The sequence below is a fragment of the Sinorhizobium fredii genome (assembly GCF_002944405.1).
Taxonomy (GTDB): domain Bacteria; phylum Pseudomonadota; class Alphaproteobacteria; order Rhizobiales; family Rhizobiaceae; genus Sinorhizobium; species Sinorhizobium fredii_C.
This window is the reverse complement of record NZ_CP024307.1, coordinates 931,861-1,042,693: the sequence shown is the minus strand read 5'-3', so window position 1 is coordinate 1,042,693 and position 110,833 is coordinate 931,861. Positions and strand designations below refer to the sequence as shown.

The 110,833-nt window shown below is 63.4% G+C and carries 108 protein-coding genes, 2 tRNA genes, 2 pseudogenes and 1 riboswitch (2 of these 113 running past the window's edge); of the genes and pseudogenes, 53 read left to right on the top strand and 59 right to left on the bottom strand.

Going from position 1 to position 110,833, the window contains the following annotated elements; all coding sequences use genetic code 11:
- On the top strand, positions 1 to 325 hold the 3' portion of the coding sequence (locus NXT3_RS05005; RefSeq protein ID WP_104838883.1) for a MarR family winged helix-turn-helix transcriptional regulator. Its footprint begins 167 nt before the window's first position; the window shows 325 of its 492 coding nt (coding positions 168-492); its start codon lies off the left edge, out of view; it ends in the stop codon at positions 323 to 325.
- 27 nt (positions 326 to 352) lie between these two features.
- Here the strand turns inward: NXT3_RS05005 and NXT3_RS05000 are convergent, their stop codons facing one another.
- A complete protein-coding gene (locus NXT3_RS05000; protein WP_037413496.1) occupies positions 353 to 1,114 on the bottom strand; it encodes a L,D-transpeptidase family protein in 762 nt (253 codons plus the stop codon).
- Between the two features lie 393 nt (positions 1,115 to 1,507).
- Between NXT3_RS05000 and NXT3_RS04995 the strand changes: the two genes are divergently transcribed.
- On the top strand, positions 1,508 to 2,167 hold the full coding sequence (locus NXT3_RS04995; RefSeq protein ID WP_104838882.1) for a glutathione S-transferase family protein: 660 nt from the start codon (positions 1,508 to 1,510) through the stop codon (positions 2,165 to 2,167).
- Here NXT3_RS04995 and NXT3_RS04990 read toward each other — a convergent pair.
- On the bottom strand, positions 2,127 to 3,062 hold the full coding sequence (locus tag NXT3_RS04990) for a LysR substrate-binding domain-containing protein (RefSeq protein WP_104838881.1): 936 nt from the start codon (positions 3,060 to 3,062) through the stop codon (positions 2,127 to 2,129). The genes NXT3_RS04995 and NXT3_RS04990 overlap by 41 nt on opposite strands.
- Positions 3,063 to 3,226: 164 nt before the next feature.
- Here NXT3_RS04990 and NXT3_RS04985 point away from each other — a divergent pair, with 164 nt between their 5' ends.
- Entirely contained in the window at positions 3,227 to 3,484 is a 258-nt protein-coding gene (locus NXT3_RS04985; protein WP_141471730.1) for a hypothetical protein, read from the top strand.
- Positions 3,481 to 3,846 carry an MmcQ/YjbR family DNA-binding protein gene (locus NXT3_RS04980; protein ID WP_104838880.1) on the top strand — a complete coding sequence of 122 codons (366 nt, stop codon included), beginning with the start codon at positions 3,481 to 3,483 and terminating at the stop codon, positions 3,844 to 3,846. Before NXT3_RS04985 ends, NXT3_RS04980 begins: the two co-directional genes overlap by 4 nt.
- 9 nt (positions 3,847 to 3,855) lie before the next feature.
- Here NXT3_RS04980 and NXT3_RS04975 read toward each other — a convergent pair whose 3' ends face one another.
- Together NXT3_RS04975 and NXT3_RS04970 are read right to left on the bottom strand one after the other, a co-directional pair.
- Complete coding sequence (locus tag NXT3_RS04975) at positions 3,856 to 4,476, bottom strand: glutathione S-transferase family protein (RefSeq protein ID WP_037413488.1); 621 nt, start codon at positions 4,474 to 4,476, stop codon at positions 3,856 to 3,858.
- A 114-nt stretch (positions 4,477 to 4,590) separates the two neighbouring features.
- Positions 4,591 to 4,962 (bottom strand): DUF4406 domain-containing protein, encoded by a 372-nt coding sequence (locus NXT3_RS04970; RefSeq protein WP_104838879.1) that lies wholly within the window; start codon positions 4,960 to 4,962, stop codon positions 4,591 to 4,593.
- A 94-nt stretch (positions 4,963 to 5,056) separates the two neighbouring features.
- On the opposite strand from NXT3_RS04970, the gene NXT3_RS04965 reads away from it, so the two are divergent.
- A complete protein-coding gene (locus NXT3_RS04965; protein WP_097539309.1) occupies positions 5,057 to 5,809 on the top strand; it encodes a DeoR/GlpR family DNA-binding transcription regulator in 753 nt (250 codons plus the stop codon).
- A gap of 52 nt (positions 5,810 to 5,861) precedes the next feature.
- Here the strand turns inward: NXT3_RS04965 and NXT3_RS04960 are convergent, their stop codons facing one another.
- Positions 5,862 to 6,869, bottom strand: a complete 1,008-nt coding sequence (locus NXT3_RS04960) for an asparaginase (protein WP_104838878.1) — start codon at positions 6,867 to 6,869, stop codon at positions 5,862 to 5,864.
- 71 nt (positions 6,870 to 6,940) lie between these two features.
- Here NXT3_RS04960 and NXT3_RS04955 point away from each other — a divergent pair, with 71 nt between their 5' ends.
- Positions 6,941 to 7,678 (top strand): DUF3750 domain-containing protein, encoded by a 738-nt coding sequence (locus NXT3_RS04955; protein ID WP_097539308.1) that lies wholly within the window; start codon positions 6,941 to 6,943, stop codon positions 7,676 to 7,678.
- 240 nt (positions 7,679 to 7,918) lie between these two features.
- On the opposite strand, the gene NXT3_RS04950 is transcribed toward NXT3_RS04955, so the two are convergent.
- From NXT3_RS04950 to NXT3_RS04940, 3 genes are all read right to left on the bottom strand, one after another.
- Positions 7,919 to 8,926, bottom strand: coding sequence for an NAD(P)H-quinone oxidoreductase (locus NXT3_RS04950; RefSeq protein WP_037413476.1), 1,008 nt, complete (start codon positions 8,924 to 8,926; stop codon positions 7,919 to 7,921).
- Positions 8,927 to 9,007: 81 nt separating this feature from the next.
- A complete protein-coding gene (locus NXT3_RS04945; RefSeq protein WP_097526381.1) occupies positions 9,008 to 10,798 on the bottom strand; it encodes a GGDEF domain-containing protein in 1,791 nt (596 codons plus the stop codon).
- 130 nt (positions 10,799 to 10,928) lie between these two features.
- Positions 10,929 to 11,477: an HdeD family acid-resistance protein gene (locus NXT3_RS04940; RefSeq protein WP_104838877.1), complete on the bottom strand. Its 549-nt coding sequence runs from the start codon at positions 11,475 to 11,477 to the stop codon at positions 10,929 to 10,931.
- Positions 11,478 to 11,623: 146 nt separating this feature from the next.
- Here NXT3_RS04940 and betI point away from each other — a divergent pair, with 146 nt between their 5' ends.
- The 4 genes from betI to betA all read left to right on the top strand — a co-directional run bounded on the left by betI (position 11,624) and on the right by betA (position 17,289).
- Positions 11,624 to 12,211: a transcriptional regulator BetI gene (betI, locus tag NXT3_RS04935; RefSeq protein ID WP_037413471.1), complete on the top strand. Its 588-nt coding sequence runs from the start codon at positions 11,624 to 11,626 to the stop codon at positions 12,209 to 12,211.
- A 211-nt stretch (positions 12,212 to 12,422) separates the two neighbouring features.
- Entirely contained in the window at positions 12,423 to 13,961 is a 1,539-nt protein-coding gene (gene betC, locus NXT3_RS04930) for a choline-sulfatase (protein ID WP_104839936.1), read from the top strand.
- 1 nt (position 13,962) lies between these two features.
- Positions 13,963 to 15,426 (top strand): betaine-aldehyde dehydrogenase, encoded by a 1,464-nt coding sequence (gene betB / locus NXT3_RS04925; protein WP_037413469.1) that lies wholly within the window; start codon positions 13,963 to 13,965, stop codon positions 15,424 to 15,426.
- Positions 15,427 to 15,639: 213 nt separating this feature from the next.
- Positions 15,640 to 17,289, top strand: a complete 1,650-nt coding sequence (gene betA, locus NXT3_RS04920) for a choline dehydrogenase (RefSeq protein ID WP_037413468.1) — start codon at positions 15,640 to 15,642, stop codon at positions 17,287 to 17,289.
- A 59-nt stretch (positions 17,290 to 17,348) separates the two neighbouring features.
- On the opposite strand, the gene NXT3_RS04915 is transcribed toward betA, so the two are convergent.
- Both NXT3_RS04915 and NXT3_RS04910 read right to left on the bottom strand, forming a co-directional pair.
- Positions 17,349 to 17,834 carry a DUF6644 family protein gene (locus tag NXT3_RS04915; RefSeq protein ID WP_104838876.1) on the bottom strand — a complete coding sequence of 162 codons (486 nt, stop codon included), beginning with the start codon at positions 17,832 to 17,834 and terminating at the stop codon, positions 17,349 to 17,351.
- The gene (locus NXT3_RS04910) at positions 17,834 to 18,232 is read right to left on the bottom strand and encodes a DUF6152 family protein (RefSeq protein WP_097526382.1); all 399 of its coding nucleotides are present in this window, start codon (positions 18,230 to 18,232) and stop codon (positions 17,834 to 17,836) included. Before NXT3_RS04910 ends, NXT3_RS04915 begins: the two co-directional genes overlap by 1 nt.
- A 290-nt stretch (positions 18,233 to 18,522) precedes the next feature.
- Between NXT3_RS04910 and NXT3_RS04905 the strand changes: the two genes are divergently transcribed.
- Genes NXT3_RS04905 through cysN form a run of 3 tightly spaced genes read left to right on the top strand, consistent with a single transcriptional unit; the run spans position 18,523 to position 21,773 of the window.
- Positions 18,523 to 19,278 (top strand): phosphoadenylyl-sulfate reductase, encoded by a 756-nt coding sequence (locus NXT3_RS04905; RefSeq protein WP_097526269.1) that lies wholly within the window; start codon positions 18,523 to 18,525, stop codon positions 19,276 to 19,278.
- Positions 19,279 to 19,323: 45 nt separating this feature from the next.
- On the top strand, positions 19,324 to 20,277 hold the full coding sequence (gene cysD, locus NXT3_RS04900) for a sulfate adenylyltransferase subunit CysD (RefSeq protein ID WP_037413458.1): 954 nt from the start codon (positions 19,324 to 19,326) through the stop codon (positions 20,275 to 20,277).
- Positions 20,277 to 21,773, top strand: coding sequence for a sulfate adenylyltransferase subunit CysN (gene cysN / locus NXT3_RS04895; RefSeq protein ID WP_037413455.1), 1,497 nt, complete (start codon positions 20,277 to 20,279; stop codon positions 21,771 to 21,773). The genes cysD and cysN overlap by 1 nt, the downstream gene beginning before the upstream one ends.
- Before the next feature lie 251 nt (positions 21,774 to 22,024).
- Here the strand turns inward: cysN and NXT3_RS04890 are convergent.
- Positions 22,025 to 22,101: transfer RNA gene (locus NXT3_RS04890), tRNA-Pro, on the bottom strand.
- A gap of 289 nt (positions 22,102 to 22,390) precedes the next feature.
- Here NXT3_RS04890 and NXT3_RS04885 point away from each other — a divergent pair.
- On the top strand, positions 22,391 to 22,804 hold the full coding sequence (locus tag NXT3_RS04885) for a hypothetical protein (RefSeq protein ID WP_037413453.1): 414 nt from the start codon (positions 22,391 to 22,393) through the stop codon (positions 22,802 to 22,804).
- An 82-nt stretch (positions 22,805 to 22,886) separates the two neighbouring features.
- On the opposite strand, the gene NXT3_RS04880 is transcribed toward NXT3_RS04885, so the two are convergent.
- Positions 22,887 to 22,961, bottom strand: a tRNA-Gln gene (locus NXT3_RS04880).
- Positions 22,962 to 23,361: 400 nt separating this feature from the next.
- On the opposite strand from NXT3_RS04880, the gene NXT3_RS04875 reads away from it, so the two are divergent.
- On the top strand, positions 23,362 to 24,273 hold the full coding sequence (locus NXT3_RS04875) for an MBL fold metallo-hydrolase (protein WP_097526270.1): 912 nt from the start codon (positions 23,362 to 23,364) through the stop codon (positions 24,271 to 24,273).
- A 6-nt stretch (positions 24,274 to 24,279) separates the two neighbouring features.
- Here the strand turns inward: NXT3_RS04875 and NXT3_RS04870 are convergent, their stop codons facing one another.
- On the bottom strand, positions 24,280 to 25,188 hold the full coding sequence (locus NXT3_RS04870) for a DUF1499 domain-containing protein (RefSeq protein ID WP_104838875.1): 909 nt from the start codon (positions 25,186 to 25,188) through the stop codon (positions 24,280 to 24,282).
- Between the two features lie 404 nt (positions 25,189 to 25,592).
- Here NXT3_RS04870 and NXT3_RS04860 point away from each other — a divergent pair, with 404 nt between their 5' ends.
- A complete protein-coding gene (locus NXT3_RS04860) occupies positions 25,593 to 25,982 on the top strand; it encodes a hypothetical protein (RefSeq protein ID WP_037413446.1) in 390 nt (129 codons plus the stop codon).
- Positions 25,983 to 26,263: 281 nt separating this feature from the next.
- A complete protein-coding gene (locus tag NXT3_RS04855) occupies positions 26,264 to 26,509 on the top strand; it encodes a hypothetical protein (RefSeq protein WP_104839935.1) in 246 nt (81 codons plus the stop codon).
- Between the two features lie 19 nt (positions 26,510 to 26,528).
- On the opposite strand, the gene ppdK is transcribed toward NXT3_RS04855, so the two are convergent.
- The 5 genes and pseudogenes from ppdK to NXT3_RS04825 all read right to left on the bottom strand — a co-directional run bounded on the left by ppdK (position 26,529) and on the right by NXT3_RS04825 (position 34,977).
- Entirely contained in the window at positions 26,529 to 29,219 is a 2,691-nt protein-coding gene (gene ppdK, locus NXT3_RS04850) for a pyruvate, phosphate dikinase (RefSeq protein ID WP_037413442.1), read from the bottom strand.
- 146 nt (positions 29,220 to 29,365) lie between these two features.
- Entirely contained in the window at positions 29,366 to 32,827 is a 3,462-nt protein-coding gene (gene smc / locus NXT3_RS04845; protein WP_104838874.1) for a chromosome segregation protein SMC, read from the bottom strand.
- 256 nt (positions 32,828 to 33,083) lie between these two features.
- A pseudogene (locus tag NXT3_RS04835) lies at positions 33,084 to 33,456 on the bottom strand (endonuclease domain-containing protein).
- Positions 33,457 to 33,536: 80 nt separating this feature from the next.
- Positions 33,537 to 34,349: a DsbA family protein gene (locus NXT3_RS04830; RefSeq protein ID WP_097539301.1), complete on the bottom strand. Its 813-nt coding sequence runs from the start codon at positions 34,347 to 34,349 to the stop codon at positions 33,537 to 33,539.
- A gap of 121 nt (positions 34,350 to 34,470) precedes the next feature.
- Entirely contained in the window at positions 34,471 to 34,977 is a 507-nt protein-coding gene (locus NXT3_RS04825) for a DUF721 domain-containing protein (protein WP_037413437.1), read from the bottom strand.
- Between the two features lie 90 nt (positions 34,978 to 35,067).
- On the opposite strand from NXT3_RS04825, the gene mutY reads away from it, so the two are divergent.
- The 3 genes from mutY to NXT3_RS04810 all read left to right on the top strand — a co-directional run bounded on the left by mutY (position 35,068) and on the right by NXT3_RS04810 (position 38,028).
- Positions 35,068 to 36,156, top strand: coding sequence for an A/G-specific adenine glycosylase (gene mutY, locus NXT3_RS04820; protein ID WP_037413435.1), 1,089 nt, complete (start codon positions 35,068 to 35,070; stop codon positions 36,154 to 36,156).
- A gap of 41 nt (positions 36,157 to 36,197) precedes the next feature.
- Positions 36,198 to 36,860 (top strand): HAD family hydrolase, encoded by a 663-nt coding sequence (locus NXT3_RS04815; RefSeq protein WP_037413432.1) that lies wholly within the window; start codon positions 36,198 to 36,200, stop codon positions 36,858 to 36,860.
- 130 nt (positions 36,861 to 36,990) lie between these two features.
- On the top strand, positions 36,991 to 38,028 hold the full coding sequence (locus NXT3_RS04810) for a calcium-binding protein (protein ID WP_037413430.1): 1,038 nt from the start codon (positions 36,991 to 36,993) through the stop codon (positions 38,026 to 38,028).
- Between the two features lie 182 nt (positions 38,029 to 38,210).
- Here the strand turns inward: NXT3_RS04810 and NXT3_RS04805 are convergent, their stop codons facing one another.
- The 3 genes from NXT3_RS04805 to NXT3_RS04795 form a co-directional block, all read right to left on the bottom strand.
- Positions 38,211 to 39,341, bottom strand: a complete 1,131-nt coding sequence (locus NXT3_RS04805) for a site-specific DNA-methyltransferase (protein WP_037413429.1) — start codon at positions 39,339 to 39,341, stop codon at positions 38,211 to 38,213.
- Positions 39,342 to 39,458: 117 nt separating this feature from the next.
- Positions 39,459 to 39,815 (bottom strand): antibiotic biosynthesis monooxygenase family protein, encoded by a 357-nt coding sequence (locus NXT3_RS04800; protein WP_097526276.1) that lies wholly within the window; start codon positions 39,813 to 39,815, stop codon positions 39,459 to 39,461.
- A gap of 4 nt (positions 39,816 to 39,819) precedes the next feature.
- A complete protein-coding gene (locus tag NXT3_RS04795) occupies positions 39,820 to 40,140 on the bottom strand; it encodes an NIPSNAP family protein (RefSeq protein WP_037413749.1) in 321 nt (106 codons plus the stop codon).
- An 89-nt stretch (positions 40,141 to 40,229) separates the two neighbouring features.
- On the opposite strand from NXT3_RS04795, the gene NXT3_RS04790 reads away from it, so the two are divergent.
- Complete coding sequence (locus tag NXT3_RS04790; RefSeq protein ID WP_104838873.1) at positions 40,230 to 40,892, top strand: winged helix-turn-helix domain-containing protein; 663 nt, start codon at positions 40,230 to 40,232, stop codon at positions 40,890 to 40,892.
- Here NXT3_RS04790 and NXT3_RS04785 read toward each other — a convergent pair.
- Positions 40,887 to 41,315 carry a DUF1284 domain-containing protein gene (locus NXT3_RS04785; protein WP_037413424.1) on the bottom strand — a complete coding sequence of 143 codons (429 nt, stop codon included), beginning with the start codon at positions 41,313 to 41,315 and terminating at the stop codon, positions 40,887 to 40,889. The two genes, NXT3_RS04790 and NXT3_RS04785, sit on opposite strands and share 6 nt — an antisense overlap.
- A 52-nt stretch (positions 41,316 to 41,367) precedes the next feature.
- On the bottom strand, positions 41,368 to 42,036 hold the full coding sequence (locus NXT3_RS04780) for a GntR family transcriptional regulator (RefSeq protein ID WP_097526278.1): 669 nt from the start codon (positions 42,034 to 42,036) through the stop codon (positions 41,368 to 41,370).
- Between the two features lie 170 nt (positions 42,037 to 42,206).
- Here NXT3_RS04780 and NXT3_RS04775 point away from each other — a divergent pair, with 170 nt between their 5' ends.
- Positions 42,207 to 42,902, top strand: coding sequence for an HAD family hydrolase (locus NXT3_RS04775; protein ID WP_037413420.1), 696 nt, complete (start codon positions 42,207 to 42,209; stop codon positions 42,900 to 42,902).
- Positions 42,903 to 43,145: 243 nt separating this feature from the next.
- Positions 43,146 to 44,252: an ABC transporter substrate-binding protein gene (locus NXT3_RS04770; RefSeq protein ID WP_037413418.1), complete on the top strand. Its 1,107-nt coding sequence runs from the start codon at positions 43,146 to 43,148 to the stop codon at positions 44,250 to 44,252.
- 194 nt (positions 44,253 to 44,446) lie between these two features.
- Here NXT3_RS04770 and NXT3_RS04760 read toward each other — a convergent pair whose 3' ends face one another.
- Entirely contained in the window at positions 44,447 to 44,995 is a 549-nt protein-coding gene (locus tag NXT3_RS04760; RefSeq protein WP_104838871.1) for a hypothetical protein, read from the bottom strand.
- 410 nt (positions 44,996 to 45,405) lie between these two features.
- Here NXT3_RS04760 and thrC point away from each other — a divergent pair, with 410 nt between their 5' ends.
- The 4 genes from thrC to NXT3_RS04740 all read left to right on the top strand — a co-directional run bounded on the left by thrC (position 45,406) and on the right by NXT3_RS04740 (position 51,913).
- Positions 45,406 to 46,812, top strand: coding sequence for a threonine synthase (gene thrC / locus NXT3_RS04755; RefSeq protein ID WP_172900163.1), 1,407 nt, complete (start codon positions 45,406 to 45,408; stop codon positions 46,810 to 46,812).
- Between the two features lie 14 nt (positions 46,813 to 46,826).
- Positions 46,827 to 48,128: a M16 family metallopeptidase gene (locus NXT3_RS04750; RefSeq protein ID WP_104838870.1), complete on the top strand. Its 1,302-nt coding sequence runs from the start codon at positions 46,827 to 46,829 to the stop codon at positions 48,126 to 48,128.
- 261 nt (positions 48,129 to 48,389) lie between these two features.
- On the top strand, positions 48,390 to 49,001 hold the full coding sequence (locus tag NXT3_RS04745) for a GNAT family N-acetyltransferase (RefSeq protein ID WP_104839934.1): 612 nt from the start codon (positions 48,390 to 48,392) through the stop codon (positions 48,999 to 49,001).
- A complete protein-coding gene (locus NXT3_RS04740; protein WP_097526279.1) occupies positions 49,001 to 51,913 on the top strand; it encodes a sensor domain-containing phosphodiesterase in 2,913 nt (970 codons plus the stop codon). The genes NXT3_RS04745 and NXT3_RS04740 overlap by 1 nt, the downstream gene beginning before the upstream one ends.
- A 32-nt stretch (positions 51,914 to 51,945) precedes the next feature.
- On the opposite strand, the gene NXT3_RS04735 is transcribed toward NXT3_RS04740, so the two are convergent.
- The gene (locus NXT3_RS04735; protein WP_104838869.1) at positions 51,946 to 52,551 is read right to left on the bottom strand and encodes a YqgE/AlgH family protein; all 606 of its coding nucleotides are present in this window, start codon (positions 52,549 to 52,551) and stop codon (positions 51,946 to 51,948) included.
- Positions 52,552 to 52,796: 245 nt separating this feature from the next.
- Here NXT3_RS04735 and NXT3_RS04725 point away from each other — a divergent pair, with 245 nt between their 5' ends.
- Together NXT3_RS04725 and NXT3_RS04720 are read left to right on the top strand one after the other, a co-directional pair.
- Positions 52,797 to 53,639, top strand: coding sequence for a protein-disulfide reductase DsbD domain-containing protein (locus NXT3_RS04725; protein WP_176536606.1), 843 nt, complete (start codon positions 52,797 to 52,799; stop codon positions 53,637 to 53,639).
- Between the two features lie 72 nt (positions 53,640 to 53,711).
- Entirely contained in the window at positions 53,712 to 54,197 is a 486-nt protein-coding gene (locus tag NXT3_RS04720; RefSeq protein ID WP_037413410.1) for a peroxiredoxin, read from the top strand.
- A 184-nt stretch (positions 54,198 to 54,381) separates the two neighbouring features.
- Here the strand turns inward: NXT3_RS04720 and rnhA are convergent, their stop codons facing one another.
- The 14 genes from rnhA to coxB form a co-directional block, all read right to left on the bottom strand.
- Positions 54,382 to 54,843: a ribonuclease HI gene (gene rnhA, locus NXT3_RS04710; RefSeq protein ID WP_037413409.1), complete on the bottom strand. Its 462-nt coding sequence runs from the start codon at positions 54,841 to 54,843 to the stop codon at positions 54,382 to 54,384.
- Complete coding sequence (locus NXT3_RS04705) at positions 54,840 to 55,820, bottom strand: homoserine kinase (RefSeq protein ID WP_104838868.1); 981 nt, start codon at positions 55,818 to 55,820, stop codon at positions 54,840 to 54,842. The genes rnhA and NXT3_RS04705 overlap by 4 nt, the downstream gene beginning before the upstream one ends.
- Before the next feature lie 61 nt (positions 55,821 to 55,881).
- Complete coding sequence (gene ispH / locus NXT3_RS04700; protein WP_104838867.1) at positions 55,882 to 56,892, bottom strand: 4-hydroxy-3-methylbut-2-enyl diphosphate reductase; 1,011 nt, start codon at positions 56,890 to 56,892, stop codon at positions 55,882 to 55,884.
- 3 nt (positions 56,893 to 56,895) lie between these two features.
- Positions 56,896 to 57,261, bottom strand: coding sequence for a DUF1304 domain-containing protein (locus tag NXT3_RS04695; protein ID WP_104838866.1), 366 nt, complete (start codon positions 57,259 to 57,261; stop codon positions 56,896 to 56,898).
- A gap of 13 nt (positions 57,262 to 57,274) precedes the next feature.
- Positions 57,275 to 58,060 (bottom strand): SURF1 family protein, encoded by a 786-nt coding sequence (locus tag NXT3_RS04690; protein ID WP_104838865.1) that lies wholly within the window; start codon positions 58,058 to 58,060, stop codon positions 57,275 to 57,277.
- Positions 58,020 to 58,412 (bottom strand): DUF983 domain-containing protein, encoded by a 393-nt coding sequence (locus tag NXT3_RS04685; RefSeq protein WP_104839933.1) that lies wholly within the window; start codon positions 58,410 to 58,412, stop codon positions 58,020 to 58,022. The genes NXT3_RS04690 and NXT3_RS04685 overlap by 41 nt, the downstream gene beginning before the upstream one ends.
- Complete coding sequence (locus NXT3_RS32270) at positions 58,409 to 58,519, bottom strand: L,D-transpeptidase family protein (protein WP_423827991.1); 111 nt, start codon at positions 58,517 to 58,519, stop codon at positions 58,409 to 58,411. Before NXT3_RS32270 ends, NXT3_RS04685 begins: the two co-directional genes overlap by 4 nt.
- Positions 58,516 to 58,794, bottom strand: a complete 279-nt coding sequence (locus tag NXT3_RS32265) for a L,D-transpeptidase family protein (protein ID WP_234828080.1) — start codon at positions 58,792 to 58,794, stop codon at positions 58,516 to 58,518. The genes NXT3_RS32270 and NXT3_RS32265 overlap by 4 nt, the downstream gene beginning before the upstream one ends.
- Positions 58,795 to 58,976: 182 nt before the next feature.
- Positions 58,977 to 59,855 (bottom strand): cytochrome c oxidase subunit 3, encoded by an 879-nt coding sequence (locus NXT3_RS04675; RefSeq protein WP_037413402.1) that lies wholly within the window; start codon positions 59,853 to 59,855, stop codon positions 58,977 to 58,979.
- Between the two features lie 62 nt (positions 59,856 to 59,917).
- Positions 59,918 to 60,517: a cytochrome c oxidase assembly protein gene (locus NXT3_RS04670; RefSeq protein WP_097526286.1), complete on the bottom strand. Its 600-nt coding sequence runs from the start codon at positions 60,515 to 60,517 to the stop codon at positions 59,918 to 59,920.
- Positions 60,518 to 60,527: 10 nt separating this feature from the next.
- Positions 60,528 to 60,668, bottom strand: a complete 141-nt coding sequence (locus tag NXT3_RS04665) for a cytochrome c oxidase system small membrane protein (protein ID WP_037413400.1) — start codon at positions 60,666 to 60,668, stop codon at positions 60,528 to 60,530.
- A complete protein-coding gene (locus NXT3_RS04660; RefSeq protein ID WP_037413399.1) occupies positions 60,668 to 61,624 on the bottom strand; it encodes a heme o synthase in 957 nt (318 codons plus the stop codon). Before NXT3_RS04660 ends, NXT3_RS04665 begins: the two co-directional genes overlap by 1 nt.
- A 98-nt stretch (positions 61,625 to 61,722) precedes the next feature.
- Entirely contained in the window at positions 61,723 to 63,414 is a 1,692-nt protein-coding gene (gene ctaD / locus NXT3_RS04655) for a cytochrome c oxidase subunit I (protein WP_037379304.1), read from the bottom strand.
- A 20-nt stretch (positions 63,415 to 63,434) separates the two neighbouring features.
- Positions 63,435 to 64,319: a cytochrome c oxidase subunit II gene (gene coxB, locus NXT3_RS04650; RefSeq protein ID WP_104838864.1), complete on the bottom strand. Its 885-nt coding sequence runs from the start codon at positions 64,317 to 64,319 to the stop codon at positions 63,435 to 63,437.
- A 368-nt stretch (positions 64,320 to 64,687) separates the two neighbouring features.
- On the opposite strand from coxB, the gene NXT3_RS04645 reads away from it, so the two are divergent.
- A complete protein-coding gene (locus NXT3_RS04645; protein ID WP_037413395.1) occupies positions 64,688 to 65,218 on the top strand; it encodes an invasion associated locus B family protein in 531 nt (176 codons plus the stop codon).
- An 84-nt stretch (positions 65,219 to 65,302) separates the two neighbouring features.
- Here the strand turns inward: NXT3_RS04645 and ribB are convergent, their stop codons facing one another.
- Together ribB and aroC are read right to left on the bottom strand one after the other, a co-directional pair.
- Positions 65,303 to 66,403, bottom strand: a complete 1,101-nt coding sequence (ribB, locus tag NXT3_RS04640) for a 3,4-dihydroxy-2-butanone-4-phosphate synthase (protein WP_104838863.1) — start codon at positions 66,401 to 66,403, stop codon at positions 65,303 to 65,305.
- A gap of 19 nt (positions 66,404 to 66,422) precedes the next feature.
- The gene (gene aroC / locus NXT3_RS04635) at positions 66,423 to 67,520 is read right to left on the bottom strand and encodes a chorismate synthase (RefSeq protein ID WP_037413392.1); all 1,098 of its coding nucleotides are present in this window, start codon (positions 67,518 to 67,520) and stop codon (positions 66,423 to 66,425) included.
- 515 nt (positions 67,521 to 68,035) lie between these two features.
- Between aroC and NXT3_RS04630 the strand changes: the two genes are divergently transcribed.
- Positions 68,036 to 68,296, top strand: coding sequence for a DUF1344 domain-containing protein (locus NXT3_RS04630; RefSeq protein WP_012707100.1), 261 nt, complete (start codon positions 68,036 to 68,038; stop codon positions 68,294 to 68,296).
- Positions 68,297 to 68,341: 45 nt separating this feature from the next.
- Here NXT3_RS04630 and NXT3_RS04625 read toward each other — a convergent pair whose 3' ends face one another.
- From NXT3_RS04625 to NXT3_RS04610, 4 genes are all read right to left on the bottom strand, one after another.
- Positions 68,342 to 68,926, bottom strand: a complete 585-nt coding sequence (locus NXT3_RS04625) for a histidine phosphatase family protein (RefSeq protein WP_037413391.1) — start codon at positions 68,924 to 68,926, stop codon at positions 68,342 to 68,344.
- Between the two features lie 142 nt (positions 68,927 to 69,068).
- Complete coding sequence (gene fabI / locus NXT3_RS04620) at positions 69,069 to 69,887, bottom strand: enoyl-ACP reductase FabI (RefSeq protein ID WP_037379294.1); 819 nt, start codon at positions 69,885 to 69,887, stop codon at positions 69,069 to 69,071.
- 204 nt (positions 69,888 to 70,091) lie between these two features.
- Entirely contained in the window at positions 70,092 to 71,141 is a 1,050-nt protein-coding gene (locus NXT3_RS04615; protein ID WP_104838862.1) for a DnaJ C-terminal domain-containing protein, read from the bottom strand.
- A gap of 210 nt (positions 71,142 to 71,351) precedes the next feature.
- Positions 71,352 to 71,804 carry an RT0821/Lpp0805 family surface protein gene (locus NXT3_RS04610; protein WP_037413388.1) on the bottom strand — a complete coding sequence of 151 codons (453 nt, stop codon included), beginning with the start codon at positions 71,802 to 71,804 and terminating at the stop codon, positions 71,352 to 71,354.
- A gap of 138 nt (positions 71,805 to 71,942) precedes the next feature.
- Between NXT3_RS04610 and pdxH the strand changes: the two genes are divergently transcribed.
- On the top strand, positions 71,943 to 72,563 hold the full coding sequence (gene pdxH / locus NXT3_RS04605) for a pyridoxamine 5'-phosphate oxidase (RefSeq protein WP_104838861.1): 621 nt from the start codon (positions 71,943 to 71,945) through the stop codon (positions 72,561 to 72,563).
- A gap of 110 nt (positions 72,564 to 72,673) precedes the next feature.
- Here the strand turns inward: pdxH and NXT3_RS04600 are convergent, their stop codons facing one another.
- Positions 72,674 to 73,726: a polysaccharide deacetylase family protein gene (locus NXT3_RS04600; protein ID WP_104838860.1), complete on the bottom strand. Its 1,053-nt coding sequence runs from the start codon at positions 73,724 to 73,726 to the stop codon at positions 72,674 to 72,676.
- A gap of 244 nt (positions 73,727 to 73,970) precedes the next feature.
- Here NXT3_RS04600 and NXT3_RS04595 point away from each other — a divergent pair, with 244 nt between their 5' ends.
- A complete protein-coding gene (locus NXT3_RS04595) occupies positions 73,971 to 75,224 on the top strand; it encodes a D-alanyl-D-alanine carboxypeptidase family protein (protein ID WP_097526293.1) in 1,254 nt (417 codons plus the stop codon).
- On the opposite strand, the gene NXT3_RS04590 is transcribed toward NXT3_RS04595, so the two are convergent.
- Positions 75,221 to 75,862, bottom strand: a complete 642-nt coding sequence (locus tag NXT3_RS04590; protein WP_037413381.1) for a TetR/AcrR family transcriptional regulator — start codon at positions 75,860 to 75,862, stop codon at positions 75,221 to 75,223. The genes NXT3_RS04595 and NXT3_RS04590 overlap by 4 nt on opposite strands.
- Positions 75,863 to 76,018: 156 nt before the next feature.
- Between NXT3_RS04590 and NXT3_RS04585 the strand changes: the two genes are divergently transcribed.
- On the top strand, positions 76,019 to 76,417 hold the full coding sequence (locus NXT3_RS04585) for a RidA family protein (protein WP_037413380.1): 399 nt from the start codon (positions 76,019 to 76,021) through the stop codon (positions 76,415 to 76,417).
- A gap of 29 nt (positions 76,418 to 76,446) precedes the next feature.
- On the opposite strand, the gene NXT3_RS04580 is transcribed toward NXT3_RS04585, so the two are convergent.
- The 3 genes from NXT3_RS04580 to NXT3_RS04570 form a co-directional block, all read right to left on the bottom strand.
- Entirely contained in the window at positions 76,447 to 76,950 is a 504-nt protein-coding gene (locus NXT3_RS04580) for a GNAT family N-acetyltransferase (RefSeq protein ID WP_104838859.1), read from the bottom strand.
- Between the two features lie 10 nt (positions 76,951 to 76,960).
- A complete protein-coding gene (gene tldD, locus NXT3_RS04575) occupies positions 76,961 to 78,376 on the bottom strand; it encodes a metalloprotease TldD (protein ID WP_037413378.1) in 1,416 nt (471 codons plus the stop codon).
- A gap of 70 nt (positions 78,377 to 78,446) precedes the next feature.
- Positions 78,447 to 79,646 carry a winged helix-turn-helix domain-containing protein gene (locus NXT3_RS04570; protein WP_097526295.1) on the bottom strand — a complete coding sequence of 400 codons (1,200 nt, stop codon included), beginning with the start codon at positions 79,644 to 79,646 and terminating at the stop codon, positions 78,447 to 78,449.
- 236 nt (positions 79,647 to 79,882) lie between these two features.
- On the opposite strand from NXT3_RS04570, the gene NXT3_RS04565 reads away from it, so the two are divergent.
- From NXT3_RS04565 to NXT3_RS04545, 5 genes are read left to right on the top strand one after another with little or no spacing between them, the layout of a single operon-like run.
- The gene (locus NXT3_RS04565) at positions 79,883 to 80,563 is read left to right on the top strand and encodes an energy-coupling factor ABC transporter ATP-binding protein (RefSeq protein ID WP_037413363.1); all 681 of its coding nucleotides are present in this window, start codon (positions 79,883 to 79,885) and stop codon (positions 80,561 to 80,563) included.
- Entirely contained in the window at positions 80,557 to 81,162 is a 606-nt protein-coding gene (locus tag NXT3_RS04560; RefSeq protein ID WP_104838858.1) for a CbiQ family ECF transporter T component, read from the top strand. Before NXT3_RS04565 ends, NXT3_RS04560 begins: the two co-directional genes overlap by 7 nt.
- Before the next feature lie 31 nt (positions 81,163 to 81,193).
- Entirely contained in the window at positions 81,194 to 81,757 is a 564-nt protein-coding gene (locus NXT3_RS04555) for a biotin transporter BioY (protein WP_037413361.1), read from the top strand.
- A 4-nt stretch (positions 81,758 to 81,761) separates the two neighbouring features.
- A complete protein-coding gene (locus NXT3_RS04550) occupies positions 81,762 to 83,258 on the top strand; it encodes a class I adenylate-forming enzyme family protein (protein WP_037413360.1) in 1,497 nt (498 codons plus the stop codon).
- Entirely contained in the window at positions 83,242 to 84,435 is a 1,194-nt protein-coding gene (locus NXT3_RS04545; protein ID WP_097526299.1) for a thiolase family protein, read from the top strand. The genes NXT3_RS04550 and NXT3_RS04545 overlap by 17 nt, the downstream gene beginning before the upstream one ends.
- On the opposite strand, the gene NXT3_RS04540 is transcribed toward NXT3_RS04545, so the two are convergent.
- Entirely contained in the window at positions 84,423 to 84,824 is a 402-nt protein-coding gene (locus tag NXT3_RS04540; protein WP_104838857.1) for an acyl-CoA thioesterase, read from the bottom strand. The genes NXT3_RS04545 and NXT3_RS04540 overlap by 13 nt on opposite strands.
- A 14-nt stretch (positions 84,825 to 84,838) precedes the next feature.
- Between NXT3_RS04540 and NXT3_RS04535 the strand changes: the two genes are divergently transcribed.
- The 7 genes from NXT3_RS04535 (at position 84,839) to NXT3_RS04505 (ending at position 92,373) form a co-directional block, all read left to right on the top strand.
- On the top strand, positions 84,839 to 85,807 hold the full coding sequence (locus NXT3_RS04535) for a zinc-dependent alcohol dehydrogenase family protein (RefSeq protein ID WP_104838856.1): 969 nt from the start codon (positions 84,839 to 84,841) through the stop codon (positions 85,805 to 85,807).
- A gap of 63 nt (positions 85,808 to 85,870) precedes the next feature.
- Positions 85,871 to 86,800: a histone deacetylase family protein gene (locus tag NXT3_RS04530; protein WP_037413356.1), complete on the top strand. Its 930-nt coding sequence runs from the start codon at positions 85,871 to 85,873 to the stop codon at positions 86,798 to 86,800.
- A gap of 3 nt (positions 86,801 to 86,803) precedes the next feature.
- Positions 86,804 to 87,058, top strand: a complete 255-nt coding sequence (locus tag NXT3_RS04525) for an exodeoxyribonuclease VII small subunit (RefSeq protein ID WP_037413353.1) — start codon at positions 86,804 to 86,806, stop codon at positions 87,056 to 87,058.
- Positions 87,059 to 87,306: 248 nt separating this feature from the next.
- Entirely contained in the window at positions 87,307 to 88,230 is a 924-nt protein-coding gene (locus tag NXT3_RS04520) for a pirin family protein (RefSeq protein WP_104838855.1), read from the top strand.
- A gap of 137 nt (positions 88,231 to 88,367) precedes the next feature.
- A complete protein-coding gene (dxs, locus tag NXT3_RS04515; protein WP_104838854.1) occupies positions 88,368 to 90,305 on the top strand; it encodes a 1-deoxy-D-xylulose-5-phosphate synthase in 1,938 nt (645 codons plus the stop codon).
- Between the two features lie 68 nt (positions 90,306 to 90,373).
- On the top strand, positions 90,374 to 91,129 hold the full coding sequence (locus tag NXT3_RS04510) for a TlyA family RNA methyltransferase (RefSeq protein WP_104838853.1): 756 nt from the start codon (positions 90,374 to 90,376) through the stop codon (positions 91,127 to 91,129).
- Positions 91,126 to 92,373, top strand: a complete 1,248-nt coding sequence (locus tag NXT3_RS04505) for a class I SAM-dependent RNA methyltransferase (RefSeq protein ID WP_097526303.1) — start codon at positions 91,126 to 91,128, stop codon at positions 92,371 to 92,373. The genes NXT3_RS04510 and NXT3_RS04505 overlap by 4 nt, the downstream gene beginning before the upstream one ends.
- A 54-nt stretch (positions 92,374 to 92,427) precedes the next feature.
- Here NXT3_RS04505 and NXT3_RS04500 read toward each other — a convergent pair whose 3' ends face one another.
- From NXT3_RS04500 to NXT3_RS04490, 3 genes are all read right to left on the bottom strand, one after another.
- Positions 92,428 to 93,519, bottom strand: coding sequence for a mechanosensitive ion channel family protein (locus tag NXT3_RS04500; protein ID WP_104838852.1), 1,092 nt, complete (start codon positions 93,517 to 93,519; stop codon positions 92,428 to 92,430).
- 342 nt (positions 93,520 to 93,861) lie between these two features.
- Complete coding sequence (locus NXT3_RS04495; RefSeq protein WP_104838851.1) at positions 93,862 to 94,614, bottom strand: crotonase/enoyl-CoA hydratase family protein; 753 nt, start codon at positions 94,612 to 94,614, stop codon at positions 93,862 to 93,864.
- 21 nt (positions 94,615 to 94,635) lie between these two features.
- Complete coding sequence (locus NXT3_RS04490; protein ID WP_104838850.1) at positions 94,636 to 96,417, bottom strand: acyl-CoA dehydrogenase family protein; 1,782 nt, start codon at positions 96,415 to 96,417, stop codon at positions 94,636 to 94,638.
- Positions 96,418 to 96,596: 179 nt separating this feature from the next.
- On the opposite strand from NXT3_RS04490, the pseudogene NXT3_RS04485 reads away from it, so the two are divergent.
- Both NXT3_RS04485 and NXT3_RS04480 read left to right on the top strand, forming a co-directional pair.
- Positions 96,597 to 97,551: pseudogene (locus NXT3_RS04485) on the top strand (transporter).
- A gap of 160 nt (positions 97,552 to 97,711) precedes the next feature.
- Positions 97,712 to 98,773, top strand: a complete 1,062-nt coding sequence (locus NXT3_RS04480) for a glycoside hydrolase family 25 protein (RefSeq protein ID WP_199773325.1) — start codon at positions 97,712 to 97,714, stop codon at positions 98,771 to 98,773.
- Positions 98,774 to 98,799: 26 nt separating this feature from the next.
- On the opposite strand, the gene NXT3_RS04475 is transcribed toward NXT3_RS04480, so the two are convergent.
- Positions 98,800 to 99,900: an FAD-binding oxidoreductase gene (locus NXT3_RS04475; RefSeq protein WP_179864773.1), complete on the bottom strand. Its 1,101-nt coding sequence runs from the start codon at positions 99,898 to 99,900 to the stop codon at positions 98,800 to 98,802.
- Entirely contained in the window at positions 99,897 to 101,141 is a 1,245-nt protein-coding gene (locus NXT3_RS04470; protein WP_037413339.1) for an aromatic ring-hydroxylating oxygenase subunit alpha, read from the bottom strand. Before NXT3_RS04470 ends, NXT3_RS04475 begins: the two co-directional genes overlap by 4 nt.
- Positions 101,142 to 101,244: 103 nt before the next feature.
- Positions 101,245 to 101,445: riboswitch (cobalamin riboswitch) on the bottom strand.
- 295 nt (positions 101,446 to 101,740) lie between these two features.
- On the opposite strand from NXT3_RS04470, the gene NXT3_RS04465 reads away from it, so the two are divergent.
- The 3 genes from NXT3_RS04465 (at position 101,741) to NXT3_RS04455 (ending at position 104,890) form a co-directional block, all read left to right on the top strand.
- A complete protein-coding gene (locus tag NXT3_RS04465; protein ID WP_104838849.1) occupies positions 101,741 to 102,343 on the top strand; it encodes a DUF6656 family protein in 603 nt (200 codons plus the stop codon).
- 79 nt (positions 102,344 to 102,422) lie between these two features.
- Positions 102,423 to 103,397 carry an L-threonylcarbamoyladenylate synthase gene (locus NXT3_RS04460; protein WP_104838848.1) on the top strand — a complete coding sequence of 325 codons (975 nt, stop codon included), beginning with the start codon at positions 102,423 to 102,425 and terminating at the stop codon, positions 103,395 to 103,397.
- Positions 103,398 to 103,456: 59 nt separating this feature from the next.
- Positions 103,457 to 104,890 carry an FAD-binding oxidoreductase gene (locus tag NXT3_RS04455; protein WP_037413374.1) on the top strand — a complete coding sequence of 478 codons (1,434 nt, stop codon included), beginning with the start codon at positions 103,457 to 103,459 and terminating at the stop codon, positions 104,888 to 104,890.
- An 11-nt stretch (positions 104,891 to 104,901) separates the two neighbouring features.
- Here NXT3_RS04455 and NXT3_RS04450 read toward each other — a convergent pair whose 3' ends face one another.
- Positions 104,902 to 107,211, bottom strand: coding sequence for a DUF1217 domain-containing protein (locus tag NXT3_RS04450; protein ID WP_104838847.1), 2,310 nt, complete (start codon positions 107,209 to 107,211; stop codon positions 104,902 to 104,904).
- 314 nt (positions 107,212 to 107,525) lie between these two features.
- On the opposite strand from NXT3_RS04450, the gene NXT3_RS04445 reads away from it, so the two are divergent.
- Positions 107,526 to 108,092, top strand: a complete 567-nt coding sequence (locus NXT3_RS04445; protein WP_037413373.1) for a DUF6101 family protein — start codon at positions 107,526 to 107,528, stop codon at positions 108,090 to 108,092.
- Between the two features lie 325 nt (positions 108,093 to 108,417).
- On the opposite strand, the gene ubiA is transcribed toward NXT3_RS04445, so the two are convergent.
- Both ubiA and NXT3_RS04435 read right to left on the bottom strand, forming a co-directional pair.
- Positions 108,418 to 109,377 carry a 4-hydroxybenzoate octaprenyltransferase gene (ubiA, locus tag NXT3_RS04440; RefSeq protein WP_097526311.1) on the bottom strand — a complete coding sequence of 320 codons (960 nt, stop codon included), beginning with the start codon at positions 109,375 to 109,377 and terminating at the stop codon, positions 108,418 to 108,420.
- 57 nt (positions 109,378 to 109,434) lie between these two features.
- The gene (locus NXT3_RS04435; protein WP_097526312.1) at positions 109,435 to 110,247 is read right to left on the bottom strand and encodes an AraC family transcriptional regulator; all 813 of its coding nucleotides are present in this window, start codon (positions 110,245 to 110,247) and stop codon (positions 109,435 to 109,437) included.
- Between the two features lie 109 nt (positions 110,248 to 110,356).
- Between NXT3_RS04435 and NXT3_RS04430 the strand changes: the two genes are divergently transcribed.
- Positions 110,357 to 110,833, top strand: the start of a protein-coding gene (locus tag NXT3_RS04430) for an MFS transporter (RefSeq protein ID WP_037413332.1). Its footprint extends 717 nt past the window's final position; the window shows 477 of its 1,194 coding nt (coding positions 1-477); its start codon is at positions 110,357 to 110,359; its stop codon lies off the right edge, out of view.

The following is a 110,833-nucleotide window of genomic DNA, read 5'->3' as shown; positions in this document are numbered from 1 at the left end:
GGCGTTGTGGCAACGGGACGGCATGACGGTGAAACGGATCGGCGAGGAACTGGGTCTCGATTCCGGCACTCTCTCGCCCCTGCTCAAGCGGCTGGAGGCAGCCGGCTATGTCGGGCGAATGCGCGACCCGGCCGACGAAAGGCAGGTCATCGTCAGCCTCACGGAAAGCGGCCGGCGCCTGAAGACCGAGGCCTTCAAGATTCTTGCGGAGATCGGCAATGCGACGGGTTGCAGCCTTGAGGAGGTCGGCGAACTGCGCGAGGCGCTGCATCGGCTGACGCAACGCCTGGCCGACAGTCAGGACGAGGGAACGCAGACCGCTTGATCCGTGCAGACGCGCGGCTCGCCGTCGTCAGACGACGAGAATCGGCGCCTTTCCGCGCACGCGATCATAGAGGTCGATCACGTCCTGGTTGATCATGCGGACGCAACCAGAAGAAACGGCCTTGCCGATCGACTGCCATTCCGGCGTTCCGTGGACGCGATAGAGCGTGTCCTGGCCGTTCTGGAAAATATAGAGGGCGCGCGAGCCGAGCGGATTGTCGAGGCCCGGCGGCATGCCGCCATTGTCCGCCGAATATTTGGCGAGCACCGGCTGGCGGACGATCATCGAATCCGGCGGCGTCCATTTCGGCCATTTCTGCTTCCACTGAATGACGCCGCGGCCCGACCAGGCGAAGCCTTCGCGGCCGAGGCCAACGCCATAGCGCGTGGCGCTGCCGCCGGATCCGATCAGGTAGAGATAGCGGTCCGCCGTATCGACAACGATCGTCCCCGGCGCCTCGCCGAACGGGTCACTGACCTCCTGACGATAGAAGCGCGGGTCGATCTGGTGGTAGGGCACCGCCGGAATGAGAAAGCCGCCATCCTCCCGCTGCGCGTAAATATCGGCGTAGTAGGCGTCCTGCGGCGGCAGGCCGGTCAGCGGCTCTTCGAGCATAGCCGGATCGACCCAACGGTTTTCGAGCGCCGGATTGCGATAGACCGGCATCGTTTCCTGGCGAAAGCGGTCGGTGTTCATCGACGATGTACAGCCCGCAAGACCGGCAGAGGCGATCGCAACCGCGGACGTGCGAAGAAACTGGCGGCGGGAAAAGACAGGCAGTGATGACATCGAACTCTGACGGGTTTGAGTGCGGCGAGAAAGGAGAGCGGCGCGACGCGCAACGTGCATCGTCCCGCTCCTGCAGCGAAATCGCGATGGCCTTGTCGACGAAAGCCATCCGGGTGATCGATATCGACAAGTCGGAGGAGGACGCAAGCCAAAAACATTCTTGCCCCCTCACTCCAAGCTTGCATTTACGGCTGAAGCCGAACTTGCGCCAGTAAATACCCGATCACGATTGTGGTACCGCACTTTGCAACCGTTAACAGGCGCTGCCTCGGTGCGACCGGGCCGCAGAGCGGTTCGCATCAAAAGATTTCATGCGCACATCAACATGGACGGCTTCGCCAGGCATCGGCAATTGCGTATGCAATCGCGGCATTGCCAACCAAGGAGGCCGAGATGCTGACGATTTATGGTGTTTACCGCTCGCGCGCATCGCGCAACTACTGGATGGCCCGCGAACTCGGCGTTCCGTTCCAATCGGTGCCGGTTATCCAGGCGCGTCGCCTTGCCGATCCGCTGGCAGCGGACGCGCCGATCAACACGCGCTCGCCGAGCTTTCTCGCCGTCAACCCGACGGGGCTTATTCCGGCGATCGACGACGACGGGCTGGTGCTGACGGAATCGCTTGCCAACAATCTCTATCTCGCCCGCAAGCATGGCGGGCCGCTGGCGCCGGCCGACCTTGCCGAGGAAGGACAGATCGGCAATTGGACCATGTGGGCGGCGACCGAAGTCGAGCCGCACGCGGTCAAGATCGTCCTCGCCTATGACGCAGGCATCGAGAACACACCGGACGGGCAGGCCGTGATCGCCGCCTGCGCGCGGTCGCTCGAGAAATCCTTCGCCAGGCTCGAGGCGCATCTCGACGGCGGCGATTACCTGGTCGGGGGCCGCTTTACGGTCGCCGATCTCAACCTCGCCGAGGTGTTCCGTTATACGATGAGCCAAGCGGCGCTTTTCGAGCAGCACCCGGGCGTCAAGGCATGGCTGGCGCGCTGCCAGTCGCGCCCGGCCTTCAAGGCGATGATGGAAGAACGGCTGAAGGAGAAGGAATAGCGGAGAGCTGCCGCATCCCCTCCTCCACTTCCTCGCGCACCCAGCGCTTGAATGCAGTGACGGCCTTGCTTTCACGCCTCGAGGCCGAGGTGACGAAATAGTGCCCGAAGCCGGTCTTGGCGCGGATGCCGAACGGCGCCACCAGACTGCCCTTCATCACCGCATAGCCGGCGAGCGTCTGCCAGGCAATCATCACGCCCTGGCCGGCAATGGCCGCGTCGAGCGCCAGCGACGCATCGTTGAAGGTGTGGCGCACGGTCATCTGGGCGCCGGAAAGACAGGCCGCCTTCAGCCACACCTCCCAGGAGAACATGGCGTGCTCATCGATGACGGCCGGCAGATTCAGGATATCCACGGGTTCGCCCAGTCCCGCGGCCAGGGCCGGCGAGCAGACGGGAAAGACCTCCTGCTCCAACAGCAGCTCGGCCCGCACACCCGGCCAGCCGCCCGCACCGACGCGGATGGCGAGATCGACGTCGGACGTTTCTAGATTGGCGAGTCTCGTGGTCGCGTCGATTCTCAGCCGGATCTCCGGATGGCGCTCGGCGAAGCGGTTCAGCCGATATACCAGCCAGCGGGCCGCAAAGACCGGCGCCACAGACACCGTCAATACCGACTCGTCGCGACGACGCACCTGCGCCACGGCTTCGGCGAGTTCCGCAAAAGCATTCGAGAGCCGCATCATGAGCGGGCGGGCGCTATCCGTTACCACAAGTCCGCGCGGCGAGCGCTCGAAGAGCGTACGCCCAAGCTGCGCCTCAATCTTGGCAATCTGCTGACTGACGGCGCCGGGGGTCACGCCGAGTTCGTTGGCCGCGGCGGCGAGCGAACCCAGGCGACCCACTGCCTCCGCCGCACGTAGCCCATTCAAATGGATCGTGTTCAGTTCCTTCATATAGTTTTTCTAAACATACGATCTGGCAATCTCAATTGTAAATTTCGCCGAACAAGCCGATTCTGCTGCAAGGCTCCCCGGAAGGAGAGCGAATGGCTGCAAAGGTTTTAACCGCATTCGACCGCAGATGCGGGACTACGGCGGCCTCGAAGAAGGATAGCGCCATGCTGAAGGTTTTCTCTATACTGAAACGTATCGGGATCGCCTCTGACGATCTTACCGAAGCGGCTCCCGCCTGGTCGCGAGATCCTCTCCAGCATCCCGATCTCGCCCGCATGGATGAACGCGCGCTGGCGGACCTGCCGTTTCCCGGATGGCCATGGCCGCGCGCTGCGGCGAGCGGGGCTTGCGACCACAGTGATCGGCGACGGCGGCTGAGCTATGATCCGCAACGTCCTTCCGTTTGCCGAGGAAATCCATGACGGACGAGATGAAGCGTTCCTTCGAGCGCGTGTGGCGGCTGGCAGAAGCCGCGGCGTTGCCGGAAATGACCGTCGGCACGTCCTATGGGACGCCGGCGCTACTCGTCAAAGGCAAGAGCTTCCTACGGATGAAGGACGCCGAAACGCTGGTGGTGATGTGTGCGCTCGAAGAAAAGGAGATGCTGATGGAACTCGATCCGTCGCTTTTTTTCGAGACCGACCATTACAAGGGATGGCCGGCGATGTTGGTAAGGCTCTCGGTCATCGACGACGATGTGCTGACGCAACGGCTGATCGCCGCCTGGCGCGAAAAAGCGCCGAAACGGCTGGCAGATCGCTTCGCCACCTGCAACCCGACGTGACCCGCGGTATCATGACTGCACGACTGCCTGCACCTTGGCGACGGCGGGCCGTGCGGCCATTCGGTTGCGATGATCGAGAACCTTCGGGAAGCGCGCCGGATCGACGCCGTCCGCTTCAAGCCAACTGGCAATTGTGAAGAGATAGGGATCGGCGATCGTGTAGTTCCGGCCCATCACGAAGGGGCCGGCGAACATGGAGCTTTCTATCAAGGCGAAGCAATTGGCCATATTCTGCGGCACCTTCGCCATCATCGCCTCGTGCGCAGCCGGGTCGTCGGCCCAGCGTGCCGCTCGCCGCGCATGAGCGTGAGCGACATGCACCGTCGAGCAGAGATAGCTCAGGAACGACTGCAGCCGCGCAAACTCGAATGCGTCCTCGATCGGTGCAAGCCGCGCCGCAGGAAAGCTCTGGGCTATATAGGCGAGGATGGCTGGCGTCTCGGTCAAGATGCCACGATCGGTCACGAGCGCAGGTACCCTTCCCTTCGGATTGATGACGAGATATTCGGGCTTCGTCTGCTCGGCCTTGGAAAAATTGATACGATGCGCTTCATAGGCAGCTCCGGTCTCCTCGAGCGCGATATGCGAGGCAAGCGAACAGGTCCCGGGCGTATAAAACAGTTTCAGCATCTTTCTGCCTCTCAAGGTGGCGGCGCGGAAGCGCGAATTGCCTTTGCAGAAGAGATGAAAACGCGGCGATTGACAAGGGCGGAAGGTCCGGCGGCGATCCGCCGGACCCGGTGCTCAGGCGACCAGCGTACCGGCGCAGCCCGGCACGTCTTCAAGACGATAGTAGACCGGAATGCCGCGCTCGCGCGCTATGCGCACGTCATTGTCCGCTCCCTTCGAGTCGCCGGGCAACCGCAGTACGGCGTCGCAAAGGGCTAGCAAGCGGCCGGCCACCGGGTGAAAGATCTCCTCATAGAGATCATCGCCCACGTAGCGACCGTCCGCTGCATGCCATACCGGCAAGGCCACCCATTCGCCGATCATCGGTACGTGCCCAGCCTTGAAGAGCGCGTAGGACGGCTCCTCCAGACGCTTCAAGTTGGCCGCCATTTTGGCCGCATCGTCGCCCGTACCCGAGCGATAGGGTCCAGCAATCAGAATAAGCATCAACTTTCTCCACGGTTTTTGCACGAAAATTCCAGATATTTCTGGAAATTTCAGGAGATTTCATGCAATTTCGTGGATAGTCAAGGAGGAATCGATGCTGACGACACAGAGACGAGCGATGATCTCGGCAAGACTTGCGCGCGACGGGCAGATTGTTGCAAAGGCGATTGCCGACGAGCTCGGGCTTTCGGAAGACACGATCCGCCGCGACCTCAGGGAAATGGCGGCCGAGGGCCTGTTGAAGCGGGTTCATGGAGGAGCCCTGCCGCTGACGCCGCCGCTTCCGGATTTTGCCGCCCGCGGGGCTATCGCCAGCAACGTCAAGCGCCGACTCGGCCGCCGCGCGACAGGCCTCGTTAAGGCCGGCCAGGTCGTCTTTCTCGACGGCGGCACAACCAATGCAGAGATCGCCCGAGCTCTGCCGTACGACCTCCGCGTGACCATCGTCACGCATAGCCCGACGATCGCCGCAGAGCTCGAGCGTCACGACGCGGAAGTGGTCCTGGTCGGCGGCAGGCTCTACAAGCACTCGATGGTGACAACCGGCTCCGCCACGCTCGCGGCGATCGAGCAAATCCGGGCCGACATTTTCTTTCTCGGGGTCACCGCCATTCATCCGGCCCATGGGCTCTCGACCGGAGACTACGAGGAGGCGGCGATAAAGCGGGCGATCGCCCGGCGCGCGGCTGAAACCTACGTGCTCGCCACGCCGGAGAAATTCGGCTCCGCCTCTCCGCACAGCATCATGAGCGTCAGCGACCTTGCCGGCCTCGTCGTGCCCGCGGACATGGAAGCCGACCTTCTATCGCCCTATCAGCACGGCACCACCGCGCTGATCACGGCATAGAGAGACTTCCGAACGCTGCCGCAGGCTTCCTTAAGACGCGCGGCGTAGTAGGTCACGCGATAAAGGCCTCGGTCACGCGCACGTTGCCGACATGGATACGATTCCAATTGTGCATCGAGTGGTTGGCCTGAGCCATCAGCGCTGCGTGAACCTGCGGCTCGTCCGCGAAGAAGCGTGCGAGCGTCGCCGCGACCATAGACTCGGCGGCGCGCGTCGTGCCGTCCTCGCACTTGACTGCGATGCCGATGCCTTTTTCCGGGATCGCGGCGCAGAACACCCCTTCGGCACCGGTCTTGGCGAAGATGCGCCCGGGTGCCGCCTTCATCAGCCGCGTGCAGGTGCGATCGGTGCCGGCAACATAGAAGGGCTCGGCCATGCAGGCCTCGATCAGGCGCTTGGAGGCGCGTGCCCGCACCGCGTCCAAGCCCGCGCCCGTCGCCATGCGGGCGAAGCCCTGGGCGAGGCCCTTCATCGGCACCGCATAGGTCGGAATCGAGCAGCCATCGACGCCGCAGTTATCCTGGGTGAGAAGCGCGCCTGTCAGGCTTTCCATGGTCCCGCGGATTTCCTGCTGGATCGGATGGCCGTAGCCGGCATAGCCCTCGACCTCGGTGCCGGAATGGCAGCAGGCGCAGATAAAACCGGCGTGCTTGCCGGAGCAATTGTTGTGCAGCGCGCTCGGCCTTTCGAGGGTGCGCGCCTGCGCAATCAGGTTCTTCTGGTAGAAGGACCAATGGGCGCCGCATTCAAGCGCGCCGACATCGCGGCCGGCGGCGGAAAGCATCCTGGCGGCCAACGCCACATGTTCCGGCTCGCCGGAATGCGATGAGCAGGCAAGCGCCAGTGCCTTGTCGTCGAAGCCATAGGCATCCGCGGCGCCGCTTTCTATAAGCGGCAGGGCCTGCATCGCCTTGCAGGCCGAACGGGGGAACACGGCCGCTTCCGTGTCGCCGAGCGCGAACAGCGTCTTGCCGTCGCCGTCGACGGCGATGACCGCCCCGCGGTGGCGGCTTTCGACTAGATTTCCGCGCGTCACTTCGACCAGGACCGGATTCGACATGTCTTGCCCTCAATTTTCCAAGTTTGGGCTATGCATCTATCAGGAATCCATCCGCAGAAAAGACATCGTCGATGAAAATCCTCCGCCGGCTGCTGATCGTCTTCGCCATCATCTACCTGCTGCCGGCGCTGGCGTCGGCAGGGCTGTGGTACTTCAAGGAAAGGCCGCAGAGCTGGCGTGACGCGGACTGGTCATCGGCAGGCATCCTCCCCGAGGCATCCATCAGTCCGCAGGCAGCGATCTATGTCTTCTCGGCAACGACCGGAGGCATGAAGGGCGCCGTGGCCAGCCACGCCTGGATCGTCACGAAGGACGAAGGCGCTTCCACATACAACCGCTATGAAAAGGTCGGCTGGGGGCGGCCGATCCGCAAGAACGCCTATCGGGCCGACGGCCGCTGGTATTCGAACGAGCCGCGCATCGTTGCCGCCGTGACCGGCGAGGAAGCGAAGCGGCTGATCCCGAAGGTCGAACAGGCGATTGCCGCCTATCCCTACTCCTCGCCCGGCACCTACCGCCTCTGGCCGGGGCCGAACTCCAACACCTTCGTCGCCCATGTGCTGCGCTCGGTGCCCGAACTCGACACCGTGCTGCCGCCCGATGCGGTCGGCCGCGACTATCTGCCGGAAGGCAAACTGTTCCACATCGACGCGGACGGCCGCGACCTGCATGCGACGCTCTATGGCATCGCCGGGATTTCGGCCGGCTGGCGCAGCGGCCTGGAACTGCATTTCATGGGGCTGGTGGCCGGCATCGATCTTGCCCGGCCAGGCATCAAGATACCGGCGATCGGCCGGGTCGGGATTTGACCTGAAAATGGAAAAGGGCCGCGCTAGCGACCCTTCCATGAGTTTTGGCCTTGTGAATGGCTGGGCCTGGCGGGCCCGAGGAAGGCGGGGATCAAGTCGAGGGCTGCCTCGACTCCTTCACCTCTCCGATGCCTGTCACGAGGTCCGAAATCTCATTAGACATTGGATCACCTTCCTTTCTGTTGTTGCCGATATAGCCAAGGTAGTTCATGTCCGCGGCAATACAAGGGCAACCATCGTCTAATCCCTGGTAATCGTCATCATGATCTTGCCGATATGGTCGCCCTCTTCCATCAGGCGGTGGGCGTCCGCAATCTCTTCAAAGGGCAAGACCGCGTGTATGACCGGCGCGACGTCGCCTGCTTCCAAGAGCGGCCAGACCCGGCCCGCAAGTCCGTCGCGGATCGCTCGTTTCTCCTCCGCCGTACGCGGTCTCAATGCGGACCCCATCACATGCAGCCGTTTGGTCAGGATCGCGGCGATATTGGCGTCCTCGACGCGCGCCCCGCCGAGAAAGCCGATGATCGACAGGCGTCCGTCCTTGGCCAGCGAGGCGAGGTTGCGGCCGAAATAGCGGCCGCCGACCATATCGAGGATGACATCGACGCCGCGGCCGCCCGTCGCCTCGAGCACGGCGGCCTTGAAATCCTCCTCGCGGTAGTTGATCGCCCGCTTCGCGCCGAGCGTCTCGCAGGCGGTACACTTCGCCGCACTGCCGGCCGTCGCGAAGACCTGGGCGCCCAAGGCGTTGGCAAGCTGGATCGCCGTCGTGCCGATGCCGCTCGAACCGCCGTGCACGAGGATGGTCTCGCCAGGCTTCAGGCCCGCCATGTCGAAGACATTGGCCCAGACCGTGAAGAAGGTCTCCGGCAGGGCCGCGGCCTTGACCGCATCAAAGTCCTTCGGCCAGGCAAGCGCCTGCGTCGCCGGCACCGCGCAAAATTCGGCATAGCCGCCGCCATTGGCGAGCGCGCAGACCTTGTCGCCGACCGAAAAACCCGCCGCCCCCTCGCCAAGCTCGACGACCTCGCCGGCGATCTCGAGGCCGAGAACGGGGCTCGCGCCGGGCGGCGGCGGATAGTCGCCCTTGCGCTGCAGCACGTCCGGCCGGTTGACGCCGAAGGCCTCGACGCGGATCAAAATCTCGCCGGACCTAAGCTCCGGCAGCGGTCCGCGCGTAAGAACCATGTTTTCCGCGCCACCCGGGCTCGGCAAATCGACATAGGTCATTTCGGTCGGGATAGTCATGGCAGTATCCTCGCGAAGCGCTCGAAGCGCCTATACCTATAGCCGGCCCGCGGCTCAGGAAAGGCCATGCCTCGCCAAGGTTCATTCGCGGGTGATCAGTTCCAGCACCAGGCCTGTCTCACTTGCCTTGGCCCGCGCCTTGATCTCGGCGATCCTCGTGCTCACCGTCTGGCTGTCGGAGAGTATGAAACCGGCCGGCAGGACGAGCACCGCGATCGAACAGCGCATCAGCGGGAAGTCCTTCGCTCCGCCGTCACGGCCATATCCACTGATGCAACCCGCCGCCTGATGCTCCGGCGAATAGAGCTGGCGGACATCCGAACGAAAATCGTCGATGAGGCGCATCAGCTGGGCGCGAAGCTCCGCTTCGGCGAGCCCGCTCACACCGACGAAGAAGTCGTCGCCGCCGACATGGCCGAGGAACTTTTCCTCGCCGATGAAATGGCGCCGCAAAAGCGCGGCAAACAGGGTAATCGCCAGGTCACCCTTCTGGAAGCCGTAGCTGTCGTTGAAGGGCTTGAAGTCGTCGAAATCGCAATAGCAGAAATAGCGCGTCTCATCGCCGTCGAGAATGGCCTGCTGGACGTGGTCGCGGATTGCACGGTTGCCGGGCAGGCCGGTCAGCGGGTTCTGCTCCTGCGCCAGTTTCAACTGTTTCTCGTTGATGATCTTCAGGAGTGACGAGGCTGAGAGAATGCCGGCATACCGCATGTTCTCCGTCAGGATGACGCAGTCGCTGCCGTCCATGCCGGCAAAGATCTTCAGCATCTCGTCGGCCGGCGTATCGAGATCGGCGATTGGCGCCGGCGTGACGAAGTGCGAAATGCGCCGCTGGTAGATGCGGTTTTTCAGAAGATCGCGGCCGAAGGGATGATAAATCATCTCCTTCACGTGGTACTCGTGCAGGATGCCGCGCGGCTCGCCGTTGGCGTTCAGCACCGGGAAGAACGCCTGGCGCGGGTTGCGCCGGAAAAGATCGAAGACGGAATCGAGGTCATCGCTTTCCCTGACGGTCGGCAGTTGCTCGATCTCCTTGCGGATCAGGATGCTGTCCAGCGTCGACGAAAGCCGGCGGACGCCCGGCTCGAGATGCGGATAGACCGGCTGAAGCTCATTCAAGTGTGTCGTCGGGCGCGCGACGAAATAGCCCTGTATCAGGTCGCAGCCGAGATCGCGGCAGACCAAAAACTCGTCTTCCGTCTCGACCCCTTCGGCAATCACCCGGGTACCGAGCACATGCGCCATGTTGACGGTGTGGCGCAGGAGGTGCCGCTTGCGCGGGTCCCTCTCTATGCCGGAGACGAAGTGCCGGTCGATCTTCACATAGTCGACGGGCTGGTCGCAGAGCAGTTTCAGCCCGTTGAAGCCGGCACCGAAATCGTCGATCGCCAGCTTGAAGCCGCCAAGCCGCAATTGCCGGACGAGGGCCGAGAAGTCCGGGATCTTGCCGCTGTCGAAGCGCTCCGAGATCTCGAAGCAGAGCGACGACGGGGCGATATTGGCGCGCTTCAGGTGATTAACGAGGCGCTCGACGATGTCGCCCTCGCCGCCGACCAGCCGCGAGTCGAAATTCAGGAAGAGCGTACGCGACGCAAAATCCGGCAGCGTCGCGAAGGCGGCGACGGCGCGGCTGTTGATCAGATGTTCGAGGGCCAGCAATTGCCCGGCGCCCTCCGCCCTGTCGAGCAGTTCGAGCGGCGAGGCGAAGCCCAGCCGATCGAAACCGCGTAGGAGCGACTCATAGCCGAATACGGCGCCGGTGGTCGCTTCGACGATCGGCTGGAAGGCGTTTTCAATGACGAGCTTGGCAAGCGTTACGATCTGATCGTCGCCGAAGCGGCGAAACGACAGAAGTTCTGCGGCGGCGGGCATGCCGGACTCCAGGATATGACGGACGGACCGGCCGCCAGCATCGGCGGCAAGCGTCAATGAAAGCTTTCGCCAATGTGAAAGTTTTGTGAAGGCCGCTTGCGGACGGGTCTTCCTTCACGCGCGCAGCCGACTAACTCTTCACGAGAACACCGAAGGCGATCAGCGCCAAACCCTGCATGACGAGGTCTACCGCCAGAAACAGGCCGAGGATCCAGAGGCTGTCGACCGGCCAGCCGGCAGCGATGACGAGACCGGCAATCAGCGTCACAAGGCCGCCAATGACGATCCAGCCCCAGCCGCTTAGCGGACTGAGCCTGAAGCCGACCCAGATCCGGAAGGCGCCGGCGACGATCAGGGCCATCGCCATGAGGATGGTCAGGATCGACGAAGCGAGCAGCGGATTGACGAAAGCGAAAAGGCCCGCTGCCGCATAGAGACCACCGCTCAGCACCCAGAAGAGAAAGCCTCCCCAATCCTTGACCTGATAGGCCTGAGCGAGGTTGAGCAGACCGCCGATCAGCATGATGAGACCGACGTAATAGACGGAGGCGACGGTCGCCATCAGCAGATTGCCGAAGGCAATGCCGCCGGCCATGATCAGCAGCACGCCGAGCGCGACGAACCATCCCCACTTTCCCGCCACGGTCTGTCTTCCGCTGGGATCGAACGTGTTGGTCATATTCAACCTCAGTCCAGGCGACGAGCACGAGCGCTACCTCGTGATTGAGCCGGATTTCCAAGCAAAAAGAAAGGGAAAAAGCATGTGGATTTTTATTGATTGATGCATCAATCAAAAATAGACTGCCTCACGAAGGAGCTCGGGAGATGCCGAAAATCGGAATGGAGCCGGTGCGCCGCAAGGCGCTGGTGGACGCGGCGCTGCGCGTGATCGGCGATCAGGGAACGCTTGCCGTCACCATGTCCGACATCGCCCGCACGGCCGGCGTCTCGCCGGCGCTGGCGCATCACTATTTCGGCAGCAAGGATCAGTTGCTGATCGCCACCATTCGCAGCCTGCTCGGGCAGTTGCGCCGCGACGCCGTAGCCGCGATCCGGGCAGCACGGACACCGCGGGAAAAGCTGAGCGCGCTGATCCGTGTCAGCTTCCGGGCCGACCAGTTCGCCCCCGAGACGGTCGCCGCCTGGCTCGCCTTCTATTCCGAGGCGCAGCGCTCCGAGGACGTGCGGCGCCTTCTCGTCATCTATGCGCGGCGGCTGCGCTCCAATCTGCTCGCCAGCCTCAAGGCGCTCTGCCCGGCTGATGACGCGGAGCGTATTGCCGAGGGCGCGGCTGCGATGATCGACGGACTTTACATTCGGCAAAGTCTGAAATCGGCGCCGATCAGCATCGAGGCTTCGATCGCGCTGACGGAAGATTATGTGAATGCGCATTTGCGGGCGCGTGGTGGGTGAGCTTGTGGCCCCTCAACTCCGTTCTCGCGAATTGGTCGCCCCTCATCCGGCTGCCGCCACCTTCTCCCCGCTCGCAGGGAGAAGGGATATGCCGCACCGCCCTGTCCCCTCTCCCCGCCTGCGGGGAGAGGGCTAGTCCTCGGGTTTAACCCGAGCAGAGGGGCAAAACTCAGAGCAAGATGTGGAACTGAACCATCAAGGAACCGACAACGTGACCGCCAGGAAGCCGAATATCCTGATCATCATGGTGGACCAGCTGAATGGGACGTTCTTCCCGGACGGTCCCGCCGACTTCCTGCATGCGCCCAATCTGAAGGCGCTCGCCGACCGCTCGGCGCGCTTCCGCAACAACTACACGTCCTCGCCGCTCTGTGCCCCGGCGCGTGCGTCTTTCATGGCCGGGCAGTTGCCGAGCCGCACGCGCGTCTACGATAATGCCGCGGAGTACCAGTCGTCGATCCCGACCTATGCGCACCATCTGCGGCGGGCGGGATACTACACCGCGCTTTCCGGCAAAATGCACTTCGTCGGTCCGGACCAGCTGCACGGCTTCGAGGAACGGCTGACGACCGATATCTATCCGGCCGATTTCGGCTGGACGCCGGACTATCGCAAGCCCGGCGAGCGCATCGACTGGTGGTATCACAATCTCGGCTCGGTCACCGGCGCCGGCGTCGCCGAGATCACCAACCAGATGGAGTACGACGACGAGGTGGCGTTTCTGGCGAACCAGAAGCTCTACCAGCTTTCGCGGGAGAACGACGACAAGGACCGCCGACCCTGGTGCCTCACCGTCTCCTTCACCCACCCGCACGACCCCTATGTCGCGCGCCGAAAATTCTGGGACCTCTACGAAGATTGCGAGCACCTTCGGCCGAAAGTGGACGCCATCCCCTTCGAGGAGCAGGATCCTCATTCGCAGCGCATCATGCTGTCCTGCGACTACGAGAACTTTGAGCTGACCGAGGAAAACATCCGCCAGTCGCGCCGCGCCTATTTCGCCAATATCTCCTATCTCGACGAGAAAGTCAGGGAGCTCGTCGATACGCTGGCGCGGACGAGGATGCTCGACAACACGCTGATCCTCTTCTGCTCCGATCACGGCGACATGCTCGGCGAGCGCGGCCTGTGGTTCAAGATGAACTTCTTCGAAGGCTCGGCGCGCGTGCCGCTGATGGTGACCGGACCGGGCGTCACGCCGGGTCTGCATCTGACGCCGACATCGAATCTCGACGTGACGCCGACGCTGGCCGATCTGGCCGGTATTTCGATGGATGAAATACAGCCCTGGACCGATGGGGTCAGCCTCGTGCCGATGATCAACGGCGCGGAGCGCACCGAGCCGGTGCTTATGGAATATGCGGCAGAGGCTTCCTACGCGCCGCTCGTCGCGATTCGCGAGGGCAAGTGGAAATACGTCCACTGCACGCTCGATCCGGACCAGCTCTACGACGTCGATGCCGACCCGCTGGAACTCACCAATCTTGCGGAAAAGCCGCGCGGCCCCGTCGATCAGGCGACGCTCGCCGCATTTCGCGACATGCGCGCCGCCCATTGGGACATGGAGGCTTTCGACGCCGCCGTGCGCGAAAGCCAGGCGCGTCGCTGGGTGGTCTACGAGGCGCTCCGCAACGGCGCCTATTACCCCTGGGATCACCAGCCGCTGCAGAAGGCATCCGAGCGCTACATGCGCAACCACATGAACCTCGACAATCTCGAGGAATCCAAACGCTATCCGCGGGGAGAATGAGATGAAAGCCCAACCGAAAGCCTCGCACTTCATCGATGGCGAATATGTCGAGGATGCGGCCGGCACGACGATCGAGAGCATCTATCCGGCGACCGGCGAGGTGATCGCCCGGCTGCATGCGGCAACGCCGGCAATCGTCGAGAAGGCAATAGCGGCGGCGAAGCGGGCACAGCCGGAATGGGCGGCGATGAGCCCGACGGCGCGCGGCCGCATCCTCAAGCGCGCCGCCGAGATCATGCGCGAGCGCAATCGCGAGCTCTCCGAGCTTGAGACGCTCGACACCGGCAAGCCGATCCAGGAGACGATTGTCGCCGACCCGACCTCGGGCGCCGACAGCTTCGAGTTCTTCGGCGGCGTCGCGGCCGCCGCGCTCAACGGCGACTATATCCCGCTTGGGCAGGACTTCGCCTATACCAAGCGGGTGCCGCTCGGCGTCTGCGTCGGCATCGGCGCCTGGAATTACCCACAGCAGATCGCCTGCTGGAAGGGTGCGCCGGCGCTCGCTGCCGGCAATGCGATGGTGTTCAAGCCGTCGGAGAACACGCCGCTCGGAGCGCTGAAGATCGCCGAGATCCTCACAGAGGCGGGGCTGCCGAAAGGGCTCTACAATGTCATCCAGGGCGACCGCTCGACCGGCCCGCTGCTCGTCAACCATCCCGACGTCGCCAAGGTGTCGCTGACCGGCTCGGTGCCGACCGGAAAGAAGGTGGCAGCGGCCGCAGCGGCCGAACTGAAGCACGTCACCATGGAGCTCGGCGGCAAGTCGCCGCTGATCGTCTTCGACGACGCCGACCTCGAAAGCGCCATCGGCGGCGCCATGCTCGGCAATTTCTATTCGACCGGCCAGGTCTGCTCCAACGGCACCCGCGTCTTCGTGCAGCGGAAGATCAAGGAAGCGTTCCTGACGCGACTCAAGGAGCGCACCGAGGCGATCGTCATCGGCGACCCCATGGACGAGGGGACGCAACTCGGGCCGATGGTGTCGAGGGCGCAGCGCGACAAGGTGCTCTCCTATATCGACAAAGGCAAGGAGGAAGGTGCGCGGCTCCTCACCGGCGGCGGCATCCCGAACGATGTGAACAGCGAAGGCACCTATATCCAGCCGACCGTCTTTGCCGACGTCACCGATGAGATGACGATCGCCCGCGAAGAAATCTTCGGGCCGGTGATGTGCGTGCTCGACTTCGACGACGAGGCCGAGGTCGTCGCCCGGGCGAACGCGACCGAGTTTGGTCTCTCCGCCGGCATCTTCACCGCCGACCTCACCCGCGCCCACCGGGTGATCGACCAGCTCGAAGCCGGCACGCTGTGGATCAACGCCTACAACCTCGCACCGGTGGAAATACCCTTCGGCGGCTCGAAGCAGTCCGGCTTTGGGCGGGAGAACTCGATCGCGGCGCTCGATCACTATACCGAGCTCAAGACCGTCTATGTCGGCATGGGGAAGGTAGAGGCGCCGTACTGAGAGTTTGCAATAGCCCCTCACCCTAGCCCTCTCCCCGCTCGCGGGGAGAGGGAATACCGCGCCGCATACGCTCGCCTCGTGGAGGAGACAGGGTTTTGGGCGGGGTCAGAGGGGAGCGAAGTCGGCAACCGCAAGTCCCTTCTCCCCGCAAGCGGGGAGAAGGTGGCGGCAGCCGGATGAGGGGCGTCCTCGACACACAAGAAAGACACTAGAATGCAGGCAGATTTCGTCATCATCGGTTCCGGTTCGGCAGGCTCGGCGCTCGCCTATCGCCTGTCGGAGGACGGCAAGAATTCGGTCATCGTGCTGGAATTCGGCGGATCGGACTTCGGTCCGTTCATCCAGATGCCGGCCGCGCTCGCCTGGCCGATGAGCATGAACCGCTACAATTGGGGCTATCTCTCCGAACCGGAGCCGCACCTCAACAACCGGCGCATCACCGCGCCGCGAGGCAAGGTGATCGGCGGCTCCTCCTCGATCAACGGCATGGTCTATGTGCGCGGCCACGCGGAGGACTTCAACCGCTGGGAAGAACTCGGCGCGCAGGGCTGGGCCTATGCCGACGTGCTTCCCTATTTCAAGCGGATGGAGCATTCGCACGGCGGCGAGGACGGCTGGCGCGGCACCGATGGACCCCTGCACGTACAGCGCGGCCCGGTCAGGAACCCGCTGTTCCACGCTTTCGTCGAAGCCGGGAAACAGGCCGGTTTCGAGATGACCGACGACTACAACGGCTCCAAGCAGGAAGGCTTCGGGCTGATGGAGCAGACGACCTGGCGCGGCCGGCGCTGGTCGGCCGCGTCCGCCTATCTGAAGCCGGCGCTGAAGCGCCCAAATGTCGAGCTGATCCGCTGCTTCGCCCGCAAGGTCGTCATCGAGAACGGCCGTGCCACCGGCGTCGAGATCGAACGCGGCGGCCGCATCGAGATGGTCAAGGCCAACCGCGAAGTGATCGTCTCGGCCTCCTCGTTCAACTCGCCGAAACTCCTGATGCTCTCCGGCATCGGACCGGCCGCGCATCTGAAGGACATGGGCGTCGAGGTCAAGGTCGACCGCCCCGGCGTCGGCCAGAACCTGCAGGACCACATGGAGTTCTATTTCCAGCAGGTCAGCACCAAGCCCGTCTCGCTCTATTCCTGGCTGCCCTGGTTCTGGCAGGGCGTCGCCGGGGCCCAATGGCTGTTCTTCAAGTCCGGCCTCGGCATTTCCAACCAGTTCGAGGCCTGCGCCTTCCTGCGTTCGGCGGCCGGCGTCAAGCAGCCCGACATCCAGTACCACTTCCTGCCGGTCGCGATCCGCTATGACGGCAAGGCGGCGGCGAACACGCACGGCTTCCAGGTGCATGTCGGCTACAACCTGTCGAAGTCGCGCGGCAGCGTCACGCTGCGCGCCTCCGACCCAAAAGCCGATCCGGTGATCCGCTTCAACTATATGAGCCATCCCGAGGATTGGGAGAAGTTCCGCCACTGCGTGCGCCTGACGCGCGAGATCTTCGGCCAGAAGGCCTTCGACCAATATCGCGGGCCGGAAATACAACCCGGCGAAAAGGTCCAGACGGACGAGGAGATCGACGCCTTCCTGCGCGAGCACCTGGAAAGCGCCTACCACCCCTGCGGCACCTGCAAAATGGGTTCGAAGGACGATCCGATGGCGGTGGTCGATCCGGAAACACGGGTGATCGGCGTCGACGGCCTGCGGGTCGCCGACTCCTCGATCTTCCCGCATGTCACCTATGGCAATCTCAACGGCCCGTCGATCATGACCGGCGAGAAGGCCGCCGACCATATCCTCGGCAAACAGCCGCTCGCCCGCTCGAACCAGGAGCCCTGGATCAACCCGCGCTGGGCGATCAGCGATCGCTAGAGCAGTTGCCGGAAAAGTGCATAGCGGTTTTCCGCCCGAAATTGCGGAATTTCAAAGCACTACTCCAGCAGGAAGCCGATCCAGCGGCCGGCGATGACGGCGCCCGTCCAGACGCTGATGGACAGCAGCGCCGAGAGGCAGATCCTGAGCGAAATCGGTCCCCCCTTGACCGCAGCGCGCCACTGCGGCGCCAAGTGCAACAAGGCCGCATTGGCGACGCCTAGGGCGAGCAGCGTCATCTTGATTAGAAAGGCGGCATTGCCGGCATATTCGAGCGGATTGACACTGAAGAGGCAGAAGCCGGTGACAATCGCCAGCGTCACGCCAACGGCCGCGGCGTGCGAGAGGAAGGGTCCGACCACCTCGATCGGCACCTTCCTGAAGAGGCCGAGAAGCCTGAGGTCCAGCGGCAGAATTGCGCCGACAATGATCCCGATCGACAGGATATGGGCGGCATTGACGAAGATGTAGATGATCGCAGAGCGCCGTATCGCCAAGGCGAAGGGCAGCGCCCCGATCCCCTCAAGCAATTCGACGCCGGTCATCAATTCGTCTGAATTCGGTCCGGATAGATGTCATAGACCTTTCCGGCCACCGTGATCCGAACCGCCTTCATTCTCTTCTCGTTGCGGTCAAGCGAGCGGTTGCCAAGCGCGACGATCTGATCGCCGACCTTCGCAACGCCCTCGACGAAGCCGGAGCGCTCGGTCAGCCGGGGATTGCCGAGTTCGACCAGCCAGATGCCGTCATTCTTCGTCTCGACCCGAAGCGTCGGATGCGGCGGCGCCATCGATATCTCGCGGATCGTTCCGGAGAGCTCGACCTGGTCGGCCTCCGCCCAGGACCAGCCGTGGTGAGCATAGGCGCCGGTCACCAGAAGCAATCCTAGGACGCTTCCCAAGGCGGCTCCAAGGGCGGCGCGCCTGGACAAGGACTGGACCATCTCCGTCTCCTTCATTCTCCCGATCGCTCAAGCACAAAGCTGGAGCAGCCGGTGCGAAAGGACAGAGCCTTCAACAATTCTTGAACGGTCCGCCCTGTCGGCTCCGGCAGAGGAAGGTATCCTCGCCTCCTCTCGCCGCATGAAGATAATCTATTAAATTACTAGGTTTTCTTAGAACTTTCTGGATCAGAGAGATATTTGCTCTGATCCTTGAGCAATAGAAATCCGTTTTTCTGTCCTTTGTCACAAACGGCTGCGATATTCCGTTCAAATTGCAACAGGATGCAGCCATGACGACGCAACCTCTCGAAACCGAAGCCAAGGCCCTGAACGACAAGCTCGAAAGCCTCGATCTTGCCGGGCGCCTGGCGCTCGTCGCCGGTCTTGAAGGCCGGGCGGTCTTCACGACGTCGCTCGGCATCGAGGATCAGGTCATCACCGCTGCGATCGGCACCAACCGGCTCGACATCGAGGTCACCACGCTGAAGACCGGCAGGCTCTTCAACGAAACGGTCGCCCTGATCGAGGAGACCGAGGAAACCTACGACATTCTGATCAAACGCTACCATCCCGAAAAGGCCGATATCGACGCCTATGTGGCGCAATACGGCATGAATGGCTTCTACGAGAGCGTCGAAGCCAGGCATGCCTGTTGTGGCGTTCGCAAGCTGAAGCCGCTTGCGCGTGCGCTCGAAGGGGCAAGCTACTGGATCACCGGGCTGCGCCGCGGCCAGTCCGGCAACCGTGCCACCACGCCCTTTGCCGAGGCCGACCTCGAGCGCGGCCTCATCAAGATCAATCCGCTGGCGGATTGGGATATCGAGACGATCCGCGCACATGTCGCCGCAGAGGCCATTCCCGTCAACCCGCTGCACGGCCGCGGCTATCCGTCGATCGGCTGCGAGCCCTGCACGCGCGCCATCAAGCCGGGCGAGCCCGAGCGGGCCGGCCGCTGGTGGTGGGAGAACGACGAGAAGCGCGAATGCGGCCTGCACGTAGCGGAAGCGGCTTCCTCCATCATCCCCAATGCCAGCAGCGCCGCCTGAGACAGCGCCGCCGCCAAGAGACAAGTATCCTCCCCGGAGTTCGAAATGCCCCACACCCATCCGGAAACGGAATTGCATAACCCGCAGAGCACGAAACCGCCGCTTGATCCGCATCTGAAGGCCCTCGAAAACGAAGCGATCCACATCTTCCGTGAGGTCGCTGCCGAATTCGAGCGCCCGGTGATGCTCTATTCGATCGGCAAGGATTCGTCTGTCCTGCTGCACCTGGCGCGCAAGGCCTTTTATCCCGGCCGCGTCCCCTTCCCGCTCCTGCATGTCGATACCGGCTGGAAGTTCCGCGAGATGATCGCCTTCCGCGACGAGATGGTCGAAAAATACGACCTCGATCTCGTCGCCCACACCAATCCGCGCGGTGCGGCCGAGAACGTCACGCCCTTCACGCACGGCTCGGCGCTCTATACCGACATCATGAAGACGGAAGCGCTGCGTCAGGCGCTCGACGCCGGCCAATACGATGCCGCCTTCGGCGGCGCGCGTCGCGACGAGGAAGCGAGCCGCGCCAAGGAGCGCATCTATTCCTTCCGCACGCCGGACCATCGCTGGGACCCGCGCAACCAGCGCCCCGAGCTCTGGAACGTCTATAACGGCATGATCCGCAAGGGCGAGAGCGTGCGCGCCTTCCCGCTCTCCAACTGGACCGAGGTCGACATCTGGCGCTACATCCAGGCGGAAGAGATCCCGATCGTGCCGCTTTACTTTGCCAAGAAGCGCCCGATCGTCGAGCGCGACGGCATGATGATCCTCGCCGAGGACCCGCGCCTCGAGCTGCTTCCGGGCGAGACGAAGCGCGAGGAGGTCATCCGCTTCCGCACGCTCGGCTGCTTCCCGCTGACGGGCGCGATCCGCTCCAACGCGACGACGCTCGACGACATCATTTCCGAACTTGAAACCGCGACCGTCTCCGAACGCCAGGGCCGCGCCATCGACCGCGACCAGGCGGGCTCGATGGAAAAGAAAAAACGCGAAGGATATTTTTGATGACCGCACCGGCACTAGCGAATGCAGCCCTGGACGAAACGGCCGTTGCCCTCCCGTCGCAGGAACCGGCTCGGGTCGCGCGCGATTCCCGCCCGCTTCGCCTCATCACCTGCGGCAGCGTCGATGACGGCAAGTCGACGCTGATCGGCCGGCTGCTCTGGGACACCAAGGCGGTCAAGGAAGACCAGGCCGCGAGCCTTCAGCGCGATTCCAAGGGCAAACAGAACGATCTCGGCCTGCCCGATTTCGCGCTGCTGCTCGACGGCCTGCAGGCCGAGCGCGAACAGGGCATCACCATCGATGTCGCCTATCGCTATTTCTCGACCGACAAGCGCTCCTTCATCGTCGCCGACACGCCCGGCCACGAGCAATATACCCGCAACATGGCGACCGGCGCCTCGACCGCCGATCTCGCCGTGCTGCTCGTCGATGCACGCGTCGGCCTTCTGGAGCAGACCCGCCGCCACGCGACGATCGCGACGCTGATGGGCATCAAGCAGTTCGTGCTGGCCGTCAACAAGATCGACCTGACCAACTACGACCGCAGCCGCTTCGAGCAGATCTCGCACGAGTTCAAGGAACTCGCCCTGTCGCTCGGCGTCCGTCAGGTCACCGCGATCCCGGTCTCGGCGCTGAAGGGCGAAAACGTCGTCTATGACGGCCGCGCGTCGATGCCGTGGTACGAGGGGCCGACGCTGATCGAGGTACTGGAACTCGCCACCACCCGCTCGGCGCAGACCGTCGGCTTCCGCCTACCGGTGCAGCGCGTCTCGCGCCCGGGCGAAAGCTTCCGCGGCTATCAGGGCACCGTTGCCGGCGGTTCGGTGAAGCCCGGCGATTCCGTCGTGATCCTGCCGTCCGGCATGGTCGCCAACGTCACCAAGATCGTTACCTTCGACCTGGTGCGCAATGCGGCCGTCGCCGGCGACGCGATCACACTGGTGCTCGACCGCCAGGTGGACGTGTCGCGCGGCGACATGATCGCGGCGATCGACAGCCAGCCGATGACCGGGCTCGCCTTCGACGCCCAGCTCGTGGCACTTCAGGCCGAAGGCATCCAGCCGGGCAAGCGCTATTGGCTGAAGTCCGGCAGCCGCCGCCAGCGCGTGCAGGTGCAGCCGATCAGTCAGCTCGACCTGAAATCCGGCAAGTGGAACCATGCGGACGAGCTGCCGATGAACGCCATCGGCAAGGTGCACCTCGCCTTCGACGAGCAGGCGATCTTCGACGCCTATGAGCAGAACCGCACCACCGGCGCCTTCATCCTGATCGACCCGGACACCAACAACACGGTGGCCGGCGGCATGATCACTGCTAAGCGAGCGGCCATCGGCGGCATCCATACCGAGGACAGCCGCGTGATCCTGTCGCTGCCGGCCGACCTTGCCGACCAGCTGATGGCCACGGAAATCTTCGCCGGCCGCCGCGAGGATGCGGAAGTCCGCCGCCTCACCGCCGCCAGGGCGATCGAGATCATCGACACGATCGACGAGTGAGCGGGAATATCCAAGACGTGAAAAGGGGCCTTCGTGGCCCCTTTTTCATGCGTCGTTCGTGCCGGCAGAATTTTGATTGCGGTCCTTTCAGACTGTCTGTCCCGATAGAGGCATTGGCCAGAACCGCGCCCGAACCGGACCTGCTGCGGGCCGCGAGGCGCAACGGACGTCCAGACGGGTGACACGTCAAACGCTATCGCTCCCGAGATGTCGGAATCGAAGAAACACTGCGCGTAACTGATTGATTTAGCTGGTCGGAGTGGTGTGATTCGAACACACGACCCCCACGTCCCGAACGTGGTGCGCTACCAGACTGCGCTACACTCCGTGACCAGCGGCGCCTCTATAGAACAGCATTTTCGTTTTCACAAGCGCCAAACTCAAAAAAGAAGGTGGGCTCATCCAAAAAATTCCGGGCGGCGACATGCCCATCAACTCCTCGCCCATGCGTGGCAATAGGGCGTTTCTGCAACGCTTCGGATTTTCCTCGTTCGCAGGGTCCCACGGCGATTTTCTTTCGTCGTTTTTGGCGCTAGAGCCACGCCGGAACGCAAGGAAATCCGGGCGTCCGGCCTTTCCGCGCCGCAGAATTTAAGCACAGACAAAGGGACAGAGACATGAATTTCCGCATGATGACGGCGGCCGGCCTTGCGCTGGTGCTCGCCGGCTGCACGACGACGACCGGAGTGGCGCGCAACGAGGTCGAGAAACGCTGGCTCGGCCAGCCGGCCGGCGCCTTCTTCGCCCAGTTCGGCCCGCCAATTTCCGACGTCGAAGCCGGTAGCGACACCGTCTATAGCTGGAAGGGCGGCTACAAGACCCGCAGGATCCCGGCCGAATACGAAAAGACCGCCGACGGCAAGCGCGGCAAGCGCATCGCGGCCGCCCGCACCGAATATCTGAGCTGCGCCGTCCAGCTCACCGTCTCCTCCGACTACGTCATCCGCTCGATCCGCATCGCCGGCGACCGCAAGCGCGCGAACGGCCCGAGCTGGTGCGAGGAGTTTTTGGGCGGCGCCAAGGCGGAGTGAAGACGCGCACACCGTTCATCCGCGTGACCCGCTGACGAAAGTCGGCGGGTTTTGTTTTTGACATCTGGAGAGCGTTCGGCGGTGGCTGGGGCGCCTGGATTCGAACCAGGGAATGGCGGTACCAAAAACCGCTGCCTTACCGCTTGGCTACGCCCCAACGGATTGGCGGCAGTGCGCTCGCCAAATCGAGCGCCTGATTAGCAAAGCTCGTGCGTGCTCACAATGCTTAACTTCGCTTTGCCTGCATTTTGTTGGCCCATTTCCGCTAACCCCGACCGTTCAATCCAGCGGTCGCTGCTCGCGACAATCCGAACCGGTGTACCGTTTCTTCCTTCCACGCTTTGGCCTATTGTCACTCGCGAGTGAAACTCGAACCAATGTTGCTCATCGCGATCGACTCGCCCCTCATCCACCTGCCGGCACCTAATCCCCGCGAGCGGGGCGAAGGCGACCGCGGCGCGCCCTCAGTCTCCTCTTCCCGTGACCGGGGGCTAGCCCTCGGGGCCGAGGAGAGGGCATGAGGTCGTTGGTCGAAGATGGAGCGCAGGAACAGACGCATGCAGGGACCGGAATTCGACCTCGATTTCAAGCCAGCCCATGGCGAGGCAGTGACGGTGGCAGACGGCGTTCAGCGCATCACCGTCAACAATCCCGGGCCCTTTACCTTTCATGGCACCAACACCTACATCGTCGGCCGCCTCTCGGTCGCGGTGATCGATCCGGGCCCGGAAGATGAGGCGCATTTTCAGGCGCTGATGGCGGCACTCGAAGGGCGCGAGGTAACGCACATCGCCGTCAGCCATACGCATCGCGACCACTCGCCCCTCGTCCGCCGGCTCAGCCAAGCGACCGGGGCCATTGTCGTCGGCGAGGGGCCGCACCGGGCCGCCCGCCCCTTGCACGCCGGCGAGACCAACCCCTTCGCCGAAAGCTCGGACATGGATTTCGCGCCCGACATTGCACTTCAAGACGGCGTACGGATCGAGGGCGACGGCTGGAGCCTGACGGCGATCGCCACGCCGGGACACACCGCCAACCACATGGCCTTCGGGCTCGACGGCACCGGCATTCTGTTTTCCGCCGATCACGTGATGGCCTGGGCAACGACCATCGTCGCACCGCCGGACGGCGCCATGGCCGACTATATGGCCTCGCTCGACAAGCTGCTCTTGCGCGACGACCGGCTCTATTTGCCCGGCCATGGCGGCCCGGTGAGCGAGCCCGCCTCCTTCCTGCGGGCCCTCAAGGCGCACCGTAAGATGCGCGAACGCGCCGTGCTGGAGCGGCTGCGCGCCGGCGACCGGAATATTCCCGACATGGTGAAGGTGATCTACGCCTCGACCGATCCGCGTCTGCACGGCGCAGCGGCGCTTTCGGTGCTCGCCCATATCGAGGACCTGATCGAACAGGGCCGCATCGAGACCAACGGCCCGCCATCGCTTCTTGGCGAATACCGGCTGGTCGCCTGAGCGAGATTAATCGCCAGCAATCCCAAGAAGCTCGGCATCGAGCGCGCGCAAGAACTCTTCCGCGAAACTGGCGCCCATGCCGAGATCGTGCTGGCCGTAGCGCGAGGAGACGCGCAGGTCGACGAGCGTGGTTTCCGCCTCTTCACGCAGCCGGATCAGCACGTCGAAACGGAAGCCGACGATCAGCGTGAGCCATTCCCCCTGTAGAACGATATCGCTGGCTTGGCGCCCCGGTATGCCGACATCGATATCGGGCGCCGGGCGCGTAGCCGGAACCGGAATGGCCTCCGGTCCCCGGCTCGTGTCCGCCCCCTCGCTGGGGCCAACGGCAAGATCCTCGAGATCGGCACGTGCGTTCTCGACGCCGAGTTCCGCGGTGATGCCGACCCGAGTTGCCTCGACGACCTTGCGGACGCCCTGGAAAACGCGGTCAAGCGCGCCGTCGTAACGCCGTCCCGTGAGCCCCGGATAGGCCGCGATCTGCGCTTCGCGATCCTCGGGCGTCACGATCGGCCGGCGTTTGATCCAGCTCTCCTCGACGACGGGCGCCTTGATCCAGGGCGGCGGCGTCGCCGTATCGGTGCTCACATCGTAGATCGCCGGGCGCGTCAGATATTGCGCCGCCCCATAGAAGAAAAAGCCGAGCGGGAGCGCCGCATAGAAGAGCGCCGAGACCGAAGCGGTCCCGCCGATTGCCGCAACCCGCCAAAGGCGCGTCAGACCGATTGCCGCAAGCAGGACGGCCACTAGGGCGAAAGTCACGGCAAAGCCTGCCAGCGCCAGAAAATGCGGGGTGGTCAAGGGGCCGAAGCGGTGCGCGGCAAGCGACAGCACGAAAATGACGAAGCCTATGCGGGCGCACAATCGCGCCCAGTGGGCGGCATGGGAATAGGGACGCTCGTAGCGGACCATCATGAAACGGAATCGATCCCCGCGGAAAAGTCTTTGCCCTTCTTAATGCAAGATCCCCCAAATCGGAATCGATTTAGGGACAGAATCATGCAGCAATTCAAAGTGCTACGTTTGCGCGTCTCATTAGGCGCGCGGCGCTGTAGACCATGGCGCTTTCCGTGGGAACCACGCGCTTTTGCACGCCTTGAATTCGCCCGAAAAGAGTATGAGCGCATCGGTTGTATTTCTGCCGCAAATTCGCCATTCTCGTTAACCAGTTATTTCAGTTGAACATTCGGCAGCCTTGCCGGTTGCCGCGCCGACCAGCGCCCAGGGAAACTGGCAGCAGATCAAAGTAGGCCAACGGCCTCCGCCTGCCTGAAAAGACACACGGCGGCATAGAGGCGCCGTGACAACGGAGAGAGATCATGACCGCATCGGAGACACGTTCGGAAATCGCCGTTGCCGCCCCTCCGCCGCCCGGCGGAGACGCTGCCCTTCCGATGGCGCTGCTCGAACTCGAGCTCTCCCTCGACCGCTTCTCCGGCAACAAGGATGATTTCTCGTCCTTTGTCCGCACGGTTGCCGCCGAGATCGGCGGCGAGTTCCTCTTCGTCCTGCCTGCCTCCGGCCTTGTCGACAATTGCCTGACCATTGCCGTCCTCCGCCACGGCACGGCCGGCGATCAGGCGGAAACGATCCTCTTCGTCTGCCTGAATGAGGATGGAAGTTCGATCCGCGTCGAGCAGCCGAGCGAGCGCACCGCCGGTCTCACCAGCTTCGCCGAGGCTTTCGTCGGCGTGCTCGAGCGGATCTGAAGCAGCCGAGATTAATCGCCACTATCCAGCGGCGCATGATATTCTTGTTGCCGTTGAATCGCGCCCGCAGACCCGCAACCATGCGTCCTTCCTGCCTACAGCGTCGCGCGTCTTGTCACGCGCAAAGGCCGCTGTAGCACTTTGAATTGCTGCATGCCTTTGTCCTTAAATCGAGGACGATTTAAGGACAAAGACATGCAGTAGCAATTTCATCGCGCGGAGGACGAGCCGACATGCCGCCGATCTCAGTTGCGCGAGCGAGCGCCGATCAGGAGGCAGGAATGAATACGACGACAGTCAGACTGCTGACACTCGCTGCAACAGGAATAGTGCTTGCCGGCTGCCAGACGGTGTCCCCGCAGGAGCGGCGCGCAAGGGACGAAACGACCTGCGCCTCCTATGGCTTTCGCCGCGGCACGGATGCGTTCGCGACCTGCCTGCAACGCATAGAACTCGACCGCCGCGCCGAAGCGCGCGCCTTCCGCTACGAAAGCGACATACTGTTGCGAAGACCGTATTGGTATTAAGGCGGACGCAGGCCAGCCGTCAACTTGCCGCCAGCGCCTCGGTCTTGCCGTTGCCCTTGATCGCCGCCTGTGCGGCCGCCAGCCGGGCGATCGGCACGCGGAAGGGCGAGCAGGAAACATAGTCGAGCCCGGCCTCCTCGCAGAAGCGGATTGACGCCGGATCGCCGCCATGCTCGCCGCAAATGCCGAGCTTCAGGCCGTTCTTGGTGCGGCGGCCGCGCTCGGCGGCAAGCTGGATCAGTTCGCCTACGCCGTCGAAGTCGAGCGAGACGAACGGATCCTGCTCGATGATGCCCTTCTGCTGATAGGTGGCCAGAAACTGGGCCGCATCGTCGCGCGAAATACCGAAGGTCGTCTGCGTCAGGTCATTGGTGCCGAAGGAGAAGAAATCGGCCGCTTCGGCAATCACGTCGGCGCGCAAGGCGGCGCGCGGCAGTTCGATCATCGTGCCGACCAGATAATCGATGCCGATGCCTGCCTCGCCGATCACTTCCTTGGCGACCGCATCGATCCGTTCCTTGACATAGTCGAGTTCCGCGCGCAGCCCGACGAGCGGGACCATGATCTCGGGAACCACCGGCGCACCTGTGCTGCGCGCCGCCTCGACGGCCGCCTCAAAAATGGCGCGGGCCTGCATTTCGGCGATTTCCGGATGGGAGATCGCGAGCCGGCAGCCGCGATGGCCGAGCATCGGATTGAACTCGTGCAGCGCATCGACCCGCTGACGCAGATGCGCCGGGTCGAGCGCCAGAACGCCGGCGACTTCGGCAATTTCCTCATCGGTCTTCGGCAGGAATTCGTGCAGCGGCGGATCGAGAAGGCGGATCGTCACCGGCAGGCCGTGCATGATCGAGAAGAGCTCCACGAAGTCGGAGCGCTGCATCGGCAAGAGCTTCGCAAGTGCCGCACGCCGGCCCTCCTCGTCCTCGGCGAGGATCATCTCGCGCATCACATTGATGCGGTCGTCCTCGAAGAACATGTGCTCTGTGCGGCAGAGGCCAATGCCTTCGGCGCCGAAGGAGCGGGCGGCACGCGCATCGGCGGGCGTCTCGGCATTGGTGCGCACCGTCATCCGGCGGCTCTGGTCGGCCCATTGCATGATCTTGCCGAAATCACCCGAAAGCTCCGGCTGCAGCATGGCGATCTCGCCCTTCAGCACTTGGCCCGACGATCCGTCGATAGTGATCACCTCACCCTTCTTCAGGGTGACGCTCGCGGTGATCAGCAGCTCGCCCCGCTGATCGACGCGGATGCTGCCGGCGCCGGAGACGCAAGGCGTGCCCATGCCGCGGGCGACGACGGCGGCGTGGCTCGTCATGCCGCCGCGTGTCGTCAGGATGCCCTGAGCCGCATGCATGCCGTGGATGTCCTCCGGGCTCGTCTCGACTCGGACCAGGATGACCTTGCGGCCTTCCTTGACGGCCTGCACCGCCTCCTCGGAGGTGAAGACGATCTCGCCCGTCGCCGCCCCCGGCGAGGCCGGCAGCCCCGAGCCGATGATGTCGCGGCGGGCATGCGGATCGATGGTCGGATGCAGGAGCTGGTCGAGCGAAGCCGGATCGATGCGCGCCACGGCCTCTTCCTTGGAAATCAGGCCCTCCTCGGCCATGTCGACGGCGATCTTCAGCGCCGCCTTGGCGGTGCGCTTGCCGGAGCGGGTCTGCAGCATCCAGAGCTTGCCGCGCTCGATGGTGAATTCGAGGTCCTGCATGTCGCGGTAGTGGCGCTCAAGCGTCTGACAGATCGCCTCGAACTCGGCGAAGCCCTCCGGCATCAGCTTTTCCAGCGACGGCTTATCGGAGCCGGACGCGATCCGGGCGGCCTCGGTGATGTTCTGGGGCGTGCGGATGCCGGCGACCACGTCCTCCCCTTGCGCATTGACCAGGAATTCGCCGTAGAGTTCCTTTGCGCCGGTCGACGGGTTGCGGGTGAAGGCGACGCCGGTTGCCGACGAATTGCCGAGATTGCCGAACACCATCGCCTGAACGTTGACGGCGGTGCCCCAGGCGGCCGGAATGGCGTGCAGATGCCGGTAGGTGATGGCACGCGGGTTCATCCAGCTCGAGAAGACCGCGCCGATCGCACCCCAGAGCTGGACTTCCGGATCCTGCGGAAAGGGCTCGCCGAGCACCTCCTCGATCGCTTCCTTGTAGCGGGAGATGACATGCTGCCACTCGACGGCCGAAAGCTCCGGATCCTGCTCGTGGCCGAGCCGCGCCTTCTCTTCCTCGAGGATTTCTTCGAAGATCTCGTGATCCACGCCCATCACGACGTCGCCATACATCTGGATGAAGCGGCGGTAGCTGTCCCAGGCGAAGCGCGCGTCGCCGGCATCGTGTCCGAGCGCGTGCACCGACTGATCGTTGAGACCGAGATTGAGGACCGTATCCATCATGCCGGGCATCGAGGCGCGGGCGCCGGAACGGACCGAGAGAAGCAGCGGATGGTCCGTATCGCCGAAAACGCGCCCGGTGATCTCTTCCATCCGGGCAATGCCCTCGCGGACCTGCTCGCGCAGGCCTTCGGGCATTTCCCGGCCGTTGTCGAAATAGCTGTTGCAGGCATCCGTGACGATGGTCAGGCCGGGGGGCACCGGCAGGCCGAGATTGCACATTTCGGCAAGGTTCGCGCCCTTGCCGCCCAGCCTGTTGCGATCCCCCGCACTCCCTTCGGCCTTGCCTCCGCCGAAGGTGTAGACCCATTTCGTCATGCCTGTTCTCCACCCAGAAACAGTTCGATGGACGATCTACAGTATATGGTTCGGCCTGAAAATGCACTCGGCGAAGATTTTTGCTGCAGTGCATCAAAAATGCAGCAGCGCCTGTCGCCTCTCTCGTCTGCGGATGGCCCGCCGGTTCAGACCGCTTCGCGCATGCGCTCGGCCGTCTGCAGGTCGACGGAGACAAGCTGCGAAACACCCTGCTCGGCCATGGTGACGCCGAACAGGCGGTTCATGCGGGCCATGGTGATCGGGTTATGGGTGATGATGATGAAGCGCGTCTCGGTCGAGGCGGCCATTTCATCCATCAGGTTACAGTAGCGCTCGACATTGTGGTCGTCGAGCGGTGCGTCGACTTCGTCGAGCACGCAGATCGGCGCGGGATTGGTGAGGAAGACGGCGAAGATCAGCGCCATCGCCGTCAGCGCCTGCTCGCCGCCGGAAAGCAAGGTCATGGTCTGCGGTTTCTTGCCCGGCGGCCGGGCGAGGATTTCGAGGCCGGCCTCCAGCGGATCGTCGCTCTCGATCAGTTGCAGTTCCGCGGTGCCGCCGCCGAAGAGATGGGTGAAGAGCCGCTGGAACTGGACATTGACCACGTCGAAGGCGGCAATCAGCCGTTCGCGTCCCTCGCGATTGAGGTTCTGGATGGCGCTCCGGAGCTTGCGGATCGCCTCGATGACGTCATCGCGCTCCTTGAGGAGTGCTGCCAGCCGTTCAGAAAGCTCCTTCTGCTCCTCGTCGGCACGCAGGTTGACGGCGCCGAGGCGCTCCCGCTCGATCTTCAGCCGCTCAAGCTCACGCTCGACGGCTCGCATGTCGGGCAACGCCGCATCGGCGGCCAGCCCAGTCAGGCGCATCGCCTCGTGCGGTGCGCAGGAAAGCGCCTCCAGTATCCGCGCCTCGACCTCGACGCGCCGCTCGCGGGCCGAGACGAGCCGTTCCTCGGCTCGGCCGCGCTTTTCGCGCGCTTCCGCGAGTTCCGAGAGCGCCGCCGCGGCAAGGCGATCGGCTTCACGCTGGCGGGTCTCCGCCTCGGCGAGGATGTCGGCCGCCTGGCGGCGCGCCGTCTCCGCCTTCTGCAACTCGTTTGCCAGGGCGCGGCGCTTGTCGTCGAACTCGTCGGGTGCGTCGACGAGCTCCTCGACCTCCTCGCGCGCTTCCGCCTCGCGGTCGCGCAGTGTCGCGATGTGCTCCTCGGCGCTCGCCGCCCTCGCCCGCCAGGTCTCGCGTTCCGCAGCGATCGCCGTCAGCCGGCGCAGGCGCGCCTCGTTTTCGCGGGCAAGTCCGTCATGCGCGGCGCGCGCTTCGGCGACCGCGGCGCGGTCCGTCGCAACCTCCGCCGTCCGGGTGCGCAGCCGCAGCTCGAGTTCCGAGGGGTCGGACGCCTCGGCCAGTGCGTCGTTCGCCGCCTCGATCTGCTCGGCCGCCTCTTCGACCTGAGCCTCGAGCTGAAGCTTCGTCTCGGCAAGCACCGCCCGGCGGCGAACGAGATCACCGGAGGCACGTTCGGCCGCAGCTAGAGCGTCGCGCGCCTCGGCGAGCTGCCTGGAGATCATCCGCTGGGCATCGCGCGACAGCCGCAGCCGCTCGTCCTCGGCACGAATGCGCGCGCCGGCGGCGGCGAGATCCGCCTCCGCCCGGCGCAGCACCTCAGCCGCATCCTCGGCCTCCGCCTCGAGCTCGGAAAGGCGGTTCTTCTGCGCGAGCCTCAAGGCGGCAGCACTCGGCGCTTCCGAGCCGGTGACGTGCCCATCCCAACGCCAGACAGCGCCTTCCTTCGTCACCAGCCGCTGGCCGGACTTCAGGAGCGGCAACAGGCGCTCAGCCTCGGATTCGTTTCCGACGATGCCGATCTGGCGGAGCGTGCGGCCCAGCGCCTCCGGGGCGCTGACATAGTCGCTGAGCGGCAAGGCACCGCCGGGCAAGGCGGGGTCGTCGGCGTGGTCGCCGGGCATGCGCCAATGGGCGGCAGCCGCCTGCTCCAGCGGCGAATCGAGGTCGTCGCCCAATGCTGCGCCGAGCGCCGTCTCGAAGCCGCGCTCCACCTTCATATCCTCGACGACCGCCGGATAGGCGCTGGCGCCGGCCGCTTCCAGCATCCGGCGGATCGTGCGCGCCTCGGTTTCAATGCCGTTCAGCCGCGCCCGCGCCTGGTCGACGGGCTGGCGGGCCGCCGCTTCTTCCGCCCGCGCTTCGGCAAGGTTTTCCTCCACGGCGACGACCACCGCCTCGGCCTCTTCCAGCGCCGCTTCCGCGGCCTCCACCTGCCCCTGCTTCTCGTGAGGGTCCGGGAGGGCCGCCATCTGCCGGTCGAGGCTTTCGAGGTCGCGCCCCTGATCGGCGAGCTGACGGGCAAGGCGCGCCTGCCGCTCGGCGAGGTCGCGCAGCGTCCTGTCGAGCTGGTTGCGCGCCGCTTGCGCTTCGGCGCGCTCGGCGGTAAGCCCGGCGAGATCGGCTTCGCTGCCGGAAAGCCTTTCGTTGGCGTCCTCCAGCCTTTCTCGCGCCTCCGCGGCACGCTCGTCCGCCTCGGCGAGCGCGTCGCGCAGCTCTTCCTCCTCCAGGTCGAGGCGGGCAAGGATGCCGGCATTGTCGGCGATGAGCCGCTCCTCGCGGGCGATATCCTCGGCAAGCTGCGAGAGCCGCCGCTGCAATTCGTCGCGCCGGCGCAGAATGCGCCCGGCATCTTCTTCGAGCTGCGCGCGGGCGATCTGCAGGCGCTGCAGCGCTGCTGCAAGCTTCGCCTCGTTCTCGCGCAGCTCCGGCAGCTTGAGGCTCGAGATCGCCTGATGCTTGGCCGCTTCCATCTGCGCCTGTGCCTTTTCGGCGACGAGCGCGGTGATCTGGTTCAACTGGCTGGTCGCCTCGGCTTCGGCCTCCTTCGCCTGTACCCAGCGGATGTGGAGCAGGATCGCGTCGTGACGGCGGATTTCCGCCGACAGCATCTTGAAGCGGTTGGCTTGACGCGACTGGCGCTTCAGGCTCTCGATCTGGCTTTCGAGCTGCGAGGTGACGTCATCGAGCCGTTCGAGATTGGTCTCCGCCGCCTTCAGCCGCAGCTCGGCCTCGTGACGGCGCGAGTGCAGGCCGGAAATGCCGGCTGCCTCTTCGAGCAATTGCCGGCGGGCTTGCGGCTTTGCGGCGATCAGCTCGCCGATCCTGCCCTGCCCGACCATCGACGGCGAGCGGGCGCCAGTCGAGGCGTCGGCGAAGAGCAGCTGGACGTCCTTTGCCCGCGCCTCCTTGCCGTTGATCCGGTAGACCGATCCCTGCTCGCGCTCGATCCGGCGCGTCACCTGGATCTCGTCGCTGTCGTTGAACGCGGCGGGCGCCGTGCGGTCGCCATTGTCGAGGTAAAGACCGACCTCGGCGGTATTGCGCGCCGGCCGGTTGCCCGAACCGGAAAAGATCACGTCGTCCATGCCGGAGGCGCGCATGTTCTTGTAGGAGTTCTCTCCCATCACCCAGCGCAGCGCCTCGACGAGGTTGGACTTGCCGCAGCCATTCGGCCCGACGACGCCGGTCAAGCCCCGTTCGATGATGAATTCGGTCGGTTCGACGAAGGATTTGAAGCCGAGCAGGCGCAGCTTGTTGAATTTCATGGGGCGCGATACCCCCCTTTGCGATGTGCGGCGACCGCGCTGCACCCCCCTCTGCCCTGCCGGGCATCTCCCCCGCAAGGGGGGAGGTCGGCTAGACGCATGGGCTTCCGCGACATCAAAGCCGAATGTGCCGAAAGCCCCACTAAAAATGACCCAAGCGACAGGTATTTGGTCGAGCGGGACATCGCCACTTGCCGATCGCCCCCCTTGTGGGGGAGATGCCCGGCAGGGCAGAGGGGGGTGAGCCACGAGCGCATCACTCGAATGTCCCCTTCCCGATAACCCGAACGATATGCTCGCACACATTTGTCAATGTCGCGCAGCACGTCGTCATTCCAGAAACGCAAGACAGTCCAGCCAGCGGTCTCCAGTCGGAGCGTACGCTGCCGATCGTAGTCGGCATCACCCGGTTTCGCATGCTGCGCACCATCGACTTCGATGATCAGTCGATGTGCGGGGCAAGCGAAATCGACGATATAACCCGCGACCGGAACCTGTCGGCGAAAGCCGAGGCCCATCAGTCGATGTGCGCGCAACTCGTTCCACAGCTTGACCTCGGCGTCGGTCATCACACTCCGCATGCGGCGCGCATTGGAGCGAGTTTTCGGCGGAACGTCAGTGTGAGGCATGGCCAAACCTCACGGGTTCCCGAACATAAGAAACGGGCGCACGGCCGCAGCCGTCGCCCGTTGTCAGGAAGAGCGAAGGATCAGAGCTTGCTGTCGATGAGGGCCGACATAACGTCAACCGACATGTCCCCCGAATAGTGCTCGCCATTCACGAAAAAGGTCGGCGTCGATTTCACTCCGAACTCCTTGGCGCCGCGCTGCATGACTGCGTTCACATCATCCAGAAGTTTTTGGTTCGTCAAGCAGGCCTCGAAGCTCTCCTGTGTAAAACCGGCGAGTTTCGACATCTGCAGCAGTGCATCGCGGCCGTTTTCCGCGGCGGCCCATTGTTCCTGCTGCTTGAACAGCATGGAGATCATCGGGAAATACTGTCCCTCCGGAGCGCAGCGCGCCAGCATGAAGGCGGCCGCGGCGCGCGGGTCGAAGGGGAATTCGCGGATGACAAAGCGCACCTTGCCGCTGTCGACATATTTCGTCTTGATGGCGTCGAAGGTCTTGTTGTGAAAGTTGGCGCAGTGCGGGCAGGTCATCGACATGTATTCGACGATCGTTACCGGCGCATTGGCCTCGCCGAGCGCCATTTCCGGAAGCGCGCCGGGCTCCATCAGCTTCTGCACGTCGACGCTGCCTTCCGACTGCGGCAACTCGGCCTTGGCGGTCGGGGCGGAAGACTGCGCGACCTCGGTGGCGGCGGGCTTCGCCTGGCCGGAAGCGGCCGGCGTCGCGGCGGTGGAGCCGGTGGTCGTCGCGTCCGCGCTGGCCGTTGTTTCAGCCGGCGCCTTGGAAGCCGCCTCCTTCTTTTCTTCGCTGCAGGCTGCAAGCACCAGGGCAATCGCCGCGACGGCGACACCGCTCAGCAGGCGTTTCGGAAGGCTCGTTTCGGAAGCGGACATGGAAGGACCCGTGTTCTAGGAGGGGAAAATTGAGTTGTGATTTCGATAACTTGCTCAGTGCAAGGCGACAAGGGGCACTGTTTCAACTGAATTCAAAGAATTGTGACCCCTTGATGGTGAACTACTTGCGGCGCTGAGACAGGACCGCCGTGCCGAGCCGCTTCAGTGCGGCCTTCAGCGCCTCGCTCTCGATGCCTTCAACCATGGTGTCGAGCCGGCGTGCCGGTTCGCCGGTCAGCGGCCGCGGCCGCCGGTAGGGCTTGGGCGGCGGTGCGACAGGCTTCTGGACGATTCGAAGCTGACCGATCGCATGGAAGCCGAAAAAGCCGTTGATGCGCTGGATCAGTTCGCCCTGGGCGTGGGTCAGGAAAAGCGCCCTTGCGCCTTCACAGGCAACCGTCAGCACGCCGGGCTGGTAGCCGCCATCGCTGCCGATCTCCGAGGCGCGCCGCGGCCAGGCGATCTTTTCCGGCCGCGTGCAGTCGGCGAACTCCGCGCCGGCGATCTCGTCCCAGGAGCCGAGCAGCATCGTGTTGATGCCGGCGCGCTTGGCCAGCACCGGATCGATCAGCCCGTTCGCAACCTCGCTGATCTGCACAACGCCCTTGCGGGACTTCGCTTCACTCACCGGAACGACTTTCTGTTCGCAACTTCGATCGAGCCTTGAAGCCCAAGCGGGCGTCGGCCAAGTATAGGCCGGAAAGGGACTCTCCGGCAAATGACGCTCGACACGCTAAAGGCGGCCGAAGCCGCCACCGTGCTGCTCAACTGGTACGATCGCCACCATCGCGATCTGCCGTGGCGTGTCTCGCCGCCGATGGCAGCGCGCGGCGCCGTCGCCGATCCCTACCATGTCTGGCTGTCCGAAGTCATGCTGCAACAGACCACCGTGCAGGCGGTCAAGGCCTATTTCGACAAGTTTCTAAGGCACTGGCCGACGGTTGAAGACCTGGCCGCCGCCGAAACCGAAGAGGTGATGAAGGCCTGGGCCGGCCTCGGCTACTATGCCAGGGCGCGCAATCTGAAGAAATGCGCCGAGGCGGTGGCGCGCGACCATGGCGGCCGCTTCCCGGAGACGGAGGAAGGACTGAAAGCCCTTCCCGGCATCGGCGACTATACAGCGGCCGCGGTTGCGGCGATCGCCTTCAACCGCAGGAGCGCCGTGCTCGACGGCAATGTCGAGCGGGTGATTTCCCGCCTCTATGCGATCGAGACGCCGCTTCCCGCCGCCAAGCCGGAAATGCGCCGGCTCGTCTCGGAACTGACGCCGTCCGACCGGCCGGGTGATTTCGCCCAGGCGATGATGGATCTCGGTGCCACGATCTGTACGCCGAAGCGCCCCGCCTGCGCGCTCTGTCCCTTCCGCTCGAACTGTCGGGCGCTCGCCGTCGCCGATCCCGAGACGTTTCCGCGCAAGGGGGCGAAGAAGGAAAAGCCGCTGCGCCTCGGCGCCGCCTTCGTGGCGATCGATGGTGCTAATGCCGTCTATCTGCGCAAGCGCGCCGAGACGGGCCTCCTTGGCGGCATGACGGAAGTGCCGGGCACGGGCTGGACCGCGCGCCGCGACGGCGAGACCTCGGTAGAGGCGCAGCCTTTCGCGGCCGCCTGGGAAGCCTGCGGCACTGTCACGCATGTCTTCACGCATTTCGAACTGCGCCTCTCGGTCTACCGTGCCAAAGTCGCGAAGGCCGTGGCCTGCGCCGAGGGCTGGTGGGAGCCGATCGCGTCGTTGAAGGGGCAGGCATTGCCGACCGTCATGAAAAAAGCGATCACGCAGGCTATACCGCACGCATTCAAAGCCGTGTAAGGCAAGGCCGCAACCTCGTTCAACCCGCCGCAGGATTACCAATGAGCAGCGTCGACATCCGCCACATCGTTTTCGACATCGGCAAGGTGCTGATCCATTACGATCCGCAGATCCCCTACGCGCGGATCATCCCGGACGAGGCGGAACGCAGCTGGTTCTTCGCCAATGTCTGTACCCACGACTGGAACATCGAACAGGACCGGGGCCGTTCCTGGGAGGAGGCCGAGGCGCTGTTGATCGAGGAGCATCCGGAACGGCAAGAGCATATCCGCGCCTTCCGCCGGCATTGGCACGAGATGGTGCCGCACGCCTATGAAGATACGGTCGCGCTGATGGAAAGCCTGATCGCCGAAGGCCGCGACGTGACGATGCTGACCAACTTCGCCTCCGACACGTTCCGCGAGGCGCAGAAGCGCTTTCCCTTCCTGACGCTGCCGCGCGGCGTCACGGTTTCGGGCGACGTCGGGCTGATCAAGCCGGATGTCGAAATCTACTGGACCCATGCCCGTACCTTCGGTCTCGACCCCGCGGCGACGATCTTCATCGACGACAGCCTGGCCAATGTTGAAGGCGCCCGGGCGGCGGGCTGGCAGGCCGTGCACTTCGTCGATGCCCAAAGGCTGAGGGCCGATCTGGCAGCCTATGGCGTGCAACCGTTGGACGTGCTTGACGGTGTCGGTCCGGCAGTGGCGACCCAGGCCTGACAGCGCGTTCCTGACCGCCGAACCGGCCAGCGAATTCACGAAAACGCCGCATTCGGTTCACCCGCCATTCAGCTTTGTTCCTCCATGATCCGCGTTAGATTTCAACGCCTTCGCTGAAAAGGTCGAGCTAATGGTCACGCGCATCTACGGTACGAATTACGCCGATATCCTCAAGCAGAACAGCTATATCGAGGTCGAAATCTATGGCTATGACGGCGACGACGACATCTACCTGAACAGGACCGACAGCTACGGCGGATACAACTACGTCGATGCGGGCTACGGCAATGATCTCGTGGTGAATTCCTACGAGGGCGGCAACGACATTTATATGGGTGCCGGAAACGACATCTATGTTGCCGACATCCGGGCACGCGACACGAGCTCCTACGATGTCGTCTATGCCGGCAGCGGCAATGACCGCTTCGAAATCGACGGCTATGCCAGCGACTATTACGGCGAAAGTGGCAACGACACCTTCCTCTCGGCCGGATTCAACAACTACTTCAACGGCGGCACCGGCATCGACACCGTCAGCTACCAGTTCCAGGACGACTGGAGCTCGGAGCGCGGCAAGGGCGTGACGATCGACCTCGGCAACAAATACGCGACCACCGGCAGCGGCCGGCGCGAGGACCTCATTAGCATCGAGAACGCCACCGGCACGAATTACGGCCATGACGATATCACCGGCAGTTCTGTTGCCAACACGCTGCGCGGGCTGGGCGGCCACGACATTATCGAGGGCCTCGCCGGCGACGACTTCCTTGACGGCGGCAGCGGTGACGACGATCTCTATGGCGGCTCCGGCGCCGATATCATGCGCGGCGGCAGTGGCTTCGACTATCTGGTCGGCGGGACCGGCACCGACAGCTTCGATTTCAACGCGATCTCCGAATCGGTGGTCGGCTCCCGCCGCGACGTGATCGCCGATTTCCGCCGCTCCGAGTTCGACGTCATCGACCTTTCGACGATCGATGCCGACACGACCTGGAGCGGCAATCAGAAATTCACCTTCATCGGCGGCAGCGCGTTTTCGGGAGACGCCGGCGAACTGAACTTCCGCTCCGGCGTCCTGTCCGGCGACGTCAACGGCGACGGCTATGCCGACTTCCAGATCAAGGTGAACGGCGTCACCAGCCTGCGGGTCGACGATTTCTTCCTCTGAGGCGGCGCGGCGTGCCCCTTCTCCCCGTCAAGGGAGAAGGTCGCGGCAGCGGGAGGGCATCCCACCTCATACAAACGCCCGGAATCCCTTACGGATTCCGGGCGTTTAAAGCTCTCCTCCCGGGACTGAAGGTACAAAACCGGGCAGAGCGCTTTTTCGAAGACCCAAGCGGAACTGGTTGATCAGTTCAGTTTTGCCAGGTCATTTCGAATGACGGATCTGAGTTCGTCGATCGGCTTCAGAGTATTCCCTTCTTCGAAATGCCAGAACGTCCACCCGTTGCAGGCGTCGAGGCCCTGAACCTTGGCGCCGAGGCGGTGGATCGAGCCGGCCTCGCCGCCAGAGGCAAGCGTGCCGTCGGCGCGCACGATGGCGCTGTAGCGGCGCTTAGCATCGGTCAGCACCGTGCCGGGCTTGATCAAGCCGCTCTCGACGAGCGTATTGAAAGCGACGCGCGGTTCGGCCTTCTTACCGGTCATCACGGACAGAGTCGCCTTGCCGAGCGGCTCGACTGCGGCGATGCGTTCGGCTGCGGCGTCGATATAGTCCTGTTCGCGCTCGATGCCGACGAAATGGCGGCCGAGGCGCTTTGCAACCGCGCCGGTGGTGCCGGAGCCGAAGAAGGGATCGAGCACCACGTCGCCGGGCTTGGTCGAAGCCATCAGGATGCGGGCGAGCAACGCTTCCGGCTTCTGCGTCGGATGCACCTTCTTGCCGTCGTCGCCCTTCAGCCGCTCCGAACCGGAGCAGATCGGGAACAGCCAGTCGGAGCGCATCTGCACGTCGTCGTTCGCGGCCTTCATCGCCTCGTAATTGAAGGTGTAGCCCTTGGCCTTGGCGTTCGGCGTCGCCCAGATCAGCGTTTCGTGGGCGTTCTGGAAGCGGCGACCCTTGAAGTTCGGCATCGGATTGGTCTTGCGCCAGATGATGTCGTTCAGGATCCAGAAATGCAAGTCCTGCAGGATCGCGCCGACCCGGAAGATATTGTGGTAGGAGCCGATTACCCAGAGTGTGCCGGTCGGCTTCAACACGCGGCGGCAGGCAAGCAGCCAGGCGCGGGTGAAGGCATCATAGGCCTCGAAGGAAGCGAACTGGTCCCATTCGTCGTCGACAGCGTCGACCAGCGACTGGTCCGGCCGGTGCAGCATGCCGCCCAGCTGCAGATTATAGGGCGGATCGGCGAAGACGACGTCGACCGAATTGTCGGGGAGCGCGTTCAGCGCAGCCACGCAATCTCCTTTGATGATGCTGTCCAGCCAGCTCAGCGGACGGGCGGCTCGGGAGATTTCGGCAAGCGAAACAACTGAAGACATGGGCAACTCGCAAATACGCTTACTCGGGACTGACTATAGCACTTATGGTTACCGAAGATGGTTACCAAAGCTTGAAGGCCGCCCGGGAAATTTGCGTCGCTGCCATGCCCCTCTCGGTCAGTTCGTATCGTGCTCGTGCCACTCCCGGCTGTCCGCTGGCGCCTCATGCCGTTCGTTGAGGCCGTAGTCGCGAACGACCGCCGCGATCCGCAGGCGATAGTCGGCGAAGACGCCATTCCTCCCCGCGGCCTGTGCCGCGCGATGTTCCGCACCATTGCGCCAGGCCTTCACCGCCGCTTCGTCGCGCCAGAAGGAGAGCGACAGCAGCTTGTTCGGATCGGTAAGGCTCTGGAATCGCTCGATCGAGATGAAGCCGTCTATCCCGTCGAGCAGCGACCGCAGGTCGGCGGCAAGGGCGAGATAGGCTTCGCGCTTGCCCTCGGCCGGCAGAACCTCAAAAATCACCGCGATCATCGCATCACTCCTTCCCATGTGGCAGCGAGACGTTCTTCAGGAAGATGCGATCTTCCTTGAGGATGAAACGCTCGCGCCGCGCGAATTCGTAATTCTCGCGGCCGAGCGGATCGGCGGCAAGACGCGCCCGGTACGCCTCGTAGGCGGCGAGGCTTTCGATGTTGTAGACGCCATAGGCGGTCGTCGCCGAGCCTTCGTGCGGACCGAAATAGCCGATGAGGTCAGCACCGCAGCGTGGAATGGCCTCGCCCCAATTGCGGGAATAGGTAGCGAAATCCTCCTTGCGGAAGGGATCGATCTCGTAGCGAATGAAGCAGGTGATCATGATCTTCTCCTTGTTGATGATTTGCATCATGCCCGCTTGTTCGGCCGGAATGCTTCGACTACGATCGAAGTAGGAAGGAAGGTCCCGATATCGCCCTCATCGGATCGCTGATCGGCGATCCGGCCCGCGCCAACATGCTGACCGCGCTGATGGGCGGACAGGCGCTGACGCCAACGGAGCTTGCGGCGCACGCCGGCATCACGCTGCAGACCGCGAGCTCGCATCTCGCCAAGCTCGAGGCCGGCGGATTGCTGACGCAGCGCAAGCAGGGTCGGTATCGCTACTATGCCTTGGCCGAAGACGAGGTTGGGCTGATGCTCGAAAGCCTCATGGGTTTCGCCGCCAGCCGCGGCCTGACGAGGCATCGGCCGGGGCCGAAGGATCCGGCGCTCAGAAAGGCGCGCATCTGCTACAACCACCTCGCCGGCGACTATGGCGTGCGCCTGCTGGACAGTCTGGTCGCGGACCGCCAGATCGAAGTGACTGGAGAGGACCTCGCCTTGACCGATGCAGGACGGCATCGCATCGAGGCGCTCGGCATCGACTACCCCGCGCTTCAAAAATCCCGACGGCCGATCTGCCGAACCTGCCTCGACTGGAGCGAACGCCGTTCGCATCTCGCCGGCTCGCTCGGCGAGGCGCTGCTCAGGCTGTTCATCGACAACGGCTGGGCGAAACGCGAGAAGGACAGCCGCGTGATTTGTTTCACCGACAGGGGCGAAAAAGCCTTCCTGGAGCTCTTTCCGCTATAGGCGCTTGGCCTTGACGAGCGCGTCGGCAAAACCGTCGCCCGCGATCCGTGTGCAAAACTGCGCCCATTCGCACGCCTCGCAGGCTGCCCGTATCGAGTCTGCCGCAAACGCGGCACGCAGCCGCTCCAGGCGCTCGCCGTCCAGTTGGAGGACCGAGCCGGCCGTCAGCGACATGCCCAGCAGATCGGCGACGGCGGTCAAGGCTTTGTCGTCACGGTCAAGAACACTGTCGTTCCGGCAATGGGCGTCGGGATCATCCAGCATGGGAGCGCAGATATCGTCCGGGCCTTGGACGATTTCGATCGCCTCGCCGGAGGAAAGGCGGGCGGCGATCCCGAGATAGTTGCGGGTGAAGGCGGCCGTGTAGCCCTTGCCGACATAGGTCAGCAGACACAGGAGATGGTGGCCGCGCAGGCGAACCATGGAATGTCACCTCGTCCCGGTTTCCGAAGTCGCAGTTTACGGCAGATCGCCGCTATCCGACGATAGAAAAGGCGTCGCGGACTTCCCCGCCGGCGGTCTTTACCGGCGTCTTGCCGATCCAGCCGACATGGCGCTCGAGGATCGAGGCAGCCTCCTCGCCTCTCCCCTGGCGCAGCGCTGCAAGAATGGCGCGGTGGTCGTGGTCGGTGCGTGCCTCCCAGCTGGATCGCCAGGCGGAGAAGAGAAACCGGGCGCTTGCCGCATGAAGGTCGTCAATCGCGGCGAGCAGGCGCGGCATGGCACAGGGCTCGAGGATCAAACGGTGGAACGCTCGGTTTGCCGCCTCCCAGCTACGCACGTCGCGGGATCTGTCCGCCGCGGCCGTGGCCGCCTCGGCGCGATCGAGAATGGCGGGTGCCAGGTGGGGTATGGCATGGCGGAGCGCCAGCACCTCGAGTGCCGCGCGCATCTCCGCCACCTCGCGCACCTCTTTGAGATCGAAGGAGGCGACCCGCACGCCCCGGCGCGGCTCGCTAACGGCAAGGCCTTGCGCCTCGAGCCGTCGGAAAGCCTCACGCACCGGCACGTGGCTCGCGCCGAACTCCTCGGCAACATGGTCCTGACGCAACCGCTCGCCCGGAGGGAGCGCCCCGGAGATGATCCTTTCGGCGAGCGCCCGGCTGATCCGGCTTGCAATCGTGTCATCGCGTTCGTTTGTCATGCGCTACAGATAGAGGTGCAGCCCGAGCCTGTCGAGCAAGGCACAACTTCCGCAAGACGATTTCCAAAGGTTGAGCTTTGATCCACCATCGTATAAATCTGCCCGGACCTGTTTTCGCGCCGCATCGAGCCTCCTCCCCGCCAGCGGCGCGCCTCTCCCAAGGACGCAAAATGACCGGTTTCGATCTCATCATCTTTGACTGCGACGGCGTGCTCGTCGATTCGGAAATCATCGCCTCGGAAGTCGAGGCCGGACTTCTGACGGAAGCCGGCTACCCGATCAGTGTCGAGGAAATGAGCGAGCGCTTTGCCGGCATGACCTGGCGCGACACGCTGCTGGCGATCGAGAAGGAAGCCAGCATTCCGCTCTCGGCTTCTTTGATCGATCGCGTCGACACCATTCTCGACAAGCGGCTCGCCCGCGACGTCAAGATCATCGACGGCGTCAAGCCCGTACTGCTGCAGCTGACGCTGCCGCACTGCATCTGCTCGAACTCGACCTCAGCGCGGCTCGCAACGATGCTCGGCAAGGTCGGCATTCAGGACCATTTCGGCAAGCATATCTATTCGGCGCGCGATCTTGGCCCGGACCGGGTCAAGCCGAAGCCGGACATCTTCCTGCATGGCGCCGCCCAGTTCGGCGTCGACCCGGCACGCGTCCTCGTCATCGAGGACTCGGTGCACGGCGTCCACGGGGCGCGCGCCGCCGGCATGCGCGTCGTCGGCTTCACGGGGGGCTCGCATAGCTATGCCTCGCATGCTGACAAGCTGACGGAGGCCGGCGCCGAGACCGTTATCTCGCGGATGGCCGTCCTGCCCGGCGTCGTCGCCGCGCTTGCCGAATGGTCCGAGTCCCTGACGGCCTGACCCTCACCCTCTCTAATTCCGACGGCCCTTCGCGCCGCTCATCATCGGCGCCCTCGAAAGGCGGCATGCGGTGGAAGACCCATGGTTTCCTGCGAGAAACCGCGGGTTTTCGAACGGCGCACGAGAGCTATATCAAGATCGACCACTGCATGGTTCCGGGTAGGGCCGCGCAGCAGTTCAAAGCGCTATGGCGGCCTCCGTATGTCCGGGCGCTGTAGAGGTTATTTCCAAGGAGGAACCACGATGCGTCTTTCACTATTGACCGGACTAACCCTGGCTGCCGGCGTGGCTTTCGCGCCGCTCGCCCATGCCGATATCACGATCGGCGTGATCACGCCGCTCACCGGCCCGGTCGCGGCCTTTGGCGAGCAGGTGAAGAACGGCGCCGAGGCAGCGGCCGAAGCAATCAACAATGCCGGCGGCATCAAGGGCGAGAAGATCGTCATCAAGATCGTCGACGATGCTGGCGAGCCGAAGCAGGCTGTTTCCGTTTCCAACCAGCTCGCCGGAGAGAGCGTGCGCTATGTCGTAGGGCCGGTGCTTTCCGGCACGGCGATGCCGGCATCCGACGTGCTCGCCGAGAACGGCATCCTCATGGTCACGCCGACGGCAACCACGCCCGACCTTACCACCCGCGGGCTTTGGAACGTGCTGCGCACCTGCGGCCGCGACGACCAGCAGGCCGTGGTCGCGGCCGACTATGTCGTCAAGAATCTCAAGGACAAGCGCGTCGCCGTCCTGCACGACAAGGGTGCTTACGGCAAGGGCCTCGCCGATGGCTTCAAGGCGGCGATCAACGCAGGCGGCATCACGGAAGTCGTCTACGAGGGCTTGAACCCCGGTGAAAAGGACTTCAGCGCCATCGTCACACGCCTCAAGGCCGAGAATGTCGAGGTCGTCTATTTCGGCGGCTACCACGCCGAGGCCGGCCTGATGATCCGGCAGATGCGCGACCAGGGTGTCAATGCGCAGCTGATCGGCGGCGACGGTCTCTCCAACACCGAGTTTTGGGCGATCGGCGGCAACGCTGCCGAGGGAACGATCTACACGAATGCGAGCGACGCCACCCGCCACCCGGCCGCCGCCCCGGTGATCGAGGCGCTCAATGTCAAGAACATCCCGGCGGAAGCCTTCACGCTCAACGCCTATGCCGCCGTCCAGGTGCTCAAGGCCGGCATCGAGAAGGCAGGCTCGGCCGAGGATGCGACCGCGGTTGCGACCGCGATCAAATCCGGCGAGGCGATCGACACGGTCATCGGCAAGCTGACCTATGGCGAGAGCGGCGATCTCACCTCGCCGAGCTTCTCGCTCTACAAATGGGAAGCGGGCAAGAGCGTGGCGGCCGAATAACCCGGCCGCGGACGCGTGGAAACGCCGGGCATTGCCTCGGCGTTTTTATAAGTGGCTGCAAAGAGTTGTTTTTCTTGGAGTCTGCCCCTCATCCGGCCTGCCGGCCACCTTCTCCCCGCAGGCGGGGCGAAGGGGACTCGCGGCACCGTATCGGGTCAGCGTAAGGGGCAACTCCCCCGCACCTGTGCGGCCTGCTACTGCTTCGCCTTCTGCGGTCCCTCGTCGAAGCCGACGAAGATCTTGGCATCGGCTCCGGCTCCGGCCGGCAGGGTGACGTTGGCCCTGGTGAAGACGAATTGCGTGTTGGTGCTGCCCGGCGGGACTTCGACCGGATATTGCGTCAGTTCGGAATAGAGCGTCTTTTCCCCGTCGGTCGCCGCCACGCGGATAGGCATGGTAATCTTGCCCGGACCGCCGGCGGGGCCGGCGACGACACGGCCCTGGGCGACCACGGTCACCGTCAGTGTGTCCGCGCTCTGCACGCATTGCCGCGTGGTATCGGCTAGCGAGGCCTGGTAGACCACCTTGGTCGGATCGTCCTTGCCGCCCTTCGCATAGGTGCGATAGGAGGCGGTGCCGTCCCGCAGCGTCACCGGCGGGCAAGCCGCCTGGATCACCGCCGGCGTCAGTGCGTTCGCGGTGCCGCCGGCCTCGATGGCGCCGCCGTCTTGCGTTTTGTTACAGCCTGCGGCGACCAAAAGGACAGACATTGCGATAAGATGGCGAGACACTTTGCCAGACACGTTGCACGACCCCTACTGAACCGGTGAGACTTTGAGATCACGGCAACCGCGGCGAATTCGGCCGAAGCTGGCGCAATCCTTTTGATGGCCGGAGCAGGAACCCATCTGCAATCCCCTCCTCCTCCGGACCGACGATCTTCGAGGGCCTTTCTCGACCCTCGGGCATCGTCTATAGCAGCGGCAAATCGAAAAATCGACCGGCGGGCCATCGCAAGCCTCACTTTCCGAAGCATTCGGAAATTTGCCATGGTGACAAAAATGTCCGCGCGATTTACGGCGAACTGGAACAAATAGGGGGCCGGGCGGCGGTTCTTCCTTGAAGGGTTATGCAATATCGGCGTGATAGCGCGGCGAGAGGGGCGGTCCTCCGCCAGACTGTCTGCTGTAACTTTGAGATGCGGTAACGAAGGATGAAGAAGGTGAAGTATATTTCGACGCGCGGGGAAGCAGCACCCCTCGGTTTCTGCGACGCTCTTCTGGCAGGGCTTGCTCGTGACGGCGGCCTCTACCTGCCGAAAGAATGGCCGGCCTTCTCGAAAAAGGAAATCCGTGCGCTGCGCGGCAAGTCCTATCAGGAAATCGCTTTCGCTGTTCTCGAGCCCTTCACGAACGGTGAAATTCCGGCCGCGAAGTTCCGCGAGATGATCGACGAGGCCTATGCGACCTTCCGCCATCCGGCCATCGCCCCGCTTGTCCAGACCGGCCCCAACTCCTTCGTCATGGAGCTCTTCCACGGTTCGACGCTCGCCTTCAAGGACGTCGCCATGCAATTGCTGGCGCGCCTCATGGATCATGTGCTCGCCGAGCGCGGCGAACGGGCGACGATCGTCGGGGCAACCTCCGGCGATACCGGCGGTGCCGCGATCGACGCCTTTGCCGGCCGGGAAAGGACGGACATCTTCATCCTCTTCCCGCACGGCAAGGTCTCGCCGGTGCAGCAGCGGCAGATGACGACCGCGGGGGCGTCGAACGTCCATGCGATCGCTATCAAGGGCAATTTCGACGATTGCCAGAACCTCGTCAAAGCCATGTTCAACGACACGGCGTTTCGCGACCGGGTTAAGCTGTCGGGGGTCAATTCGATCAACTGGGCGCGCATCATGGCTCAGATCGTCTATTACTTCACCACGGCGATCGCGCTCGGCGGCCCGGACCGGAGGATCTCCTTCACGGTGCCGACCGGCAATTTCGGCGATATCTTCGCCGGCTATGTCGCCAAGCGCATGGGCTTGCCGATCGACAGGCTGATCATCGCCACCAATGAAAACGACATTCTGGCGCGCACGCTGAAGACCGGCCGCTACGAGATGCGCGAGGTCAAGGCGACGACCTCGCCCTCGATGGACATTCAGATCTCGTCCAACTTCGAGCGCTTGTTGTTCGAGGCCTATGGCCGCGAGGCGGCAGGGGTGCGCGCCGCCATGGAAAGCCTCAAGCAATCCGGTTCCTTTGCCATCGAAGAGGGCGCACTGAAAAAAATTCGCAAGGAATTTCGCGCCGGCCGCGCCTCGGAGAAGCAGGTGGCGGCGACGATCCGCGAAACCTTCGAGAAATCCGGCTATCTCCTTGATCCGCATACGGCAATCGGCGTCTCGGTCGCCGCCAAGCACGAGAAGCCGTCGGCGCCAATGGTGGCGCTCGGGACCGCTCACCCCGCGAAATTTCCCGACGCGGTAAAATCGGCGAGTGGTATTGACCCCACGCTTCCGACGTGGCTTGCTGATCTCATGACTAGGGCGGAGCGTTTCGATATCCTGGATGCGGAGCTGAAGAACGTCGAAACCTTCATCGGCGAGCGTACCCGCGTTCGGGAATAGAACGAAAGATACGGATGATGAAAGTTGAGTGCACCCGGCTCCCTTCCGGGCTGACGGTGGTAAGCGAGCGAATGCCGCATTTGGAAAGCGTGGCGCTCGGGGTCTGGATCAAATCCGGTTCGCGCAACGAGACCGTGGATGAACACGGAATTGCGCATCTGCTGGAGCACATGGCTTTCAAAGGGACAAGACGGCGCAGCGCCCGCCAGATCGCCGAAGAGATCGAAAACGTCGGCGGCGAGGTCAACGCCGCCACCTCCACCGAGACCACCTCCTATTACGCGCGGGTGCTGAAGGACCACGTGCCGCTGGCGGTCGACATCCTTGCGGACATTCTGACGGAATCAACCTTCGACGAGGAGGAGCTGCGGCGCGAGAAGCACGTCATCCTGCAGGAGATCGGCGCGGCCGACGACACGCCGGACGATGTGGTCTTCGACCGCTTCGCCGAGACCGCCTACCGCGACCAGACGGTCGGGCGGCCCATTCTCGGCACGCCCGAAACGGTGATGTCGTTCACCCCCGGTCAGATCCGCCAATATCTCGGCCGCAATTATACGACCGACAGGATGTTCATCGTTGCCGCCGGCGCCGTCGACCACGACACGATCGTGCGCCAGGTCGAGGAGCGCTTTTCCACGCTGCCCGTCACGCCGCTGTCGACTCCGGTCCTCGATACAGCGCGCTACACGGGCGGCGACAGCCGCGAGAGCCGTGACCTGATGGACGCGCAGGTGCTGCTCGGCTTCGAAGGCCGGGCCTATCACGCCCGCGACTTCTACTGTTCGCAGATCCTTGCCAATATCCTCGGCGGCGGCATGTCGTCCCGCCTCTTTCAGGAGGTGCGCGAACATCGCGGCCTCTGTTATTCGGTCTACGCCTTCCATTGGGGCTTTTCCGATACCGGCATCTTCGGCATCCACGCCGCTACCGGCGGGGAAAATCTCCCCGAGCTGATGCCGGTCATCATCGAGGAGCTGCGCAAATCGTCGGCGAGCATCGACCAGCAGGAGATCGAGCGTGCCCGTGCGCAGATCCGGGCGCAACTGCTGATGGGACAGGAAAGCCCGGCGGCGCGCGCCGGCCAGATCGCCCGCCAGATGATGCTCTATGGGCGCCCCATTCCAAACGAAGAGCTGATGGAGCGGCTGTCCGGCATCACCATAGAGCGGCTGACCGATCTCGCCGGCCGGCTCTTCTTCGATACGACCCCTACCCTTTCGGCGATCGGCCCGCTCGAACAGCTCGCCCCGGTGAGCGACATTCTGTCGTCTTTGAATATCAAACCCGCTGCCGTCCAGGCGCTCGCCGGCTAGCGGGCGCAATCCCCGATCTTCAGAGTGCGGGCAGCACCTGCGGGGCCCGTGCCTTTCTTGCACAATTTCTAAAATCGGATTCGATTTAGGCGTTAACTTGTGCAACGCTTCGCAATGACACGGCGCCTTCGAACTCTTGCATGATGGCGCGGTCCGGGCTGGGATTTCGGTCCGGCTGTGTAGATTGACCTGAGCGGGATGAGGAAGAGCATGAAGCCGATCTCCGCCCGCCGGCATGCGAGTTTGGGGCCGGAGGCATATATGGCACGATCGGTATTTCGGTTCCTGTCGAGGCAGCCCGAATCGGTCGAAATCGCCAATCAGGATTACCTTCTCCGCCTGCCGCGCTACGCCGATTATCGGCAATGGTATCAATTGCGCAGCGCGAGCCGCGGCTTCCTCGAACCGTGGGAGCCCACCTGGCGGGCTGACGAGATGACCGAGAGCGCGTTTCGCAGCCGCGTCATCCGCAACGAACAGGAATATGCTTCCGGCCAGGCGGTGCCGTTGTTCCTGTTCCGCAGACCGGACGAGGTTCTCCTCGGCGGCCTGACGATCGGCCATATCCGCAGGGGTGCGGCGCAGAATTGCATGATCGGCTACTGGATGGGGCAGAAACATGCCGGCCAGGGCCACATGTACGAGGCGCTGAAGCTGACCATCCCCTACATCTTTTCGACCCTCGAGTTGCACCGTATTGAAGCAGCCTGTATTCCAGAGAACGCAAGGAGCATCCGGCTCCTTGAAAAGGCCGGCTTTGAACGCGAAGGCTACTTGAGACAGTACTTGAAGATAAACGGCCAGTGGCGCGATCACCTGATGTTCTCGCTTCTGTCCGGGGATGCCGTACCGAACAGGAATATGCCCCTTTGATGCCCGTGATCCGCAAGCCGACCGCATGGCCAGCCGCAAGGGTGGCGGCGTTTCTGGCGGCATTCGCCGTTTTCATCTTCGGCACCGCCGGCGGTGTCGCCCATGCTCTCGAACCGGTCAAGATCTCGCGCGAGGACACGGCACTCGACCTGACGGCCACGACGGAAATTTATTCCGGCCGGGGCGAGGCTTTCCAAGTGTCCACCGCGCCCGGCACGGACGGCATCGTGCGGCGCATCGAGGTCCGATCGAGCACGGAGCATCATCAGGGCGACTGGGCCGTCTTCGCGCTTGCAAATGTCTCCGAGGAGCAGCTCGAGCGGGTGATCGTCGCGCCGCATTTCCGGCTGGTCAATTCGAAACTGTTCTGGCCGGACCTCGGCTCGCAACGCATCCTGTCGATCACGCCGAGCGAGGGCTTCGCGCTCGACCGACAGCCGAGCGACGAGGCGGACGTGTTCCGCATCACCCTCAACCCCGGCGCCGTCATCACCTTCGTCGCCGAGCTTGCGACGCCGGAACTGCCGCAGATCTATCTGTGGCAGCCCGACGCCTACAAGGACACGGTCAACGCCTTTACGCTCTATCGCGGCATCGTGCTCGGGATTGCCGGGCTGCTCGCGGTCTTCCTGACCATTCTCTTCGTCGTCAAGGGCACCTCGATGCTGCCGGCGACGGCGGCGCTTGCCTGGGCGGTTCTCGCCTATATCTGTGTCGACTTCGGCTTTCTGTCGAAGCTGATCAGCGTGACGGCTGGCGACGAACGCATATGGCGAGCAGGAACGGAAGTCTTTCTGGCGGCGGGGCTGGTAATCTTCCTTTTCACCTATCTGAACCTCAACCGCTGGCATCAGCATCTCGGCTACGCGACGCTCGCCTGGATTCTCGGCCTGGCACTGCTCTTCGGCGTCGCCGTCTACGATCCCGCGATCGCATCGGGCATCGCCCGTCTCTCCTTTGCGCTGACGGCGACGGTCGGCATCGTGCTGATCGCCTATCTCGGCTTTAACCGCTACGACCGCGCCATCCTTCTCGTTCCGGCCTGGCTCCTGATCCTCGTCTGGCTGTTCGGCGCGTGGCTGGCGGTCACCGGTCAGCTCGCCAATGACATCGTCCAGCCGGCCCTCGGCGGCGGCCTCGTGTTGATCGTCCTCTTGATCGGCTTCACGGTGATGCAGCATGCCTTTGCCGGCGGCGCATACCAGCAGGGTCTCTTCTCGGACCTCGAGCGGCAGGCGCTGGCGCTGACCGGCTCCGGCGACACCGTCTGGGACTGGGACGTGGCGCGCGACCGCGTCGTGACGATCCCGGATATTTCGCACCAGCTCGGCCTTTCGCTCGGCACGATGAACGGACCGGTCCGCAATTGGGTGCCGCGGCTGCATCCGGACGATCGCGACCGGTTCAGGGCGACCCTGGATGTGCTTCTCGAACACAGACGCGGCCGCTTGAACCACGAATTTCGCGTGCGCGCCGAGGATGGGCACTATCACTGGCTGTCGATCCGGGCGCGGCCCGTGCTGGGCGCCAATGGCGAGATCATCCGCTGCGTCGGCACCATCGTCGACATCACCGAACAGCGCAATTCGGTCGAGCGGCTGCTGCAGAACGCGCTCCTCGACAACCTCACCGGCCTGCCGAACCGGCAGGTTTTCCTCGATCGCCTGCAGGCCATCCTTCTGATGTCCGACGGCATCGCTTCGACGCGGCCGACCGTTCTCGCCATAGACATCGACCGCTACAAGCAGGTCAACGACCTGCTCGGGATCGCCGCCGGCGACAACATTCTGATCGCGTTGACGCGGCGGCTGCGCCGGCTGCTGCGGCCGCAGGACACGCTTGCCCGCCTCGGCGGCGACCAGTTCGGGCTGATCCTGATGTCCGAGCGCGATCCGGCGAAGATCGCCGATTTCGCCGATGCGGTCAGCAAGGCGATCATGGTGCCGCTCAACTACGGCAACCGCGAGATTAATCTCACCGCCTCGATCGGTCTCGTTTCCTGGCTCGACCAGGAGCAGAGCGCCGCAAGCCTGCTCGACGATGCGGAGCTTGCGATGTTTCGCGCCAAGAAGGAGGGCGGCAACCGCGTCGAGCCCTTCCGGCCGGCCTTCCGAACATCCGGATCGGATCGCCTGCAGCTCGAAGCGGACCTGAAGCGGGCGATCGAACGCAAGGAACTGTCGCTCGTCTACCAGCCGATCGTGCGTCTCAGCGATGCCGAGGTCGCCGGTTTCGAAGCGCTGATGCGCTGGGACCATCCGAAGCGCGGCAGTATCTCGCCGACCGAATTCATCCCGATCGCGGAGAATTCCGACGTCATAAACCAGCTCGGCATGTTCGCCTTCGACCAGGCGACGAGCGACCTTTCCGAATGGCAGATCCAGACGGGCGATCTGCCGATCTTCGTCGCGATCAATCTTTCGAGTGCGCAGCTGCTCAACAGCGGGCTCTATGACGACGTCCGGACCATCCTCAACAAGAACCGCTGCGATCCGGCGAAGGTGAAGATGGAGCTGACCGAATCGCTGGTGATGGAGAATCCGGAACAGGCCCGGCTCGTGCTCGAAAAGCTCCGGGAAGCCGGATTGCGGCTCGCCCTCGACGACTTCGGCACCGGCCATTCTTCGCTTTCCTATCTGACCCGCTTCCCCTTCGACACGATCAAGATCGACAAGGCGCTGGTGCGCGATCCGAGCGACAAGCGCGGCGTCGTGCTGCGCTCGGTGATCGCCATGGCGCGCGAACTCGACATGCGGGTCGTCGCCGAAGGCATAGAATCGGAGGAGGATGCGATCCAGCTCGCGCAGATGGGCTGCGATTATGGCCAGAGCTTCCTGTTCGGCCCGCCCGTCGGCTCGGAATCGATCCTGCGGCTCCTGAAGGAGCGCTTTCCGCTCATGAAGAGAGCGTAATCGGGGAAAGAAGCAGGAAACCGAGCCTTCGATTAGGCGTGGCCGGCATCGGGGGAAAGCATCGCCGAAGAGACGCCGATCAGCGCAAGCGCCTGATCGTATTTCTCGTCGAGGTCACGGCTGAAGATCAGCTCTTCACGCGCCGGGCATGTCAGCCAGCCGTTGTTGGCGATTTCGCTTTCGAGCTGCCCCGGTCCCCAGCCGGCATAGCCGAGCAGCATGGTGGCCTTGACGGGCCCCTCGCCGCGCGAAATGGCCTTGACGATGTCGAGCGTCGCCGTCAGGCAGATATCGTCGCTGACCGGAATGCTCGAGTCGCTCAGGTAATCGTCCGAATGCAGGACGAAACCACGACCGGTCTCGACCGGCCCGCCAGCCTGGATCTGGAACTCACGTGCCGCCGAAGGCAGCCGGATCGCTTCTTCCGGGTCGAGCAGTTGCAGATGCAGGAGCACGTCCGGGAAGGTCAGCCGCTGGGGCCGGTTCAACACGAAGCCCATCGCGCCGTCTTCCGAATGGGCGCAGACGAAGATCACCGTGCGGGCGAAATTGGCATCGAACATGCTGGGCATGGCGATCAGGAACTGACCGTCAAGGAAACCACGTTCGCGTATCTTTGGCTGCGCCGTTGTTGCCATAATGAAAGATAGCCTATCAATTCGGCACGAAATGAAAAGCGCCTCTACGTGGCGCGGGCCGAAATTTGCACGCACGACGCTCCTTCGCGTCGATCTCCAGCTCCAACGATGCAAAGACAAGCGAATTCCACAGTTGGAGCCCAGTACGGGCGAACCATTTACCCGGCATCGTCGATCAAGCAGATATGATCGGCGGCCTTTCGCGGCGGCTGGAGACGAATGCGGAAACGCGCTAGTGCTAGGTCATGACCAGATGCCGAACCAGGAAGAAGATGGCTCAGCGCCTCGCGAAGGCAAGTCTGCTCGTCGCTCTTTTTTTGCCGTACCAGTCCGAGGCCGCCAGCAGCGACTGGTTGGCCTCCCCCGGCGGGGCGATCCGCCTTGTCGCCTCGCAGCCAAGACCGGACGGCTCCATTCCAGCGGTGCTCGAAATCAAGCTCGAGCCCGGCTGGAAAACCTACTGGCGCGACCCCGGCGCGAGCGGAATACCGCCGCAGATCACCCTCGATCCGGAAGGCGGCGTCGCTCTGGAGGCGATCCGGTTTCCCGCACCGAAGACCTTCGGCGAGGGACCGGGACGCTATGTCGGTTACGACAGCTCGGTTGCCTTCCCGCTCACGCTGAAACGGGTAAGCGGCGAAAAGGACCTGACCGTCCGGGCTTCCGTTTTCCTGGGCGTTTGCGAAGACATCTGCATCCCGGTCCAAGGCACACTGGATCTGGCGCTGAAGGCCGGTGTCTTCGACAATCCACTGGACGGCGCGCGCATCGAGGAGGCCGTGGCGGCACTTCCGAAGCCGCCATCCGATCACTTCAGGGTCACGATGACAGACTTCGAAGAGGATGCCGGCATCATGCACCTCGATCTCCGGCTTCCGCAAGACGCGGGCGAACCGGAGATTTTCCTCGCTGGGCCGGCGGGTCTCTCCTTCGGAGCACCGGTCGTGGGCGACCTCTCCGGCGCCGAGCGCCGCGTGGACATTCCCGTGAAGTTCTCCGGCAAGGACCGAAAGATGGGCGGCAAGGCGATTGCGATTACCGTGCGTGCCGGCGATCTGAGCATGGAAACCACGCTTGCCTTTGACTGACGCGTTCCTATAGTCGCTCGCAGGCTCGGCAACCCCTTTGCCGGACCGCGAGTTGAATTCGAGGAGAGAACCGTGACCATTGCTGTCGGAGACAAGCTGCCCAACGCAACCTTCAAGGAAAAGACCGCCGACGGCCCGGTCGAGATCACCACCGACCAGCTCTTCAAGGGCAAGCGCGTCGTCCTTTTCGCCGTCCCGGGGGCGTTCACCCCGACCTGCTCGCTCAATCATCTTCCCGGCTATCTGGAGAACCGCGACGCGATCCTCGCGCGTGGCATCGACGATATCGCCGTCGTCGCCGTCAATGACCTGCATGTGATGAGCGCCTGGGCAACGGCATCCGGCGGCATGGGCAAGATCCATTTCCTATCCGACTGGAACGCTGCCTTCACCAAGGCGCTCGGCCTCGATATCGATCTGTCGGCCGGCACACTCGGCATCCGCTCGAAGCGCTACTCGATGCTCGTCGACGACGGCGTGGTCAAGTCGCTGAACGTCGAAGACTCCCCGGGCCAGGCGACCGTTTCCGGCGCGGCGGCAATGCTGGAACAGCTTTGATCGATAGGGATTGGCGTTAGTCTCAGCCCCTCATCCGCCTGCCGGCACCTTCTCCCCGCAAGCGGGGCGGGGGGACTCGCGGCGCACTCTGAAGTCCCCTCTCCCCGCGGGCGGGGAGAGGGCTAGGGTGAGGGGCAATTGCCCGTCAATCAGGTATTCGAAAAGTGATACTGGGCGTGTGGCGCTACTTCGCCGCAGCCAGGCGGCCCGGCTTCTTAAACGGCTCCATTCCCTTGCGTGCCAGCTCGTCGGCGCGCTCGTTTTCCGGATGGCCGGCGTGGCCCTTGACCCAGTGCCAGGTCACTTGATGCCGGCCCCGCGCCTCATCGAGCGCCTGCCAGAGTTCGCCGTTCTTCACCGGTTTCCTGTCACCGGTCTTCCAGCCGTTGCGTTTCCAGCCGTGGATCCACTTCGAAATGCCGTCCATGACATATTTGCTGTCGGTGTGCAGATCGACCTCGCAGGGCTGCTTCAGGGCGTTGAGCGCCGAGATAGCGGCCGTAAGTTCCATGCGATTGTTGGTCGTCTCCGCCTCGCCCCCGCACATCTCCTTTTCCACTTCGCCATAGCGCAGCACCGCTCCCCAGCCGCCCGGCCCCGGATTGCCCGAGCAAGCGCCGTCGGTAAAGATGTCGACATGCTTCATTGCAAAGCCTCGGCGCGCCGCAGGCCATATTCGGCGCTCGATACGACGGCGCGGTGGAAGCGGAGTTTCGTCAGATATTCGAGCGGGTCCTTCTTGACCACGAGGGCGCCGGCCGGCGTCGTCAGCCAGTCGTAGAGGCGCGTCAGGAAGAAGCGCAGCGCCGAGCCTCGGGCCAACAACGGCAGCGCCGCTACCTCCTCCGCGGTCAGACTCCGTACGCTTTCGTAACCGGAGAGCAAGGCCATTCCCTTGGTGATGTTATAGGAGCCGTTCTTCTCGAAGCACCAGGAGTTCAGACAAACGGCGATGTCATAGGCGAGGAAGTCGTTGCAGGCGAAATAGAAATCGATCAATCCGGAAAGGCGATCGCCTAGGAAGAAGACGTTGTCGGGGAAGAGGTCGGCATGGATCACGCCGTCCGGCAGGCCCTTCGGCCAGTGCTCTTCGAGAAACGCGAGTTCCGCCGCGATCTCGTCCTTCAAGCCGTCCTGCACCTCGTCGGCGCGCGCCTCGGAATTCCGCCAGAGCGGCCGCCAGCCACCGACCGAGAGCGCATTGGTTCGTTTCAACGGGAACCCTTCGCCCGCTTCGTGCATCGATGCCAGCGCCCGGCCGACTTCGCGGCAATGCTGCGCCTCGGGCTTCCTCAGCCACATGCCTTCGAGGAAGGAGATGACGGCGGCCGGCCGGCCGGACAGCGTGCCGAGCAGTTCGCCATCGGCACGCGGCAAGGGGAGCGGGCAGGAAAGCCCCCTTTCCGCGAGATGGTGCATCAGCCCCAGGAAGAACGGCAGGTCATCGGCATTCACCCGCTTTTCGTAGAGCGTGAGGATATAGGAGCCCTTGGTCGTATGGAGAAGGAAGTTCGAATTCTCGACGCCTTCGGCGATGCCCTTGTAGGAGGTCAGAACGCCCACGTCATAGGCGGCCAGAAAGCGGATCAGGTCGTCTTCCGTGATATCGGTGTAAACTGCCAAGGGTCGCTACTTTCGGAAAAGAATTCCAGGGGATCGAAGCGGAAGCTTTATCGTCCCGCACCTATTCTCCATTGACGAAGGCCATGTCGGCGGCGGTCAACTCGACATGGCGGAGTTCGCGATTGACGAGGAAGTTCTCGTTCTCCTCGACCGTGTCGGCAAGTTCGACCGTAGCATCATAGCGCTCACGGAACGCCTCGATGATCTCGTTGACGATCACCTCCGGCGCCGAGGCGCCGGCCGAGAGGCCGACGGTCGAGATGTCGCCGATCGTTTCCCAGTCGATCTCCGAGGCACGCTGGACAAGCACAGATTTCTTTGCCCCCGCTCTCAGCGCCACTTCGACGAGCCGCTTGGAATTGGACGAGTTGGGGGCGCCGACGATCAGGAAGAGGTCGCAGCCGGGCGCCGCCTGCTTGACTGCCTCCTGCCGGTTGGTCGTAGCGTAGCAGATCGAATCGGCGGCCGGTGCCGTCAGGTTCGGGAAGCGCTCGTGCAGGCGCTTGATGACCCCCGCGGTGTCGTCGACCGACAACGTCGTCTGCGTCACGAAGCCGAGATTGTCGGGATGGGGCGGCACATACAAATCTGCGTCCTCCACCGTCTCTATGAGCGAGACGGACCCTTCCGGCAATTGCCCCATCGTGCCGATGACCTCCGGATGCCCCGCATGGCCGATCAGCACCACATGCCGCCCCAGCCGGTGGTGCCGCATCGCCTGCTTGTGCACCTTCGAGACCAGCGGACAGGTGGCGTCGAGATAAAAGAGGTTGCGTTGATCGGCATCGGCGGGCACCGATTTCGGCACACCATGGGCGGAGAAGACCACAGGCTGCTTGCGATGCTCCGGCGGAATTTCGTCGAGCTCCTCGACGAAGATCGCGCCCTTGGCCTCCAGCCCTTCGACGACATAGCGGTTATGCACGATCTCGTGGCGGACATAGACCGGAGCGCCGAACTCCTTGAGCGCCAGTACGACGATCTGGATCGCCCTGTCGACGCCGGCGCAGAAGCCGCGCGGTCCGCAAAGACGTATGGTGATCTGGGATTTTGCCGCCGTGGATGAGGCCATGAATCAGGACGCCAGTAGAACGAACAGGAGCGCGAGCATGGCCGGGCCGCCCTGCACGAGAAGAATGCGGGGCTTGACCGACCATGCGCCATATATAGCGGCAACGATCACGCACACAAGAAAGAACACCTTCAGCTCAAAGGCAAAGGTCAGTTCGGGCTGGAGCAGCGACCAGAGGAGACCTGCGGCCAGGAAGCCGTTGTAGAGCCCCTGGTTGGCCGCCAGCACCCGCGTCGTCTCGGCCCGCTCCGCCGTCATGTGGAAGACCGCCCGCCCCTGCGGCTTCGTCCATAGAAACATCTCGAGCACCAGGAAGCCGACATGCAGCAATGCGGTGAGCGCAATCAGGATGGCGGCGAGAATAGCCATTCGTTTCCCCGTTTCATTCGCCGGAATGATCTCTGCGTCGCTGACGATAGAGGTAAGCGCCGCTCACCACGACCAGCGCCCCCGCAAGACCGTACCAGGTGAGCGCATATTGAAGATGGTTGTTCGGCAGGTCGAACCGGGTGACGCCGCCGACCGGCAAGCCGCCCGGGTTTTTTGCGGCATCCGCGTCGACGAAGAAGGGAACGACACGATCAGCGGCGATGCCGGCTGTCTGTGTCATCGCGCCAAGATCCTTCCAGTAGAAGATGTTCTTGGCGATATCGTTGTCAGGCACCAGCGACGAAGGCTTTTCGGAAAGCCGCGACCGTGCCAGACCATTGATGGTCACGTTGCCGCCAACCTGCCCCTCGGCCCGCGTTGCGGCGTCCTTCTTCTCGAAGGGCACGAAGCCGCGGTTGACGAAAAGAGCGCGACCGTCCGCGAGCATGAGCGGCGTGAAGACGTAGTAACCGGTGCGGCCATCGTACGTGGCAAAGAAATGCCGCTCCTTGCCGTGGTCGTACACGCCGGACACGCTGATGGATCGATAGTCGATGTCCTCGCCGGCCGCAGCCAGCGCCTCTATCTCTCCGAGCGGCGCCGGCGGCGCCGAACGGCGCTCGGAGATCGCGGCGATCAGCGCCTCCTTCCAGTGCAGCCGCTCCAGCTGCCATGTACCGAGCGAGAGGAGCACGGCGAAGGCGATCGCGACGAGCACGATACCGCCAATCCGGCCGAGGCGCCCATGCGAGGCCGCCTTATGCATCTCGGCCACGGTCGATTTCACCCGGACGTGCATTGTTGCGGTACTGGATATTGATCAGCACGCCTTTCAACGTCCTCGTCAGCGCGAGGCTGAAAACCGTTGCCAGGGGTATCCACATCAGGAAATGCAGCCATAGCGGCGGATTGACATTGACCTCGATCCAGAGCGCCGCCCCAAGCACGACGAAGCCGACGATGAGGATGACGAAAACGACGGGACCGTCGCCGGAATCGGCAAAGCGATAGTCGAGCTCGCAGCTCTCGCAGGCCGGTCGAACTTTCAGGAAGCCGTCGAACAACCGGCCCTGGCCGCAGCGCGGGCAAAGCCCCTTGACGCCTGTCATGATGGGGTCAACCGGCGGGTACAACGCCTTGTCGTCGTTCATGGATTGATCTCGATCGCCGTGTTGTTCGGGACCATGTCCCAGATTTCGTCCATCTCGGCATTGGTAACGGCTATGCAGCCATCCGTCCAATCGAACATCTGCGTCAAAAAGGCCGCCAGCCGAAATAGTTGGGCTGACCATGGATCATGATCATGCCGCCGGGATGGAGGCCCTTGGCAGCCGCGGCCCGCACATCCTCGGGTGCCGGATAGGAGATGTGGATGGAACGGTAGAAGCTGCTCGCGTCGTTGCGCCAGTCGAGTACGTAGCGCCCCTCCGGCGTCCGCCGGTCGCCTTCCTGCATCTTGTCTCCCACGGGATTGCCGCCGAGCGCGACCGAATATTCGCGCAGGAGGCGCTCGCCGGCAAACAATTGCAGCACGCGTCGTTCCTTGTAGACGACCACCTTGTCCGCAGTTCGGCGGCGGTGACAGGTGGCGTCACGAAAACAGCTGCAGCCAGCAGCCACAAATACGCGTATTTCATCGCCCGCCCATTGCTCTCAAACGAAATAGGGCGGCTGCATCGCCGCAGCCGCCCTTTGTCCTTCGTACCGCCCCAGCCTCAGCCGTGAGCGATCGGCGCACCCCATCCGCCCCAAATATAGATGGAGAAGAACAGGAACAGCCAGACCACGTCAACGAAGTGCCAGTACCAGGCTGCCGCTTCGAAGCCGAAATGATGCTGCTGGCTGAAGCCGCCACCGAGCGCCCGGAAAAGGCAGACCAGCAGGAAGATGGTGCCGACGAGAACATGGAAGCCGTGGAAGCCGGTCGCCATGAAGAAGGTGGCGCCATAGATCGAATCGCGGAAGGCGAACGGCGCGTGCGCATATTCATAGCCCTGGACGAAGGAGAACAGAACGCCGAGCAGCACGGTAAGCGTCAGGCCGTAGATCAGGCCCTTGCGGTCGTCGTGCAGCAGCGCGTGGTGCGCCCAGGTGACGGTCGTGCCGGAGAGCAGCAGGATCACCGTGTTGTAGAGCGGCAGGTGCCAGGGGTCGAGGACCTCGATGCCCTTGGGCGGCCAGACGCCGCCGGTATAGGCGGCGCGAGCGGCCTGAATGGGCTCGCCGGCAAACAGGCTGGCATCGAAGAAGGCCCAGAACCAGGCGGCGAAGAACATCACCTCGGAAGCGATGAACATGATCATGCCGTAGCGCAGGTGCAGCGACACGACGCGTGTGTGGTGTCCCTCGCGGCCTTCCTTGATCGTATCCGACCACCAGCCGAACATCGTGTAGAAAACGATCGCCAGGCCGATCAGGAAGAGCCACGGGTTGGCAAGTTCCAGGCCGAACAGCTTGAACGAGCCGCCGGCGGCATAGCGCATGAGACCGACGCCGCCGAACGCCATGACGAAGGCGCCAATGGAGGCGAGCAAAGGCCACGGGCTCGGATCGATGATGTGGTAGTCGTGATTCTTCTGATGCGCTCCGGCCATGTCAGTAATCCCCGATAGTCCTCTCTTGTCGCCCGCACGGCATAGCCGAAACGGGCGTCCTGTCAAAGTCTGTTCTCAGTTTGCCCGTCCCTTGCCGCGGCGACCGGCTTGGACGGCTCGCGCGGATAGAAGGTGTAGGACAGCGTCAAGGTCTTGATGTCCTTGGTCTCGACCGGCCTGACGATCTCCGGATCGACGAAGAAGACGACGGGCATCTCCATTTCCTCGCCGGGCTTGAGCGTCGTTTCGGTGAAGCAGAAGCATTGCACCTTGTTGAAATAGGCGCCCGCCGCCATCGGCGTCACATTGAACGTCGCCTGGCCGGTCGTCGGCTTCGACGAGAGGTTCTTCGCGCGGTACATCACCTGCACCGTCTCGCCGATCCTGACGTCGATGTCCCGGTGAACCGGCTTGAAATCCCATGGCAGGCCGGGGCCGACATTGGCGTCGAAGGTCACCTTGACCGTCTCGTCGAGAATGACGTCGGACGCCTGCTCGACGCGCTGCGTCGTGCCGTTATAGCCCGTCACCCGGCAGAACATGTCGTAGAGCGGAACGGCCGCATAGGCCATACCGACCATCCCCGCCACGAAGGCGAGGCAGGCGCCGACGATGACACCGTTGGCGCGTTCCTTCCCGGGTGTTTGCGGCGTATCCGTCATCGCATCACCTTCAATGGGCCATGCCGCCGCCGAACTTGATCAGCGTGACGACATAGAACAGCCCGACAAGACCGGCGAGCACGAGGCCAAGTGCGATATTGCGGCCGCGGCGGGATTTCTTCTGGGCTTCGCTGAGCTTCACGGTTTCCATCAGATGACACCCCCGGCCTTGAGCCAGACATTCACGATCACATAGTCCACAAGCAGGGCCGAGAAGATCGCGAAGAGATAGGCGATCGAAAAGGCGAAGAGCTTCTTGGCCGGCAGCATCCTGAGGTCGCTTTCCGGCATGCGCAGCACGGCGAGCGAATACCAGACGAAGCCCAAGCCAAGAGCAGTCGCGAAGGCTCCGTATCCAAGGCTCGCAAAACCGAGCAGCGTGGGACAGATGCCGCTCAGCGCGGTCAGGAGCGCGTACACCACGATCTGCCGCTTGGTCGTCGCCTGGCCGCAGACATTCGGCATCATCGGCACGCCGACGGCGCCGTAGTCGCCCATCTTGAAGAGCGCCAGCGCCCAGAAATGCGCCGGTGTCCAAAGGAAGATGATGAGGAAGAGCACGATGCTCTCGACCGACACGCCCCCGGTTACGCAGGCCCAGCCGATCATCGGCGGGAAGGCCCCGGCGGCACCACCGATCACGATGTTCTGCGGCGTCGAGCGCTTCAGCCACATCGTGTAGATCACTACATAGAAGAAGATCGTAAAGGCGAGCAACCCGGCTGCGAGCCAGTGAACGGCGAGCCCAAGGATGATCACGGAAAATGCCGACAGGGTGAGGCCGAAGGCGAGCGCTTCCTGCGGCAGGATCTTGCCGGCGGGGATGGGGCGCTTGGCGGTGCGGCTCATCACCGCATCGATATCGGCGTCGTACCACATGTTCAGCGCACCGGAGGCGCCGGCGCCGATGGCGATGCAGAGAATGGCGATGAAGCCGATGACCGGATTGATTTGTCCCGGCGCAAGGACAAGCCCGGCAAAGGCAGTAAAGACGACAAGCGACATGACGCGCGGCTTCAAGAGCTCGAAGTAATCGCGCGCAGAGGCTTCGGACAGGCGCGGTGCGCCTTCCATGCCGACTGCCTCGTGATTGTCGATGAGCGTCATGTCTCTTTCCTGAACTAGCTGCGGCCGGATAGGCCGCATCATGCCGGAAGGCCGGCGGGGAGAAGCCGCCGTCACCGGCGGCTTCTGTTCGTTGTCCGTCACTTGATCCGCGGGAGCTGCTCCCACTGGTGGAACGGCGGCGGAGAGGACAGCTGCCATTCGAGCGTGTTGGCGCCCTCGCCCCACGGATTGTCGCCCGCGACGCGCTTCTTCGAGAAAGCTTCGGCGACGCCGAAGAGGAAGATCAGCACACCGACGGCGGCGACATAGGAGCCGTAGGACGATACCATGTTCCAGCCGGCGAAGGCATCCGGATAGTCGATATAGCGGCGCGGCATGCCGGCGAGACCCAGGAAGTGCTGCGGGAAGAAGATGAGGTTCACGCCGACGAACATCACCCAGAAATGCAGCTTGCCGAGGAACTCGGAGTACATGTAGCCGCTCATCTTCGGGAACCAGTAGTACCAGGCCGCAAAGATCGCGAAGACGGCGCCGAGCGACAGAACGTAGTGGAAGTGAGCAACCACATAGTAGGTGTCGTGAAGCGCCCGGTCGAGGCCGGCATTAGCGAGCTGAACGCCCGTGACGCCGCCGACGGTGAAGAGGAAGATGAAGCCGATCGCCCAGACCATCGGCGTGGTGAAGCGGATCGAGCCGCCCCACATCGTGGCGATCCAGGAAAAGATCTTCACGCCCGTCGGAACCGCGATGACCATCGTCGCGAAGACGAAGTAACGCTGCGTCTCGAGCGACATGCCGACAGTATACATGTGGTGCGCCCACACGATGAAGCCGACAGCGCCGATCGCGACCATGGCATAGGCCATGCCGAGATAGCCGAAGATCGGCTTGCGCGAGAAGGTTGAGATGATGTGGCTGACGATGCCGAAGCCCGGCAGGATCAGGATGTACACTTCCGGATGGCCGAAGAACCAGAACAGGTGCTGGAACAGGATCGGATCGCCGCCGCCGTCAGGCGCGAAGAAGGTCGTACCGAAGTTGCGGTCGGTGAGCAGCATGGTGATGGCGCCCGCCAGAACCGGCAGCGACAGCAACAGCAGGAAGGCGGTGATCAGCACCGACCACGCGAAGAGCGGCATCTTGTGCAGCGTCATGCCCGGCGCGCGCATGTTGAGGATCGTCGTGATGAAGTTGATGGCGCCGAGGATCGACGAGGCACCGGCAATGTGCAGGCCGAGGATCGCCAGATCCATGGCCGGCCCCGGCATGCCGGAGGTCGAGAACGGCGGATAGATCGTCCAGCCGCCGCCGGCCCCGTAGGCGCCCGCCGGGCCTTCGACGAACATCGAAAGCAGCACCAGCAGGAAGGCCGGCACGATCAGCCAGAACGAGATGTTGTTCATGCGCGGGAAGGCCATGTCCGGCGCGCCGATCATGATCGGCACCATCCAGTTGGCGAAGCCGCCGATCAGGGCCGGCATGACCATGAAGAAGATCATGATCAGCGCGTGGGCGGTGGTGAAGACGTTGAACATGTGCTTGCCGCCGTCGATGGCAGCATCGCCTTCGAAGCCGTAGACCATCTGCGCCAGACCGTGGAAGATCTGGATGCCGGGCTCCTGCAGTTCGGCGCGCATGAAGACCGACAGCGTACCGCCGATGATGCCGGCAATGATCGCGAAGATCAGGTAGAGCGTGCCGATATCCTTGTGGTTGGTCGACAGGAACCAGCGCTGAAAGAAGGTCAGCGGCTGGTGAGCGTGGTCTGCATCATGGGCATGATCGGAATGATCATGACGGTGATCGTGGTGAACGGCTGTTCCAGCCATGGGTCGAGCTCCCCTTCCGATTACTGTGCGGCGTTTGCGGCGACGTCAACGGTCTTGACCGCGCCGTCGGTGGACGCCATGAGCGCCTTGTTCGCTTCGCCGAGATTGGTTGAGGCGGCGGCGAGCCAGGCGTCGTATTTCTCCTGCGCAACCACGCGGAAGGCGATCGGCATATAGGCGTGATCCTTGCCGCAGAGCTCGGAACACTGGCCATAATAGAGACCTTCGCGGTCGGCCTTGAACCAGGTCTCGTTGAGGCGGCCCGGAACGGCGTCGATCTTCACGCCGAAGGCCGGCATGGCGAAGGCATGAATGACGTCGGCAGCCGTGACCAGAAGGCGGACGGTCTTGCCGACCGGCACGACGACTTCGTTGTCGACGGCGAGCAGACGCGGATAAGCGGCCTTGTCTTCCTTGCCGAGACCCGCGCGGTCTTCGTCCTTCAAAAGCAGGCTGTCGAAGGAGAGCGGATTCTCGCCGACCTCATATTCATAGGACCAGTACCACTGATTGCCGGTTGCCTTGACAGTCAGGTCCGGGTTCTGCGGCGGCGTGAGCTGCGCGGTGAGAAGCTGGAAGGACGGAACGGCCAGGAACAGCAGAATGATCACCGGACCGACGGTCCAGATCACTTCGATCGCGGTGTTGTGGCTGGTCCGCGACGGAACGGGATTGGCGCCCTCGCGGAATTTCACGACGACGATGATCAGCAGCAGGAGGACCAGGAGGGTAATCGGAATGATGAACCACAGGGTATATTGTTCAAACCACGTGATTTCTTCCATGATGCCCGTTGCGGCCGGCTGAAAGGTGGTCTGCCAGTCGACAGGCTTGTCAGCAAAGGCGCTCGAAGCAAAGAGCAGACAGGCAAGCGCTGCCAGAACTGCATAGGCCTTGTTTTTCACAATTACGTCTCCCCAATGCGCTTGATCAGGATCAAACCCGGAACGCAGAATCCCTGCGATACTGGAAGCGCTTCAAACCACAGTTTGACCAGCGCCGCAACATCTGTGCAATGAACCTCATGCGGCATTTTTGCACAAAGCCAAGATTTCCCGCCGCCGCCCTTCGCGCCGGATCAGAGATTGCGTCAGGGCGGCGATCCTCGCCTTGCCTACGCGCGCCCGTCACGGCGAAAACGTCCGGCGCGCCCGATGCGCTCGATATAGGCCCAATTTCGGCCATATGCCGCTGGAATGTAAGTGGCGGGGCTTTTCATTTATATCTCTGCGCATCAAGAATAGCCCGAATGATTCGACGTTTTGAGGTTTACATGGGCCTGTCCCTCTTCTCCCGGCTGCCCGCTTTGATCGCGCTCGGAATTGCCGCCTTCGTCTTTCCCGCCGCAAGCTTGGCCCAGCAGTCTGCTGCCACACCCGGGACCGTCAAGTCGAACCACGGCGCCTGGTCGATCGTCTGCGATCAGCCGGCCGGCGCCTCTGCCGAACAATGCGCGCTGATGCAGAACGTCATCGCCGAGGACCGGCCTGAAGTCGGGCTCTCGGTCGTCGTTCTCAAAACCGCCGACCGCAAGGCGAAGATCCTTCGCGTTCTGGCACCGCTCGGCGTGCTTCTGCCCAACGGCCTTGGCCTCAATGTCGACGGCAAGGACATTGGCCGCGCCTATTTCGTCCGCTGCTTTTCGGACGGCTGCTATGCCGAGGTGGTGCTCGAGGACGAGCTCCTGAAGACGATGCGCGCCGGCGGGACGGCAACCTTCATCGTCTTCCAGTCGCCGGAGGAAGGAATCGGCATTCCGGTCGACCTGAAGGGCTTCGGCGAAGGCTACGACGCGCTTCCGTAAAATCGCGAGTGCTTATCGAAATGAAAAGCCGCGCTCTTCCCGAGGCACGGCTTTCTTGTGAACTTGGCCGTCCGCCTGTGCGCGCTACAGGATCTCTGTCGCTGCGATCTTGATGCCGAAGCCTTCGAGGCCGACATAGTGGCGCTCGCGGGAGGACAGCAGTCGGATCGACGTGATGCCGAGATCCTTGAGGATCTGGGCGCCAAGGCCGATTTCCAGCCATTCGCTTTCGCGCGCCTGCGCTTCGGAATGGCCCTCGCGGTCATGCTTGCCCTTGCGCGCGGTCTGGGAGGCGCCGACGCCGACCGAGCCCTCGCGCAGGTAGACGATAACGCCCCTCCCCTCGCCCGCGATGCGCTTCATGACCTCGTCGATCTGGCGGCCATTGCCGAAGACGTCCGCGCCGACATTTTCGAGGTGAAGACGGACGGGAATGTCGACGCCGTCGCGAACGTCGCCGAAAACGACGGCAAGATGCTGCATCGGATCCCATGGCAGCGCATAGGTGTGCGCCTTCGCCTTGCCGTAGGCCGTCTCGATCTCGAAGCTATGGGCCTTTTCGATCAAGGTCTCCTTGCGCTGGCGGTAGGCGATGAGATCCGCAACGGAGACCTGCTTCAGGCCGTGCGTTTCGGCGAAGGTCTCCACCTGCGGGCCGCGCATCACCGTGCCGTCGTCGTTGACCAGTTCGCAAATGACGCCGATCGGCGGCAAACTGGCGAGCTTGCAGAGGTCGACTGCCGCCTCGGTATGGCCGGAGCGCATCAACACGCCGCCCTCACGCGCCACCAGCGGGAAGATATGGCCGGGCCGCACGAAATCCGTCGCTCCGACATTCGGATTGGCAAGGTTCCTGACCGTCAGGGTGCGGTCGTCGGCCGAAATGCCAGTCGTTGTCCCGTGCTTGAAGTCGACGGAAACCGTAAAGGCGGTGGTGTGGGCGGAGTCGTTCTCGGCGACCATCGCATTCAGGTTGAGGCGTTTCGCCTCGTCGCGCGGCATGGGCGCACAGACGATGCCCGAGGTGTGCCTGACGATGAAGGCCATCTTTTCAGGGGTGCAGTGCACGGCCGCGACGATCAGATCGCCTTCGTTTTCGCGCCCGCCGTCATCGGTAACGACGACGATCTCGCCGGCCTCGAAGGCGCGAATGGCCTCGACGACGCGCCTCTGGTCATAGGACATCTTTATTCTCTCCAGCAGATTATTTCAGCCGGCCGGTCTGGCCCCGGTCGCGCAGATAGTGATCGGCGATCGTGCAGGCAAGCATGGCCTCGCCGATCGGCACCGCCCTGATCCCGACACAAGGATCGTGCCGGCCCTTGGTGCGCACGTCCACCTCGTTGCCGTCGCTGTCGATCGAGCGGCGTTCGGTCAGGATGGAGGAGGTCGGCTTGATCGCGAAGCGAGCGACGATCGGCTGGCCGGTCGCGATACCGCCCAGAATGCCGCCGGCATGGTTGGAGAGATAGACGGGCTTGCCGTCGGAGCCGATGCGCATCTCGTCGGCGTTCTCCTCGCCGCTGAGCTCGGCGGTGGCAAAACCATCGCCGATCTCGACGGCCTTGACGGCGTTGATCGACATCAGGTTCGAGGCGATGTCCTGGTCCAGCTTGCCATAGATCGGCGCACCGATGCCGGACGGCACGCCTTCGGCGACGACCTCGACGACCGCGCCGATCGACGAGCCAGCCTTGCGGATGCCGTCGAGATATTCCTCCCAGACGGGAACGATGGCCGGATCCGGCGCAAAGAACGGATTGTTGTTGACCTCGGCCCAGTCCCAATTGGCCCGGTCGATCCGGTGCTTGCCGATCTGCACGAGCGCAGCGCGCACGACGAGGCCGGGCACGACCTTGCGGGCGATGCCGCCGGCCGCCACGCGCGCCGCCGTCTCGCGCGCCGAGGACCGGCCGCCGCCCCGATAGTCGCGAATGCCGTATTTGACGTCGTAGGTGTAATCGGCATGGCCGGGGCGGTAGCGCTTGGCGATCTCCGAGTAATCCTTCGAGCGCTGATCGGTGTTCTCGATCATCATCGAGATCGGCGTACCCGTCGAGATCATCGTCTCGCCGTCCTCGTCGAGCATCACGCCGGACAGGACCTTAACCAGATCATCTTCGCGGCGCTGGGTCACGAACCGGGACTGGCCGGGTTTCCGCTTGTCAAGCCAGGCCTGAATTTCGGCGAGCGTGAAGCGAATGCCGGGCGGGCATCCGTCGACGACGCAGCCGAGCGCCGCTCCGTGGCTCTCGCCCCAGGTGGTGACGCGGAAGAGATGACCGAAGGTATTGTGCGACATGACGGCTACCGTGCTCAGGACCCGAGAGATCGGACCGACCGACCCAATCCCTCCGGATCGATTCTAATCGAGTGAGAGCAGAACGCGAAAGACTTCGTATTTCCGTCCTGCTCAGACCGCGCGAAAGCGCGCGCCCTCTCTTAGTGTAAAGCACTCATTGGGGAAAGGGCTTCCGCTGTTGCGGGAGGACTTGCCGCAAGCCCGGATTTTCGGCTCCGATTCGCTTGGATTACGGTCTACGGTTGTCGCGGCCTGCCTGCCGCCCTGGAGTTCTCCGCGATCTTTCTTTGGAAAACCCGCTGCGACATCCTTCGGCAGGGCGTACAGCACCCGCGTTCCGGCCTTAGCGGCTTGAAATTCCCGTGGCCGGCGTTCACTCTTCCAGCCGCCGAAAACACTGTTCGGAATCAGCAGCTAAATCCTAAAAAACCATGGCAAAAAGAACTTTTGCCACAATCGGGGATCAAAGGGTGATGACGAGGAAATTCGCAGTTTCATGGAAGAGGGCAGGAAAGATGCGATTTGTCATTGCGACGCTCATGGCTACCGCAAGCTTGCTATCGCCGCTCTCGGTCCACGCGGAAAGCGCCGACGTCGAAGCCGTGATCACCAATATCGACACCGAGCAGCTGAGCCTCTCGCTCGACGACGGCAAGAGCTACCAGGCGCCCGAGGAATTCAACTTCGAGGGACTTGAGGCCGGCGTCAAGGTTCTCGTCTTCTACACCGAAGTGGACGGCAAACGCGTCATCAACGATCTGGAAATCGTTCAGTAGGCTGGCCCCAAGGGTCCGGCACGAACATTTGTGCGCGCATCCCGCCTAAAGCCAGTTGATCGAGCCGTCGACGATCTTCAGCAGCCGGTCCTGTGGAATCGCTGCTGCCGCTGCTTCATCCGGCTCCATTTCTCCGAGCAGCTTGAACAGGGTACGGATCACGCCTCCGTGGCTGACGCAGACGGTGGGCTTCCTCACATCCTTCAGCCAGGCACCGACGCGCCAGGAGAGGATTTCATAGCTTTCGGCATCCGCGCCGGGCGGGATAAAGTCCCATTTCGCCACCCGGCGTGCGGCAATGCGCTCCGGCACCCGGCGTTTCAATTCCGAAAGCGTGAAGCCCTCCCAGGCTCCGAAGGAGACCTCCTTCAGCCGCTCGTCGGTGCGGTAGATGAAAGGGTCGAGCCCCATGGCCCGCCTGAGGCGCTCCATGGTCTCACGCGTCCGGCCAAGCGGGCTGCTGACGAAATCGAAGCTGGCGGCATTCCGCCCGAGGATCTCTCCGAGGGCCACGCCATTGCCGGTCGCCTGCTGGCGGCCGGTCTCGTTGAGGGGAATATCCTTCTGCCCCTGTAGACGACTCTCGGCGTTCCAGTCCGTCTGGCCGTGGCGAACCATGTAGATCAGCACAGTGTTCACTCCGGATGAGGCCGCCGCCCGCCGCGTTGCGTGTCTTGCCAGGCGCGCGAAGGCCGCTCGCGCAACCGGACAGCTGCTCAAATCTTAGACCGAACTCGGTCCGAGGATTCAAGCAGTTGCACGCAAGAAGCGATCAGTCCTTCAGGACGGAAATGTCCGGAGCGTCGACCGCTTTCATGCCGACCGTATGATAACCGGAATCGACATGGTGCACCTCGCCGGTGACGCCGGTAGACAGGTTGGACAGGAGGTAGAGTGCCGAATTGCCAACCTCCTCGATTGAAACGGTGCGCTTCAGCGGCGCGTTGTATTCGTTCCACTTGAGGATATAGCGGAAGTCGCCGATGCCGGAGGCGGCGAGCGTCTTGATCGGGCCGGCCGAGATCGCATTGACGCGGATGCCGCGGTTGCCGAGATCGACGGCGAGATAACGCACGCTTGCCTCGAGCGCCGCCTTGGCGACGCCCATGACGTTGTAATGCGGCATCACCTTTTCGGCGCCGTAATAGGTCAGCGTCAGCATCGAGCCGCCATCGTTCATGATGCGCTCGGCACGCGCCGCAACGGCCGTGAAGGAGTAGACGGAAATATCCATCGTGCGGGCGAAGTTGTCGCGGCTCGTATCGAGGTAGCGGCCCGTCAGCTCGTCCTTGTCGGAGAAGGCGATCGCGTGCACGACGAAATCGATCTTGCCCCATTTCTCCTCAAGCGCCGAGAATACGCCGTCGATCGTGGCAAGGTCCGTCACGTCGCAATGACCGGCCATGAAGGCGCCGAGTTCCTGCGCCAGCGGCTCGACGCGCTTCTTCAGCGCGTCGCCCTGCCAGGTCAGCGCGATGTCAGCGCCCGCTTCCGACAGAGCCTTGGCGATGCCCCACGCAATCGAGCGATTGTTTGCGACGCCCATGATGACGCCGCGCTTGCCATTCATCAGACCCGATGCCTGAGCCATGGAATGTCCCCAATACTGTCTGCCTGGACCGGCCGGAGCCGATGCCAGATTCCCGAATGTCGATGGCGCCGTACTATGCCACCAATGGTGGATGCGGCAAAATGTCGAGAATTGCCTATGGCATAGCCGCCAGACCGGTTCAAGCGCGGTGCGGATCAGGAACTGTTAGTCCCCGTAATATTGGTTCAGCTTGTCATTGAACCGTTACAAATAGAGGCCGTCGCGCTGCGCCCGCATCAGGTCGGTGACCTTGTCGTCGGGCTTTTCATGCAGCACCAGCCGCAACTCGACAAGGAGGTCGCCGCTTTCGCCGTCGGCTCCCTTCAAACCCCTACCGGCTATCCGGATGACGCGGTCGGATCCCGACCATGCCGGAACCGTGACGGTCACGGCTCCGCTCGGCGTTTCGATTGCGGCCTCGCAGCCGAGGACCGCATCCTGGAGGTCGACCGGCAGGGTGGTCACGAGATCGAGGCCCTGGGTGCGGAAGGCGCCGTCCTGACGGATGCGCAGGGTCACGACGACGTCGCCACGGGTCATGCCGGCGACCCGGTAGCCCTGCTCCTTCAGGCGAACCACCTGGCCGTCGACCGCGCCAGGCGGAACTGCCAGCTTCACCGTTTCGCCGTCGGGAAGCTCCAGGGAGACACGCGCCCGGTTGATCACCTCGTCGATGCTGACCGGCAATTCGACAGCCAGATCCGGCACTTTCTCGGCCGTCTTCGTGATGCGGTCGCGGATGCGCCGGACGATCGCCGCAACCAGTTCCGTCCCGGGCGCCGCAAGCCGCCGGACCGCTGTATCCGTCCTTACCGGCTCCTGTGTCGTTTCGACGGGCGGCTCCGGCTTTGCCTCGGCGGCGGGAGCGACCTTCTCGGCGGGGCGCTGCGCCGAGGCCCTCGGCCTGTTGCCGGATGCCGGTTGTGGATCGACGCCGAAAATGCGCGATACCGCCTCCTCGGCGCTCTCCGCGCCGACCGGTTCCTCGACCTGCTCCGGACCGCGCATCTTCTCCTTCATCGCTTCCATGCGACGCAGTTCCGCCTCCCGCCGCGCGTGGTCGTAGCGGCTCCTGCGCGCCGGGTCCCGCAGCAGTTCGTAAGCCCGGCCGGCTTCGGCAAAGCGTTCGGTCGCCAGCGGATCGTCCTGGTTGTGATCCGGATGGATCGCTTTCGCGACCGACCGCCAGGCGGCCTTGATTTCGTCCTGTCCAGCGCCGCGACGCACGCCGAGGATTGCATAGGGATCACGCATGGCTTGTCACCACATTCTTTGAACGGCCAGCCCTTGGCGGCGGCGCGTCTACGCACTACGACGGCAGCTCAAGATGGGCCGCTCTTCTCGGAAGCGATGATCCGGGGAAGTTGCTAAATATCGGTTAGCCGACCTATCGCCCCGCAGGCGGTTGCGGGCCGCTCGGGCCGCAGTCCCGCGTCTTTGCGGGGATGTGGTTAACCGAGGATTTCAGCCCTGCGGGCCGAAGCTCGTCAGATACCACTCGCCATTGTCGAGCTGGCAGGTCCGCCCATCGAACTTGGCAATGCCTTCGAAGGAGTGGCGCGTGGTGGTGAAGCGGCGGCAGAGCACGCCGGAGGCGCGGTCTTCCTCGATGCTGCTGATGACCCCGGCGCTGCCCGACGAGGCATTCGCCCAGGGAATGGCGTTGCTGCTCGCAGTAATATCGGCCGAGGAAACCGCATTGCGCACGGCGACCGCGTCCGAGAGACCGTCGGACGTCTTGGCGACCGGCACGGTCCCGGTCGCGACCGAACGATCGACGCTCGAACTTCCGAAGAGATCAAGACCACCGCCCATGCAGCCCGGAAGCGCCAAGACGGTCAGGCACAAAGCCGCACTGCGCAGCAGCGCAATGGAAAAACCCTTCTTGCCATCGATCCACTTTGCTATGTCTTGCACGGCAATCCTGTCTGACTCGCCAGAGCCGAGCGCAGCCCGAGGAAGCGCTGGCGGGCTCCGACATTTTTCGATGCGGAAACGACAATCGGGCTCATCCCGACGCGCTCCCGCGCCAGATACACGGCATAGGAAGGCAATATGACGGCGAATGAGTTAACAACCGGTGACTTCACGGAGGCAGACGAGCCCTTTTCCCTCTTTGGCACATGGCTGAAGGACGCCGAGAAGAGCGAGGTGAATGACCCCAACGCGGTCGCCCTTGCGACCGTCGATCCCGATGGACTGCCCAATGTCCGCATGGTGCTGCTCAAGGGGTTCGACGAACGCGGCTTTGTCTTTTACACGAATTTCGAGAGTCAGAAAGGCCGCGAATTGCTGGCGACCCGCAAGGCCGCCATGTGTTTCCACTGGAAATCGCTGCGCCGCCAGGTGCGCCTGCGCGGGCCGGTGGAAATCGTCACCGATGAAGAGGCGGACGAATATTTCAGGAGTCGGCCGCGCGGCAGCCGCATCGGCGCCTGGGCCTCGAAGCAGTCCCGACCGCTCGAGAGCCGCTTCGCGCTCGAGAAGGCCGTCGCCGAATTCACCGCCCGTCACGCCATCGGCGAAATCCCGCGTCCGGATTACTGGTCGGGTTTCCGCATCCGGCCGACCTCGATCGAGTTCTGGCATGACCGTCCATTCCGACTGCACGACCGCATGGAGTTCCGCCGCCCCCTCCCGGAAGGAGGGTGGGAAAAGCTTCGGATGTATCCCTGACGGGAAGCCGCGACCTGTCGCCAGGCTACAGCGCCGCGCGTCCAAGTGGACGCGCCAAGATCGCTGTAGCACTTTGAACTGCTGCATGAGTCCTGAAATCGATTCCGATTTCAGGACTCATGCAGCAGCCGGAACAGAATGCCGGAGGCGAGCGCAGCGACATAGCGTTCGCTCTGGAAGTGACCGTTCAGCGAGATCCGCGGCATTGCATGAAGATTGACGCCGGCAAAGAGCGTGCCCGGTTCGGTCGTCACGCCAACGGTGAAGCCTAGATCCGCGGCCAGCCGGTGATCCCGCTTCGAAACCGTCGGCCCGTAGCCATAGGGATAGGCGACGGTCAGCGGCGGCCTGCCGGTGATCGCCTCGACCCGTGCGGCGGATGTGGCGATTTCCCGGCGGGCCTCCTCGTCATCGAGCCGCGCCAGCGCGCGATGGCTGACCGTATGCGCGCCGAGGCTGGCGAGCGGGCTTGCGACCAAGGCGCGAAGACCGCTCTCGTCGAGCGTCAGTCGCTCGGTGATGGCGAGGGGATCGATGCCCTGCGCCAGCGCAGCTCGGTTCAGCGCCGCCACGGCGCTCGCCTCGTCGGTTCTATGGATAAAGGCGGCGATGCGATCGAAAGCCGCTTGCTTCTGCACAAGCGTGCCGCTCGAGAGCGGCACCGCACCATCGCCGAAGTCGAAGCGGAACTCGCGGCTGGGCGACAGCAGCTCGGCGAGCGTTTCCCACCACAGCGTGTGGCTGCGATCGACATAGCCTGCCGTGACGAAGACGGTGAAGGGAACGGCGTGCCGTTCGAATACGGGCAGCGCCCATTCGAGATTGTTGCGGTAGCCGTCGTCGAGCGTGAAGCAAGCGAAGGGCCGATCGCCGGTCGAGGCGAGACATGCCGGCAGATCTTCGAGAGCGACGAAACGGTAACCGCCGCGCTTCAATGTCACGATCGTCTTTTCGAGGAACGCCGGGGTGATTTCCAGATGCGCGTTGGGATCAAAGTTTCGATGTTCCCTGGGGCGGACATGATGCAAGGTAAAGACGGCACCGCGGCCGCGGGCCTCGCCCATCAGACCGGCGCGCGCAAGGAGATGTGCGGCCTCGAGCCCGCCGGCAATTGCGGCCCGCCGCAAATGGTTGCGGACGATCTTCGCGACCAACTGTCTCATCCTTCTCCGCTGTGCCGCACCGGCTTCGCGAGACGCCGCTGAACCCGCCCCGCAGCACTTTGCCGAAGCTTTACGCCACCTCTGTTAAGCCTTGCTGAATCGGCCGGCGCTGCCATTGAAAGTCGGGGCAAACCTTAAAAAGGGGCTGCGCTTATCGATTTTCGGCCTTAATGTTACGACAAATCCACGTCGGCCACGTCCTGACACTTCGCGCGCCAGAAGCCACGCGGTTCAAGGGGGAATCATGAAGAACTTGCAATTTGCCTTGGCGGCGATCGTTGCATTCGTCGCTGCCACCGGATCGGCTTTCGCGGGTAGCGCGTCCCTCGTCATCGACGCCCGCAGCGGCAGGGTTCTTTCCGCCGAAAATGCGGATGAGTTGAACTATCCGGCATCGCTGACGAAGATGATGACGCTGTACATGACCTTCGAGGCCTTGCATCGGGGGGAGATCGGTTGGCAGACCCCGGTACCGATGTCGAAGGAAGCGGCGCGCAAGCCGCCGACCAAGCTTGGCCTCAAGCCCGGCGACGCCATCACCGTCGAGCAGGCCGTCTACGGCATGATCGTCCATTCCGCCAATGATGCCGCTGCGGCGATGGCGGAGAAACTCGGCGGCTCCGAAGCCGCCTTTGCCCAGATGATGACGGCGAAGGCGCGCCGGCTCGGCATGACGCGCACCGTCTTCGTCAACGCATCCGGCCTGCCTGCGAGCCAGCAGGTGACGACGGCGCGCGACATGGCAAGACTCGGCATGGCGCTGATCCGGGACTTTCCGCAGGAGTATCGGCTCTTCTCGGCGCAGAGCTTCAATTTCCGCGGCCGGGTGATCCGGGGCCACAACAGGCTGATGTATCGTTACGACGGCATGGACGGAATCAAGACCGGCTATACCAACGCTTCCGGATTCAATCTGGTCAGCGCCGTCAGAGACGGCAACCGCCGTGTCATCGGCGTCGTGCTCGGCGGACGCACGGCGAAAAGCCGCGACAACAAGATGGCGGCGCTGCTCGATCAACACCTGGGCAGGGCGTCCCAGTCTGGCAGCGGATCGGCGATGGCCGCGGCTAAGCCGCTCGACACGGTCGAGGTCGCGACCTTGCCCGGCGTGTCTCTCTATTCCGAACCCACTCGGGCCGGAAAGAAAGCGAGCGCAGCTCTCATGGCGGCCTCGCCCGCAGCTGTGGTTCCGGCTGATCGGCCAACCGAAATCGAGGTGGTCGCGCGCAGCGAGGCGAAGGCGGCTGCCTACTGGCAGATCCAGATTTCGACGTCACCCACGGCAGAAGCCGCGCGCAGAATTCTCGTCGAGGCACAGTCGGCCGGCGGTGCGGCCCTGCTCGGCGCCTCGCCGCATACGGATGTGGACGGCAGCGGCTCCGGGAAGCGCTACCGCTCCCGCTTCATCGGCTTCCCCAGCCGGGAGGCGGCCGACTCGGCCTGCACCATCCTCAAGAAACGGTCCTACGACTGCCTGCTGCTTCCCGGCCGCAGCTAAGATCGGGACGCGTTTTCCAGGCGATGCGCACAGCCATCGGCAGCGCTCGAGGGCTGCAAAAGCAGCCCCGCCGCAAGGGAACGGAAAGCCTCCACGGCTTTCGGCAGCACATCCGGTGGGTTGTCGCTTGCCGCGACCCAGAGAGCAGCATTGAGCGCGGCACCACTGAGAAGCCGGGCTGATGCTTCCGCGTCAAGCGGCTTGACGATGCCCCGCGCAATGAGGAGTTCCACAGCTCTTTTCGTTACTTGCAGGCAACTGTTCTGGCTGGGCCATTGCGAGGGATCACCCAACACCGCGGGTCCATCGAGAAGAACAATGCGTTGCACTTCTGGATCAAGCGCCATCTCTATATAGGCCGCGCCCTCGGCCAATAGTCTCAGCCAATCGTTGCCCTCGCGTGCGCCGATCTCCTGCGCGCGCGACGCCATCTCCGAGTCGATTTGCTCGACAACCGCCGCAAGCAGCCCTCGCTTGTCCCCGAAGTTGTGGTAGAGCGCACCGCGCGTCAAACCTGCCTCGGCGGTCAAATCGTCCATCGATGCCGCGGAATATCCCTTTTCCGCGAAGGCCTTTCTTGCAGCCCCGATCAACTTGACCCGGTTCTCCTCCATCGTTTCGCTGCGTCGTTTCGCCATTTCAAACTCACAATTTCACATACGACTCGTACATAGACTTGACATACGGTGCGTATTTGGATATTTCACATACGTACCGTATACCAATGTGGCGCCGGCTTGTGAAGCATGAACGCGCTCATCGGTTCTCTCTAGATCATCCCAAAGGAAATCAGAATGACCCAGCGCGAAGCAATCTTTCCTGCAGACAGGCACGCACTCTATGAGGAGCACGGCTATTCCGCCGCCATTCGATCCGGCGATCTCGTGTTCGTTTCCGGGCAGGTCGGCAGCCGTCCTGATGGAACTCCCGAACCCGACTTCAGGCGCCAGGTCCAACTGGCATTCGAAAATCTCAAGGCAACACTGAGCGCAGCGGGTTGCACGATGGATGATATCGTCGACGTGACGACCTTCCACACCGATCCCGAAAACCAGTTCGGAACCATCATGGAGGTCAAGCAACAGGTTTTCAGCAAGCCGCCGTACCCAAATTGGACTGCGCTCGGGGTGACCTGGCTCGCAGGCTTCGACTTCGAGATAAAGGTCATCGCCCGTATTCCCGCAAATACCTGACAGGATATCCGCGCTCTTCTGTCGGGCCCTCAAAATCGGCGAACGTAGAATATCGTATCGACGCCCATCACCGGAAAGCTCGCCGGCAGATCTTGCCTGGCGATTTCGACAAAGCCGTTCCTTTCGTAGAACCGATGGGCGGCGAGGAACTTCTCGGTCGTGCCGAGATAGATCGCCGTTAACTGCCGCCGTTCGGCATGGGCGAGGAGGGTATCGAGCAGGCGAGTGGCGGTGCCGTATTCGCGCCCGCGAAAGTCGGACGCGACGAACATCTTGCGCAGGGCCGCCTCGGCGCCTCCGATATCCTTGAGCGCAATCGTGCCGACGATCCGCTCGCCGACGGCTGCAACCCAGAAGTCTCCGTCGCCGCTCTGGTAGAATGCGGGAATTGCCCGAAGATCGGGCTGATCTTCGGCGGTGATGGGAATGCCGAATTCCTCGCGCTGGATCGGTAGGATGACGTCGATGACGCCCTGCTCGTCTGCCGCCAAAAAACGCCGGACTTCCAGAGCATCTCCCGACTGACCCGCCATCTCGACTTGCCTATGCCTGAGTGCCGCCGACGGTGATCTGATCCATCCTGAGATGCGGCTGGCCGACGCCGACGGGCACCCATTGGCCCGCCTTGCCGCAGTTGCCGATACCGGTGTCGAGCTTCGTGTCGTTGCCGACCATTGTTACCCGCTTCATCGCATCCGGTCCATTACCGATCAGCATGGCGCCCTTGACCGGCGCGCCGACCTTGCCGTTCTCGATCAAATAGGCCTCGGTGCAGCCGAACACGAACTTGCCCGAGGTGATGTCCACCTGGCCGCCGCCGAAGGAAACGGCATAGATACCCTTCTTCACCGAGGCGATGATTTCAGCGGGCGTGCGATCGCCGGCAAGCATATAGGTGTTGGTCATGCGCGGCATCGGCACATGGGCGTAGCCCTGGCGGCGGCCGTTGCCGGTCGGTTTCATGCCCATCAGCCGGGCATTCTGCCGGTCCTGCATGTAGCCGACCAGCTTGCCGTCCTCGATCAGCACGTTGTAGCCGGAGGGCGTGCCCTCGTCGTCGATCGAGATCGAGCCGCGCCGCGCCTCGATCGTGCCGTCATCGACGACGGTGACGCCCTTGGCCGCCACCTGCTCGCCGAGCAGCCCGGCGAAGGCGGAGGTCTTCTTCCGGTTGAAATCGCCTTCCAGGCCGTGGCCGACCGCTTCGTGCAGCATCACGCCCGGCCAGCCGGAAGCGAGCACCACGTCCATAGTTCCTGCCGGCGCATCGATTGCCTCGAGGTTGACGAGCGCCTGCCGCAACGCCTCGTCGGCACCCTTTTTCCAGTTCTCTTCGGTGATGAAGTCGCCGAAGCCGCGCCTGCCGCCGATGCCGAAGCTACCGGATTCCTGCCTTTCGCCCTCGCCGACCACGACCGAGATGTTGATGCGGGTCATCGGCCGCACGTCGTGAACACGATGCCCGTCCGACCTCAAGATGTCCACCACTTGCCAGCTTGCGGCGACCGTCGCCGTCACCTGCCTGACCTTGGGGTCCTTGGCTCGCAGATAGGCGTCGATGTCCTGGAGCAGGCTCACCTTCGTCTCGAAACTCGGTTCGCCGATCGGATTTTCATCGCCATAGAGCTTCTTGTTGGTGCGCTGCGGGGCAGCGGCGTAGGAGCCGGAATAGCCGCGGGTCACCTGCCCGACCGCGTCCGCGGCCCTTTTCAACGCGGCAAGCGACAATTCCCCGGCATGGGCGTAACCGACCGCTTCGCCGGCGACGGCGCGCAGGCCGAAACCCTGGTCGGTGTTGAAGCTGCCACCCTTCAGGCGGCCATTGTCGAAGGAGAGCACCTCCGCCTGCGCATGCTCGAGGAAGAGTTCGCCGTCGTCGGCGCCGGCAAGCGTCTCGGAGAGAACCTTGCGGACCGCCGCCTCGTCCGCATCGAAGAGGCTTATGAGGTTGGTGTCCATCGTTCTGCTCCGCGTCGTGAAGGGTTCCTTCCATTTAGGAAGCCCGGCGCCGCAAGCCAAGAAAAATCGGTCAGGAGAGATCGGCGTTCCAGCCTTCCAGCAGATTGACCTCTGCCACGCCAGTGAAACGGGCGATCCGGTCGAGTTCGGCCATCAGCTTGTCAATGCGGCCCGACGCCGGCTTGACGCCTTGTTCGAGCCACAGGCGCTTGACGTCGAGGCTGCCGCGCTTGCGGTCGGCCTTCATGTCGATCCGGCCGATCAGCCGATCGCCTTCGAGAAGCGGAAAGACATAATAGCCATATTCGCGCTTCGCCTCGGGAACGAAGACTTCGATGCGGTAGAAGAAACCGAAAAGTCGCTCGGTGCGGTTCCGGTCGCGCAGCAAGGGGTCGAAGGGGCTCAACACGCGAATGCGCGCCGGCGGATCGGGCACATCGGCGAGAATGTCCGGAAAGCCGGCAAAGGCATAGGACAGCCGTGGCTTGCCGCCATTGGCAGGCTCGATGACGATTTCGTCAAGCTCGCCGCGATGTTCGGCGACCCAGGCCTTCGCTTCCTCGGGCGAGACGAGATCCCAAAAGGCGGCAATCTCCCCGTGCGTGGCAAAACCGAGGCGTTCGAGGGCGCTGCGGCAGGCCCAGTCGACGAACTCCGGATGGCTCACATCGCCGTCGTAGTGATGCGCCGGGATCACCCGCTCGGTGAGATCATAGACCTTCTGGAAATTGACGCGGCGGGCGATCGCCAGCCGGCCCTGGCGCCAGAGCACCTCGAGCGCTGTCTTCGACGGGTGCCAGTTCCACCAGCCGCCCGATTCGTGATGATCCTCCTTCAGCTCGCGCGCCATGACGGCGCCGCCGCTGGCGATCCGCTCATAGGTTTCGTCGCAACCCGCATCGAAGCCGTCGCCGCGCCATTTGCGCCAACGCTCGCTGAGCGTTTCGCTCTCCCATTTGAAGCGATGCTTCCAATAGACAAAGAAGGCGCTCGGAATGATCGAAGCATCATGAGTCCAGTGCTCAAAGAGCTCGCCATCCTCTTCCAGCAATTCGCTCAGATGCTCGCGGCGATAGGTCTGGTTGCGTGAAAACAGGATCTGATGATGGGCGCGCTCGACGGTGCCGATGCTATCAACCTGCACGAAGCCGATATCGCGGATCAGCCGCAGGAGACCGTCCTTGCCGAGCGCGCGATGCGGCGCGGCAGAGAGGCGCTGCTTGAAAAGGAAGATGCGCCGGGCATCGCGGTTGGAGAGGCGAATCGTCATGGGCAAGAGGATAGGCTTTTATTCCCATAATTCAAATACAGTTCCACCATAAAGCAATCGGGCAAAGGCTGCATTGCCCTTGCCGATCGAGTTGCCCTATACAGCGCCGCACGTCTTTTCAGACGCGCAAAGGACGCTGTAACACTTTAAACCTACGCATCGTGCTTCCCGAAAAATCGATGCCGATTTTCGGGCGATGCGCTAGAGCCACCACGACAACTGGACGAGGATCAAGATTGGACATCCGCTTCACCGATTGCTCGGTCCGGTTCGGCGAGCGGGTAGCGCTTCACCCGCTGACGCTTGCCCTCGACGAACGGCGGATCGGCATCATCGGCCTCAACGGTTCCGGCAAGACGACCTTCGCGCGACTGATCAACGGGCTCGTCAAGCCGACGACGGGTCACGTTTTGGTCAATGGCCTCGATACGGTGAAGGATGACAGGGACGTGCTTGCCGAGGCGGGCTTCATTTTCCAGAACCCACAGCACCAGCTGATCATGCCGATCGTTTCGGACGACATCGCCTTCGGGCTCAAGAATCGCGGACTGCCAACGCACGAGATTTCCTCGCGAACGGAGGCGGTGCTGGCCCGCTTCGGCGTCAGCCATCTTGCGAGACGGCGCGTGCATGAGCTTTCGGGCGGGGAAACGCAGCTTGTCGCCATGGCGAGCGTCGTCGTCACCGGACCGAAAATCCTGATCCTTGACGAGCCGACCAACCAGCTCGACCTGCGCAACCGCCGCATGGTCGCGGCAACGATCGATGCGCTCGACGAGGACACGATCGTCATCACCCATGATCTCGGGCTTGTCGAAGGGGTCGAGCGCCTGCTGCTCTTTCACGAAGGTCGCCTCGTTGCCGACGGAACCCCCGAGGAGACAATCGGGCGCTATCACGAGGTGGCCGGATGCTGACGAGCCTCTATGTGGAAGGACAGAGCTGGTTCCACCGGGTGCCGGTGCGCCTGAAGCTCGCCGCTCTCATCGTCCTGAGCGTGGCGCTTTTTGCGACGAACGCGCCGCTCCTGCTGCTGCCGGCCTTTCTCCTCTGCGGTGCGCTCTATCTTTCCCTCGGCATGTCGGCGCGCCAGGCCTTTTCGCGGGTCGGCTTCGTCCTGTTCACCATCCTCGTGCTGGCGGGGATCAACCTCTTCCTCGTTCCACTCCCCCAGGTGGTCGCACTCATATTGCGGCTGACGACCCTCGTGCTCTTCGCCGCCGCGGTCACGGCGACGACGACAATCGGCGCCTTCATGGATGAGATCACCATCCTCCTGAAGCCGCTGGAGCGCGTCGGGCTCCTGCGGGCGGCCGATGTCAGCCTGGCGCTTGGCCTCGTGCTACGCTTCGTCCCGGATATCTTCGCCAGATATCAGGCAATCAGCGAGGCGCACCGTGCACGAGGACTGCCGATCCGGCCGATGACGATCATCGGCCCGCTGATCATCCTGACGCTGAAAGATGCGGATACGATCGCGGCGGCCATTGACGCGCGCGGATTCCGCCGCCAATAAATTCGCGCCTTCTAATAAAGGATAGGACCACATGAACACCAGAGACCTCGTCCTCATCGCGCTCTTCGCCGCAATCGTCGTCGTGCTCGGCCTCATCCCGCCGATCACGCTCGGCTTCATCCCCGTTCCGATTACGGCGCAATCGATGGGCGTCATGCTCGCCGGCTGCATCATCGGCGCCAAGCGCGGCGCGCTTTCCTTCCTGCTGTTCATCCTGCTGGTCGCGATCGGCCTCCCGGTGCTGTCGGGCGGTCGCGGCGGACTTGCCGTCTTCGCCGGCCCCTCGGGCGGTTTCATTCTTGGGTGGGCGGTTGCCGCTTATGTCACCGGTCTCATTGCCGAACGCTTCGTGCATCCGGGAAATTCGGAAGCGCGTCAGTTCGTCGGATTCTTCCTCGCCTCCTTGATCGGCGGCATCGTCGTCCTCTATGCGATCGGCGTTCCGTGGCTCTCGGCAGTCACCGGCACGCCGCTGATGACCGCCGCGACCGGTTCGCTGGTGTTCATTCCGGGCGATCTCCTCAAGGTGGCGATCGCCACGCTCGCGGCCCGCGCCGTCTACGCCGGCTATCCGCTGCTGCCGGCCCGCGCCTGACGCAATGCCGCTTGCAGGCGCCATAGCGCGACATGCGGGCGAGCGCCCGCACGCCCGGGCCTTCCACATGGAGGGCGGGGTTTTCACCTATGGCGAGCTTGCCGCGGACGCGTACTGGATTCTCCACGCGATCGAACAAGCGGCCCTGCAGGCGACGGAGCAAAGTGTCCTTTCCGGCCGCGTCCGGCTGATTGCCCTTGAAACCGGCAATCACCCGCTCTTTGCCGCAGCCTTCATCGCCGCGACATCGGGCGGCAATTGTGCCGCGCTCATCGATCCGCACCTCCCCGACTCGACCCGCCAGCGAATGAAGGAAAAGCTGAAACCGGAGATCGTCATCCGCGCCGCCGGCGATCTCCTGCATCTGGAGGTTCCGTCAGCGGGACAAACGCATTCGCTCGATACGTTCGACGGCTCCTCCCCGATCCGCGTCGGCGACGAGGCGGAACCGTTCCTCGTGGTCTTCACTTCGGGTACCACCGGGGAACCGAAAGCGATCATCCGCGACCGCCGATCCTGGCGCCTCAGCCTCGAAATTGGCCAGGATTTCTTCGGCCTAAGACCGGAAACGACGACCTATGCCCCCGGACCGTTGGCGCACGGGCTGGCCCTTTATGCCCTCGTCGAAAGCCTTGCGGCCGGAGCCGAATTCATCGGCGCCCGCCACTTCGAGGCGCGCCAGGCACTCGACATCATCGGCGCCGCCAGGGCGAAACGCCTGGTGCTGGTGCCGACAATGCTGCGGCGGCTTTGCGATGAGGCGGAAGGTGCTCATTTGCGCTGCGTCGAAAAGATCACCGTCGCCGGTGCCAAGCTGACGCCGGCGGACCGCAGCGCTGCAGCGCGCACCTTCCCCGCGGCAGAGGTGATCGAATATTTCGGCGCGTCGGAACTCGGCTTCATCACAGTTGCCGGCGCGGACGAGCATCACGCAGCGACTGCCGTGGGCAAGGCATTTCCGGGCGTCCGGCTGGCCATCCTGGACGATCGCGGAAATCGCCTGCCGCCGGGGGAAGCCGGGACGATCTTCGTCGACAGCGCACTGATATCAGATGGCTACATAGCCGGCGGCGACAATGTCGGATTTCGACGCCATGGGCGGCTCGCCACCGTCGGCGACCTCGGATCTCTCGACGAGGACGGCACCTTGCATCTCATCGGCCGCGCCGGCGGCATGGTGCTTTCCGGCGGCAACAATATCTATCCCTCGGAAGTCGAGAGCGCGATCATGGCTGCGGCCAGCGTCCAGTCGGTGCTGGCCTTCGGCCTGGATCATCCGGATCTCGGCAGCGAGCTTGTCGCGGTCGTCCAGCCGAGCGATGATAGGTTCGAGCGTGAAGCGCTGGAGCGTCATCTTGCTGATGCCCTGCCGCGCTATAAGCATCCACGCAAGGTCTGGCTGTGCCGGGAAATGCCGATGACCGCCTCCGGCAAGATCGCGGCCGGACAATTGCGGCAATGGATCGCGGAGGAGAACGGTGCCCTTGAACGCCTCTTCTGATCCCACCCGCACACCGGTCGTCATCGCGGCGCTACGCACGCCGATCGGTCGCGTCAACGGCAGTCTCGCCGCGATCGAGCCCGCAAACCTTGCCGCCCTGCTGATCGATCGCATCGTCTCGGACGTTGGTATCAATCGGAACGAGATCGACGACGTGCTTGTCGGCAATGCCGCAAACAGCGCCGGCAATCTCGCGCGTCTCGCCGCACTCGAGGCCGGCCTGCCCGTTTCCATCCCCGGCGTCACCATCGACCGCCAATGCGGCTCCGGGCTCGAGGCGATCGTCCTGGCGGCGCGGCAGATCCAGGCCGGCGCCGGGCAATATTATCTTGCCGGAGGCACCGAAAGCGCCAGCCGCGCCCATATCCGACTTCGCCCGCCGCTGGCGCGTGGCGAGGAACTGCAGCCGGTGAAGCGCGCGCGGATGGCGCCCGATGCCATCGGCGACCCGGATATGGGCGTTGCGGCGGAGAACGTCGCCGCGGCCTGCGGGATTTCGCGCGAGCGCCAGGACCAGTTTGCGCTCGAAAGTCATTGCCGTGCCGTGGCTGCCCAGACTGCGGGCCGCTTCGGTCGCGAGATCGTGCCCGTCGAGACGCCGGCCGGCCTCGTTGCCAGCGACGAGTGCCCCCGCGCCAACGCCTCGGCCGAGACGCTCGCCCGGCTGAAGCCCGTCTTCGTCAGGGACGGCACCGTCACCGCCGGCAATGCCTGTCCGATCAATGACGGCGCGGCGATCGTTCTGATGACGTCGCTCGCCGAGGCTAGGCGGCTTGGCGTGTCCTTTGCCCTCGAGTTCATCGACGCGGCGACGGCGGGCGTCGACCCCAACCTCCTGGGCCTCGGCCCGGTGCCGGCAATGGCGAGGCTTCGTGCCCGCAATCCGGCGCTCGACGTCGCCAAGGTCGATTTCATCGAGTTCAACGAGGCTTTTGCCTCTCAGGTTCTCGGAAGTCTCGATCCCCTCGGCATTTCGCCGGAGCGCGTCAATCGCGATGGCGGTGCGATCGCGCTCGGCCATCCCTATGGCGCCTCCGGCGCGATTCTCGTCGTCAGGCTGTTTTCCCAGATGCTCGCCGCAGCGAGCGACAGCGAGGGTCTGGCAATGATGGGGGTCGGCGGCGGCATGGGCGTCGTCGCCCATTTTCGCTCGCTGAGACCGGGTCACACCGCATAGCCGGCGAGCCAGTCGCGCGTCGCGGCCGGCAGCGGCACCGGCTGATGCCGAGTCGGATCGACGGCGACCCACACGATTTCCACCTCCGCCGCCAGATGGGCGCCAGCCTCGATGCGCACCGCAAAGGTCACCGAACTGCCACCGATCTTCGCCACGGTGACGGTGAAGCGGGCCGGCTCATCGAAACGCAAGCCGCGATGAAAGAGGCAGGCAGAGCGGCGCACCAGATAGGCCGGCTCGTTCTTCGTCGGCGGGCGATGCCGCCAGAGATTGGCCAGTGCCGCCTCGGCATGCGCATAGTAGGCCGCATTGTGCATGTGGCCATGCATGTCTATATCGCGAAACGGAATACGGATTTCCGTGACATTTTCCCGCTCTGTGCCGTCCATGCGAGGCCCCTTACATGCGCTCCACTCTCGTTAGACAGTTTGGCGATCCCGAACAAGTCATCGAGATCGTCGACGCCGCCCGCGTCGAGCCGGGGTCCGGCGAGGTCGAGGTCGAGATCTCGCTTGCGGCGATCAACCCATCGGACCTGATCCCGGTGACCGGCGCCTATCGCGCCCGCACCGAACTGCCCTTCGTGCCCGGCTTCGAGGGCGTCGGCATCGTCCGTCGCGTCGGAACGGGCGTGCACCAGCTGAAACCCGGAGACCGGGTGGTTCCGATCGGCGCCAGCGGGCTGTGGCAGCAATTCCTCGTCCGCCCGGCCGAATGGTGCTTTGCCGTGCCGGACGATGTGAGCGACACGCAAGCGGCAATGAGCTACGTCAACCCGTTGACGGCGCTGCGGCTCGTCGAGGCGCTGCGCCTGCATTTCGGCTCTCTCCAGGGCCGCAGCGTCGGCGTGACGGCCGCGGGTTCGGCGATCGGCGGCATGCTGATGAAGTTGCTGACGTTGGAAGGCGTTGTGCCAACAGCGGTCCTTCGCAGCGACAAGAGCCGCACCTGTGTCGGCGAGGGATATTCGATTGTCGTGACCGACGGCAGCGACCTTCCGGCAGGGGCAAGGTTTGACGCGGTGCTCGATGCGGTTGGCGGGACGTTGGCCGCCGAGCTGATCAGCCGGACCATCCATCGAGGCGGGGCCTTCATCCAGTATGGCGCGCTCAGCGGCATTCCGGTCCCGCAGGCAGCGATCGCCGGCCGCCCCGACTTTCGCTTCGCCTTCCTCTGGCTGCGAACCTGGGTCCACTCCGCCGGGCGCGACGCCCTCGAGGCAGCCTTTGCCCGAAGCTTTGCGGGCCTTCGCGACGGGCTGTTCGCGAGCCCGGTCGCCGCAACCTATCCGTTGAGCCGGCATCGCGAAGCCTTGGCACACCAGTCCGATCCGCTCCGCAACGGCAAGATCCTGCTCGATCCGCGCTGTTGAAAATTCGGACTTTTGCTGTCGCGGCCATGGATTTTGACAGGCACGCGCACTAGCTTTGCGCGGATGACCACGCATCTCTATGAAAATGCCCTCTTCCAGGAACACAAAGTTCCGGAGGGGCACCCGGAGCGACCGGATCGGCTGAGGGCGCTGAACCTCGCGCTGGAGCATCCGAATTTCGCGCCGCTCACGCGTATCGAGGCGTCGAAGGGCAGCGAGGACCTGGTGCTGCTTGCCCATTCCGAGGAGCACCTCAGGTCGATCACCCGGGCGATGCCGGACGAGGACATCAACCAGATCGAAGCCGATACCTATGCGAGCCCGTCAAGCTTCGTGGCGGCGCTGACCGGCATCGGCGGCGCCGTCGCCGCCATCGACGCGGTATTCGCCGGCGAGGCCGACAACGCCTTCGTCGCGGCCCGCCCGCCGGGCCACCATGCCGAGAAGAACAAGGCGATGGGCTTCTGCTTCTTCAACACGATCGCGATTGCCGCGCGCCATGCACAGAAGGCGCACGGCGTCGAGCGGGTCGCCATCGTCGACTGGGACGTGCACCATGGCAACGGCACGCAGGACATTTTCTGGAACGACCCGTCGGTGTTGTTCTGCTCTACCCACCAGATGCCGCTCTATCCGGGCACCGGCGCCAAAGAAGAAACCGGCGTCAAGCACAATATCGTCAATGCGCCGCTCTCCCCCAATAGCGGCAGCGAGCACTTCCGCGATGCGTTCCGAAGCCGCGTTCTTGCTGCTCTCGACAATTTCCGGCCGGACCTCGTCTTGATCTCCGCCGGTTTCGACGCGCACTACCGCGATCCTCTGGCGCAGATCAATCTTGTGGCGGAGGACTTCGACTGGGCGACCGGACGCCTCATGGAGGCCGCCGGCAGGAGCGCCGGCAACCGAGTGGTGAGCATGCTCGAGGGCGGCTATGACCTGCAGGGGCTCGCCGAATCGGCCGGCATGCACATACTGAGACTGATGAGAGGGTAATTGATGAACAACGACAATACGCAGGCGGACGTCTCCGCCCTCTCCTTCGAGCAGGCCGTCGAGGAGCTGGAGCGGATCGTCTCCGCGCTCGAACGCGGCGATGTGGCGCTCGACAAATCGATCGAAATCTATGAGCGCGGCGAGGCGCTGAAGAAGCATTGCGAGACGCTGCTGAAGGCGGCCGAGGACCGCATCGAGAAAATCCGCCTCGATCGCAACGGCAAGCCGCAAGCTGTGGAGCCGCTCGACGCGGAATAGCCATCGGCTTTCGTCCGAGAATTTGCCCCTCATCCGCCTACCGGCACCTTCTCCCCGCAGGCCGGGCGAAGGGACTTGTGGCGCCAACTCGGTCCCCTCTTCCCGTCAGAACGGAGGGGAGGGGTGAGGGGCCAGGCCTGTCGTCACCATTGTAGCTTGGGAAACACTTCGTTCGCCGACATCCGCTATCGAGCGAGAAGGATCGGCGCTAGTTTCAAGCTGAAACGCCACCAACCGGAGCAAGCGCCATGTCCTTTTTTCCCGGTCCCGATCCGCTCGCCGGCGACAAGCCGGCCTGCGACGCCATAGAACATCTGATCATCCCGCGCACCAGCGACATCGGCGGCCTAGAAGTGCGTCGGGCGCTTCCGACGGCGCGGCGGCGGCTCGTCGGCCCGTTCATCTTCTTCGACCGCATGGGACCGGCGCTGCTGCGGGCCGGCCAGGCGATCGACGTGCGTCCGCATCCGCATATCGGCCTGTCGACGGTCACCTATCTCTTCGACGGCGAGATCAAGCACCGCGACAGCCTCGGCACCGAAATGGTCATTCGCCCCGGCGACGTGAACCTGATGACTGCAGGGCGCGGCATTGTCCATTCGGAACGCTCGCCGGAAAGCCAGCGCGGCCGTGAGCGCTCGCTTTCCGGTTTGCAGACCTGGCTGGCGCTGCCCGATGACAAGGAAGAAGTCGATCCAGTCTTCGCCCATACCGAGGAACACATGCTGCCGCATCTTGCCGACGGAGGCGTTCGCGCGCGCGTGGTCATCGGCAATTTCGAAGGGGCTGCTTCGCCCGTCTCGACCTTCACGCACACTATTTATGTGGATCTGTCGATCGAGGCCGGCCGCAGCGCTCCCTTTGCCGCCCAATGGGAGGAACGCGCCATCTATATTCTCTCGGGCGAAGCGATAATTGCGGGCGACCATTTCGCCGACAACCAGCTTCTCGTCTTCCGGCCCGGCGACGAGATCACCATCACGGCGGGGCCGTCCGGCTGTCACGTGATGCTCTTCGGCGGAGCTGCACTCGGCTCGCCACGGCATATCTGGTGGAACTTCGTGTCCTCATCGAAGGAGCGCATCGACAAGGCGAAGGAAGAATGGGCGAGCGGCCGCTTCGACATCGTGCCGGGCGACGAGGAGGAGTTCATTCCCCTGCCGGCAAGCTAATTTTTCGTCGAGCCCTTGGTTGGCGACGCAGGAATGCCTAATTTTTGCATTCAACGACGATTGCGTCTAAACAGCCGATAAGACGGAAATCACCAACAGTTCGCGCGTCGCCCGGCGGCGCGCACGAGGCACGCAGCGTGACACAACTGCCCACCAATCCGATGCCGGCGACCCCGCTGCTCGACAAGGTCAATGTCCCCGACGATCTGAAGAGGATCGACGACAAGGACCTGCCGCAGCTGGCGAGCGAACTGCGTGCGGAAATGATCGATGCGGTGTCGCGCACCGGCGGCCATCTCGGCGCCGGCCTCGGCGTCGTCGAACTGACGATCGCCATCCACAAGGTCTTCGACACGCCGCACGACCGGCTGATCTTCGACGTCGGCCACCAGTGCTACCCCCACAAGATCCTGACCGGGCGGCGCGACCGCATCCGCACGCTGCGTCAAGAAGGCGGTCTTTCCGGCTTCACCCGGCGCGCCGAGAGCGAATACGACCCGTTCGGCGCGGCGCATTCGTCGACCTCGATCTCCGCCGGCCTCGGCATGGCGGTCGCTGCCGATCTCGACGGCAAGAGCCGCAATGTCATCGCCGTCATCGGCGACGGCGCGCTGTCGGCCGGGATGGCCTATGAGGCGCTCAACAATGCCGGCGCGCTCGATGCCCGGCTGATCGTCATCCTCAACGACAACGACATGTCGATCGCCCCGCCGACCGGCGCCATGAGCGCCTATCTGGCACGGCTTGCCTCCGGTCGGACCTATATGGGCATCCGCGAGGTCGGCAAGAAGCTGACCGCCTATCTCGGCAAGACGGTCGACCGGGCGATCACCCGCGCCGTCGAGCATGCGCGCGGCTATGTCACCGGCGGCACCCTCTTCGAGGAGATGGGCTTCTACCATATCGGCCCGATCGACGGTCACTCCTTCGACCATCTGCTGCCGGTCTTGCGCAACGTCCGCGACAATGCGCGCGGACCGGTGCTGATTCATGTGGTAACGCAGAAGGGCAAGGGCTATCCGCCGGCCGAGGCCGCCGCCGACAAATATCATGGCGTCAACAAGTTCGACGTGATCACCGGCGCCCAGGCGAAGGCCAAGCCGAACGCGCCGGCCTACACGTCCGTCTTCGCCGATGCGCTGGTGCAGGAGGCTAGCCTCGACGACAAGATCGTGGCGATCACCGCCGCCATGCCGTCCGGCACCGGGCTCGACCGGTTTGCGGCCGTGCATCCGTCGCGCTGCTTCGACGTCGGCATCGCCGAGCAGCACGCGGTGACCTTCGCCGCCGGCCTTGCCGCGGAAGGATACAAGCCCTTTGCGGCGCTCTATTCGACCTTCCTGCAGCGCGCCTACGACCAAGTCGTGCACGACGTGGCGATCCAGGGCCTGCCGGTGCGCTTCCCGATCGACCGGGCCGGTTTCGTCGGCGCCGACGGGCCGACCCATGCCGGCTCTTTCGACACGACCTATCTCGCCTCGCTGCCGGGCTTCGTGGTGATGGCGGCCGCCGACGAGGCGGAACTGAAGCACATGGTACGCACCGCCGCGGGCTATGACGACGGCCCGATCTCGTTCCGCTATCCGCGCGGCGAAGGCGTCGGCGTCGAGCTTCCTGAACGGGGTGAGATTCTTCAGATCGGCAAGGGGCGGATCATCAAAGAGGGCACCAAGGTGGCGCTGCTTTCCTTCGGAACGCGGCTCGCGGACAGTCTGCTGGCGGCCGAGGACCTGGATGCCGCCGGCCTTTCGACAACGGTTGCCGATGCGCGCTTCGCCAAGCCGCTCGACCAGGAACTGATCCGCCAGCTTGCACGTCACCACGAGGTGCTGATCACCATCGAGGAAGGCGCCATCGGCGGCTTCGCCAGCCATGTGCTGCACTTCCTGGCGGAGGAAGGCCTGCTCGACGGCGGCCTCAAAGTCCGGCCGATGGTGCTGCCGGACATCTGGATGGAGCAGGCAAAGCCCGAATCCATGTATGCCCAGGCCGGCCTCGACCGGGCCGGCATCGTATCGACCGTTTTCAAGGCGCTCGGCCAGAAGCAGTCGGTGGATCTCGGCGCGGCCGGCTAGAAATCTTAGAACCGCGCGGCTCAACGGAACACGCTTGCAATATACCTCTCGACGGGCGATGACGGCCCATGTCCGATAGCAAGCAAAGCATCCTCCGCCTCGACCAGTTGCTCCTGAACAAGGGCCTGGTCGCCAGCCGCGCCCGCGCGCGGGACGCGATCCAGCGCGGCACCGTCAAGGTCGACGGGCGCACCGTGACCAAGCCCGCCGCCGCCTTTACGGAAAACGCAGCGATCACCATCGATGACCCGGCGCAGGCCTATGTCTCCCGGGCCGCATTGAAGCTCGTTGCCGCGCTCGCCCATTTCGGCTTCGATCCGGCAGGTCGGACCTGCCTCGATGTCGGCGCCTCGACGGGCGGCTTTACCGAGGTGCTGTTGAAGCACGGCGCCGCGCATGTGGTAGCGGTCGATGTCGGCCACGGGCAGATGCACCCGCGTATCGCGGAAGATCCGCGCGTCACCAATATCGAAGGGCTGAATGCCCGCGCGATGACAGCGGACGACATCGGTAACCGGGCGATTGGCTTCGTCGTCTCCGACGTCTCATTCATTTCGATCAAGCTGGCACTGCCGCCGGCGCTGTCTTTGGCCGAGCCGGGCTCCAATTGTATCCTGCTCGTGAAGCCGCAATTCGAGGCCGGACGCGACGCAATCAGCAAGGCCGGGCTCCTCAAGGCCCCGGAGAGCGCCCCGGCCGTGGCGGCCGAACTCGAACGCTGGCTCGTGGAGGACATGGGCTGGCAAAGCCTTGGCCTCGTCCCCTCGCCCATTGCCGGCGGCGACGGCAACAGGGAGTTTCTGCTTGCGGGGCTGAAGCGATGAGCACAGAGATCGTCACCATCAGCCGTCTCGGGGCCCAGGGCGACGGCATTGCGCAGACCGAAGCGGGCCCCGTCTACGCGCCCTTCACCCTGCCCGGCGAAACCGTCGCGCTGGCCGTCAACAAGGCACATGGCACGCTGATTTCGCTGAAAGAGGCTTCCCCGGAGCGGACCGAACCGAAGTGTCGGCATTTCGGCCCGGACGGCATCAACGGCACCTGCGGCGGCTGCACCCTGCAGCACGCCTCCGACCCGCTCTACCACGCCTTCAAGCGCAATCTCGTCATCGACGCCTTGAAGTCGAAAGGCCTGACGCCCGAGGTCGCTCCATTGATCGTCGCCCGGCCCGGCGAGCGCCGGCGCGCCGTGTTCACGGCCCGGCGGACCGAAAAGGAACTGCTGCTCGGCTTCAACCAGGCGCAAAGCCATCATATCGTCGCGATCGGCGAATGTCCCATCACCAGCCCGGGCATCGTCTCGCGGCTCGCGACCATCCGCAAGATCGCGGCGGCTATGGCGTCGAGCACCGAACCGTTCCGGATCACCGTGCTCGAGACCGATACCGGCCTCGACCTCGCCTTCGAAGACATCAAGCTCGGCGACCGTCAGCGACGTTCGACCGTGGAAGCCGTTCTCGGCGAGCGGGGCATCGCGCGCGTCAGCCTGAACGGCGAGATCATCATCGAACCGGTCAAGCCACTGATCGATTTCGGCGGCGTATCGGTTTCGCCGCCGCCCGGCGCCTTCACCCAGGCCACACGGCCGGCGGAGGAGGCGATGGCGAAGCTCGTGCTCGGGCATGTCGGCAAGGCGAAGCGCGTGGCCGATCTCTTCGCCGGCATCGGCACCTTTGCGCTTCGGATCGCCCGGACCAGCCGAGTGCATGCCGTCGAGGGTGAGGACAAGGCGCTGAAGGCGCTCGACTTCGCCGCACGCAACACACAAGGGCTGAAGCCGGTGACGGTCGAGAAGCGCGACCTTTTCCGCCGGCCGATGATGGCGCAGGAACTGAAGGTCTTCGACGCCGTCGTCTTCGACCCGCCCCGGGCCGGCGGCGAGGCGCAATGCCACGAACTCGCCCGCTCGGGCGTGAAGAAAATCGCCGCGGTCTCCTGCAACCCGGTGACGCTTGCGCGGGATCTCTCGATCCTCGTTGCCGCCGGCTACCGCATTACATCGGTGACCCCCATCGACCAATTCCTCTGGTCGGCGCATGTCGAAACGGTTGCGACTCTGGAGAAGTGATCTCTTATGGGCCGCTGTTCATCCGGCCAGATGCGACTCGTGGCGTGAGGAGGCTCACCTCAAATTGCTCTTCGGAAACAGCACGCGATCAGGTTTCGCATTCATTCGTGCCAGCATTTCCTTGATCAAGCGTGTTTTGGTACGCCCCGCTTCCTTCGGCGGCACCAGGTAACGTACGATGGCCTCCAGCCAGGTGTTTTCGCTGACGCGAAAATGAACCACGGGATGCTCCTTCACGTCGAGTTCGTCCACCGGCGTTTCCGACAGGATATGCTTATAGACCTTCACCTTCTGGCTCATGATGTCGCCGATCTGCTCTTCCACGACCTCTCTCATGGTTCGCGCCACAAATTCCAGATCGCTTTCATAGGCGAGCTGGAACTTGATTTCGTTCCAGACATAGGGAAACAGCGGCCAGGAATAGTTGAAGACCGGTGTGTCAAACACGGTGGAATTCGGAAACTTGATAATGCGTCCGCTCGGATGATCGGTCCAAAGATACTCGCCGCCGAATTCCCATAACGTCGTGTCGAGATAGCTGACATCGATGACATCGCCGTGGGCATCGCCGATGCGAATTCGGTCGCCGACGCGATAAGGCGCCCTGGCCAGAATATAGATCCACGCGATGAAACTGGAGATCGGCATTTGCAGCGCAAAACCGAGAATCAGAGAAATCAGGCCCAGCGAAACGACCGCGCCGTACCAGTTCACAAACAAAACTGAAATGGCGACGAATACGATGGCGACGACGACCACCAATCGAAAAATACGTTTCAGATTGAAACGCGCAACACGATTGGGAATTCGGCCAATGAGAAAGACGTCAACGACCTTCGCCGCGGTCAGCATGGTGAAAATGAGAAGGCCGCCCCTGACGTAATTCAGCACGCGAAGGCGCATAGGCGCGTCAAGCCATTCTAAGCGCCAGTTGATCAGCACTTGAATGCCAAAAAGCAGCAAGGCAGCGCCGGCGAAGCCTACCGTCCACCAGATGTCTTCCTTGCGAAGGCTGAAGCGAAATTCTTCCTCGGGCTTCTTCGCCTTCTGTTGCATGGTTCTTGGATCAGCAGTTTGTTGCGCGGCCCGTTCGAGCCGGGAAAGGTTTTCCTGTTCCTTGTCGCTTTCCTTGTCCCGTCTTTCCATGGGTTTACCCCGCGGTGGCCATCCACGCCCAGCCAATACCTTCTCGTTCCTCGACGGCGGCATTCCGGTGATGCCTCGCCATATGGCGAAGTTCAAATGGGCAGTCCGGGCACACCCGTCGTCGTTTCGCAGACCTGTGCTTGATCACATGCGTCTATACGGTAACTCCACCATTAAACACCAAATATGGGCAGTTGCCTCTAGGCATTCCATCCATGTGGAGTATTACCGAGCCGATGGCTGTCGTCCGCGACAGGCCGGGTGCAGACCGATTGATGTGGCATGACGAAGTTGCTGCAGCGGTTCAACATCTCCCGCGAAGCAAGTTCGGGCGCTCGGACCTCACCGCCGCATGAAGGCTTCGAATGCCGCGCGCGCCTCGGCACTCTTCAATTGCGCGGCGAAGTGCTCGGCTTCCTCGTCGATCCGTGCGAGGACGTCATTCCGGTCGCCGCGGATCAGATCGCGGGCGATGCGCAGCGCCTCGGGCGGTTTCTTCGTCAGACGACCTGCAAGCGACAGCGTTTCTTCCTCGACGGCGATCTCGTCGACCACCTTCCAAATCAATCCGGCCTGAAGGGCAGCGGCCGCTTCGAGCGGCTCGCCGGCGGCAAGCAGGGCGAAGGCTCGCTGGTGGCCCATGATGCGCGGGGAGATCAGGCTCGAGGCGGCTTCCGGGACGAGCGCCAGATCGACGAAGGGCGTCCTGAACACCGATCGGGCTGAGGCGACCGTCAGGTCGCAATGGAGATGGATCGTCGTGCCGATGCCGATCGCCAGGCCGTCGACTCCGGAAACGACCGGCTTCGTCGCGCTCGCCAGGGCGCGGAGAAAGTCGAGAACTTCGCCTCCCATGCTGCCGCCCATGGCGAAAGCCATGAAATCATTCATGTCGTTGCCGGCTGAAAAGCACCCTTGCGTGCCGAGAAACGCGGTGGCGCGGATCGCGGGATCCGATCCGGCGACCGTCAGCGCGGTTGTCATCTTCGCGTACATGTCGCGCGTGATGGCGTTCTTCTTATCCGGGCGGTTGAAGCGGATCACCTGTACGCCGGGATAGGCGTCCGGACGTTCGACAAGCACATGATCGGTCATAAGGATTTTCCTGTTTCTGCTTCAGTCGAGAATGAAGCGGGCGGCGGCGAGGCTCTCCGCCCCAGTGACCACACGATCCTTGAGCGCCGCCGTTTCGGCGAGCAGGTTCTCCGCGGCGAAGCGGCAGAGGGCGACGCGCGCCTCCTCTTTCCCGTCACCGGCGCCCGCCAGGCCGCCTTTGGCAAGATAGGCCCCCGTCAGCACGAGGCCGAAGAGGCGCTGATAGGCGGTCGCGCCGGCAAGCGCTTCGGCGGTTCGTCCGTCGCCGAGCGCTGCAAGTAGCCAGTCGGTTGCCTCTTCAAGATCGGCAATCGACGTCTCGAGGCGCGCTGCGGTCTCGCCGAACTCCTGCCTGTTCGAAGCCGCCACCGCCTGGGCGACGTCGCGGAGCTCGCCGATGAAGCCGCGCACCTGGCTACCTTCGGAAAGCGGCAGCTTGCGGGTGACGAGATCGATCGCCTGGATGCCGTTGGTGCCTTCGTAGATCGGCGCAATGCGGGCGTCGCGCAGATAGCGGGCCGCACCGGTTTCCTCGATGAATCCCATGCCGCCATGCACCTGAATGCCCATGGAGGCGACGTCAACGCCGGCGTCGGTGGCGAAGGACTTGGCGATCGGCGTCAAGAGGCTCGAGCGCTCCTGCCACTGGCGGGCCACTTCGCCTTCGCTCGCATGCGCCATGTCGACGGCGTGCGCGCAGGCACAGGCGATGGCGCGCGAGCCCTGCGTCAGCGCCTTCATCGTCAAGAGCGTGCGGGCGACATCCGGATGCTCGATGATCGGGCTCATGCCTTGGCCGCTCCAGCCGGGCGCCCGGCCCTGGGTGCGTTCCTTGGCATAGGCGATGGCCTTTTGCGTCGCTGCCTCGGCAATCGCCACGCCCTGCATACCGACGGCAAGCCGGGCGTTGTTCATCATCGTGAACATGCAGGCAAGGCCGCGGTTTTCCTCGCCGACCAGATAGCCGATCGCGCCCTTCTCGTCGCCGAACTTGCCGTCGCCATAGATCATCGTGCAGGTCGGCGACCCATGGATGCCCAGCTTGTGTTCGAGCGAGTGGCAGAAGAGATCGTTGCGGGCGCCGAGCGAACCGTCCTCATTGACGAGGAACTTCGGCACAAGAAACAGCGAGATGCCCTTCGTACCCGCAGGCGCGTCCGGCAGGCGCGCCAGCACGAGATGGACGATGTTGTCGGTGAAATCGTGCTCGCCCCAGGTGATGAAGATCTTCTGGCCGAAGATGCGGTAGCTGCCGTCGCCGCAGCGCTCGGCACGGGTCTTCAGCACGCCGAGGTCGGAGCCGGCGTGCGGCTCGGTCAGGTTCATCGACCCCATCCACTCGCCGGAGACCATCTTCGACAGGAAGGTCGCCTTCAGGAAATCGGAACCGTGCCTGTCCAGTGCCTCGATCGCGCCCATGGTGAGGGTCGGGCCAAGCGCGAAGGCCATGGAGCCGCTGTTCCACATCTCCATGGCGGCGACATGCAGCATGTGCGGCAGTTCCTGGCCGCCGAAAACCTCTGGCGCCGTCAGGCCGTTCCAGCCTCCTTGAATCCATTTATGGTAGAGGTTGCGCCAACCTTCCGGCGTCTTGACCGCGCCGTCGATAAGCCGCGATCCCTGACGGTCCCCCACTTCGCCGAGCGGCGCCACCTCGTCGGTGGCGAAGCGGCCGGCTTCCGAAAGGATCGCGTCGACGAGATCTTCGCCAAGTTCGCCGAAGACGCCCGCGCTCAGGGCATCGGCCATACCGGCCACGTGCTTCAGGGTGAATGCGATCTCGTCCACCGGTGCCTTGTACATGGTGCTCCTCCCTTGCGGCCGCAGGCGCAGGTTCGCTTCGGCTTCCTACCGGCCGCACCCTATTAGTTTTTACGTAAACGTCAACGTCAATTCTGGACACCGCGGCCGGCGATGGACTGTAACAAAACTGTAATGGCGCGCGAATAGAAGCCACTTCGAACGACGGTCATGGCGCTCCGATGAACCTGATTTCTCCCGAAATACCCGGCCTCGTCTGGCCTACCGGTTCCTGCCCGGAGAAAGCCGTTGCCTGCGAATCGCGACGGATTCACCCGTCGGCAGCCTTCAAGGCGGCGAAGGCTGGGTCTGGCTGCATCTGGCGTTGAGCGATGCGCGCACGCCGGCACTGATCGAGCGCATCGGCACCGTGACACCCAAGCGGCGATCACCGTTGCCGAGGACGTCGTCTATGGCACGCTTGTCGACTTCGAACGGACCTTCGACACGATGACGAAGACGATCGGCTGGCTGCACTTCGCCGTCGGCGACCGGATGATCATCACCAGCCGCCTGCATCCTTTGAGAAGCATCGACCGCGTCAAGGCGGCGGTCGAGAAGAGCGCCAAATGCGGCCGACCGATCGATCTCTTCGAAATGCTCGTCACCGAGTTCCAGCGGACGCTGATCACGCTGGTGCTTGAATTGACCGAGGAACTGAACGTCATCGAGGACCGGGTCTATGGCGAGGCGGGGCACCGGCAGCAGCCGGGGTTGGCGCCCTTGCGCCGAACCGTCGTGCGGCTGCATCGGCATCTGAGAACGATCCTCGCGCTGCTGCGACGCGCCGGCGCGTCCGATGAGGACGAGGTGCCGCCGGGCTTCATCGACGTCACCGAACGGCTATCCGATCGGCTGGAGGCGGTCGATCGCGACGTGTTCGCGCTTCAGGAGCGCGCCAGGCTGCTGCACGAGGAGATCGACAGCAAGATTTCGTCGGAGACCAATCGTCACCTCTACATTCTCTCGCTGATGACCGCTTTCCTGCTGCCGCCGACGCTCGTCACCGGCTTCTTCGGCATGAACACGGGTGCCCTGCCCTTCGCCAACGGCAGCGGCACGCTCTATGCCGGGCTGATCATCGCCGCCTCCATGGGCCTGGCATGGCTGATCCTCAAACGCGTCGGCATCCTTTGACCGGATACGACCAACACGCCGCGTTTCGCGCCACAATCCAGAGCCGAGTCCCGCCGCACTTTACCGCCAAGAGTCAGTGTACAGGAGCGGCGCTCTCGCGCAGATTGGCTGAGGGGCTGAGATTTACGACCCTTTAACGCTAAGTCGGCAATCTCAGAGAATGGAAAAGCGGGGAATCTCGATCTCGGGGATGATCTTGCGCCTGGCGGCCTTGGTAGGCCTGGCCTTTGCGGCGGCGAACGCACGCGCCGCAGACGTCGAACCGTGGAAAGCGCGGCAGAACGCCATCATCGTCGACGCCTACGAGTTGAACAGCATCGACTGGGAAGCGATGCTGAAGGACAAGCGCATCGCCGGCTTCATCGCGAAGGCCTCCGACGGCCTTCCGGAAAGCTACAGCTGCACCGGCGATCACGGCGGAGACACGGTCGCCCATTGCAAGACGATGTGGCGAAAATATGCGGTCAGCCGGGAGCTCTATCAGACGCGCCGAATGATCGCCCGCTCCCATGGACTGCTCTGGGGCGCCTATCACCTGGCGCGCCCGGGCAATCCCGTCGATCAGGCCAACCACTTCCTCGATTATGCGGCGCCGCGCGAGGACGAATTGATGGTTCTCGACCTCGAGGGTATCGATCCCGAGAACTACATGTCACTCGAGGACGCCGCGATCTTTGCCGGCCATATCAAGGCCCGCACCGGGCGATACCCCATTCTCTACACCAACCACATCACCGCGAAGCAGATCGCCGCCAACCGCGCCCAGCATCGGCTGCTTTCCCGCCTGCCGCTCTGGTATGCCCGCTACAAGCCCGACATTCGCGACGTCTTTCCGATGGGCAACTGGGATCGCTATGCGCTGTGGCAGTTCTCGTCGTCGCATAATTGCGGAAAGAAGCGCTGCCCCTATCGCGTGCCCGGGACGCTCAACGACATCGACGTCAACGTCGCCGCAATGACCGTTTCAGAGTTGAAGAAGGTGTGGCCGCAGGGCGCGCTGCTCCCGGAGAAGCCGCCGATCGTCACCGTCATCGCCTCCGCGAAGATTGGCAAGGCGCCGGCGGCGAGCGCCGCGGCCACCGTCCCGCTCGCAAAACCCCTGCTCATCAGCCGCGCCGAGGCCGAGAGCGGCTCGGGCGCCGGCGTCGACGGAACGGTCACCGGTGCGATCAGCGTGAAGGCCGCCGAGGCCCACCTGCCCAACCAGCCCGAGCGCCGCTGAAAAAGCCGGACGGCGCCTGTAGCTGTCTACGCTTCGATCTGAACGTCGCCGATAGGCCGCGAGCAGCAGGCGAGGATGTAGCCCTCGTCGACTTCGTCATCGAGAATACCGCCATTGTGGTTCATCTCGACTTCGCCGGCGATCTTCAAGACGCGGCACGTGCCGCAGATGCCGCCCTCGCAGGCCGCACCGATCCTGACCCCGTTGGCGCGTGCTGTCTGCAGGATCGTCTGGCCGGGGACGGTCGAGACTTCCTTGCCGCTCATGGTGAAGGTTACCCGGGCTGCCTCGCCTTGAGCGCCGGCCGCCGAGCCGGCGCGGATGGCGAGTTCCTCTGCCGCCGGCGCCGCCGCCGGCTGGAAGCTTTCCTGGTGGTAGCGGGCCATATCGAAACCGGCCCCCTCCAGCATCTCCCGAACCCCGCGCATGAAGGGTTCGGGGCCGCAACAGAAGACCGTTCGCTCCAGAAAGTCCGGTGCAAGCAGCGGCAGCTTCGTCGCATCGATACGGCCGCGCAGGCCGTGCCAGCCGTGACGCGCTTCGTGTCCTTCCACCAGGAAGCCGAGATTGAGACGCGGCATCTGGCGGGCGAGGATCTCCAACTCCGGCTTGAACAGCAGATCCTCCGGCTGCCGGGCACAGGAAATGAAGGTCACATCCGTGTCCGGCGCGCAATCCGCCATCCAGCGCGTCATCGACATCATCGGCGTGATGCCGGAGCCGGCCGAGACGAACAGATATTTTTCGCCCGGATGGCGCACGAAGCTGAAATCGCCGAGCGGCCCCAGCGCCTTCAACGTCATGCCAGGCCTGAGATTGTCGAACATCCAGCGCGTGCCGATGCTGTTCGACTGCGCCTTGGCCGTGACCGCAACGGAAAGCGGGCGGGACGGCGAGGACGATAGCGTATAGGTGCGCATCACCGGTTCCTCGCCGACGGGGAGTTCCAGCGTCACGAACTGCCCGGGCAGGTAGCGGAACCAGGCCGGCCTGTCGGACCGGAAGGTGAAGGTCATCACGTCCGCGGTCTCCCCGACCGCGGAGATGCATTCGAGCAGGAACTGGCGATCTTTCCAGGGCTGCAGTTCGTCGAAGTGGTGAAAGGAGCGTGCCATTTCCATCGTCATGCCACCCGCGACAGAGGAGCGGCGCTGCCCTGCAGGCGATCCTGCATGAAGCGCGAATACCAGTCGACGAACTGCATGACCCCGCCCTCGTGTTCGGCCGAATAGGGACCCGGCTCATAGGCCGGCGAGCGGATGCCGAAGGCGTTTTCCTCGACGATCTGCCGGTCCTGGTCGTTGGTCTCGGTCCAGACATGGGTGAGGTCTTCGAGGGTATAGTCGACCCCTTCGACCGCATCCTTGCTGACGAGCCATTTCGTCGTGACCTGCGTCAGTTCCGGCCCGAGCGGCAGCACGCGGAAGGTGATCGCATGGTCGCCGAGGATGTGGTTCCAGGTCGTCGGGTAATGGAAGAGCAGCAGCGTGCCGATGCGGTTCGCGCTTATGTCGCCGGAAAGCTGCTTGCGGACCGCCTTCTCGCCGGACATCGTATAGCTCTCCGCCCCGTTGATCAGCGGCATCCTCGTCATGCGGAACTGGCCGGTCGGCCCGATCTTGAAGGCGCTCGGCAGCCCCGCCGCCTCGCATCTCTCCCAATGGGCACCGATTTCCGGATCGTCCATGGCGCCCTGGACGCCCGTCACAGTCGGAGCCTCGGGATAGGTCCGGCAGAGTTCCGGATGGTTGGCGGCGCAATGGTAGCACTCGCGGTTGTTCTCCCAGACGAGCTTCCAATTGCCCTTCTCGACGATGGTGCTTTCATAGGCGACCTTGGTTTCGCCGAGGCGATGCGGCGCGAGATAGGCTGCAACCGTGTCGCGGAAGGGCTGGAAATCCATGGGCCGCTCGGCAAGGCTGATGAAGATATAGCCGCCGACCGTTTCGCAATTGACCGGCTTCAGGCTGTGCTGGGCCGGATCGAAATCCTCCGGCATCTGCCGGGCGAAGAGCAGCCTGCCATCGAGTTCGTAGGTCCACTGGTGATAGGGACAAACGAGCTTGGCCGAGGATCCCTTGTGCTGGGTGCAAACGCGCGAGCCGCGGTGGCGGCAGGAATTGTGCAGCGCTCGGACCGCCCCCTGGCGATCGCGCACGATGACGATCGGATAGTCGCCGACCTGCAGCGTGAAGTAATTGCCGGGACGCGGGATTTCGCAGTCGTGGCCGACGAATAGCCAGTCTTTGTACCAGATATTCTCCAGGTCCTGACGGTAATAGTCCGGGTCGATGTAGAAGGCCCGATCGAGGCTGTAGCCCTCGCGGCGGGTCTTCAGCTTGCGCAGCATTTCGTTCTGGATGTCCATGCCCATGTCCTCGTTAGCCCTGTTTCGGGCAGGCAGGACGGGAACCGCGCCGGAGAGATGTCGTGCGCCTTGGCTCCGATCCGGCTGCCCGCCGCAACCAGTTACGGTCGTTTTCCTCAAGGCTGGTTTCCGGGCTCTGGAGCGGCCCGAGGGCCCTGCCCGGCGCCTTCCCGGACGATTGTCCAGTGGCCTTATGCCGGGGTTCACTCCACCACCGTTGCGGGGGCAGCGCCGGGATTTGACCGGCTTCCCAATTCTCCGCCCCTCCCTGCGAAGAAGCGGCACCTTGAGCAATTCGAATCTAAGCGGCCAGACAGGCTCGGCAATTGCCGGTGCGCGACATTCCATTCCAGAAAGACGACAAAGATTTTCGATGCGCGCGCGTTGGAAGTCCTGTGACATCTTCTATAATAAACAATGTGATAGATACATTTTTCGGCAAATGGCGCGTTTTTTCGCAGCGGCATCCAAGCCGCGAAGATCACGGGCCATTTTGCGACATAAAGCGATGCGCGGGCGCCCGAAATACTCTATTAACCATAGTGATTTAGCGTTCGCTGACGGTTTAGTCCGTTCAGCGACAGGTGACGCAGAGGTCGATGGCAAAAATCAGATACTACGACGCCTCAGGCAAAGCGCAGGCGCCGGCGCCGAAAACGGCGGGCGGCCATACAGAGTTCCTGCGCACGGGCCGAATCGACCGGCGCCGGCCGTGGTTGCCCGAACAGCGCCGCTACATGACGCATGAGGAAGTGGCAGAGAGAACCGGACAGAGATTACAGGCGGCGGGAGAGACGACACACGGGCGGATCAACGGCTTTCATGCCTCGATCCAGTTCCCGAAGATGATCTTCCACAGGACCCTCGCCGACAGTCCCCACCTCGGCTATTGCCATGTCACCGCGGCGCGGACTCATCTCGCTCGATCGCGAGACGTCACCTGGGCGTTCTACTTTGCCAACTTCTTCTCCGACCTCGGCGACGAGGCGCACTTCTTCGAACGCATACAGACAAGCTACTCGCGCATGTATTTCGCCGTGGCCATTCAACCCGGCACCGAAGAGGGGCGGATGGTCCTCGATCGAAATGTTCGGGGCAACGGCCTGATCTTCCGGACGCAGGACCCGAAGGTGGCGCTCAAGAACGTCCTGATGCTCGGCGCACGCGACGAAGCGCTGCGGCGGATCATTCGCAGCCTCTGACGCCGGTCATCGACAAAGAAAATCGTTCTGTTTTCCCTCCTCCTCCGTTAAGGAAGCGACGGAAAGGACCAGAACCGCCATGGCCGAAATCATCGATACGCGCAGCGAACCGGATCGGGCGATCGAAACGGCCTGCGCGGTGCTTTCCGAAGGTGAGCCCGTGGCGATCCCGACGGAAACCGTCTACGGCCTTGCAGCAGACGCAACGAGTGCCGATGCGATCAGCCGCATCTACGAGATGAAGGGCCGGCCGCGTTTCAATCCGCTGATCTGCCACGTCTCGGACATGGGAATGGCCGAAGCGCATGTGATATTCGACCCCATCTCCCGACGCCTCGCGGAAGCCTTCTGGCCGGGGCCGCTGACGCTGATTCTCACTCAGCGACCCGAAAGCACCGTGCACGCGCTTGCCTCGGCCGGCCTCGACACGCTCGGGATCCGCATGCCTGAAGGTTTTTCCCGGCGGGTGATCTCACATTTTGGGCGACCGCTGGCGGCGCCGAGCGCCAATACGTCGGGCAAGATCAGTCCGACCAGCGCGGCCCATGTGGAGGCGGATCTCGGTGCGAAGCTGAAGCTGATCCTCGATGCCGGCCCGGCGGAAATCGGCCTCGAATCGACGATCATCAAGATCGAAGACGGCCGGCTGCGGCTGCTTCGGCCGGGGGGTCTCGATGCGGCCGAGATCGAGGCGCTCGCCGGCCTTCCCGTTGAGCGGCCGGAAGCGGCCGGCGCGACGATCGAAGCTCCCGGCATGCTCGCCTCGCATTATGCGCCGGGTGCCGCGGTGCGGCTCAATGCGACGGACGTCCACACGGGAGAGGCGCTGATCCGCTTCGGCGGCAAGGCGCTGCCTGGCGAAGGCAGCGCGGCGATCGTCCTCGACCTCAGCCCAACGGGCAATCTCAGGGAAGCGGCCGCCAATCTTTTCGACTATATGAAAAAGGCAGATGCGAGCGGCGCTCGAACCATCGCTTTCGGGCCGATCCCGGGCGAAGGCCTTGGCGAAGCGATCATCGACCGGCTCGAACGGGCCGCCGCCCCGAGGATCTGACCGGAAGCGCGAGACCTGTGTGGTCCGGCTGTTTCGGAAATATAAATCGCAGGCAGGTCATGAGCACAGCAATCCCTTCTCCCGAACTGATCGCCTCGTTCACCGACATCGTCGGCCCCGGCCATGCGCTGACCGGACCGGCGGAGACGGCGCCCTATCTCGTCGAATCGCGCGGGCTTTACCGCGGCACGACACCGCTCGTGCTGAAGCCCGCCTCGGTCGATGAAGTCTCGCGCATCCTGCGGCTCGCCAGCCAGAGCCAGACGGCGATCGTGCCCCAGGGCGGAAACACCGGCCACGTGGCCGGCCAGATCCCGCGCGAGGGAAAGGCCGATGTGGTGCTTTCCCTTGAGCGGCTGAACCGCATCCGCGACATCGACCCGGTCGGCAATGTGATCGTCGCCGACGCCGGCTGCATTCTCGCAGACATTCAGAAGGCGGCGGACGACGTCGACCGGCTGTTTCCGCTGTCGCTTGGCTCCGAAGGATCGGCGCGGATCGGCGGCAATCTTTCCACCAATGCCGGCGGCACCGCCGTGCTTGCCTATGGCAACATGCGACAGCTCTGCATGGGGCTGGAAGTCGTGCTCCCGACCGGCGAAATCTGGGACGGTCTCCGACGCCTCAAGAAGGACAATACCGGCTACGACCTACGCGATCTGTTCATCGGCGCCGAAGGGACGCTCGGGGTCATCACCGGCGCCGTCCTAAGGCTCTTCCCGAAGCCGCGCGGCCATCAGGTCGCCTTTGCCGGGCTCGCAAGCGTCGAAGACGCGCTCGGACTCTTCGAGCGGGCATCGAGCCTCTGCGGTCCCGCCTTGACCGGCTTCGAACTGATGCCGAGGCTCGGCATCGAGTTCACCACCCGCCACATACCGGGCGTTCGCGACCCGATGGAAACAAGTCATCCCTGGTATGCGCTGATCGATATCTCCACCTCCGACTCGGCCGAGAGTTCGGAGCAGATGGTGCAAAGCCTGCTCGAAGCAGGTGCAGAGGAGGGTCTCATCGAGAATGCCGTCATCGCCCAGAGCGAAGCGCAGCGAAAGGCGCTGTGGCACATGCGCGAGAGCATGTCTCCGGCGCAGAAACCCGAGGGCGGCTCGATCAAGCATGACGTGTCGGTACCGGTGTCGAGCATTCCCGCCTTCATGGCGGAAGCGGATGCGGCGGTCATCACGGCAATCCCCAACGCACGCATCTGCGCCTTCGGCCATATGGGCGACGGCAACATCCACTACAACATTACCCAGCCGGTCGGCGCGGACCGCGAGGCCTTTCTGGCCCGCTGGCACGAAGTGAACGCGATCGTTCACGCCATTGTGCTGAAATATAACGGATCGATCTCGGCCGAACACGGCATCGGCCAGTTGAAGCGCGACGAACTTGCGGCCATCCGCGCGCCGATCGAGATCGAGCTAATGCGGCGGATCAAGCATGCCTTCGATCCGGCCGGAATCATGAACCCGGACAAGGTGCTGCGGCAGGATTGATTGAGGCGGCGCTATCCGCCCATCCTGAGCTGCGACAAGGTATAGAGCGTGTCGGCGCTGATGCCGACGCTGCTGCCGCTGCTCGTGAGCACCGAGACGGCCGGATCGACCTCGGTGTTGTTTTCCAGATCGTAAAGCACGGCAAAGCGCGCCAGCAGTTTCTTCAGTTCGACCGGATCGCTGAGTTTCTCGAGATCGAGATTCTTTTCGACGATCTTCGCCTGCTGATCGATGTCCATGGTGCTGAACTCGTCGGGCAGGCTGAAGATCGTGCGGAACACCTCGGCGAGCGCGTCGTCGGCGAGGAGGTCGTAGGCGTCGACAATCGTGCCGGCCTTACGCTCGAAATAGAGTGCCAGGCGAACGCCTTCATTGCTTTCGCCCGCCTGTTCTTCGAGCGTCTGATGCAGATATTGATCAAGCGTTTCGTAAAGCCCGTGGCGTGTGACGATGCTTTCCCTTTCCTCGCGTAGCACGTCACCTTCGCTGTCGAAATTGAAGGAGGTCACGAGCGAGATATAGGCGGCGGAATTTTCCTGTTCGTTGATGAAGCTGCCCGGATCATCGATGTCGGAGGCGAAGATGTTGCGGAGGAAATCGGCCGTCACGCCCTCGGGGTCGATGCCGTTCGCCTCGAGCGCGATGGTGACGAGACGCTCGTCGGCCAGGAACGCGTCGAGGGAGGAAAGTTTGGCGACCCCGGCCGTATAATATTCGCTCTCCTCTTGGGCCTTGGTCTTGTCCTCATCCGACCCAAAACGGGACTTGATGACGATGTAGTTCTTCGCGGTTTCCTGGATTTGCGTTTCCGATTGAGCCAGTGCCGGTGCACCGACCTCGCCCTGTGTCGTAAAGTTGAACAGTTTGGCAAGGGTCACGTATCGCTCGTCCGTGAGCGTGTAGACAAAGCTCTTCGGATCGGTGAGGTCGCTGGTCAGGACGCGCTGGATGGTGCGGGTGCTCTCCGTGTCGGGATCGAGGCCGACGGCCTGCAAGGCGAAATCATATATCGAGGCGGTTACGATGAAATCGTCGACGGAGGTCATGCCGGAGACCGCGGCCTTGTAGGCACTGACCGCCTTCTCGTCCGCTTCGTCGTCCGTGTCATTATAGCGGGTCATGTAACGGTTGGAGGTGAGCGTCGTCTGGGTGGCGGTCTGCGCGCTGTCGCCGTCAGCCAGCGTGCCGTCCTCCTGGAAATTGAAGGCATTGGCGAGCGCCAGGTAGTTCTCGTCGCCGTCGCCGATCGTGTTGACATAGCTCTCCGGATCATCCGGATCACTCGTCAGGATGTTCTTGATGGTTGCGGAAACGATCGTCACCTCGTCGAGGTCGAAAGCGGTCCTGATGTAATTGTAAAGGCGTGTATCCGCGATGAGCTCATCGACGGACGTGATACTCGCGATCGTCTCCTCGAAATAGGCTTTGTTCAGCAGCGCCGCCTGTGAGGTAACGCGGGAATTGCTGGAGACATAGAGGTCGTTGACGGCAAGCTTGTTTTCGTCGGTCTGCGCCGCACCCGCGCTCACCGTGCCATCGGAACCAAAGTCGAAGGCAGCTGCAAGGTCGAGATAGTTGTTCAGCGTGCCAATGGAATTCGTGTAGGTCGTTACCTTGCTCTCGAGCTCCGCCTCTTCCTCGTCGGTGAGGTCTCCCGCGGCCAACTGTGCTTCCGCCGCTGCCTTGGCGGTCTCGAGTTCAGTAAGCTTGGGAGCAATCACCGTATTCTCGTAGCTGCTCGCATCGCCGGAACTGCTGGAGAGGACGCTGCGGATCGTCTGGCGGGAGTAGGTGCTCTCATCGATGCCGAAAGCCGTGAAGATATAGGCTCTCAGCCGATCGTTGTTGAGGAGCTGATCGACGCTGGTGATCTTGTCGATCATGACGTTGTAGTAGCGGGGCTCCTCCTTCTGCGTCTCCGCGAGGTTGAGAATGCTCGTATCGTAGAGGCCGATGATCTCGTCGAGCTGTGCCTCGGTCTGCGACACGGGCGTCCCGCCGCTAAAGCTGTAGGCGAGAGCGAATTCTCGATAGCGATCGTCCGTCAAGCTGTTGGCGAAGCTGCTCGTGTCGGAGAGGTCGCTTTCGAGCACCTTTCGCATGAAGGCCACCGAATCGATCATGTCGCCGAGGCCAAATGCCGTCATCGCGTAGGAATAGAGCCGGTAGTCGTCGAGGAAGTCGTCGACCGAGCTCACATTGCCGATGTTGTCCTTGTAGTATTGCGTGTCGCGCGCGACGACCGTCTGCTCCGAGACGCGGCTCAGGCTGACCTTCATGTCCCGCGCGATGAGATTGTAGTCGAGATAAGTCGAAACCATGCGCGCTGCCCCGCCAGCAAGGATCGGGGACAGCCGGCACGCGACATCCCCGATGGTTATTCCGTCCGAAACTGGATCAAAAGGCTTGTGCGTGGCTTTTCGGCCGACCCGCAAAATCCCGGCGATTTCGTTGACGAAGGAGAAACCTTGCCGCCTCGGCTTTTGCTAACCATCGGGAGACGCAAAGTTTTTTTAACCGCGATTTTTAAGTCGTCCGGAAGAGCGGCCGCCTATCCTCCAGCCCATAGAGGACGAAAACGTCCCGAGAAGAAGACCGGGAACCGGCTCTCAAGGAAAACAAGGGCGAAATGAAAATGCGCAACACACTCTCTCAACCGGCGTGGGTAGGAAATACGCTGCGGCTCGATCCGAAGCGATTTCCGCAGCAGGCGACCTACGTGCTACGCGGCGATGTGGGCAATGTGAGCATCAGCCTCGACCAGCGTGGCGCTGTCCTGCGCAAGGTGCTACCATCCAGCGGCCTGCCCCTTTCGATCGCCTTGCCTGCGCGAGCTTTCAAGGGTGTCGCAGCGCGGGCCATCGACCACGGCGACGGGGAGGTAACTGTGACGCTCGAGCTTCATCACGACGATCCGGATCTTTGCATCCCGCTGCTCGTCGCGCATGATCTTTCTGATATCGCGGCCGACTGGCGTGCCTGGGCGGATGCCTATCGCATCCCAATGCTGATGGTCGAAGCTGATGGTGTCGCCCGGCCGCTGGAAGAACATCTCGGCGAAATCCGCACCGCGCCGGTAAAGCCGCGCCGGCGCCACTCCTTCTTTGCCGAGCGCCGGCCGCGCTTCCTCGTGCGCCGCTCCACCGGCAAGCTCGGCGTGCAGATGAAAATCGACGGCCGCGAGATCATCGCCCGGTCCTGACCGCCTATCTCCATCTCCAGTGCAAAAGCCTGCCAATCCCTGCGGCCGGCTTATGTTATCGCGGGAGAACGTACACGCGGCCGCGGCAAATGTTACGGTGGATACAGCGGTCTCGGCCTTCATCATGCCACAAGCGGCACATAGCCAAGGCAACGAATGAAGGAGATACCGATGCGCAAGCACCTGCTCGCCACCCTCGTCGCCCTTTGGGCCGCTCTTCGTACCCACATCGCGGCCAAGCGGCGCAAGGCGGACGCCGAAGCAAGTTGGGCGTGATCGCCCTATCCGTTGAACAAGATGTCCTCCGGGCCTTCCGGAGGATTTTTCATATCAGACGCAGGAGAAGCGCCAGCATCAGCCCGGCAAAGATGATCAGCCCGACGACGCTGTTGAACTTGAAGAGGGCCAGGCACTGCTCAGGATCGTGAATGTTCAGCACCAGGATCTGGTAGGCGAGCATAACGGCCGCTACGACCAGTCCAGCATAGGCGAAGAATCCCGCGCCGGCCGCCAGGAATGCGAAAACCATCAGGAGAACGGTCAAGGCGTAAAGCCCTATCAGCCAGGGCCGCGGATTGTCGCCGAAGCGGCGTGCGGTCGAGCGGACGCCGATCAGTGCATCATCCTCCCGGTCCTGATAGGCGTAGATCGTGTCATAGCCGATTGTCCAGGCGATTGCCGCGGCGTAGAGCAGGATGGCGGCGAAGGACAGCGAGCCGAATTCCGCCGACCAGCCCATGATGGCGCCCCAGGAAAAAGCCAGGCCGAGGAAGAATTGCGGCCAGTCGGTGAAGCGCTTGGCAAATGGATAGATTGCCACCAGGCCCAGCGAGGCGATGCCGAGAATGATCGTCAAGGCGTTGAACTGCAGCAGGATCACGAGGCCCACCACCGCCTGTAGCACCATGAAGACCTTCGCCTGGGCGCGCGTCACGCGTCCGGACGGCAGCGGCCGCGATCGGGTGCGCGCCACTTCCATATCGATCTCGTGATCAACGATGTCGTTATAGGTGCAGCCGGCGCCGCGCATGGCGATCGCCCCGGCGATGAACAGAAGGACGTGCAAGAGGAAGCGAGCCGTGGAGAAACTGCCGAGCGCGGTTGCGGCGCCGGCCGCGAGTGCCGCTGACCAGAGGCATGGCCACATCAGCAATTGCCAGCCGATCGGCCGGTCCCAGCGGGCGAGCTGCGCATAAGGCCAAAGCACCCGCGGCAGCACGCGGTAGACCCAGTTCTTCGACGGTGCATCGTGCACGCGGCCGGAATCGATGGATGAGCTGTTCATGGTCCCTGTTTGGCCCCGCTGAGCAAGCCGGTCAAGCGCCCGCATGATCCGCTGCAGTCAGGCATTACGGGCGCGCAGGTAAAGGCTCGGCGGTGCACCCAACATGCGGCGAAACATGGTGGTAAAGGCCGCGACGTTCTCATAGCCCGCATCGAGAGCGACGGTGGTGATCGGCTCGCCGTCGGCGATGCGCGGCAGCGAGGCGAAGATGCAGGCCTGCTGGCGCCAGGTAACGAAGCTGATGCCCGTCTCGCGACGGAAGAATCGCGTGAAGGAACGTCGGCTGATGCCGATGCTGTCGGCCCATTGATCGATATTGGCGGCCGCCGAAGGCGCCTCCAGGAATTTCCGACAGAGGCCGGCAAGGGCACGGTCCTGCGGAAAGGGCAGGCCCAGCGGCCGCTCGGCGAGGCGCGGTATTTCCTCGAGCAACAGCTCGACGATCAGCTGCTCCCGCCGTTGGGAGAATGTCTCGTTCTCGATCCGGACCAGTTCGTCGATGAGGCTGCCGGCCAAGGCCGACACCTCCAGCACCAGAGGCCGGCGCGCCCGGCTCATCGCCGCGATATAGATGGAATGCATCCGAACGTCGCTGACCATCTCGGCCGAGTGCTCCATCCCAGAAGGAATGAGCAGGGCATGGCCGGGAGGGATCATCCATCGCCCGTCAGCCGTGTGCACGAGGACCACGCCGGAGCGGGCCCACCAGAGCTGCGTGCGCGTGTGGCTGTGCGGAGGCACGACCAGCCCGCAGCCATAATCCTTGCCGATCGCCACCACCGGGGCATTCGCCATTTCTATCCACTCCAGACTCCTGAAGTGATCCATGTCCGGTAGTTCCGGCAGGTGTCCTCGGTCGTATTTCGGCATTTGGCCCACTCGCGAAAGAATTCGACCAAATCACAAAAGCAGGCCAACAGCAAGACGTCTAGAGATGGAGGAAAGGCTCCCGCAGCGAGCCACGCGGAAGGAACACCTCATGTCTTCGGTCACGGCTGGCAGCATCAATCCGGAAAAGACGGCCTTCTCCGTCATTCTTGCCGTCAGCTTCTGCCACATGCTGAACGACATCATGCAATCGCTGCTGACCGCGCTCTATCCGTTGCTCAAGGCCAACTACGCACTGGATTTCGTCCAGATCGGCCTCCTGACCTTCACGTTCCAGGTGACTGCCTCTATGCTGCAGCCGGCGGTCGGGATCGTCACCGACCGCTGGGCCCTCCCCTACACCTTGCCGGCTGCCATGCTGTCGACCTGTTCGGGCCTTCTCCTCCTCGGCCATGCCGATCACTTCTGGATGCTGCTGCTCGCGGCGAGCCTCATCGGCGTCGGTTCTGCGATCTTCCATCCCGAATCGTCGCGCGTCGCGCGGCTTGCCTCGGGTGGTCGCCACGGGCTGGCGCAATCGCTGTTCCAGGTCGGCGGCAATGCCGGCAGCGCGCTCGGCCCGCTCCTT

Bases quoted from the DNA above. Each gene is read 5' to 3' on its own strand.
- NXT3_RS04685 (WP_104839933.1), bottom strand. From the start codon at position 58,412: ATGAACGACGACAAGGCGTTGTACCCGCCGGTTGACCCCATCATGACA.
- NXT3_RS04675 (WP_037413402.1), bottom strand. From the start codon at position 59,855: ATGGCCGGAGCGCATCAGAAGAATCACGACTACCACATCATCGATCCG.
- NXT3_RS04475 (WP_179864773.1), bottom strand. From the start codon at position 99,900: ATGACGATGGAAATGGCACGCTCCTTTCACCACTTCGACGAACTGCAG.
- NXT3_RS04800 (WP_097526276.1), bottom strand. From the start codon at position 39,815: ATGATCGCGGTGATTTTTGAGGTTCTGCCGGCCGAGGGCAAGCGCGAA.
- NXT3_RS04435 (WP_097526312.1), bottom strand. From the start codon at position 110,247: ATGCCGAAATACGACCGAGGACACCTGCCGGAACTACCGGACATGGAT.
- betI (WP_037413471.1), top strand. From the start codon at position 11,624: ATGCCGAAAATCGGAATGGAGCCGGTGCGCCGCAAGGCGCTGGTGGAC.
- NXT3_RS05000 (WP_037413496.1), bottom strand. From the start codon at position 1,114: ATGTCATCACTGCCTGTCTTTTCCCGCCGCCAGTTTCTTCGCACGTCC.
- NXT3_RS04510 (WP_104838853.1), top strand. From the start codon at position 90,374: ATGTCCGATAGCAAGCAAAGCATCCTCCGCCTCGACCAGTTGCTCCTG.
- fabI (WP_037379294.1), bottom strand. From the start codon at position 69,887: ATGGCTCAGGCATCGGGTCTGATGAATGGCAAGCGCGGCGTCATCATG.
- NXT3_RS04445 (WP_037413373.1), top strand. From the start codon at position 107,526: ATGCGCAACACACTCTCTCAACCGGCGTGGGTAGGAAATACGCTGCGG.
- NXT3_RS04645 (WP_037413395.1), top strand. From the start codon at position 64,688: ATGGGCCTGTCCCTCTTCTCCCGGCTGCCCGCTTTGATCGCGCTCGGA.
- NXT3_RS04965 (WP_097539309.1), top strand. From the start codon at position 5,057: ATGCTGACGACACAGAGACGAGCGATGATCTCGGCAAGACTTGCGCGC.
- NXT3_RS04745 (WP_104839934.1), top strand. From the start codon at position 48,390: ATGGCACGATCGGTATTTCGGTTCCTGTCGAGGCAGCCCGAATCGGTC.
- NXT3_RS04490 (WP_104838850.1), bottom strand. From the start codon at position 96,417: ATGTACAAGGCACCGGTGGACGAGATCGCATTCACCCTGAAGCACGTG.
- NXT3_RS04960 (WP_104838878.1), bottom strand. From the start codon at position 6,869: ATGTCGAATCCGGTCCTGGTCGAAGTGACGCGCGGAAATCTAGTCGAA.
- rnhA (WP_037413409.1), bottom strand. From the start codon at position 54,843: ATGAAGCATGTCGACATCTTTACCGACGGCGCTTGCTCGGGCAATCCG.
- tldD (WP_037413378.1), bottom strand. From the start codon at position 78,376: ATGGACACCAACCTCATAAGCCTCTTCGATGCGGACGAGGCGGCGGTC.
- pdxH (WP_104838861.1), top strand. From the start codon at position 71,943: ATGACGGCGAATGAGTTAACAACCGGTGACTTCACGGAGGCAGACGAG.
- NXT3_RS04580 (WP_104838859.1), bottom strand. From the start codon at position 76,950: ATGGCGGGTCAGTCGGGAGATGCTCTGGAAGTCCGGCGTTTTTTGGCG.
- NXT3_RS04540 (WP_104838857.1), bottom strand. From the start codon at position 84,824: ATGGACGGCACAGAGCGGGAAAATGTCACGGAAATCCGTATTCCGTTT.
- NXT3_RS04735 (WP_104838869.1), bottom strand. From the start codon at position 52,551: ATGGCAACAACGGCGCAGCCAAAGATACGCGAACGTGGTTTCCTTGAC.
- NXT3_RS04585 (WP_037413380.1), top strand. From the start codon at position 76,019: ATGACCCAGCGCGAAGCAATCTTTCCTGCAGACAGGCACGCACTCTAT.
- NXT3_RS04775 (WP_037413420.1), top strand. From the start codon at position 42,207: ATGACCGGTTTCGATCTCATCATCTTTGACTGCGACGGCGTGCTCGTC.
- NXT3_RS04665 (WP_037413400.1), bottom strand. From the start codon at position 60,668: ATGGAAACCGTGAAGCTCAGCGAAGCCCAGAAGAAATCCCGCCGCGGC.
- NXT3_RS04875 (WP_097526270.1), top strand. From the start codon at position 23,362: ATGCAGGGACCGGAATTCGACCTCGATTTCAAGCCAGCCCATGGCGAG.
- NXT3_RS04570 (WP_097526295.1), bottom strand. From the start codon at position 79,646: ATGACGATTCGCCTCTCCAACCGCGATGCCCGGCGCATCTTCCTTTTC.
- NXT3_RS04810 (WP_037413430.1), top strand. From the start codon at position 36,991: ATGGTCACGCGCATCTACGGTACGAATTACGCCGATATCCTCAAGCAG.
- NXT3_RS04630 (WP_012707100.1), top strand. From the start codon at position 68,036: ATGCGATTTGTCATTGCGACGCTCATGGCTACCGCAAGCTTGCTATCG.
- NXT3_RS04615 (WP_104838862.1), bottom strand. From the start codon at position 71,141: ATGCGTGATCCCTATGCAATCCTCGGCGTGCGTCGCGGCGCTGGACAG.
- NXT3_RS04595 (WP_097526293.1), top strand. From the start codon at position 73,971: ATGAAGAACTTGCAATTTGCCTTGGCGGCGATCGTTGCATTCGTCGCT.
- ppdK (WP_037413442.1), bottom strand. From the start codon at position 29,219: ATGACGAAATGGGTCTACACCTTCGGCGGAGGCAAGGCCGAAGGGAGT.
- NXT3_RS04520 (WP_104838855.1), top strand. From the start codon at position 87,307: ATGTCCTTTTTTCCCGGTCCCGATCCGCTCGCCGGCGACAAGCCGGCC.
- NXT3_RS04990 (WP_104838881.1), bottom strand. From the start codon at position 3,062: ATGAAGGAACTGAACACGATCCATTTGAATGGGCTACGTGCGGCGGAG.
- NXT3_RS04495 (WP_104838851.1), bottom strand. From the start codon at position 94,614: ATGACCGATCATGTGCTTGTCGAACGTCCGGACGCCTATCCCGGCGTA.
- NXT3_RS04870 (WP_104838875.1), bottom strand. From the start codon at position 25,188: ATGATGGTCCGCTACGAGCGTCCCTATTCCCATGCCGCCCACTGGGCG.
- NXT3_RS04770 (WP_037413418.1), top strand. From the start codon at position 43,146: ATGCGTCTTTCACTATTGACCGGACTAACCCTGGCTGCCGGCGTGGCT.
- ispH (WP_104838867.1), bottom strand. From the start codon at position 56,892: ATGGCCTCATCCACGGCGGCAAAATCCCAGATCACCATACGTCTTTGC.
- NXT3_RS04670 (WP_097526286.1), bottom strand. From the start codon at position 60,517: ATGACGGATACGCCGCAAACACCCGGGAAGGAACGCGCCAACGGTGTC.
- NXT3_RS04815 (WP_037413432.1), top strand. From the start codon at position 36,198: ATGAGCAGCGTCGACATCCGCCACATCGTTTTCGACATCGGCAAGGTG.
- NXT3_RS04525 (WP_037413353.1), top strand. From the start codon at position 86,804: ATGAACAACGACAATACGCAGGCGGACGTCTCCGCCCTCTCCTTCGAG.
- NXT3_RS04855 (WP_104839935.1), top strand. From the start codon at position 26,264: ATGAATACGACGACAGTCAGACTGCTGACACTCGCTGCAACAGGAATA.
- NXT3_RS04500 (WP_104838852.1), bottom strand. From the start codon at position 93,519: ATGGAAAGACGGGACAAGGAAAGCGACAAGGAACAGGAAAACCTTTCC.
- NXT3_RS04725 (WP_176536606.1), top strand. From the start codon at position 52,797: ATGACCAGATGCCGAACCAGGAAGAAGATGGCTCAGCGCCTCGCGAAG.
- NXT3_RS04505 (WP_097526303.1), top strand. From the start codon at position 91,126: ATGAGCACAGAGATCGTCACCATCAGCCGTCTCGGGGCCCAGGGCGAC.
- ribB (WP_104838863.1), bottom strand. From the start codon at position 66,403: ATGTCCTATGACCAGAGGCGCGTCGTCGAGGCCATTCGCGCCTTCGAG.
- ctaD (WP_037379304.1), bottom strand. From the start codon at position 63,414: ATGGCTGGAACAGCCGTTCACCACGATCACCGTCATGATCATTCCGAT.
- NXT3_RS04970 (WP_104838879.1), bottom strand. From the start codon at position 4,962: ATGCTTATTCTGATTGCTGGACCCTATCGCTCGGGTACGGGCGACGAT.
- NXT3_RS04695 (WP_104838866.1), bottom strand. From the start codon at position 57,261: ATGGCTATTCTCGCCGCCATCCTGATTGCGCTCACCGCATTGCTGCAT.
- NXT3_RS04955 (WP_097539308.1), top strand. From the start codon at position 6,941: ATGAAAATCCTCCGCCGGCTGCTGATCGTCTTCGCCATCATCTACCTG.
- NXT3_RS04550 (WP_037413360.1), top strand. From the start codon at position 81,762: ATGCCGCTTGCAGGCGCCATAGCGCGACATGCGGGCGAGCGCCCGCAC.
- NXT3_RS04805 (WP_037413429.1), bottom strand. From the start codon at position 39,341: ATGTCTTCAGTTGTTTCGCTTGCCGAAATCTCCCGAGCCGCCCGTCCG.
- NXT3_RS04690 (WP_104838865.1), bottom strand. From the start codon at position 58,060: ATGCACGTCCGGGTGAAATCGACCGTGGCCGAGATGCATAAGGCGGCC.
- NXT3_RS04780 (WP_097526278.1), bottom strand. From the start codon at position 42,036: ATGACAAACGAACGCGATGACACGATTGCAAGCCGGATCAGCCGGGCG.
- betB (WP_037413469.1), top strand. From the start codon at position 13,963: ATGAAAGCCCAACCGAAAGCCTCGCACTTCATCGATGGCGAATATGTC.
- NXT3_RS04910 (WP_097526382.1), bottom strand. From the start codon at position 18,232: ATGGTCCAGTCCTTGTCCAGGCGCGCCGCCCTTGGAGCCGCCTTGGGA.
- NXT3_RS04465 (WP_104838849.1), top strand. From the start codon at position 101,741: ATGGCAAAAATCAGATACTACGACGCCTCAGGCAAAGCGCAGGCGCCG.
- NXT3_RS04750 (WP_104838870.1), top strand. From the start codon at position 46,827: ATGATGAAAGTTGAGTGCACCCGGCTCCCTTCCGGGCTGACGGTGGTA.
- cysD (WP_037413458.1), top strand. From the start codon at position 19,324: ATGCCCCACACCCATCCGGAAACGGAATTGCATAACCCGCAGAGCACG.
- aroC (WP_037413392.1), bottom strand. From the start codon at position 67,520: ATGTCGCACAATACCTTCGGTCATCTCTTCCGCGTCACCACCTGGGGC.
- NXT3_RS04795 (WP_037413749.1), bottom strand. From the start codon at position 40,140: ATGATCACCTGCTTCATTCGCTACGAGATCGATCCCTTCCGCAAGGAG.
- NXT3_RS04975 (WP_037413488.1), bottom strand. From the start codon at position 4,476: ATGCTGAAACTGTTTTATACGCCCGGGACCTGTTCGCTTGCCTCGCAT.
- NXT3_RS04915 (WP_104838876.1), bottom strand. From the start codon at position 17,834: ATGACCGGCGTCGAATTGCTTGAGGGGATCGGGGCGCTGCCCTTCGCC.
- NXT3_RS04535 (WP_104838856.1), top strand. From the start codon at position 84,839: ATGCGCTCCACTCTCGTTAGACAGTTTGGCGATCCCGAACAAGTCATC.
- NXT3_RS04450 (WP_104838847.1), bottom strand. From the start codon at position 107,211: ATGGTTTCGACTTATCTCGACTACAATCTCATCGCGCGGGACATGAAG.
- NXT3_RS04785 (WP_037413424.1), bottom strand. From the start codon at position 41,315: ATGGTTCGCCTGCGCGGCCACCATCTCCTGTGTCTGCTGACCTATGTC.
- NXT3_RS04740 (WP_097526279.1), top strand. From the start codon at position 49,001: ATGCCCGTGATCCGCAAGCCGACCGCATGGCCAGCCGCAAGGGTGGCG.
- NXT3_RS04940 (WP_104838877.1), bottom strand. From the start codon at position 11,477: ATGACCAACACGTTCGATCCCAGCGGAAGACAGACCGTGGCGGGAAAG.
- NXT3_RS04455 (WP_037413374.1), top strand. From the start codon at position 103,457: ATGAGCACAGCAATCCCTTCTCCCGAACTGATCGCCTCGTTCACCGAC.
- NXT3_RS04470 (WP_037413339.1), bottom strand. From the start codon at position 101,141: ATGGACATCCAGAACGAAATGCTGCGCAAGCTGAAGACCCGCCGCGAG.
- NXT3_RS04660 (WP_037413399.1), bottom strand. From the start codon at position 61,624: ATGACGCTCATCGACAATCACGAGGCAGTCGGCATGGAAGGCGCACCG.
- NXT3_RS04945 (WP_097526381.1), bottom strand. From the start codon at position 10,798: ATGCCCGCCGCCGCAGAACTTCTGTCGTTTCGCCGCTTCGGCGACGAT.
- NXT3_RS04600 (WP_104838860.1), bottom strand. From the start codon at position 73,726: ATGAGACAGTTGGTCGCGAAGATCGTCCGCAACCATTTGCGGCGGGCC.
- NXT3_RS04860 (WP_037413446.1), top strand. From the start codon at position 25,593: ATGACCGCATCGGAGACACGTTCGGAAATCGCCGTTGCCGCCCCTCCG.
- NXT3_RS04830 (WP_097539301.1), bottom strand. From the start codon at position 34,349: ATGTCCGCTTCCGAAACGAGCCTTCCGAAACGCCTGCTGAGCGGTGTC.
- mutY (WP_037413435.1), top strand. From the start codon at position 35,068: ATGACGCTCGACACGCTAAAGGCGGCCGAAGCCGCCACCGTGCTGCTC.
- NXT3_RS04555 (WP_037413361.1), top strand. From the start codon at position 81,194: ATGAACACCAGAGACCTCGTCCTCATCGCGCTCTTCGCCGCAATCGTC.
- thrC (WP_172900163.1), top strand. From the start codon at position 45,406: ATGAAGAAGGTGAAGTATATTTCGACGCGCGGGGAAGCAGCACCCCTC.
- NXT3_RS04995 (WP_104838882.1), top strand. From the start codon at position 1,508: ATGCTGACGATTTATGGTGTTTACCGCTCGCGCGCATCGCGCAACTAC.
- NXT3_RS04560 (WP_104838858.1), top strand. From the start codon at position 80,557: ATGCTGACGAGCCTCTATGTGGAAGGACAGAGCTGGTTCCACCGGGTG.
- NXT3_RS04980 (WP_104838880.1), top strand. From the start codon at position 3,481: ATGACGGACGAGATGAAGCGTTCCTTCGAGCGCGTGTGGCGGCTGGCA.
- NXT3_RS04985 (WP_141471730.1), top strand. From the start codon at position 3,227: ATGCTGAAGGTTTTCTCTATACTGAAACGTATCGGGATCGCCTCTGAC.
- NXT3_RS04950 (WP_037413476.1), bottom strand. From the start codon at position 8,926: ATGACTATCCCGACCGAAATGACCTATGTCGATTTGCCGAGCCCGGGT.
- ubiA (WP_097526311.1), bottom strand. From the start codon at position 109,377: ATGAACAGCTCATCCATCGATTCCGGCCGCGTGCACGATGCACCGTCG.
- betA (WP_037413468.1), top strand. From the start codon at position 15,640: ATGCAGGCAGATTTCGTCATCATCGGTTCCGGTTCGGCAGGCTCGGCG.
- smc (WP_104838874.1), bottom strand. From the start codon at position 32,827: ATGAAATTCAACAAGCTGCGCCTGCTCGGCTTCAAATCCTTCGTCGAA.
- NXT3_RS04905 (WP_097526269.1), top strand. From the start codon at position 18,523: ATGACGACGCAACCTCTCGAAACCGAAGCCAAGGCCCTGAACGACAAG.
- cysN (WP_037413455.1), top strand. From the start codon at position 20,277: ATGACCGCACCGGCACTAGCGAATGCAGCCCTGGACGAAACGGCCGTT.
- NXT3_RS04480 (WP_199773325.1), top strand. From the start codon at position 97,712: ATGGAAAAGCGGGGAATCTCGATCTCGGGGATGATCTTGCGCCTGGCG.
- NXT3_RS04530 (WP_037413356.1), top strand. From the start codon at position 85,871: ATGACCACGCATCTCTATGAAAATGCCCTCTTCCAGGAACACAAAGTT.
- NXT3_RS04885 (WP_037413453.1), top strand. From the start codon at position 22,391: ATGAATTTCCGCATGATGACGGCGGCCGGCCTTGCGCTGGTGCTCGCC.
- NXT3_RS04460 (WP_104838848.1), top strand. From the start codon at position 102,423: ATGGCCGAAATCATCGATACGCGCAGCGAACCGGATCGGGCGATCGAA.
- NXT3_RS04590 (WP_037413381.1), bottom strand. From the start codon at position 75,862: ATGGCGAAACGACGCAGCGAAACGATGGAGGAGAACCGGGTCAAGTTG.